This is a genomic window from Pseudomonas sp. B21-010 (assembly GCF_024749325.1).
In the GTDB taxonomy this organism is placed as follows: domain Bacteria; phylum Pseudomonadota; class Gammaproteobacteria; order Pseudomonadales; family Pseudomonadaceae; genus Aquipseudomonas; species Aquipseudomonas kilonensis.
The window spans coordinates 2,633,314-2,748,656 of sequence record NZ_CP087198.1; the positions used below are offsets into that span (position 1 = coordinate 2,633,314).

Below are 115,343 nucleotides of genomic sequence, written 5' to 3' on the forward strand. Positions count from 1 at the left end.
AAGAAAAGTACACCCCAGCCCAGAGTGAAGAATGCACTGCACTGGATCAGCAGCGACGCTGTACCGGGTGGCACCCCCATGGCAATTCCCTGGTTGATCAGTGCCCACATGGCCACGCCAAAGATCAGCCCGTAGGCGGCCAGCCATCGGAAGGCAACGCGTGGACGCTCTACGAAAAATACCCAAGGCAAGGCGGCCAGCGCGAAACGCGATGCAGTCAACAGCAGCGGATCAATGCCGGCTAGTCCGAGTTTTGTCACGGGGAAATTCAAACCCCAGACGGCCGTCACCAGAATGGCGAGTAGAAGATGCTTCTTTTGCATTGTCAGTCTTTCCCCTGCGCAGAACGGAAGTGTTCGTGCGTGAAGAATATGCAAGCAATCGAGCTGGCCTGCTTTCAGTCACAGGCCAATATTCATTAGAATCAGGCCATGCGAGAAGCCACCCTACATACCTACCAGAACACTCCGCGCGATGCTGTCGTGACCGAACGTGGCTACGCAGACGCAACGCTGTTCCCAATGCATCACCATCCACGTGGTCAGTTCGCTTATGCCGCAAGCGGGGTCATCACCGTGTTTACCGATGTCGGCAACTGGGTTGTTCCGCCCCAACGCGGTATCTGGGTTCCGGCACAACTCGCCCACTCCATGCAGATGCGTGGCCCCGTTACCCTGCACAATACCTATATCCGCAAACAAGCGGCCCAGCGGCTGGGGTTGCCGGGGCAGTGTCAGGTATTGGACGTGTCGCCGTTGTTGCGGCAATTGCTGGTCCAAGCAATCGATGTCCCCGCGCGATATGCCATCCAGGGACGTGATGGGCATTTGATGGGGCTGCTGCTCCATGAGATCGCCAGCATGCCCGCGCTTTCGCTCAATGCACCATTGCCGACAGAACCACGCCTTGCGATGGTCTGTCGCGAGTTTCTGACCCAGCCTTCGCTGGAGGTTGGTATCGACGAAATGGCCCGCCGTGCGGGGATGAGTCGCCGGACGTTTACCCGCCATTTTCGATTGCACACCGGAATCAGTTATCTCCAATGGCGACAGCAAGCCTGCCTGCTCGAAGCGATCGTTCGTCTGGGGAAAGGTCAGCCGGTCACACAGGTCGCCATGGCGTTGGGTTATAGCAGTTCAAGTGCGTTCACAACGGTTTTCAAACAGCTGCTGGGGGAAGTACCCAGTCGCTACTTCCCGGTGCGACAGGCTTAGGGCTCCAACGCTTTCAATCTCCCGAGTGTGTAAAAAGCCCCGAATCTGGAGGTGTTGTGTAAAACTCTTGTTTTGGTGACGATCACCGCCTACAGATCTCGCGAGGGACGCACATGATCGACGGTTCTGCTGTCTTGACAGTTTTTTTGGTCTACCTGGCTGGTGTCGTGATTCCTGGACCGAATTTCGTCGCGGTGGTCCATAAGGCGGTGGCTGCTACGCGCTCTGAAGCGTTGGCCTTGGTGGCGGGAATCGTGCTGGTCAACCTGTTCTGGTCCACCTGTGCGATTGCAGGTCTCGGGATCGTATTTGCTACGCTCCCTTGGGCTGCGCTGGTTGTAAAGGTTCTGGGTGCAGCCTACCTGATGTGGTTCGGATTCCGACTGCTGATCAACGCGGGGAGAAGTGCGCCTGGCCCGCTGAATGATGCCGTCGCCGGTAGTTGCCGCCAGTCCTTTATTCAGGGGTTGGTCACCAACATTGGCAACCCCAAGTCCATGGCTTTCTATGCCGCTGTTTTTTCAGCCGCGGCTCCCGCCTACGTCTCGCCAGGCACGTTTTTGTCGATGCTGGCAGTTGTCGTGGTGGTTTCAATGGCTTGGTATGGAATGGTCGCAATTGCGCTTTCACAGCCGAGGATTGCTTGCGCCTATCAAGGTAGGAAAAAAGCAATTGATCGACTGTGTGGTGGTTTGATTTTGTCTCTGGGGGTTCGCCAGCTGGTTTAGCGAGTAGCCGTTGCTGGGGCAAGCCTTCGTCGTTACGCGCCAGGTCGGTCTTGCGCTGACCGACCTGGCGCTGGACGAGGTGCCTGTACTGCCCCAGCGGTTCAAACCCCGGCGATGGCCTCGCGAACGAAGTCTTCGTAGGTGCGCAACGGACGCCCCAGGATCGCCTGCAGCCGTTCCACGGTTCCTTCAGCGGCCTGCATGCCAAACGTCTGGATACCGGACATCATCAGGCGCATGTCATAAGCCAGCCAGGCGGGACCGTACGTGGCCAATTGCGCTTCGAAGGCGGCCACATCGTCACCGCCGTAGGCGATCTCGCGACCCAGGGCGGAACTCCAGATCTTCGCCGCGGCGGCACCGGTCAGTGCTTGTGGGCCGACCAGCTCCAGCGTTACACGGTCCAGGGCCGAAGGTGCCCTGTCGCGTCGCAGCAACTCGGCAGCGGCGATATCGGCGATGTCGCGCGCATCGATCATCGAGACGCCCGCCGAGCCGATCGGCATCGGGTACACCGAGTAGTTCTGAATTGTCTGCTGGACCATCAGTTCGTTTTGCATGAAGTACGCCGGGCGCAGGATGGTCGCCGGGATGTCGAGGCTTTCGATCATGCGCTCGACCGTGTGCTTGCCGGTGAAGTGCGGAACGTGGGTGAACTTGTCAGCGTGAATCACCGACAGATAGACGATGCGCTCGATGCCGGCCTCGCGAGCGAGGTTCAAGGTGATGAGGGCTTGTGTCACCTCGTCGGGCGTCACGGCGTTGAGCAGGAACAGCGTACGCACCGACACCAGCGCCTCGCGCAGCGATGGGACATCGGTGAGGTCTGCAACGACTTCGGTGACGCCCGCCGGGAATGTTCCCTTGCCAGGCTGGCGCACGAGGGCCTTGACGTCGGCGCCTGCGTCGGCGAGGCGCTGGATGATGAGTGAACCGATGGTGCCCGTGGCGCCGGTAACGAGAATGCTCATGTTGAATCTCCTGCAAAAGGGTGGGTAGCCGGAAAAGTCCGCTACGGCCTTGTCGGCCCGTTGCGATGTTCAAACGATATTCCGTTGCAGAAACAAAACGAAGACGCCAGGATGTAGACACTCCGTTTCAAAAGTGGAACAGCATGAACCTGAACGCGCTGATCGATTTCACCCTCGTCGCAACGAACGAGGGGTTGGGCAAGGCAAGCCGTGCGAGCGGAATATCCAAGGCAACCTTGTCGCGCCGCATTGCCGACCTTGAGGAGCAATTGGGCGTCAGGCTGATCGAGCGCAGTGCGCGAGGTCTGAAACTCACCGAGGCTGGAGAGCTGCTACTGAGCAGGGCCGAAGGGCCGTTGGCCGAGGTGGCCGAAGCCATGGCGGCGGCGAAGGAGGGCGTATCGACGCCTCGCGGACGCTTGCGTGTCGCTGCCCCGGTCCTGTTCTCGCAGCTTGCGATGGGCGGCATCGGCGCAGCGTTTTGTGCGGCTTATCCTGACGTCACGATCGAGGTCATTTCGGAGGATCGCGTGGTCGACCTCGTCGAGGAGCAATTTGATGTCGCCATCCGGATCAACCCCAGCCCGGACAGCAGCTTGGTCGGCCGCTGCTTCGCCAAGGACCGCCTGGTGGTGGTGGCCGCGCCAGGATTACCTCGGCCTGCACCCGGCGCCATTCGGTCAGTTCCCGGTATTGTGATGTCCAGTTTCGAGCCCACCCATTGGACACTCGATGGCGGTCACCTGATTCTGGAACCGATCCCCAGGCTGCGCTTCTCTTCGTTCTTGATGGTCCGCGATGCAGCCATCGCCGGTGGAGGGGCTGCCCTGATTCCACAGTCCATCGCATGGAACCAGTTGGCCAGTGGCGAGTTGCTCCAGTGGGGCACGGTATCGGGGAAAGAGGCCGAACTCTGGGTCTTGCACACGTCCAGGCGTCTTGCTGCGCCGAAGGTGCGCGCATTTGTCGATTTCATGTGCGCCAGGTACCCGGACATGTCGTTGGTACTGAAGGGATAGACGTTCTTTGCAAAAGGCAGGGAGGTGCGCGTTGAGCCGGTGAAGGGGGCGGCAGCTTCGCGGAAGTACCGCTAAGCTCACCTCCATTGAGGGGACAAAAAAAGTCCCCCTAGGGATGCCAACATCTCTGGCAAGGGAGCCGCTAGCCATGAGTGCCGAACAGAGCCACTATCCCCAGGCCACCATTCTGGTGGTCGACGACACGCCTGATAATTTGCTGTTGATGACGGATCTGCTCAAGGATCGCTATCGGGTCAAGGCTGCGAACAGCGGTGAGAAAGCCCTGCGAGTGCTGCAGGGCGACACGCTACCGGACCTGATCCTGCTTGATGTAATGATGCCTGGGTTGTCCGGTCACGAGGTGGCGGACCAGCTCAAGCACAATCCGCGCACCTGCCACATTCCGATCATCTTCCTCACCGCCCTGGCGGCGATCGAGGATGAAATTCATGGCTTGGAGCTGGGAGCGGTCGACTACATCACCAAGCCGATCAGTCCACCGTTGGTTCTGGCGCGAGTGGATACCCAGCTCAAGCTCAAGGCGGCGGCAGACTTCCTGCGCGACCAGAACGATTACCTGGAGAAAGAGGTGCAGCGGCGTACCCGTGAGGTCATGGCCATCCAGGACGTGACCATCCAGGCCATGGCCTCACTGGCAGAGACTCGCGATAACGAGACCGGCAACCATATCCGGCGGACCCAGCACTACGTGAAGGTCCTGGCCGAGCGGCTGCGCGACCATCCTCGTTTCAGGCATTTCCTCAACGACGAAACGATCCGCCTGTTGTTCAAGTCGGCGCCGTTGCACGACATCGGCAAGATCGGCATTCCTGATCATATCCTCCTCAAGCCGGGGCGCTTCACCCCAGAGGAGTTCGAGATCATGAAGACCCATACCACGCTGGGGCGCGATGCCATCCAGCGTGCCGAAGACCAACTGGGTGTTGCGGTGGACTTCCTCAGCCTGGCCAAGGAGATCGCCTACAGCCACCAGGAGAAATGGGACGGCAGTGGATACCCACAGGCGTTGGCGGGTGACGACATTCCCATCAGCGCCCGGTTGATGGCGGTAGCGGATGTCTATGACGCCCTGATCAGTCGACGGGTGTACAAACAAGGAATGCCCCACGAGGAGGCTGTCGCGATCATCCGTCAGGGGCGAGGCTCGCATTTCGATCCAGACATTTGTGATGCCTTCCTGGCTCATGTCGAACAGTTCCAGGCCATTGCCGAGCGTTTCGCCGACAGCGATCAGGACATGGCCAAGCAGGCGGCCGCCCTGGAGCGTATCGCCCAGAAACCTTGAGCGAACGACTGCGAGCCGTCTTTCTAATTTCTTATCGTGGTCATTGGGGCATGTCATGTTCAGATTACGCACGTTGCTCGAGCGTCTCCCGCTTCGCCACAAGCTGATCCTCGGCTTTGCCACGCTCCTGCTTCTGGTGCTGGTACTCGGTGTGCAGAGTTTGCGTACCCAGGAGTCGCTGAAACGGGACATGCAGAATCTCTATCGTCAGGAACTGGTGGGCATGGAGCACCTGCACGAGGCGCGGGTGCAGTTGCCGCATCTGGTCCAGACGTTACAGCGTGCCGTGGGTACGAACAGCGCGGATATCCGCATTGAATCACTGAAACAGTTACGTGACATTCAAAGCCGTCTACAGCAGGCGCTCGCCCAAGCCAAACCGACCCTCAGGCGGCCGGAAAATCTCGCACGTCTCGCCGAGCTTGATGTGCTGCTGCAACAGCTGCAGCGTGATAGCGAACAGGCCTTTCAGTTGATTGATCAGGGTCGCCAGGGCCAGGCATTACTGCTGCTCAACAGCAGTGAGTTCCAGCAGCTCGACCAGCAGGCGGACGCCCTGTTGTACGCAGTCGCTCAGATCAAGGAAGCCTCGATACGCGACACCTCCAAGGACATTGCCGACTTTGCCGAGCGTAGTACAACGCTGACCTACATCCTGCTGCTCGGCGGATTATCGCTGGCGCTACTGCTTTGCTGGCTGGTCAGCCAGTCGATCCGCAACCCGATCAATCGAGTGCGAGCCGCCGTGGACCAGTTGGCTGCGGGAAAGCTCGACCAACCGATTCCGCACACTGACTTGAATAACGAGACCGGTGACCTGGCCCGGGCCATCGCTAAATTGCAGATCGAATCTCAACAATTGGAGCGCCAGCGGTCGGTCAAGGCGCAAATCGCCCAGTTGCAGATCGATCTGCAGCAGGCAGGGGCGCCCGGCGAACTGGCGAAGGTGTTCCTGCAGCATATGGCGAACCTGCTCGGCATTTGCCAGGGCGTTCTCTATAGCGCCCACCCGGACGCCACCAGACTGGTGCTGATGGGCGGCTATGCCACCGATTCCGAGCGACCACCGCAGGCGCAAGTCATGTTCGGCGATGGCCTGTTGGGCCAGTGTGCGGTCGATCGCCAAGCCCGCCAGATGCCGGCGCTGCCGGAGCAATATTGGCGCCTGCACTCGCAGCTTGGCGAGATTCCGGCCACTTGCCTGCTGCTGCAACCGATCCTGCGTGGCGAGCGGCTGCTGGGCGTGCTTGAACTTGCCGGATTAGAAGCCTTGGATGATGACCAGTCATTGCTGCTCCAGGAAGCCACCCCTCGCTTGGCTGCGGCGATGGCGATCCTGGAGCGTAACCAGGCCGTCCAGGCATTGCTGGAGGAGACCCGTCGTCAAGCCGATGAAATGGCCGGGCAAACGCTGCTGTTGGAGCGTCAGGCTCAGGAGCTCGAAGCCCAGCAATCGGCACTGCGTGCCACCGAGGCCTGGTATCGCGGGATCATCGAGGCGGCACCGGACGGCATGCTGGTGGTGGGCGCTGACGGACGCATCCTGCGGACCAACCAGCAATTGGATCGGTTGTTCGGCTACAGCGCCGGCGAGTTGGTGGGCGAGGCTATCGAGCGTCTGGTGCCGGTCGCGAGTCGCGGTCGCCACGTCGAGCTGCGCAATGGCTTCATAGCCCATGGTGATACTCGGCAGATGGGTGCCGGCCTGGACGACCTGCAGGGGGTGCGCAAGGACGGCAGTCTGTTTTCGGTGGAGATCGGCCTGTCGCGCCTGCCGAGCCTGGAAGGCCGTGGGGTATGCGTGTGCGCCTCGGTGCGCGACGTCAGCGAGCGTCGCCAATTGCAGGCAGCGCTCAAAGTCAGCGAAGCGCAACTGCGCGCGGTGCTCGACAGCAGCCCGGTGGCCATGCTGATCAGGGACATCGAAGGCCGTCCAACCTACTGCAACCCGCAGTTTGAACACCTGTTCGGCGTCGATATTGTTCAACTCGAAGGGATCGATCCGAGGCACTTCTGGGTGGATCAGCAGGCACACCAGCGCTTCATCGAGGCGGCGGAGCAGGGCGCGGTGATTAACTTCGAGGCTACTTTCCAGCGCAGTGAGGGGGAGCGCTTCGATGTGCTGGTTTCGGCGGTGACGCTGGAGCAGCGCGAGCGAGTCATTCGCGCCAACTGGTACTTCGATATTACCGATCGCAAGGCCGCCGAGGCCGAGGTGCACCTGGCGCGGGAGATCGCCGAGGAAGCGACCCGGGCCAAGAGCGACTTCCTGGCCACCATGAGCCACGAGATCCGCACCCCGATGAACGCCATCATTGGCATGAGCCACCTGGCCCTGCGCACCGAGCTGGACCATCGGCAGCGCAATTACATCGAGAAGGTACACCGCTCTGCGGAAAACCTGCTGGGGATCATCAACGACATCCTGGATTTCTCCAAGATCGAGGCCGGCAGGATGCACCTCGAGTACATTCCTTTCCACTTGGAAGACGTGCTCGACGGCTTCGTCAGCATGATTGGCCTGAAGGTCGAGGACAAAGGCCTGGAACTGCTGTTCAGCAGCCCGGCGGGACTGCCGACGGCGTTGATCGGCGATCCGTTGCGCCTGGGCCAGGTGCTGATCAACCTGGGCAACAATGCAGCAAAGTTCACGGAGCAGGGCGAGGTCGTGGTTGGCGTGGAGCGACTGGGTGGCGGCGAGGAGCAGGCACAGTTGCATTTCTGGGTGCGCGACAGCGGCATCGGCATGAGCCCCGAGCAATGCAGTCGGCTGTTCCAACCCTTTAGCCAGGCCGATAGCTCCACCACTCGCAAGTACGGTGGCACCGGTCTGGGCCTGGCCATCTCCAAGCACTTGGTGGAACTGATGGGTGGACGTATCTGGGTGGAGAGCGAACTCGGTCAGGGCTCTATCTTCCATTTCGAGGTGAGCCTCGGCGTGCAGCGCGACGCTCAGCCGCGGCGAATGTTTACTGCCGATGAGCTACTCGGCATTCGCGTGCTGGTGGTCGACGACAACGCCAGCGCGCGCGAGATTCTCTCCAGCATGGCGCGCAGCTTTGGTGTGGAGGTGGACGTGGCGCAGAGTGGGCGCGAGGCGTTGGGGATGCTGGTGGAGGCGGAACGCAAGACACTGTCCTATGACCTGGTGTTGATGGACTGGCGCATGCCTGGCATGGACGGTGTGGAGACGGTGCGGCAGATGCACGCTGCCAATCTGGCGCAAACCCCATCAGTCATCATGGTCACCGCGTTCGGGCGCGAAGAGGCACGTGAGGTGGCCAGCCGGCACGGTATCCAGTTGCCGGTGGTGCTGACCAAACCGGTGACGCCGTCCACACTGCTTGAGGCTATCGGCACGGTGCTCGGCAAGCCCCCCCACGCCGATACCCGGGCCGGCGAACGATCTGGACAGAGTGCCAGTGCCGTGGCCAGGCTGCATGGCGCCCGGCTGCTGCTTGTCGAGGATAATGAGCTGAACCGCGAGCTGGCCTGCGAGCTGCTGGAGAGCGCTGGCATCGAGCTGTGTGTGGCCGTTAATGGCGAAGAGGCACTCGACCTGTTGGCGCGCGATGATGATTTCGACGGCGTACTGATGGACTGTCAGATGCCGGTCATGGATGGCTATACCGCAACCCGCAAGATTCGCGAGCAGTCGCGTTGGGCTGGGTTGCCGGTGATCGCCATGACGGCCGACGCCATGGCGGGAGACCGCGAGCGGGCTTTGGCCTGCGGCATGAACGACCATATCTCCAAACCGCTGAATGTCGAGAGCATGTTCGTCACATTGGCCAAATGGATACATCCTGCGCCCGGTCGTAACGCCCAGGCGCAGGAGATTTCAGCGCTGCCCATACCGGCTGGCGAGCACCTGCCCGCTGAACTTCCGGGTATCGACCAGAGAGCCGGCCTGGCCACTTGCATGGGCAAGGTAGACCTCTATCTGCGCCTGCTGCGCAAGTTCAGCTCCGGTCACCGTGCCTTCAGCACCGAGTTCCTGGCCGCCCGTGGCGATGATGATCGTTCAGCGTCGACACGCCTGGCCCATACCTTGCGCGGCACTGCGGGCAACATCGGCGCCAGGGACGTCGCGAGCGCTGCCGCCGACTTGGAGCAGGCTTGCCTGACCGGTGCCCAGGAGGAGGTCGTGGCTGACCGGTTGTTGGCGGTGGAGCATTGCCTGAACCAGGTGCTGGAAGGGCTGGCGGGGCTAACGCAGCCGCAACGATCCACAGAGTCGGTGCAGATGTCGCATTCTGACGCCGAGTTACAGGTGCGGTTGGCCCAAGTCAGGGATCTATTGGCCGAGAGTGACACGCAAGTGCTGACAGTCCTGTACCAGTTACCGGGACTGGCATCAGATCCCAGGGTGGCCGAACAGTTGCGTCGGGTCGTTCAGCACGCCGAGCGCTTCGATTTCGACCAGGCCCTGGAGTTGCTGGAGAACTTGACCTGATTCAGTCAAAGGGCCGCGAGGCGATGACGTCAGAATCGTTCAGGCATGAGGCGATCCTGCTGTCGCTTTACGCTTCGCCGGCAACAAGTCTCAATTTGTGGCAGTCGAACGGTCCAAGTTTTTCGCCACTTGCCGAGCGAACATCCATCGGCATGAGGGCCTGCCCGGACGTGTTGTCCAACAGCACGGAACGCGTTTCTCCCGGCTCGAACAGGAAGCGTTCGCCCCACTGTCGCAGGCTGACCACGACCGGGAAGATTTCCCGGCCTTTGTCCGTCAGGACGTACTCCTTGTAGGCGCTTCCATCGGACGCGGGTCGAACGTCGAACACCCCGACCTCGACCAACGCCTTGAGTCGCGAAGCCAGAATGTTCTTGGCCACGCCCAGGCTCTTCTGAAATTCGCTGAAGCGGCGAATGTTGTCGAATGCGTCACGAATGATCATGAGCGACCAGCGATCGCCAATCACATTCAGTGTCCTGGCTACCGGGCATTCGCTGTTTTGCGGTGAAGCGTTTTCCATTTTATTGACCTTCTGAAAAAGGATCGCAAGTCCGGTCGATGTCTGTGGTTGCAAATTGAAACCTGATCGAGCGACAATCCAGTCAGGTTTTTAATTGAAACCAGTTTAGCGCCAAGGAGACGCGCATGACAGCAGATGTCGACTGTTTCACCCAGCAGCCTTCGGGACACCACCCTGGTGGGGGCACGTGCTCCCGCGTAGGAGCTGTCGAGCGAAGCGAGGCTGCGATCTTTCCCCAGGCACATGAATCCCAAGGGAAAGATCAAAAGATCGCAGCCTTCGGCAGCTCCTACAGGGGGGCCACGGGTTCTTTGAATGAACAGCCTTACCCAGGGCTTTCGCCGACGCTCACGTTATTGTTTTCCGTGACCTGCGCACTGGCCGTCGCTAATGTCTACTTCGCCCAGCCCTTGCTCGCCTCGATGGCCGAGAGCCTGGGCGTCGCATCAGGATTGATCGGGGGGGTGGTGACGGCCACCCAGGTGGGTTACGCGCTGGGGTTGTTGTTCATCGTCCCGCTGGGGGACAGGGTCAACCGTAAACGACTGGTTTGCGCGCAATTGGTGTTGTCCGCGCTTGTGCTGGCGGCCGTCGGTGCAGCCCAGCATTGGTTGGCTTTGCTGGGTGCGATGAGCGTGATGGGATTGCTGGCGGTGGTTGTCCAAGTGCTGGTGGCCTATGCCGCCGTGCTGTCCACGCCCTCCCAACGGGGGCAGGCCGTGGGAACCGTCACCAGCGGTGTTGTCCTGGGTATTCTCCTGGCGCGGTTTACCTCTGGAGCGATTGCCGATCTGGCGGGCTGGCGCGGGGTTTATTTCGTTTCCTCGGGATTGATGCTGACCATCGCGGTAGTCTTCTGGGCAGTGGTGCCTGCCGCTGTGTCGTCACCTGACCGGCAGCCTTACCGGGCACTCATCCGGTCGCTGTTCAAGCTGTTCATGACCGAGCCGGTGCTACGGATCAGGGGGCTGCTGGCCTTGCTGATCTTTGCCGCGTTTTCGGTGTTATGGACCGCCATGGTGCTGCCGTTGAGCGCCGCGCCGCTGTCGCTTTCACACACGGCCATCGGCCTGTTTGGTCTGGCCGGCGTTGCCGGGGCCCTGGCAGCCAGAAGGGCCGGCCGGTGGGCCGATCAAGGCTCTGGACAGCGCGTTACCGGATGGTCGCTGGGGCTCCTGACGTTTTCCTGGCTGCCTATCGCGCTTACCGAGACCTCCCTGATCGCACTGGTGTGCGGCGTGGTGTTGCTCGACTTCGCAGTGCAAGCCGTGCATGTCACCAACCAGAACTTGATCTTCGCTGCACGGCCCGACGCGCAAAGTCGCATGGTCGGCGCCTATATGTGCTTCTACTCGGTGGGCAGCGCACTGGGCGCGGTGGCCGCGACTCAAGTCTATGCGCTGTGGGGCTGGACGGCGGTCAGCCTGCTAGGCGCCTTGATCAGCTTCGCCGCGTTGGCGGTGTGGGGGCTCTCGCTTCATTGCGGCCACTGCTCAAGCAGGATCGAGACGAACTTCTCCGCAGCCGGGGAGAGCGATGCGCCCCGGCGGTAGACCAGGCCCAGCGAGCGGTTTACCACCGGCTCGATCAGCGGCACGCTGACCAGCGTTGGATGATCCCCGGCCGGCATCGCCAGGCTGGGCATCGCCGACACGCCGAGGCCAGCCTCGACCAGTCCCAGCGACGTCGACAAGTGCTGCACTTCGTAAAACCACTGTGGGCGCCAGCTCAGGCCCGACAGTGCGTGGTCCAGCAGCATGCGGTTGCCGCTCAGGCGACCGACGCCGATCAGCCGATAATCACTGAGTTCCGACCAGGTAACCGCACTGCGTCCAGCCAGTTCATGATCGCGCCGGCAGGCCAGCACAAAAGGTTCGTTGACCAGGGGCACGAACTCGATGTCCGGATGCTGGCCGCTCATCATGTTGATGCCGAAGTCGGCTTCGCCGCGCAGCACCGCTTCGAGCCCTTCGTTGGCGCTGAGGTCGAGCAGGCGGATGCGGATTTTCGGGTAGCGCTCGTTATAGAGGCGAATCACCGAAGGCAGGAAATAAAAGGCCGCTGTAGGAATGCACGCCAAGGTCACCCGGCCGATCTGCCGCTCCGCCAGCTCGCGGATGTTGAGAATCGAGTCGTCGAAATCATCCAGCAGGCGCCGCGCCTTGGGCAGGAAATCACGCCCGACACTCGTCAGGCTGACCTTGCGGGTCGTGCGATCGAGCAAAGCGGTTCCCAGGCCTTCCTCGAGTTTTTTCATCCGTCGACTCAAGGCTGGTTGCGACAGATGCAGCGCGTCGGCGGCTTCGTGGAAACTGCCGAGTTCGGCGATTTTCACGAAAGATCGTATGTCCTGGAGTTCATATTCCATGTGCTACCTCACCGAGGAAGGGCAGTGCGCGATGGTAATGAGCGTAAAGCAATTCATTTGTGAAACGCAATAATCGCTCTGATCTTTGCATTGGAAACACTTTTCAAACCCTGCCACTCTTGTTTCCAGAGCATCAATTATCCAGATTGATTAACAAGAGTTAGTGAACATGCAGCGAATTCCTTGTGTGCTAATGCGCGGCGGTACGTCCAAAGGCCCGGTATTTCTCGCCTGGGATCTGCCGGTCGCCATCGCTGAACGTGATGAGCTGCTGCTCAACCTGATGGGCTCCGGCCATGAGTTGGAAATCGACGGCATCGGTGGCGGCAGTCCACAAACCAGCAAAGTAGCGATCGTCAGCCCATCGCTGCACCCTGACGCGGATGTCGATTATTTGTTCGTCCAGGTCATGGTTTCCCAGCGTCGGGTCGATACCGCCCCCAACTGCGGCAACATGCTCTGCGCGGTCGGCCCGTTCGCTATCGAGCAGGGACTGGTCAAGCCTTCCGGCAACCTGACCCGGGTGCGTATTCGCAACCTCAATACCGGGACCTTCGTGAATTCCGAAGTGCAAACGCCAGAAGGCAAAGTCCGCTATGAAGGCGACACCGCCATCGATGGCGTGCCCGGTACAGCGGCTCCGGTGCAACTGACCTTTCTCGATGCGGCGGGTAGCAAGACGGGGAAACTCTTTCCTACCGGACAACCCCAGGACCTGATCGACGGCATCCCGGTGACTTGCATCGACATGGCGATGCCGATGCTGATCGTTCAAGCCAGTCAGCTTGGCAAGCGCGGCGATGAAAGCCCTGCCGAACTGGACGCCGATAAAGCCTTCCTGCAGCGCCTGGAGTCGCTGCGCCTGAAAGCCGGCCTGGCCATGGGCTTGGGTGATGTCAGTGACAAGGTCATTCCCAAACCGGTGCTGGTGTCGCCGGCCAAGTCTGGCGGGACGGTCCAGGTGCGTTATTTCATGCCGCACAACTGTCACCGCGCGCTGGCGATCACCGGTTCCATCGGCCTGGCCACCGCATGCGTGACCGAGGGCAGTGTCGTCGCACAGTTGCTTGGCACCGTCAGTGAGCCGCGCTTGCAACAGGTTCGGATTGAGCACCCAAGCGGCGGTATCGATGTCGTACTGTCCTACACCGGTGAGAAGGGTGAGACCATTCGGGCTTCGGTAGTACGTACCGCGCGCCGGCTTTTCTCAGGTTACGTCTACGCCACGGCGTCCCAGCGGCTGGCCGGATAGCCCAGGCAGCCAGGGTCTTTTGCATCAGAACAATTCTAAAAATGGGTGATGCCATGAAAGTTGTTAAATCGCTCTACTTCCAGATCATCTGCGCTGTGCTGCTGGGCGTGGTCGTCGGGCACTTCTGGTCGCAACAGGCAATTGCCTTGAAGCCGCTGGGTGATGCCTTCATCAAGCTGATCAAGATGATGATCGCGCCGGTGGTGTTCTGCACCATTGTCACCGGCATCGCCGGCATGAGCGACAAGCGCTCGCTGGGGCGTTTGTTGAGCAAGACCATGCTGTTGTTCCTGGCGCTGACGGTGATCAGCCTGATCATCGGCCTGGTGTCGGTCTACCTATTCAAGCCCGGCGCGGGCATGAACATCGATCCGACGCAGTTGAGCACCCAAGGACTGTCGCAGTACACCGAATCCGCCGCGAAACTGAGCGTGGTGGACTTCTTCATGCACATCATTCCCGACACCTTCATCGGCGCTTTCAATAAAGGCGAGGTGCTGCCGGTGCTGTTTATCGCAGTGCTCTGTGGTTTTGCCCTGTCGTCCCTGGGCGAGCGCGGCAAGCCTGTGCTGGAGGTCCTGGAATCAGCTTCGCACATGGTGTTCAAGATTTTCTCCTACCTGATGCGTTTCGCTCCGATCGGCGCTTTCGGGGCCTTGGCCTTCACGGTGGGGCAGTACGGGATCACGTCGCTGGGCTCGCTGGCCAAGCTGATCATGACTTTGTATATCGCCTGCGCTTTCTTCGTCTTCGTGGTGTTGGGCAGTATTTGCCGGGCTCACGGTTTCAGCCTATGGAAGCTGCTGCGTTATCTGCGTGAAGAATTCCTGGTGGTGCTGGGGACGTCCTCGACCGAACCGGTGATGCCGCGGATGTTGGAAAAACTCCAGGCCCTGGGTTGCAAGAAAGGCGTCGTGGGGCTGGTACTGCCGACCGGTTACTCGTTCAACCTCGACGGCACGGCGATCTACCTGTCGCTGGCGGCGATCTTCATTGCCCAGGCCTGCAACATCGACCTGACGCTGACCCAGGTCATCACCATGCTGGCGATCATGCTGCTGTCGTCAAAGGGTGCCGCGGGTGTGACCGGCAGCGGGTTTGTCGCCCTGGCCTCGACCTTGACGGTCATCCACGACATTCCCCTGGCGGGCCTGGCCCTGTTGATCGGGATCGACCGGTTCATGTCCGAAGCGCGGGCGTTGACCAGCCTGGCGAGCAACGCCGTTGCGACCGTGGTGATCTCTCTTTCGGAGAATGCCTGCGACCGCGAAGTCCTGTTGCGGACCCTGGATGGCAAACCCGCCCTGACGCAGACCCAGGCAACGGACCCCGCCTGGGACGCCACGAAGGTCGCCAAACACATCTAGCCGCTCGCGGCTGACTCGACAGCAGCGCATCAGCTCACTCACTACCTGCGCCAGGCACTTTTGCGTGTTGCCTGGCGGGTTGGGGGGCGTGCGCCTGAATGTCAGCCAAGCTACTCATAACAACAAGAGAACTGACCTATGCTCGCTTTACTTGGCTTGGCCATGGTGGTGGTCTTTACCTTCCTGATAATGACCAAACGGTTGTCACCGATCGTCGCCCTGACGGTGGTGCCCATCGTCTTTGCCGTGCTCGGCGGCTTTGGCGGGACCACCGGCAAGATGATGTTGGACGGCCTGAAAATGGTCGCGCCGTCGGCGGCACTGTTGTTGTTCGCGATCCTGTTTTTCGGCCTGATGATCGACGCCGGTCTGTTCGACCCGTTGATCCGCAAGATCCTCAAGCGGGTCAATGGCGACCCGATGAAGATCGCCGTGGGCACGGCGCTGCTGTCGCTATTGGTGGCGCTGGACGGTGACGGCACGACGACTTACATGATCACCTGTGCCGCGATGTTGCCGCTGTACAAACGCATCGGTATGAATCCGATGATCCTGGCGACCGTTTCCATGCTTTCGTTGAGCATCATGAGCGGTATGACCCCTTGGGGCGGCCCGGCGACCCGGGCGATCGCAGCACTGGGGCTGGATGCCGGTGAGTACTTCGTGCCGTTGCTGCCGACCATGATCGGCGGTGCGATGTGGGTGGTGTTCACGGCGTTCCTGTTGGGCCGTGCCGAGCGCAAGCGCATCGGCAATGTCCAACTGCAAAGCGGCGGCGGCGACTGTTATATCAACGCGATCATGGAGGACACGCCACACAAGCGTCCGAAACTGGCCTACGTCAACCTGCTGTTGGTGGTCGCGGTGATGGTCGCGCTGGTGATGGGGCTCATGCATTCGGCGATCCTGTTCCTGATCGGTTTCGTCCTGGCGCTGATGATCAACTATCCGCAGCTGGACATTCAGAAGGAACGCATTCTCGCCCACTCGGGCAACGCCATGACCGTGGTCCTGCTGGTGTTTGCCGCGGGCATCTTCGCCGGGATTTTCTCCGGGACGAAAATGGTCGATGCGTTGGCACAAACCCTGGTCGACTGGATTCCGCCTTCCTGGGGCCATCTCTTCCCGCTGGTGGTGGCGATTACCAGCATGCCGTTGACCTTCGTATTGTCCAACGATGCCTACTACTTCGGTGTCGTGCCGATCCTGGCCAATGCCGCGGCGGCCTACGGGATTGATCCGGTCGAAATTGCCCGGGCGTCCATTCTCGGCCAGCCGGTGCACCTGATGAGCCCGCTGGTGGCCTCGACCTTGTTGCTGGTGGGCATGGTCGACCGCGACCTGGGCGACTTCCAGAAAGCCACCGTCAAATGGGCGGTGCTCACGTCCCTGGTGATTACCGCGCTGGCCCTGCTGACCGGGGCACTGACGCTGTTTTCCTGATTCACCCGACAACCTTAGCTTCTGGCCTGACACGCCTGCGCAAGCGGGTGTGCGCTGGTTTGCACGCCAAATAACAACAACGAGTAGCTCGACATGACCACTTTGCTTACCCGCGGGGCTTTGTTTCCAATCCTTGGGCTGTTGCCCCTGGCCTCGGCCAGCGCCGAAGGTTTCATCGACGACAGCAAGCTCAAGCTGCAATTGCGCAACGTCTACTTCAACGAAAATTTTCGCGATGAGCACGGGATGAGCGCACGGGCGGCGAGGACCGCCAAGAGTGAACGCACCGAATGGGCCCAGGGCTTCCTGCTGGATTACCAGTCAGGCTTTACGCCGGGCACCATCGGCTTCGGGGTCGATGCCCTGGGCCTGCTCGGGGTCAAGCTCGACTCCGGGCGTGGCCGCAGCGGCACTGGCCTGCTACCGGTGCATGACGACGGTCGCGCCGCCGACGAGTTCGCCAGCGCAGGGATGACCGCCAAGGCCAGGCTGGCCAAGACCACGCTCAAATACGGCACGTTGCTGCCCAAGACCCCGGTGCTGGTCTACAACGATGCGCGGCTGTTGCCCCAGACTTACCAGGGCACCCAGATCAGCAGCACTGACGTCGACAACCTCACCGTCACCGGTGGCTATCTGGAGCGTTTCAAACTGCGCGATTCGAGTGACAGCATGCCTATCGTGCCCGATGGCTACGGCGGCGATAAGTCCGGTGACTTCAGCTATGCCGGTGCCGACTACAAGTTGGGCAAAAACATCCGCCTGAGCTATTTCTATGGCGAGCTGGAGAATTTCTATCGACAGAATTTTGCCGGCATCCAGCATGATCTGCCCTTGGGCGCTGGGGTATTGACCAGCGACCTGCGCTACTTCAACAGCGTCGATTCGGGTTCGGCCTACGGCGGCAAGATCGACAACGACATGCTCAGCGGATCGCTGTCCTACGCCATTGTCGGCCACACACTGAGCGCCGGCTATCAAACCCTCAGCGGCGAGGCGGGCCTGCCTTATGTCAGCGGCGCCACGGTGTACTCCTTCAGCAACGTCGGGATCGGCAAGTTCATCGAGGAAGACGAGAAGACCTGGATGCTCGGTTATGGCTACGACTTTGCTCGCCTCGGTGTGCCCGGCCTGACATTTTCCACCCGCTACCTGAGCGGCAACGACGGCAAGTCCAACACCACGGTCAAAGAGTGGGAGCGTGACGCAGAAATCGCTTACGTGGTGCAGCAGGGTACGTTCAAGGGGCTGGGGGTGAAGCTGCGCAACTACGTCTATCGCTCGGACTTTTCCCGTGGCCGTGACAGCAACCGGGTCTACTTCACCTACGATATCGCTCTTTGGTAGGACGCCGTGTGCGACGGCCGGCGCCTTGGCGTAGCGCGTCCCCAGGGTACGCATCCAACCCAACACCCCATGTGGGAGCGAGCTTGCTCGCGATGACAGTGTCAGATCCAGCATCATCGTTGGCTGATGCTCCGCCATCGCGAGCAAGCTCGCTCCCACAGGGAGATGGCCCCGCGCTCATCACTGTGGCCCGGTTCGATTCTTTGCGACATCATGGCGTCAATTTTCTTTGGGGCAATGCCCGTCGAGGCCGCTATGGATCGCAACCGAGACCGACGTAACAACCTTTCCCTGGATGGCCTGAATTTTTTCCTCGCGGATGTGCGTGATGGACTGGGCCCTTACCTGGCGATCTACCTGCTGGCGGTGCATCGCTGGGACCCGGCCAGCATCGGTGTGGTGATGACGGTGGCGGCGATGGCCGGCCTCGTTGCCCAGGCGCCCGCCGGCGCACTGATCGACCGGGTGCGCAGCAAACGTGCCGTGGTGGCTGTGGCTGCCTTGATGGTGACGCTGGGTTGCCTGGTGCTACCGTTCACGTCTTCCTTCGGCCTGGTGGCGCTGACCCAGGCCCTCGGCGCCGTGGCGGCATCGGTCTTCGCGCCGGCCATTGCGGCCATCTCCCTGGGCATTACTGGCGCCAAGGCCTTTACGCGGCGCACTGGGCGCAACGAGACATTCAACCACGCGGGCAATGCCTGCGCAGCGCTGCTGGCGGGTGGGTTCGCCTGGCTGTTCGGTCCCATTGCGGTGTTCTACCTGATGGCCGCGATGGCATTGGCCAGCATCGTGGCGGTCAGTTGCGTGTCCGCCGAGGCCATCGACCATGACGTGGCCCGGGGCCTGGAGGCCGGTCAGTCGGTGCAGGGCCCGACGCCCTCGGCGCTGCGCGTGTTGCTGGATAACCGCACGCTGCTGTTGTTCGCCATCTGCTGCGGCCTGTTTCACCTGGCGAACGCGGCGATGCTCCCGCTGGTCAGCCAGAAACTCGCCCAGGCCAATGCCCACCTGGCCACGCCGCTGACGTCGGCCTGTATCGTCGCGGCGCAACTGGTCATGGTGCCCATGGCGTGGCTGGTCGGCGTCAAGGCCGATGCCTGGGGACGCAAGCCGTTGTTGCTGGCCGGCTTCCTGATCCTGCCCATTCGAGGTGTGTTGTACGTGCTCTCGGATGATCCCTATTGGTTGGTGGCGGTGCAGTTGCTCGATGGGATCGGTGCCGGGTTGTTTGGCGCGCTGTTTCCCTTGGTGGTCAAGGACCTGACCCAGGGCACCGGGCGTTTCAACGTCAGCCTCGGGGTGCTGTCGACGGTGTTCGGGTTCGGCGCGGCGTTGAGTAACAGCCTGGCCGGTTTTGTGGTGCAAGGGGCTGGCTACAGCGCGGCGTTCCTGACCCTGGCGGCGATTGCTGCGTTGGCATTTGGTCTGTTGCTGGCGATGCCCGAGACTTTCATGCCCAGCCGCGCCCCACAGCCCGGAACGCTTGCGGTACCTGACGGCGAGGTCGCCTGAGGCCGGGTATCAAGTTCGACCTCAAGACATTCAAACCCCGCCAGGGTCGCTTGACCGTTCCCGTCGAGTCTCGGGATCAGAATTTTTTCGGCACGGGCAGGGGCCGGTCGATACAGCCATGGTCAGGTGCGCGTCGCGCCGGCAAGGGCACCAGCGAAACCAATTCCTCTTCGACGATCTGATTGCTCATGGCCAATTCCAGCTCGGGGCAGTCAATGCTGAGCCAGTCACCGTGCTGGAGCGGCACATTCGCGGTGCGATGGCTCAAGCTGTGAAACACGTAATGAACCAGCCCAGGCTCGAGAAACTGCTCATGTTTCTCCAGGAACTCTTCTGAGTATCGGCGCAAACTCTGCCAGCGATGCAAACTCATCCGGTGGTGACTTGCCGTCAAGGGTTGGCCGTCGCGTTCTATCTGGACATTGATGGCCAAGTCAGCCTGCAATTCCCCCACGATCAATGCCGGGGCAACCGCACAGGTACGCAAGTGCGCATGCGTTGAAGAAATGGCGTCACGACTGTGCAATACATGATCGTGAATATCGTTGCCCAGGGTAAAACCAATGAAGCGCAGCGCGCCAAACGGGTCGACCCAATAGAGGCAGACAATGCACGGCTCGCTACTGATGCTTTGCGAATGATAAGGCACCTGCAAAGGGTCGCCGTCGGTCTTGAGCAGTCGGCCGTTACCTTTGTAATACCAGGCTTGTTCTGTCTTGGCGGTACAGAGCGTGATTTCGCTGATCTGGACCAATAAGTTGTTATCGGGCTTGAGCGGCGGTCGGTATTTCACCGCCGCAGGCGTAAGCGGGTAGGGTGTGGACGGCAGGTCCTTGAGATAGGACTCCCAGTCCACATTCCGATCCGCGCAATGGGTCAGGGCTTCATAGAGATTTCCCTGGGGTGGACGCACCTCTCGGCTTTGCCCGGACTTGAAGTCAAATACGCCGAGGCCTCCTCGCGGCACTGGAGAGTCCAGCAACATCACATAATGGGTCATCATTTATCCTCCAGGGTCAAGCGTGCGGACAGAGGGACGTAGTCCTTGAGTCCGTTGAAAGCCGGGTTTGCCTCTTTGAGCCGCAAGGACAGCAAGCCCCCCGTAATACTTCCGGCCAGCGCCAGGAACAGAATTGCGGTAAGTCCCCACGTCATCGCGATGTAGCCGGCGACGACAGGCGCGACGCCCCCTCCAAGAATCTCTCCGCAGCCCACCACCAGGCCCGTCGCGGTGGCCAATAAACTGGGCGGTACTGATTCGCTGGTCAGTGGACCGACCGTCATGCAGATAAGGCTGAAGTTGATAAAGGACAAGAAAAATAATTGAAGGAACAGTAGCCAGGGCAACGGTGGGCTGATGATCAATAGACCCACCAACAGCGCGCTGATCATGAAGCAGATGGAGACCACGGGTTTGCGACCCAGTTGGTCGGACAAGCCGGGAATGACCAGTTGGCCAAAAAAACCACCCAGGCCAATTGCGGAAATGATCATGGCCATGGAGAAATTGCTCAGGTGCAGAATGTCTGTCAGGTAGCTAGGGAGCAGGGCGCACAGAACGAACTGGCACGTCAGTATGCAAAGCATCAAGGCAATATTGAGCCGCACATTCCCGCTGGACAGGGCCGTCCTCCACTGGCTTTTGGAGGTGTGGACAATCGACGCCGTGCTGGGCGCCTGGGTCGGTTGGTAGGTTCTATAGAGGTACCAGGCCACTAACAGGCCGGGTAACGAAATGATGGCGAATACGGCGCGCCAGGATCCGAGCATTTCCAGCAAGACGCCCGCCAGCAGCGGTCCGAGGCACAGGCCGATGATGGGGAACAAGGCCTGTTGAATCCCTAGATTGAGTCCGCGCCGGGAAGGCTGCGAGACTTCATCGGTGACAATGATACTGACCGGAGTGAAGGCTCCTTCGCAGACGCCCATCAAGGCGCGCAAGAGCACCAGGCCCACCAGGCTGGTGATCAATGCAGACGCACCGGCCAGGATCGATAGCAGGGTGATCGACAGCACCAGCAACTTCTTGGGGCCCAGTACCCTGATGGCGGCGCCCATGAACAGGGCAGAGCCTCCCCATGCAAATGCCAGGATGGCCGACAACATGCTCAAGTCCTGATAGTCCAGGGCCAAGTCACGCATGATCACCGGGAACAGCGGCATGATAATGAACCTGTCCAGTCCTACCAGCCCGAAGCTCAGCGACAGAAGCGTAATCATGCGTCTTTCATAGCCGCCCCAAGGTCGAGCGACCAGATATTTCATCTCCATGTTCCTTTCCCTTCTTTCCCTAGCGCTTTCGAAACCCTCTCGAGCGAGGTGAACGCCTGCGATCCATGCGCCAGCAACCAGGGGCAGGTGTGCCCCTGGCTGGGTGCCGGTGTTTTATCGGTCTGTCAGGCGACCCACTTGCCCACGGCCATTTCAGCGGTGAAACCGGGGCCGAAGGCCGCCAGCATGCCAGTCGCGCCATCGACAAGCCCGCTGTCAAACTGGCGCTTGAGCACATCGAAGACCACCACGCTGGCGATGTTCCCGGCTTCGCTCAAGCTGTCGCGAGACTGCGCGACCCGACCGGGATCCAGGTCCAGTTGCAGGACCAGTTCATCAAGAATTTTCCGTCCGCCGGTATGGAAGATGAAAAAGTCATTTTGAGCGCAATGTTGATTGAAGGTCTCGTAGTTCAATTCCTCCATCATCGGTGCGACATCTTTAATGGAGTTCATGACGGCCTTGTCCAAGGTAAAGTGAAAGCCACTGTCCTTAACGTCGTACTTGATGTAGTGCTCGCTATCAGGCAAGAAGTAAGAACCGGTCTTGGCGATCTTGAAACCAGGCGCCTTGTCATCGGCGCGCATGACGCAGGCCGATACGGCATCGCCGAACAATGCCGCCGATATGAACGCGTGCAACTTGGTGTCCTGGGGTTGATAGCAGAGCGACGAGAACTCCAGGGAGACGATGAGGACATGGTTGTCCGGCGCCCGGCTGGCAAAATCATTGGCTCGGTTGATCGCCGCAGCGCCTGCCACGCAGCCCAATTGAGCGATGGGCAGTTGCACGGTCGACGTTCGCAGGCCCAGGTCATTGATCAGGTGGGCCGTCAGTGAAGGCATCATGAAACCGGTGCACGATGTCACCGCGACCATGCGAATGTCGTCGGTGGTCAGCCCGGCATTCTCAATGGCTTGGCGCGCCGCGATGGACGACATGCGGCGGGCTTCGCGCTCATAAACGATGCTGCGGTGGGTGAAGCCGGTGTGCACCGCCAGTTCATCGATAGGCAGGACCAAATGCCGTTCGTTGACCTGTGTGTTTTGAATCATTCGTTTGGCAAGTGCCATTCGTGGATGATCATCGTGCAACTGCTCTAGATGCTCGATCATTTGTTGCTGAGTGATCTTGTGTTGCGGAAACAACAGACTGGGTTTGCAAAGAGTAGACATGACAAGTCCTCGGCTAGAAGCCAATAAAGTTAGAAGCACATTTAAGGCAATGACTGCAAAGCAGGACTCTGAAAGACAGAATCAAAGCAGCGGGCTGGGAGGCCAAAAACTTGACTGTTGTTATCGAAAGAGCGGGGTGTTGCGGACGCCTTGTTGGTTATTTCACCAAGACAAACTTATAGGCATATTGCCAGGCCAAGTTGCTTTCCCGGACATGTTTGCGAATAACCATGCGCACAGGCGCACCGCTGACGACTTGCCGGGGATCGGTGACATCAACGATTTCCGAGGCAATCACCAGGCCATCATCCAGGCGCACCATCGCCATGAAGCGAGGCACGGTTTCGCCATAACCCATGGCTGCCAGTATCGGATTCTCCGCATGAGCGCTGACTTGGATCGTGCCGGTGCGTGCGCAGCGATACGGTTCCACATTCAACGAATTGCACGCGCCGCAGACGGTGCGCCGAGGGAAGAAAATTTCTTCGCAATCCTGGCAACGGCTGCCTTCGAGACGGTATTTACCGCCATGCTCGCGCCATTCGCGCAACATGCTGGCGGTGGTCATGCGGTGAATCTGTTCAGGGTAAAGGGACATGGTCGGCTCCTTAATCGTTGGAAAGCACAATGACGCTGTTGTGCGCGGCGTAACCGCCCAGGTTTTGCGAGACGCCAATACGGGCGCCTTTGACTTGGTTGTTGGACTCGCCGCGAAGCTGTCGGAACAATTCAGTAATGTGCAAAATCCCATCGCAACCGGAGGCGTGGCCGCGTCCGATGTTGCCGCCGTCAGTGTTCAGGGGAAGTTGCCCATCAAGGGCTATGCCGCCTTCCAATACGAAGTCGCCTGCCTGGCCTGGACCACATACGCCCATGGACTCCATTTGAATCAACCCGGCGCCCAGCAAGTCGTAGACTTGCGCCACATCGATATCCTTTGCAGTGATGCCGGCTTTTTTGTAGGCGATTTCGGCGCAGGCCATCGAGTTGGCGGAAACCGCCATGCCTACATCTTTTGGCAGCCCCGGAAATTGCAGCGTCGGGTTGTGATAGCGTGTGCCGAAATAGTGCGATACGCCGGTGTAGGCGCAGCCACGGATAAATACCGGTTGGGTGGTGTAACGGTGCGCAAGGTGTTCGGCCACCAGGATGGCGCAACCGCTGGCTTCACCCCAGGCCAACATCGAGCCACACGCTTCGCTACTCTTGAGCGCTTCGATGGACGGAATCGGCACGCCATAGCGGGTAGCCGTGGGAGTGTTATGGGCATAGATACGCATCTGCCGCCCAAACGTTGCCAATACATCCGCTTCGCGTCCTGCATAACCGAACTTTTCAAAATACTCGGCGGTCGCCAGGGCGAAGGCGTCTGTGTGTGAGATGCCGAGAAAATAATCGTATTCACATTCAGTGCTGGAGCCAATGTACTCGGCGTAGTTGATGTGGTCGGTCATTTTTTCGAAGCCGCCGCACAGGACGATGTCGTATTCACCTGAGGCGACCATTTGGTGGGCCATCTGGAAAGACACCGAACTGCTGGTGCAGTTGGCAGTACTCATGAACGTGGGGGCAGGGCTGATACCCAGGGCATCGGAAATGGTCGGGCCCAGGCCTCCGTATTCAGAAATGCCTTCACCGTGGTAGCCATAGGCAACTGCCTGGAGTTCGCGGGGATGCATCTTGATGGCGTTGAGCGCTTGGTAGGCGGACTCGACGATCATCTCCTTGAAAGTCTGACGAACTCTGGAACTGCCAGGCTTAGGGGTATAGGCAGCCGAAACGATAGCAACGCGTCGTGCGCTCATAAAAAGTGCTCCTTGCTGGATGGATTGGAATCAGAGATAGGCCGTCAGGGCATAGTCGGGCCGCAAGTATTTGAACTCGTACTTGATCGACGTCCCGTAATCCACGTAGTACTTATCCTCCAGCAGCGTGCGCAGCGGAACGTTGGTCTTTTGATAGGCTTCGATGGCATCGGTGACGGTCAAGGCAATGGCATCGCTGCCCGCACCAAACCCGTAGGAAACCACCAGGATTCTTTCGCCGGGACGCGCTTGATCGAGGACGCTGACCAAGCCCAGCAAAGGGCTCGCTGCCCCAGCATCGCCGACACTCTGGGCATAGATGCCAGGTTCGATTTGCGCCGTCGTGAATCCCAGGTGCTTGCCGAGAGAGTAGGGGGTCGACACCAGGTTCTGTTGGAAGACGACATAATCGAAATCACCGGCCTGCGCATGGATCTTGGCCATCAATCCCGAGGCAGCACGGCGAGTCTGGTCTTCAAGGCCGATGCTGTTCTTGTCCGAGCCCAGCCCCATTCCCGACCGGATATAGCGGTCCCCTTGAGGCCTGATGTTGTCAGCGACATCCGCCGCGCAAGAAAAACTTGCGTCAAAATGCGCGATCACATTTTCGGTACCCAACAGCAGGGCAGCGGCGCCTGCTCCGGCGTAGGACTCTGTCAAATCACCGGGGGCGGTGTTGCGGTTGATCGTATCGGCGCCCACCGCCAACGCGTTGCCCACCATGCCCGATGCTACCAGGGCGTATGCAATCTGAAGGGCGCTGGTGCCTGATTTGCCGGCAAACTGTACGTCTGCGCAAAAGGCGTCGTAGCCGCAGCCAAGCATTTCCAGGATGATCGCGGCCGAGGCCCGGGAGTCATATGGATTGGTGCAGGTGCCAAGATAAAGCGCTTCAAGGGAACAAGGCGGCGCTTTGTCCAGTGCGCGCTGGGCGGCGAGGACACCCAAGGTAATGACGTCTTCATCAGGCTGCAGCACAGCCCTTTCGAGAACGCCCAGTTGACCCTTTACCAAGCTCAAATCGGTGTTTTTCCACACCTGGATCACGTCGTCCACCTTGAGCCGGCAGACCGGGATGCCCGCGCCATAGCTCACAATTCCTACTTTATTCATGTGTACATCCTCCAGATTCCGTTCTTTCACCTGCTGGCAGAAAGCCGTGACAGGTGCATGAAATATTTAGAAACTATCTATTGGTGCTCGCAAAGTGATAAATGGCGGTCCCATGCCTCATAAATCGGCAGGTCCAAGTGACAGAACCTACCGGTCAACCTATGAACAATAGGCTTGTTTTCGTACAATCATTATGTATGATACGAAACGTACCGTATCGTTAAGGTAGCGTTAAAAATTTATGACTTTCCTTCTCATGTCTCCCTATATAGAGGTAATAAGCGCTCAAGAGACCCCCTGCTAAGCAGAAGCTGAGATCAAATAAACATACAAAACGAAACGATCCGTTTCATTGCTTTTCGAGAGAATCCTATACCCTGAGTCTCTTTTGTCAAGCGCCATATTGGAGATTTTGATTTATGGCCCGTAAACCATCTCGGAGCTCCATTGGCTCATTGAGGAGCCCTCACACGCACAAAGCGATCATCATTTCTGCCATAGAAACCCTCAAGGAGTGCGGTTACTCGGGGCTGAGCATCGAGGCGGTGGCCCGTCGCGCTGGCGCAAGCAAACCGACAATCTACCGGTGGTGGGGTAACAAGGCAGCCTTGATCGCCGAGGTCTACGAGAGTGAAAGCGAGCAGATTCGCAAGGAGCCTGATAAAGGCTCTTTCAAGGAGAACCTCAATTTCTTGCTGCTCAATCTCTGGAAGGTCTGGCGAGAAACAATTTGCGGGGAGGCTTTTCGGTGTGTCATCGCTGAGGCGCAACTCGATCCCTGCACGCTGCCCAAACTGAAAGATGAATTCATGGAGCGACGTAGGGAGTTGCCTCGCAAGCTGGTGGAAAATGCTATTCAGCAGGGCGAGTTGCCCAAGGACACGTCGCGTGAATTGCTTCTGGACATGATCTTTGGGTTTTGCTGGTACCGGCTGTTGACCGAGCAGTTGGAGGTGGAAGCAGATATCAATGAGTTCACGACACTGCTGCTGAACGGGGCAATGCGCTCGACTTCGGCGGCGGTTCAAGACGCCGCCGAAGCCTGATTATCGGGAGGGGATGCGCTTATTTCGTGCCGCTGAATCGTGCATGAAGGCTCGGCAGGATGCTGGCCAGGTGGTTGAACTCACACAAGTCATGCACCGCAAATTCATAAGCCAGGGTTTCCAGCTCCACTTCTCCCAGGCCGTTTTCTTCCAGTAGCCGAGCGGCTCGCTCGGCGCCTGGAAAACGCTGCATGGCAGGGTGGCTGCCGACCCAGTAACGGCTCGTCAGGTACAAACCCTCCGGACATTCCTTGAACAAGTGCGCCATCAGCGACACCGGCACTTGCGGCTCGTGGGCCAGGCTCATCAAGGCGCTGACGCTGCCGTCTATTTTGGATTCGCGATACAGGTCCGGACAGAAGCCCAGTTCGCAGGGGTCCCTGAAATCAATGTGCAGGTGCATGAGGCGGTCACCGACGTACTCGGAGGCGCAAAAGGTATTGCCGTACAAGCGCTCCTCGAAGCTCAGGGTATCGTCCAGGAGGCGCTCGTGATGAACGCAGGGGTTCTCCACATGGGCATAAGGAAACCACAGGGTGTAGCGTTCAGCCTCCAGTGGATGCCACATGAACCACCACTTGAGCATTTCAGCGGTGCAGTTGGGGAAAAACTTGCGACTTTGCACGTAGGCCATCGGCCCAGGCAGCAGGGCGTATCCGGCCTCTTCGCTAATGAAATCAGCGGCGAGCATGCGGTTAAGGTCTTCCACGCTGGGCGTCAAGGTGTCAGCCAAGGGCATGGGGCCTTGCTGTATCTTTTCGACGGCGCTGAGCGGCACGCTGATCTTCGAGCGGAAAAAGTCGGCGTAGGGTTTGCCTTGGATGGCCCGCTGATTGGCCAGGAACTGTTTCTGCATTGGCAATGAGAAGTAGGTGAAAGGTGTCATTACGCGCGCTTCCATGACGGTATTTCCTTGGTAGTGCGTGAAAAGCCCGCAGCATCGGCTGCGAAGTCCTCGCGCGGTGTTGTAAAGGGACAATGACGGGACCAAAATAGGTAGACCGAAATAAAAAGTCAAATTTGAATTAGAACTATAAAGAGATGAGCTCATGGACAATGCCATTGGCAAGCCTTCCCTGCCTCGTGCTTCGCGACTCGATGGGCAGGCAACGCGGCTGCAGATTCTGGAAAAGGCGGGTGAGTTGTTTGCCGAACAAGGGTTGGCCAACACCACCAGCAAGCAGATTTGCGAACGTTCGCAAGCCAACAGTGCGGCGGTGAATTATCACTTCGTAAACAAAGAGGGCCTGTACCGCGCGGTATTGCTCGAAGCCCACGCTCGGTTGGTGCGGATGGAAACTCTGGTTTCGCTTAACGAGCGGCCCGGCTCGCCGCAAGACAAATTACGTGCCCTCATCACCGTGCTGGTCGAGCGCCTGCACGACCATCCGGATGGCTGGGCGCTGAAAGTGCTCACGCGCGAAGTGCTTTCGCCTTCTCCCGAGTTCGAGGTGGTACTCAAGGAACAATCGTTTCCCAAGGCGCACATACTGCGTGGCTTGCTTGGGCAAATCATGAACTTGCCAGCAGATCACCCGACAACCTTGCGCAGCGCCATCAGCGTCTTCGCCCCCTGTCTTTTTCTGCTGATAGCCCACCAGCCGTTAAAGCGGCATGTGCTGCAAGGCTTGAGTCTCGAGCCGCAGGGTTTGATCGACCACATGATGAGCTATGCCCTTGGTGGGCTCCAGGCAGTGGCGGCGACTGCGCACGACGCTGCAAGCTGACGCTCCATGGTTATTGGGGGCTACCGATGGCGACGGGTGCCGTCACAGTAGCCAACGGGGAGCGCGATGCGTCGTTGATGCTCCACAGGCGCTATTGTCCTTTGGCAGGCAGCCCCATCTTCGCCAGCGTCAGCGTTTCATCCGCGCGCCCCCATCCGCCGTCTGCCACCTCTTCGACCAGCACCATGGTGAACGGACGGACTCCCTCGCCGAAGTACTCGACGAACATTTCTGTGGTGCGATGGATGATCTCTTCTTTGCGAGCGTGGTCCAGGATCCCTTCGGGGAATTTGTAGTTGGCAAATGGCATGGATCGACTCCGTGGGTGTGAGAAAGATGCGGCAGGGCGAAGGCCCCTGGCGCGCATCTTTCTCCTTTGCGCCCTTGGAATAAATCCCTCTGGGTTGGCATCAGCATTCAACGTACGTGAACAATCGTCCGTCTGGACTCAGTGCGAATGACGCGGCTCACCACTACGAGCAATCACGCGCAGATGCAACGTCGCCGGCTCCAGGCAGCCCCCCGTGGAAAGCTGTCCCACCAGTTGCCGGTACAGTTCCTGCCAAGGTGTTTGTGACGGCGGGATATTCGGTATCCACTCGAGTCGGCGCTGGGCCATCTCGGCGTCGTCGATCAGCAGGTTCACGGTGCGGGTATTGAGGTCCACTTTCAGCCGGTCGTTGGTTTTCAGCAACGCCAGGCCGCCACCCACGGCCGCTTCCGGGGACATGTTGAGGATCGATGGGCTCGCCGAGGTGCCGCTCTGACGTCCGTCGCCGAGGCAGGGCAGGGAGTCGATGCCTTGCTTGATCAGCGCCGCCGGAGGGGCCATGTTCACCACCTCGGCGCTGCCGGGGTAACCCACGGTGCCAACGCCACGGATGACCAGGATGCAGCGCTCGTCGATGTCCAGCGCCGGGTCGTCGATGCGGGCGTGGTAGTCCTCCGGTCCTTCGAACACGATGGCCCGGGCTTCAAAGCTATTCTCGGCGCCGGGCTCGGACAGGTAGGTCTTGCGAAACGCTTCGCCCACCACCGACATCTTCATGATCGCGCTGTCGAAGAAATTGCCGCTGAGCACGATGAAACCAGCGCGGTGCTTGAGTGGGGTGTCGAAGGGGTGAATCACATCGGCGTTGCTGGTCAGGCTGTTGCTGACGATTTCGCCGATGGTCTTGCCGCTGACCGTGGCGCAGCCTTCGTGCAGGCGTCCGGCTTTTTGCAGTTCATGCATGACCGCTGGCACGCCGCCGGCCCGATGGAAGCCTTCACCCAGGTACTTGCCCGCTGGCATGCAATTGACCAGCAGCGGCACGTCTTCGCCAATCCGTTGCCAGTCGTCCAGGCTCAACTCGACGCCCATGTGCCGGGCGATGGCGATCAGGTGCGGCGGGCAGTTGCTCGAAGCGCCGAGTGCCGAGGCGACGGCGATGGCGTTCTCGAAGGCCTGGCGGGTCATGATTTGTGACGGGCGTATGTCTTGCAGCACCAGGTCGCAGATGCGCTTGCCGGTGGCATAAGCCATTTGCCCGCGCTCGCGATAGGGCGCCGGAATGCTCGCGCAACCGGGCAACGACATGCCCAGGGCTTCGGCCAGGGCGTTCATCGACAAGGCGGTGCCCATGGTGTTGCAGTGCCCCACCGACGGCGATGCCGCAGTGGTCATCTCCATGAAGCCTTCGTAGTCGATCTCGCCGGCGGCCATCAGGTTGCGCGCATGCCAGAGCACGGTGCCGGAGCCGATCAGCTCGCCCTTGTGGTGGCCGTCGAGCATCGGCCCGCCGGACAGGACAATGGCTGGCAAGTCGGTGGTCGCCGCGGCCATCAGGCAGGCCGGGGTGGTCTTGTCGCAGCCGGTGGTGAGCACCACGCCGTCCAATGGGTAACCGTGAAGAATCTCCACCAGCCCCAGGTACGCCAGGTTGCGGTCCAGCGCGGCGGTGGGCCGACGCGACTGTTCGGCGATCGGGTGCACCGGGAATTCCATGGGGATGCCACCGGCATCACGGATGCCGGCCTTGACCCGTTGTGCCAGTTCCAGGTGATGACGGTTGCAGGGGGTCAGGTCGCTGCCGGTCTGGGCGATGCCGATGATCGGGCGTCCCGATTGCAGCTCTTCGCGGGTCATGCCGTAGTTCATGTAGCGTTCGACATACAGGGCGGTCATGTCCGCGTGGGCAGGGTCATTGAACCATTGCTCGCTGCGCAGGCGGCGTTTTGGCGTGTCACTCATGATTCATTTCTCTCTTGTAATTGGATGAATCGTTCACGGTCGCGGCGTTTTAGCGCTCCAGCAGCCCGCGGGCGGCAAGGTTACGCAGCAAGGCGCTGACGCCAAAGGTCCAGGGGGCGGCATCGCAGCTGTGGGTCACCTGGTTATGCAGGCTTCCGAGCAGCGGGCTGCTGATGCTGACCACGTCCCCGCGTTTGTGGGTGAAACCGCTGCCGGGATGATCACGGTCTTCGGTGGGGGCGAACAGGGTACCGAGAAACAGCACAAACCCGTCCGGGTATTGGTGATTGGCGTTGAGCGTCTGTCCTGCCAGGTCCTGCGGGTCACGGCTGATCTGGCTCATGGAACTCGAACCGTGCAGGCGGTAGCCGTCTTCTCCCTGTACCTTAAGATCGACCACGCAGGCGCGGACGTCATCCAGGCTGAAGTGTTCGTCAAACAGGCGAATGAACGGCCCGATGGCGCAGGAGGCGTTGTTGTCCTTGGCCTTGCTCAGCAACAGTGCGCTGCGGCCTTCGAAATCCCGCAGGTTGACGTCGTTGCCCAGGCTGGCGCCGAGGATCTGGCCCCGGCTGTTCACGGCCAGCACCACTTCGGGCTCCGGGTTGTTCCATTGCGAGCCGGGGTGAATGCCGATGCGGCTGCCGCTGCCCACGGCGGCCAGGACCGGTGCCTTGGTGAAGATTTCCGCATCCGGGCCGATGCCGACCTCCAGGTACTGCGACCACATGCCCTGTTCGATGAGCAGGGCCTTCAGGCGCATGGCTTGCTCGGAGCCCGGCACGATCGTGCGCAGGTTGTCGCCGATCACGCTGTGCACCGTGGCGCGCACGGCTTCGGCCTTCGCCGCGTCGCCGCCGGCCTGTTCCTCAATCACCCGCTCGATCATGCTGGCGGCGAAGGTCACGCCGGCGGCCTTGATCACTTGCAGGTCCAGTGGCGGCAACAGCGACGGCTTGCTCGGGTCGGCATCAGGGCCGGTGTTGGCCAGCAGGGCTTCGACACTGGCGATGAAGGTGCCGGGCGTCTGTCGCACGGCGGCCAGCGGCGATTCGGTTTCCAGCAGATCACTCAATGTCGCAAAACGATCCGAGAGATCGAACACACCGTCGCTGCGCAACGCAATGGGCGAAGGCCCGGCGATTCGGCCTGGCACCCAGGCACGACCAATCAGGGTTCCGGCCACGCCATCGACGGGCAGGGTGTTCTCGGGAGTAAGCAGTAGCGACATGGCAAGTCTTCCTGTTCGTAAAGCCTTCACGCTAGGGTGGCCGCTCGATAAACTCCAATGAGATATATTCAGTATTTGATAACGTCGGGTTATCGCCGGCCTGAGGAATCGCCATGTCAGATCTGTCCTTCTCCAGCTTCTGTGGCTGGCTCAAATTCCGCCACTTGCTGCTGATCGACACGTTGGGGCGCACCCGCAACATGCACCTGGCGGCGCAGCAGATGAACCTCAGCCAGCCGGCCATCAGCAAGATGCTCAAGGAAATCGAAAGCCTGCTCGGCTTTGCCTTGTTCGAGCGATTGCCTCGGAGCATGCCGCCTACGGCTTTGGGCGAACACGTACTGCGGTATGCACAGATTGCCTTGAATGATGCACGCTCGTTCGTCGAACAGATCAGCAGCTTGCGCGAGGGGGGCCACGGCTTTCTCAAGGTCGGAGGGATCTTTGCCGCCACTGCGGTGGCTTTGCCCGAGGCGATCCTGCAGATCAAGCAGCGCTGGCCGTTGCTGTCGATTGAAGTGGTGGAGCAGACCAGTAACCACCTGATGGAGATGCTTGAAGAGAAGACGCTCGACCTGGCGGTGGCCCGTTTTACCGATCAAAGCCAGCAGCAGCGCTATGACTTCCAGCCGTTGGCCCCGGAGCCGTTCTGCATCGTGGTCAACCATCGCCATCCGTTGGCCGGCGCGGGCCCGGTCTCCTTGCAGCAACTGGTGGACTTGCCGTGGATTCTCTATCCGGTCGGCACGCCGATTCGCGCACGCATGGAGCTGGCGTTCGCCGAAGCCGGGGTGGGAATGCCGCGCAACACCATCGACACCATTTCCATGCAGACCTTCCTCCAGGTGCTGCAACGCGGGCCCATGATTGGCATGCTGCCCAATGCGATGGTCGATCCGCTGCTCGAAAGCGGTCAGCTCAAGACGCTCGATACCCCGTTGCACCTGGTGCCGCAGGACTACGGCATCCTCACGCGCAAGGATGAACCGTTGGTGGGCGCGGCGCTGGAGTTCGCCGAGATCCTCAAGGACAACGCGCGCATGAGCGGTTGAATGTGCCGCCGCCATCGCGAGCAAGCTCGCTCCCACAAGGGGCTGCGGTTCACCTGAATTCTGCAGTTGCTGAAGATCCAGTGTGGGAGCGAGCTTGCTCGCGATAGCGGTGGGTCAGCTTGCTTCAATCCCCGTGGCGAGGGAGCTTGCTCCCGCTGGGCTACGCAGTAGCCCCTTGGAATCCGATAACAGGTGGTTATCAACTAATCCAAAAATGCCATTGGGAAAGAATCGCTCCCCGACAGTAGAGTCCTCGTTCAATCGCCGGATGATTCGCTCATTCGACGTGACCCAATAAAAATAATCAGGGGTTACCTCATGCAAACCATCTCCGAGCAGTTGCCCGCGCAGGCTCCCGCCTGCGAACTGGATTTCGAAGACCGGACCTACCGCAAGGTCATCTGGCGCATCCTTCCGGTCCTGCTGTTGTGCTACATGGCGGCGTACCTCGATCGAGTGAACATCGGGTTCGCCAAGCTCGACATGCTCAACGAGCTGCAATTCAGCAACACCGTGTATGCCTTGGGCGCCAGTATGTTTTTCTGGGGCTATTTCCTCTTCGAAGTCCCCAGCAACCTGTTGCTGCATCGCTTTGGCGCGCGGTTCTGGATTGCCCGGATCATGCTGACCTGGGCGGTGGTGTCCATGGCCGTGGCCTACACCGTGCCGCTGGCGGGCTTGTTCCACGTCGAATCGAGCACCATGTTCTACGTGCTGCGCTTTCTGTTGGGCATCTGTGAAGCGGGCTTTTTCCCCGGCGTGATCCTGTACCTCAATTACTGGTTCCCGACTCATCGGCAGAGCCGGGTGATGTCCGGGTTCTTGCTGGCGTTGCCGGTCAGCCTGACCCTGGGCGGGATACTTTCCGGTTGGTTGATGAACAGCATGCAAGGGGTGCATGGCCTGTCTGGCTGGCAATGGATGTTGCTGATCGAAGGCATTCCTTCGATCATCATGGCGTTCGTGGTGATCGTCTGCCTGGCCGACAACATCGACAAAGCCAAATGGCTGTCGGTCGCGGAAAAAGCCCTGCTCAAGGCCAATCTGCAAACCGACAACCAGGGCAAGGCCACGCGCTTGAGCGAAGTGTTCTTCAACCCTCGGGTGTGGTTGCTGGTGTTGATCTTGCTGACCTTCAACACTGGCTTCTATGGCCTGGCGTTCTGGATGCCGTCGATCATCAAGAGCACCGGCATCACCAACAGCTTGCACATCGGTTTGCTGACCGCCATTCCCTACTCGGTGGCCATCGTGGCGATGCTGCTCAACGCGCGGCATTCCAACCGCACCGGCGAGCGGCGTCTGCACGCGGCCATTCCAGCCTTCATCGGTGGCGCCGGGCTGATCCTCAGTGCGTTCTTCGCTGACAACCTGGTGTTGTCCGTGCTCTTCCTCAGTGTCTCCGCCTCAGGGATCCTCAGCCTGATGCCGATTTTCTGGACCCTGCCGGGCACCGTGCTGTCGGGCGTCGCCGCCGCAGCCGGCATTGGCATGATCAATGCCATCGGCAACCTGTCGGGCTTCACCGGTTCGATGATTACCGCCGTGGCCGAAACCCTCACGGGCAACATCAACAACGGCACCTATGTACTGGCCTTGTGTCTTTTGGTCAGCGGTGGACTGATCCTGGCCATTCCCGCCTCGATGCTCGGCAGGACACCCAAGCACGCCACTACGGCAGCGCAACTGGAGACCGCATGAACCTACAAAACAAGCGCGTACTGGTGACGGCAGCGGGGCAGGGCATTGGCTTGGCCAGCGCCATTGCCTTCGCCCGCGCCGGTGCCGAGGTGTTCGCCACTGACATCGACATCCAGGCACTGGCGGGGATCGAAGGGATCACCGCCATGCCCCTGGACGTCACGTCGCCCGCTGCCATCAGCGCCGCCTGTGAACGCATCGGTGGGCTCGACGTGTTGTTCAACTGCGCAGGCTTTGTGCACAGCGGCAACATCCTCGACTGCGACGAGGCTGCCTGGGCTCGTTCGATGGACCTCAATGTCACGGCCATGTACCGGATGATCCAGGCGTTCCTGCCGGGCATGTTGGCCCGTGGCGGCGGTTCGATCATCAACATGTCGTCGGTGGCCTCCAGCGTCAAGGGCGTGCCCAATCGCTTCGCCTATGCCACCAGCAAGGCTGCAGTCGTGGGCCTGACCAAGGCCGTCGCCATCGACTTCGTCAGCCAGGGCATCCGCTGCAACGCGATCTGCCCGGGCACTGTGGATTCACCCTCGTTGCGCCAGCGCATCGCTGACCAGGCCGCGCAGCAGGGCGTCGATGAGGCGCAGGTCTACCGGCAATTTCTCGACCGCCAGCCCATGGGCCGCATCGGCCACACTGAAGAGATCGCGCAGTTGGCGTTGTACCTGGGCAGCGATGCGTCCGCCTACACCACGGGTGCCATCCACATCATCGACGGTGGCATGAGCATCTGAATCCCGGTCTTCACTTGAGCAGGAGCACGACATGAAACTATTGCGCTACGGCGAAAAAGGTTCCGAAAAACCCGGGCTGTTGGATGCCGACAATCAGATCCGCGACCTCTCGGCCCATGTGCCGGACATCGCCGGGCAGGTCCTCGGCCCGGACAGCCTGGCAGCGCTCGCCGCCCTCGACCCGCGCAGCCTGCCGATCGTGGCCGGCCAGCCACGGATCGGTGCCTGCGTCGGCCAGGTCGGCAAATTCATCTGCATTGGCCTGAACTACGCCGACCATGCGGCCGAGTCGAACATGGAAGTGCCCAAAGAGCCGATCATCTTCAACAAATGGACCAGTGCCATTTGCGGGCCGAACGACGACGTCCAGATCCCCCGTGGCTCGCTCAAGACCGACTGGGAAGTCGAGCTGGGCGTGGTCATCGGTAAAGGCGGGCGCTACATCGATGAAGCCAATGCCATGGAGCATGTCGCCGGTTACTGTGTCATCAACGATGTGTCCGAGCGTGAGTGGCAACTGGAGCGCGGCGGCACCTGGGACAAGGGCAAGGGCTTTGACACCTTCGGTCCCCTCGGGCCGTGGCTGGTGACGCGGGACGAAGTTGCCGACCCGCATACGCTGGACCTGTGGCTGGAGGTCGACGGACACCGCTATCAGAACGGCAATACCCGAACGCTGATCTTCAGCGTGCCGCAACTGATTGCCTACCTGAGCCGGTGCATGAGCCTGCAACCGGGGGATGTGATCTCCACCGGCACGCCGCCCGGCGTCGGCTTGGGCATCAAGCCCAACCCGGTGTTCCTGCGGCCGGGCCAGACCATGCGCCTGGGAATCCAGGGCTTGGGCGAACAGCGCCAGGTCACGGTGCAGGCGGACTGAGGGCTGGGCTCGCTGCCGCTATCGCGAGCAAGCTCGCTCCCACAGTTGATCTTCGACAGGCACACAATTCAGGTGCCCCGCAGGCCCCTGTGGGAGCGAGCTTGCTCGCGAAGGCGGCGTCACAGTCAATGAAGATGTTGAATGTGCTGGCCTCTTCGCGAGCAAGCCCGCTCCCACAGTTTTGATCTGTGATTGCCTGCGGTTTTTCTGGCACAGCACAACCCCTGTGGGAGCGAGCCTGCTCGCGATAGCGGTAATCCGGCCTAGCCTCACTTGCGGTCAACACGCCTGACACGCTTCATCACCACCACAAAAAACACCGGCACGAACACCACCGCCAGCGTGGCGGTGATCATCCCGCCGATCACTCCGGTACCGATGGCCTGCTGGCTTGCCGAACTGGCGCCCGTGGCAATCGCCAGCGGTACCACCCCAAGGATGAAGGCCAGCGAGGTCATGATGATCGGCCGCAGGCGCAGGCGTGCAGCCTGGAGCGTGGCGTCGATCAGGTCGTGGCCTTCGTCGTACAGGCTCTTGGCGAACTCGATGATCAGGATCGCGTTTTTCGCCGACAGGCCGATGATGGTGATCAGCCCGATCTTGAAGAACACATCGTTAGGCATGCCGCGCAACGACACCGCCAATACCGCGCCGAGTACACCCAGCGGCACCACCAGCAACACCGAAGTCGGGATCGACCAGCTCTCGTACAACGCCGCCAGGCACAGGAACACCACCAGCAGTGACAGGCCCAACAGGATGGGCGCCTGGCTGCCGGACAAGCGTTCCTGCAAGGACAACCCGGTCCATTCCTGGCCCAGGCCCGTCGGCCCCAAGGCCACCAGCCGTTCGATTTCAGCCATGGCTTGCCCGGTGCTGTAGCCCGGTGCCGGTTCACCGGAAATGCTCACCGCCGGATAACCGTTATAGCGGGTCAATTGCGCCGGCCCCTGGGTCCAGCGGGCCTGGACGAAGGCTGACAACGGGACCATTTTTCCATTGTTGTTGCGCACATGAATCTTCAGCAAGTCTTCGACCTGGCTGCGCTGGTCGCCCTCGGCCTGGACCACCACCCGTTGCATGCGCCCCTGGTTGGGGAAGTCGTTGATGTAGGTCGAACCCACTGCCGTGGACAACACACTACCGACGTCGGCAAAGGAAATGCCCAGGGCATTGGCCTGCTTGCGGTCGACCTCCAATTGCACCTGCGGCGCCTCCGCCAGGGCGCTTTCACGCACATTCATCAGCATCGGGCTTTTGTCGGCGGCGGCGAGCAATTCGCTGCGGGCCTGCATCAAGGTGGCATGGCCGAGGCCACCACGGTCCTGCAAACGAAACTCGAAACCGCTGGAAGTGCCCAGGCCGTCCACTGGCGGCGGTAGCACCGAGAACGCCATGGCGTCCTTGATCTGGCTCAGCGCCAGGTTGGCACGGTCGGCAATGGACGCCGCCGAATCATCGGCGCCGCGTTGCGACCAGTCCTTGAGGGTGGTGAAGGCCAGGGCCGCGTTCTGCCCGCTGCCGGAAAAGCTGAAACCGAGAATGATCGTGCTGTCACCGACCCCCGGTTCGCCGGCGTTGTGGGCTTCGATCTGCTCCACCACCTGCACCGTACGGTTTTTGCTGGCACCCGGTGGCAACTGGATGTCGGTGATGGTGTAGCCCTGGTCTTCCACCGGCAGGAACGAGGAGGGCAGGCGACTGAACAGCAGGCCCATGCCCACCAGCAGCACGCCGTAGATCAGCAGATAACGGCCGCTGCGTTTCAGCGCATAGGCCACCCAACCTTGATAGCGCTCGCCGAATCGGTCGAAACCACGGTTGAACATACCGAAGAACCCCGTCTTGGCGTGGTGATCACCTTTGGCGACCGGTTTGAGCAAGGTCGCGCAAAGCGCCGGGGTCAAGGTCAGGGCGAGAAACGCCGAGAACAGGATCGAGGTCGCCATCGACAGCGAGAACTGCTGGTAGATCACCCCCACCGAGCCCTGCATGAAGGCCATCGGAATGAACACCGCCACCAGCACCAGGGTGATGCCGATGATCGCCCCGGTGATCTGCCCCATGGCCTTGCGCGTGGCCTCCTTGGGCGACAAGCCTTCCTGGGCCATGATCCGCTCGACGTTCTCCACCACCACGATGGCATCGTCCACCAGGATGCCGATGGCCAGCACCATGCCGAACATGGTCAGCACGTTGATCGAGAAACCCAGCGCGAGCATCGTCGCGAAGGTGCCCATCAGCGCCACCGGCACCACCAATGTCGGGATCAGGGTGTAGCGGATGTTCTGCAGGAACAGGAACATTACCGCGAACACCAGCAACATCGCCTCGCCGAGGGTGTAGATCACCTTGGTGATCGAGACCTTGACGAACGGCGACGTGTCGTAGGGAATCTTGTATTCCACGCCGGCCGGGAAGTAGCGCGACAGCTCGTCCATCTTGTTGCGCACCAGGGTCGCGGTGTTCAAGGCGTTGGCGCCCGGCGACAGTTGCACGGCCACGGCGGTGGACGGCTTGCCGTTCAGGCGCGTGGAAAACTGGTATTCCTGGCTGCCGATTTCCACCCGTGCCACGTCGGCAATGCGCACCGTTGAGCCATCGGGGTTGGCCTTGAGCACAATGTCGGCGAACTCTTGCGGCGTGTTGAGCTGGCCTTTGACGACGATGGTCGCGGTGATTTCCTGGGTGCTGCGGCTCGGCAAATCGCCCAGGCTGCCGGCCGACACCTGGGCGTTCTGCGCCACGATGGCGGCATTGATGTCGGCCGGGGTCAGGTTGAAACCGACGAGTTTCTGCGGGTCGATCCAGATCCGCATGGCCCGTTCGGCCCCGTACAACTGGGCCTTGCCGACACCGTCCAGGCGCTTGATCTCGTTCATCACGTTGCGCGCCAGGTAGTCGCTGAGGGCCACGTCGTCGAGCTTGCCGTCGCTGGAGGTGAGAGTGATCAGCAGCAGGAAGCCGGCGGAGACTTTGTCCACTTGCAAGCCTTGCTGGGTCACCGCTTGCGGCAGGCGCGACTCCACGGCCTTGAGGCGGTTCTGCACATCGACCTGGGCCAGTTCCGGGTTGGTGCCGGGTTGGAAGGTCGCGGTGATGGTGGCGCTGCCCAGGCTGCTCTGGGATTCGAAATACAGCAGGTTGTCGGCGCCGTTGAGTTCTTCCTCGATCAGGCTGACCACGCTTTCGTCCACGGTTTGCGCCGAAGCACCCGGGTAGACGGTGTAGATTTCGATTTGTGGTGGGGCCACGACCGGGTATTGCGCCACCGGCAGTTGCGGAGTGGCCAGGATACCGGCCAACAGGATGAACAACGCAACGACCCAGGCGAACACCGGGCGGTCGATGAAGAATTGCGGCATGGCTTAGTGTCCTGCCTGTGGCCCGGGAACCTGGGCGAGGGGAAGTGGGGTGTCATCGACCTGGACCTGCTCACCGGGGCGAGCGTGTTGCAGGCCTTCGATGACGATGCGGTCGCCGGGTTTCAAACCGTGCGTGACGACCCAGCGATCGTTTTGCGCGACGCCCAGTTGCACCGGTTGCTGGCTGACCTTCTGTTCGGCGTCCAGCAGCAACACCTGGGCGACCCCGGCGCTGTCGCGCAGGATCGCCCGCTGTGGCACGGTGATGCCTTGGCTGTTGACCGCTTGTTCGAGGCGCACGCGGATGAAACTGCCCGGCAGCAGGTCCAGGTCGGGGTTGGGGAATTCGCTGCGCAGAGTGATCTGGCCGGTGCTCGGGTCGACGCTGAGGTCGGTGAACAGCAACTTGCCGGGCAGCGGATAGGGGCTGCCATCGTCCTGAATCAACGTGGCCTTGGCCTGGCCCTGGCCGACCGCTTGCAAAAGCCCTGCGCGAAAGGCGCGGCGCAGGTCGTTGAGTTCGCGGGTCGATTGCGTGAGGTCGGCGTGGATCGGGTCCAGTTGCTGGATCAATGCCAACGGCGTGCTTTCGTTCTGCCCGACCAGGGCGCCTTCCGTCACCAGGGCGCGACCGATCCGTCCGGAAATCGGTGCGGTTACCGTGGCGTACCCGAGGTTCAGTTTCGCCCGTTCCACCGCGGCCTTGCTGGCAGCGACGTCGGCGGCAGTCTGGCGCACGCTGGCCCGGGCGTTGTCGTAGTCCTGGCCACTGATCGCCTTGTCATCGATCAACTGGGCGTAACGTTGCGCCTGCAAGCGGGCCTGGAACGCATTGGCCTCGGCCTTGCGCAACGCCGCCTGGGCACTGTCCAGGTCGGCCTTGAATGGCGCCGGATCGATGCGAAACAGCACCTCGCCCTGTTTGACGTCGCGGCCTTCACGAAACACCCGCTGCAAGACCACGCCGGCCACCCGCGCCCGGACTTCGGCCACCCGTGGCGCGGCGATCCGGCCACTCAGCTCGTTGCTGATCGACAGGGGGCGGGCCTGGACGGTTTCGACACGCACGCTTGCCAGCGGGGCGGAGGCTTCCGGGGTCGAGGTGCTATCACAGCCACTGAGCAGCAGCGTGCCGACCAACAGGCCCAGTGTGACGACAGGATTCTTGGACATGGTGCTTCCCCACTATTGAGCCGCCCATGGTAGGGGGCCTGACCAACGGCAGGGGTGAAGCTTTGTAGGCGCTCTGTGAAATTGTGTAATCCCCCTTAAACCCGGAAGTGGCCCACCAACTCTTGCTGATGGTTGGCCATGGCATGCAATGAGTGGCTCGTTTGCGATGCTTGTTCCATCTGGCCGGTCAAGGTCTGGCTGATCCCTCGAATGTCACTGACGCGATGGCTGATGTCTTCCACCACAGCGCTTTGCTCCAGGGCCGCGCTGGCGATCTGCTGGTTCATGTGTTCGATCACTTCCACGGCGTCGCTGATGTGTTGCAGTGCCGCCTGGGTCTTTTCGACTTGAACGACGCTGTCCCTGGCCTGCTCGCGGCTCAAATGGGTGCTGTGCACGACCTCCTGGCTCAACTGCTGCAGCGCTTCGATCACCGTGCGTATCTGCTCGACCGAGTTCTGGGTGTTGCTGGCCAAATGGCGAACTTCGTCGGCCACCACTGCGAAGCCGCGCCCCTGTTCACCCGCCCTGGCGGCTTCGATGGCGGCATTCAAGGCCAGCAGGTTGGTTTGCTGGGCAATGGCGCAGATCACGTCCAGCACCTGGCCGATGTGTTGACTGTTGCCGGCCAGCGCCTGCACTTGCTCAAGCGTGGTCTCCAGGCGCCGGTCCAGGCTGTCGATGCTGCTGACCGCGTTGGCGAACAGTTCACGCCCCGATCGGCTTGCGCTTTCGGCGACGGTGGCGGCATCGGCCGCCTGGTGGGAATGGCGCGCCACTTCCTGGGCGCTGGTGCTCATTTCATGCAAGGCCGTTGCCGCCAGTTCGACTTCCCGGTACTGCGTGTGCATGCCCGCGCTGACTTCCCGGGCCACCTGTGCCGACGTGTCGGCGGTGTCGCGGGTGTCCAGGGAGGCTTGCTGGATATCGCGGATGATGGGCTGCAATTTGTCGAGAAAGCGATTGAAGCCCTTCGCCAGTTGGCCCAATTCATCGTGGCGGTCGTTGGGCAGGCGCTGGGTGAGATCGCCGTCGCCCTCGACAATGGCGTCGAGCATGTGCGCCACCCGCAGCAGCGGCCGGGTCACGCCGTAAGCGGTGAGCCAGATGAGCAACAGGCCCAAACCGGCAGCCAGCAAGCCGAGGCTGAGGTTGAACCAGTTGGCCTGGCGATACTTGTCGTCCAACTGCGCCTGCATGTGCAGGGCCGGTGCTTGCACTAGCGTTTCGGGCACGCGTATCTGCAATTGCCAGGGGGTATTGTCGGGGACGGTTTGCACGGCTTGTCGAACGTCGACGGAGGTGCCGTCAACCGTGCCGCTATGGCCGGCAACTTGCCCTGACGGGGAAAGAATGTTGATCTCGCTGTGGCCGGGATACAGGTCGTTGGCAAGGCTGGCGGCGAGTTGCTGGAGGGTATCGAGGCTGATGTCCATGCCCACCACGCCGATGACTTTGCCCTGGTCCAGCAACGGTATGGAGATGCTGCTCATCAAGGTCTTCTGGCCTTCGACCTCGATCGCGTAGGGCTCTGTCACGCAGGTGCGCCCCAGGGTCTGCGGGCAGACGTACCAGGCGTTGGCCGGCTCGCTGCCCGGTGGTGCGGTGTTGGCGCTGATCTGGGCTTCGCTGAGCACCTCTTGCACCAAATGGCCGGGTTGGCTTTGCGACCAGTACAGGGCAAAGCGACCTTTTTCATTGCCGGCCAGATCGCGTTGGCCAGTGAAAGCGGCATCTTCACCGACCAGCGCGTCGGGCAGCAGCACCACGTAGAAACCGAGGACTTTTTCGCGGTTCTGAAGGGCTTGGCGGGTTGCGGCGATCAGGTCCCGGCGCAGTTGCCCTGGCGTCAGTCGCCCGTTCCACGCCTGGGCGCGCAGTTGCAAGACCTGCTGGGCAAAACCTTCCCCATAGATCGCCGTTTCGCTGAAAAAACGTTCCACCCGCTGACCGTGGGCTAGGCCCTGTGCCTGCAAACCTTCCAGGGCCGAGCGCCCGAGCAGTTGACTGCTTTGCTGCTTGAGCAGCGTTGCGCCTTGCTGGTTCTGATACAGGGAGGCACCGGTCAGTGCGCCGACGACGGCGAGCAGGCACAGGCCACTCAAGAGCGTGATTCGCCATTGGATAGAGAGACGAGCGAAGAACATGCTGAAGTTTCCTGCGCTTAGGGGCTTTTATTGTTTTGGGCCCAGCGCTGTCTGAGCGGTGGGCGAGGTTATCTTGCGGCAGGAGGAATTTTCCCGTTATCCCGAATCGGCAGCCGTTGTGCGCCCGGTAGGAGCTGTCGAGCGAAGCGAGGCTGCGATCTTTTGATCTTGATCTTTTCGCTTGAGACTCAATGGTGCTGAAAAGATCGCAGCCTCGCTTCGCTCGACAGCTCCTACAGCGCCAGTCAGGTCCAGCGGGAGTAATCCCTCGCTGGGCTGACCTGTTTTGGGGCGCGGCTTTGGATGCTGCCGTTTTGGGATAGCGAAGAGTTTTGGCAACGGCCTAGCATCGAATCCAGCGTGCAAGCAGAACAATAAGCTTTTGGAAGTCGGCGAAGCTGGCGTCTGCGATCCAGCAACAACTGCCTCATACAATAAGGTCAAGAACAATGAGCGTATCTTTCCCGATCAGCAGTTCGACGGAGTTGAAGCGCGGCGCCTTGGGTGTCGGTTTCATCATCTTCTTTGTGATTTCGGCGGCGAGCCCCTTGAGCGTCATCGCCGGCGGTTTCCCCATTGGCATCATGCTGGGCAACGGCGCGGGCACACCGGCATTGCTGATCCTGGCCTTGCTGGTGTTACTGGCGTTCTCGGCGGGCTACACCGCCATGTCCCGGCACATGACCAATGCCGGCGGTTTCTATGCATTCACTGCTCGCGGTTTGGGTGGCTTGGCCGGCGGCGCGGCGGGGGTGCTGGCGATGTTTGCCTACAACATCCTGCAAGTCGGGTTGTATGGCATGTTCGGCGGCGTGGTCAGCGGCACGATGGCCAGCGTCTTTGGCCTGGACTTGCCCTGGTGGACCTATTCGCTCCTGGCGATGGCGAGCATCGCGATTCTTGGCTATCGCAAGATCGACCTGTCGGCCCGGGTGCTGTCGGTGGTGGTCATTGCCGAGTACCTGGCGATCCTGACGCTGGATTTCGCCATTCTCAAGACCGGTGGCGATAGCGGCATCAATCTCGATTCGTTCGATCGCAGCCATGTGTTCAGCGGCACGCCGTCCATCGGCTTGCTGTTCTGCTTCGCCGCGTTCATCGGCTTCGAGGCCACCACCATCTACGGCGAGGAGGCGAGGAACCCGCACCGCACGATTCCCATCGCCACCTACAGCTCGGTGCTGTTGATCGGTGGTTTCTATGCCCTGTCGGTGTGGGCGATGGTGATTGGCGTCGGGGCCGACAAGATCGTGCCGACCCTGCAGGCGCTCCAGGATCCAACGACGTTCATCTACGGCATGTCCGATCACTTTGTCGGCCCGCACCTGACCCAGATCATCCGCGTGCTGTTCATGGTCAGCATCTACGCCGGGCTGCTGGCGTTCCACAACGCCGCGGCACGTTATTTCTATGCCATCGGCCGCGACGGTTTGCTGCACAGCCGGTTGGGCACCACCCATCGCGTTCACCAGAGTCCGCACATGGGCTCGGTCCTGCAAAGCCTGATCGCGGCGGTGGTGGTGCTGATCTTTGCTGCGCTGGACGCCGATCCGATCCTTCAGCTGTTCGCCTGGTTTTCCAACCTGGCCACGCTGTGCGTAATCCTGCTCATGGCGCTGACCTCAGCGGCGGTGTTTGTCTATTTTCGCGCTCACCCGGAGCTGAAGCTGGGGCTCTGGCGCGGTCGGATTCTTCCGGTCTTTTCGTGCCTGGCATTGCTGGCGGTCCTGGCCCTTGCGGTGATTCATTTCGACGTGCTGACCGGCGCCAGCCAGCTCCTGTCCTATGGCCTATGCGCGGTGATTCCCGCCGCGCTGATCGTCGGCGTGTTCCTCGCCGCTCGATTGCGCAAGGCATCCCCCGAGCGATTCATGGCGCTGGGAAGCCACAAGCTTTAAGGCGTCAGGCACAACGTCAATCCACCCAGAAAACAAGTCCGCTGTCGTTCGGGACGGTTCGTCAGCGCGTGAAAGGAAGGTTCTATGCACGATTATCAAATGCTCATCAATGGGGTTCGGGTCGACGGTGAAAACGGGCACTTTGATGTGCTCAATCCGGCGACCGGCAAGGTGTTCGCTCGATGCGCGGCCGGTTCCCTGGCCCAGCTGGACCTCGCTGTCGAAGCGGCGCAATCGGCCTTTGTCGAGTGGCGACACAGCACCCATGAAGATCGCCGCCAGCGCCTGCTGAGCATCGCTACCGATCTCGAACAGGAAGCCGATGCCTTGGCCCCGCTCATTGTCCTGGAACAGGGCAAGCCGCTGGAATTGGCGTTCTCCGAAGTGATGGGCGCGGTGGCCTGGACGCGCTATGCCGCCGAGCAGCAGATTCCCGTGGAGTTGGTGGAAGAAACCCCGGCCCAGCGTATTGAACTGCACCGCAAGCCGTTGGGTGTGGTCGCGTCGATCACGCCTTGGAATTGGCCGTTCATGATCGCTGTCTGGCACATCATGCCGGCGTTGCGGGCCGGTAACTGCGTGATCAGCAAACCGTCGAGCCTGACCCCCTTGAGCACCCTGCGCCTGGTGGAAATCATCGCTCGCCACGTGCCTCGGGGCGTGATCAATAGCGTGACCGGTGAACAAGGGTTCGGCAGTGCGATCACCGCCCACGCCGGGATCCAGAAGATTGTCTTCACCGGCTCCACCGCCACCGGCCAGAGCGTAATGCGCGGCGCCGCCGGCAACCTCAAGCGCCTGACGCTGGAGCTGGGCGGCAACGACGCCGCCATCGTGCTGCCAGGCACCTCGGTCGAGGCGGTCGCCGAAGATATTTTCCAGGCCGCATTCCTGAACATGGGGCAGACCTGCGCCGCCCTCAAGCGCTTGTACATCCACCAATCCCAGTACGAGGCCTTTGCCGAGGCCCTGACCCTGATCGCCCGGCGTCAGGTGGTGGGTGACGGCCTGGCGCCCGGGGTCACGTTTGGCCCGGTGCAGAACCTCGAACAGTTGAAGCTGGTTGAGGAACTGGTGGCCGATGCCCGTGCCCAGGGGGCGCGTGTGTTGTGCGGCGGTGCTCGTCTGGACCGCCCGGGCTTTTTCTATCCGCCGACGCTGGTTGCCGATGTGACCGATGGGCAGCGCCTGGTGGATGAGGAGCAGTTCGGGCCGGTGTTGCCGCTGATTGCCTACCAGGATGTCGAGGATGTCCTGCGTCGCGCCAATGCGGGCGACATGGGCCTGGGTGGATCGGTCTGGGGACGCGACAGCGAGCAGGCACAGGCCCTGGCCAGTCGCCTGGAATGTGGCATGGCCTGGGTCAACTGCCATGCGCAGATCCAGCCGAATACGCCGTTTGGCGGCAGCAAGATGTCCGGGTTCGGCGTTGAGTTCGGCCTTGAAGGGTTGCTGGAGTTCACCGGCCAGCAACTGCTGTACGTACGCAAGCGTGAAATAGAGTGAGGAGTGCAACCATGTACGAGCAATACAAGACAGCACAAAAAAAATTCTGGCACCCGATGAGTTCTTCGGCGCCGGCGAACTGCTCCAAGACGTTGATCATCGCCCGTGGCGACGGTAACTACATCACCGATATCGAAGGCCATCGCATGCTCGATGGTGTCGGCGGCTTGTGGAACGTGAACGTGGGTCATAACCGGGCTTCAGTGAAGGCGGCCATTGCCGCGCAGCTGGACGAACTGGCTTATTACCAGACCTTCGACGGCATCGCCCATCCGCGGGTGTTCGACCTGGCCGAGCGGCTGACGTCGATGTTCGCCCAGGAAAACATGACCCGGGTGTTGTTCAGCTCAGGCGGTTCCGACGCGGTCGAGACGGCCCTGAAGATGGCCCGCCAATACTGGATCGCCAGCGGCGAGCCAGGGCGCACGCGCTTTCTCTCATTGCGCAATGGTTACCATGGCGTGCACGTGGGGGGGACCTCGGTGGGCGGCAACGGCGTGTATCACTACAACCACGGGCCGCTGCTGGCTGGCTGTCATCTGCTCGACACGCCGTGGCTGTACCGCAACCCCTGGGACTGCCGCGATCCGGAAGAACTGACCGCTCACTGCATTCGTCAGTTGGAAGACCAGATCGCGCTGCTCGGCCCGCAGACCATTGCTGCGCTGATCGCCGAACCGGTGCAAGGCGCCGGCGGCGTGATCGTGCCGCCGGCGTACTACTGGAAGAGGCTGCGCGAAGTCTGCGACCGCCACGGCATCCTGTTGATCGCCGATGAAGTGGTGACGGGTTTCGGCCGCACCGGCTGCATGCTCGGCAGTCGTGGCTGGGGTGTCGCCCCCGACGTACTGTGCCTGGCCAAGGGCATCACCGCCGGTTACATCCCCATGGGGGCCACGGTCTTCAACCAGCGCATGGTCGATGCCATCGAGAACGGCCCGGGCTTCAGCAACGTCATCATGCACGGCTACACCTACAGCGGGCACCCGACTGCCTGCGCGGCGGCCCTGGCGGTGCTGGACATCGTCGAGGCCGAGGATTTGCCAGGCAACGCCGGGAAGGTCGGTGCCCAGTTGCTGGAACAACTGCAACCGCTGACCGAGCGTTATGCAGTGGTGGGCGAAGTGCGCGGCAAGGGCTTGATGATCGCCGTGGACCTGGTGGCGGACAAGGCCACGCGCGAGCCGCTTGACCCTGCTACGGGCCTGGCCTCGCGCATTGCCGAGCAGGCGCGCCTGGCCGGCGTATTGATGCGCCCGATAGGCAACAAAATCGTGATGTCGCCGCCGCTGACCCTCACCTCTGACGAGGCGACCATGATGGTCGGTGCGCTGGACAGCGCGCTCGCCGACTGCCGTTAGCCCTGCCAGCCGGTGCCGCTTGCGGTGCCGGCTCCTGAATAAAAACAGCCTATCAAGGGCGCACCAAAAGGAGCTCTAGCCATGCGGAACTTATCGCGTATGGGATTTTTCGGCAGTGGCCTTGCCTGTACGCTGGCGCTCTGCGCTGCGAGTCAGGTCCAGGCCTATGAGTTGTATGCCGATGACGACACTCACCTCAACGCCGACATGCTGGCCGTGTTCGGTCTTTTCAACAGTCGCAAGAATTACGACGGCCGGCCAGGTGGTTCAACCTGGCGCGAAGGCTTCATCAAATATGGCGTCAGCGGCGACCAGGGCCTGGCCGGCCATGGCACCGCCTACGGGGCGTTCAGCCTGGTCAGTTCCGCCACCTGGGGCGATGGCGACGCGGCCGGCAATACGCTGGGCAGCGAGCGCACGACGAAGATTGAAGACGCTTACCTGGGCTGGCGTTCCGCCGAGCTGTTTCCCGTGCTGGGGCAGGACGGCGTCGATATTTCCGGCGGGCGCCAGGTGGTCAAGCTGGGCAGGGGATTCTTGATCAACGATGACGGGCCGAACCTGGGCAAAGGGCCTGCCGATGGTCGCTTGAATCGCGGTGGCGCCTATTACCTGGCTGCCCGGCACGCGTTCGATCAAACCGCCGTATTACGTCTGGGCGGGCAGGATGGGCTGCATGGAAGTGTGGTGTGGCTCAAGTCCGATAACCGCGCCCAGGCCGAAACCGAACTGGCCGCCGGCACGCTCGATTACACCGCCAAGGCGGGCACGTTGGGGCTGACCTGGATACATGGCCTCGACGTGAACGAGCAGTGGGCCAGCGATTTCCAGAAGCAACGCAAGGGCATGGACGTCTACAGCATTCGTGGTGAAGGTGACGCGGGCATCGAGAACGCCAGCCTGGCATTCGAATACGCCTGGCAGGACAAGGACGCCGGCCCGCAGAACGCCTGGTACGCCGAGGCCGGCTACACCTTTGCCGATCTGGCCTGGGCCCCGAAGCTGACGTACCGCTACACCCGTTATTCGCAGAAGTGGGACTCGCTGTTCACCGGGCTCAGCACGGGCTACGGCACCTGGTTCCAGGGCGAAGTCGCGGGCAATTATGCCGGGCCCTTCAACAGCAACACGGGCATTCATCATGTCGGCCTGACAGCCAAACCGTTGGAAAATCTGACCCTGGGTGCGCTGTACTTTGATTTCAACACGGTACGCAAAGATAGCGCCCTGAACCTGGATGCCCGCGAGCTGGATCTGTATGCCGAGTGGGCGGTGAACGAACACTTGATCATCACGCCGTTGATAGGCCTCTACAAGCCGGATCGGGATGCAACGACCGGGGGCAATCAAGTGGCGGGCAATGGCACCAACGTGTACAGCCAGGTGACGGTGGCCGTGCCGTTCTGAAGCAGGGGCTGTTCGATAAACCCTGTGGCGAGGGAGCTTGCTCCCGCTGGACTGCGCAGCAGGCCTAAAAAGAGGGGCCGCTGCGCGACCCAGCGGGAGCAAGCTCCCTCGCCACAGGTTCAGTGTTTTTCTTAAGTTATCGGTATGGCGCAACATCGCTTTCTAGTTGGTAGCAGGCGGATTCTGCATCCGCTCGGCAATCCGCCGGGTGGTGTCCATCACCATTTCAACCACGGTTTCCTGGCGCAGCAGTTTGAAGCTGTCGGTGCTGCCGACGGCTGAAAGGCTGCCTACCACCTCGTCGAGCCCGGGGTTGATGATCGGCGCCGCGATACCGGTGAGCCCCAGGTTGAGTTCATCGTGGGTCAGGCAATAGCCGTCCTTGCGGATCTTTTTCGCCGCTTTGGAAAAACTTGCCCAGTCATAGCCGTTGTCGGGGTCGTTGGCCATGTGTTCTTCGAACAGGCGTTGCAGGCGCCGTCCCTTTTGGAAGGCGATCAGCACCTTGGATTGCGCACCGCGAAAAAACGGCAGCGGCTGGCCGCGACCGAATGCGAACTGGTAGGTGTCATTGGGTTCGGCGATGTAGGTGTTGATGATGTGGCCGTCATAGAAAACGCTGGCGAACACCGCCAGGCCAGTGGCCTCGGACAGCTGGTGCATCAACTCGCGACCCGCCACGAGGATCGGGTCGTACTGACGCATCATCCAGTCGAGCTCGATGATCCGCGGCCCCAGGCCGTAGCTGCCGGCATCCACCCGGACCAGCAGGCCGGCATCACACAAATCCTTGACGTAGCGGTACACGGTCGCCCGTGACAGGCCCATGCGTTCGGCGATGGTGTCGGGGTCGATCTTCAGCGTTGCCGGGTCGAACAGGTCCAGCACACTCAGCATTTTGCTCAGACTGCTCATTTCGCTCCTAAAGGGGGGAATGGCGCGTAGGTGGTCGTTGGGTGAGCACTATAGGTAGGTGCGCCGATGATGAAAAGCCCGCTCGCTCGGCGAACAGGGCGTTGCCACGATACGCCAGTGCTTGAGAAAAACATACGGATTGAAGGCGTTATTCTCATCATAAATTTGCATAAATCTCAAAATAAGAGCTTTTGTGAGTAAAAAGTACTTGAGTGGAGGGTTTTTCTATGTGATAAATCTCAGCCACTGCAAACGCTCGATCAAGAGGGCTGGAAATGAATGGTGCGCAACTGATAGTGAAAGCGGCGGTGGCGAGCGGTATCGAATACTGCTTCGCCAATCCCGGAACGACTGAAATTCCCCTGGTGGCAGCCATGGCCAGTGCGCCAGCCCTCAAGCCGGTGTTGTCCTTGTTCGAAGGGGTATGCACCGGTGCTGCGGACGGCTATGGCCGGATTGCCGGCAAGCCGGCGATGACCCTGACTCACCTGGGGCCAGGCTTTGCCAATGGCATTGCCAACCTGCACAACGCGCGTCGCGCCAACACCCCGATCGTCAACGTCATCGGTGATCACGCGTCCTGGCACGTCAATTACGATCCGCCGTTGGCCAGTGATATCCAGGCGTTGGCCGGCAGCGTTTCCAAGTGGGTACGTACCTCGCGCACGGCATCGGGCGTTGGTGAAGATTTTCAAGAGGCGGTGCGTGCCGCCTGGCAGGCCAACGGCCAGATCGCCAGCCTGATTCTGCCGATGGACCTGCAAGCCAACACGGTGCAGCACGAGAAAGCCTTCACCGCATTGCAGGCCCCGGTTCGGCGTTTTGCCGGTGACCGGATCGAGGCGGTCGCCCAGGCACTGCGTGATGGCCAGCGCCTGGTGTTTATCGTCGGCGACCAAGGCTTGTCCGTCGCCGGGCTCGAAGCGGCGGGGCGCCTGGCCCAGTTGCCGGGCGTACGCCTGTTCGCCGAAACCTTTCCGCGCCTGAGCTATCGCGGCGGTGGTTTGCCTGACCTGGATCGCCTGCCTTACTTCCCCGAAGTCGCCATCGAGATCCTTGACCAGTACGACGCGGTGGTGTGCGCCGGCGTGCCGGACCCGATCAGTTATTTCGGCTACGAAGGCATCGCTTCTCGCCTGGCCGAACGTGAACGCCTGCTCTGCCTGGCACAAGTAGGGGACGATGTTGCCGGCGCGCTCACTGCGCTGGCCGATGCGCTTGAAGCGCCGGCTTATGTGCCAACGCCAACCGGCATCGAGCTGCCGCCAAGCGAAGCTACGTTGACCCCGCAATCCGTGGGGCAGGTGCTGGCTGCGTCGCTGCCCGACGACTGCATCGTTTCGGTGGAAGGCGGGACGTGCGGCTATCCATTCTTCACCGCTTCGGCCCATGCCGCACGGCATCGGGTCTTGACCAACACCGGTGGGGCCATCGGCCAGGGCATCCCGGTGGGCTTTGGCGCCGCCATGGCCGAGCGTGGCAACAAGGTGTTCTGCCTGCAATCGGACGGCAGTGCCCAGTACACCATCCAGACCTTGTGGAGCATCGCCCGCGAGCAACTGCCCGTGGTGATCCTGATCGCGGCCAACCATCGCTACGCCATTTTGCAGAACGAGCTGCGCCGCTTCGGCATGACCGAGTTGGGCCCCGAGGCCCTGAGCCTGACGGTACTGGACCGTCCACGCATCGATTGGAAGGCCTTGGCCAAGGGCTACGGCTTGCCGGCCAGCACTGTGCACACCAACGGTGAGTTGCAGCGCGCCCTGGCCAACGCCAAGGCCGATGGCGGTCCTTGCCTGATTGAAATGGCACTGTGAAGGAGCGGATATGAACCCGATTCAATTGTTACCTGCCGTCGAGAAGTTCCTGTCCCAGCCCGGGCGCCTGTTTATCGGCGGGACCTGGCAGGACGCCGCCGACGGCCGTCGGTTTGCCGTGGAAAACCCGGCCACTGAGCACATCCTGGCGCAAGTCGCCGAAGGTGGCGAACGCGACGTGGATGCCGCCGTCGCTGCCGCCCGCGCGGCCTTCACCGGGCCCTGGGCGCAGCACTCACCGGCCCAGCGCGGGTTGTTGCTGTTTCGCCTGGCGGAACTGCTCGACCAGCATCGCGAAGAACTGGCGCAACTGATCACCCTGGAAAACGGCAAGCCGATCGGCGCGGCCCGGGGCGAAGCGGCCAGTGCGGCCAATATCATTCGTTATTTCGCTGGCTGGCCGACCAAGATCGAAGGCAGCACGCTGCCGGTATCGCCGTCCAGCGGCGCACCGATGCTCAACTACACCTTGCGTGAGCCGGTGGGCGTCTGCGCCTTGATCGTACCGTGGAACTTCCCGCTGACCATGTGCGTGTGGAAGCTTGGTCCGGCGCTGGCGACCGGTTGCGTCGCGGTACTCAAGCCCGCCGAGCAGACGCCCTTGGTTGCGATTCGCCTGGTGCAGTTGATCGAGGCCGCCGGTTTCCCGGCCGGGGTGGTCAATCTGCTCACCGGTCTTGGTGCGCATACCGGCGCACCGCTGGCCCAGCACCCGGACGTGGACAAGATCGCCTTCACCGGTTCGACCCAGGTAGGGCGGCTGATCGCCCAGGCGGCCACCGGCAACATGAAAAAGGTCTCCCTGGAGCTGGGTGGCAAGTCCCCCAACATCATTCTTCCGGACGCCGATATCGTCCGTGCCGCCAAGGGCGCCGCCGACGGCATTTTCTACAACCAGGGGCAGGTCTGCACCGCCGGATCGCGTCTGTACGTGCACGCCAGCGTTCTCGACCAGGTGCTTGAAGAACTCCAGCGCCACGCGGCCGCCCACGTGTTGGGGCCTGGCCTGGATCCGGCCAGCAGCATGGGCCCGCTGGTCTCGGCCCGGCAATTGGGCACGGTGCGTGGCTACCTGCAACGGGGCCAGGAAGAAGGCGCCGAGCTGATCTGCGGCGGTGATCGGCCGGCCCACCTGGAGCGCGGCCACTTCATCCGGCCCAGCGTGTTTCTCGACCGTGCCGAGCGCGCCTGTGTCGCCCGGGAGGAAATCTTCGGGCCGGTGCTGACCGTCATGAGCTGGACCGAGATCGATGAACTGGTGCTGCGCGCCAACGACTCGCCCTACGGTCTGGCCGCCGGTCTCTGGACCCGTGACTTGCGTTCCGCCCATCGCGTGGCCGCCCAGTTGAAGGCCGGCTCGGTGTGGATCAACTGCTGGAACGTCGTCGACCCGGCCTCGCCATTTGGTGGCTACAAGCAATCCGGCTGGGGCCGGGAAATGAGTAAGAACGTGATCGATGCCTACACCGAAACCAAAAGTGTCTTCGTCGATCTCGCCTGAGCCGAACAATCACAAGAGGAACTGCTATGGATCTGGAATTACAAGGCCGCGTGGCGATCGTCACCGGCGGTGGCATGGGCATCGGCAAGGAAGTCGCGCGCTTTCTGTCCCAGGAAGGTTGCAAGGTGGTGATCTGCGCGCGGCGCATGGAGTTTCTCCAGCAAACCGCCGAGGAAATCACCGCAGAGACCGGCAACGAAGTGCTGCCGCTGTTCTGTGACACCAACCAGATGTCGGCGGTGTCGGACATGGTCGAGGCTGCGCACAAGCACTTTGGCCGCATCGACATCCTGGTCAACGGTGCCGCGGCCCCGTCCGGTGTGGTGCGCAACGACATTGAGCATGCCGGCGACGATGAATTGCTCTCGGACCTCAACACCAAGGTGATCGGCTATTTCCGTTGCGCCAAAGCCGTGACCCCACACATGAAGGCCGGCGGCTTCGGTCGCATCATCAATATAGGTGGCCTGACCGGGCGTGGCAGCAAGGTCCTCTCGGGCATGCGCAACCTGGCCATCGCCCACATGACCAAGACACTTTCCGACCAACTGGGCCCATCCGGCATCACCGTCAACCTGATCCACCCCGGCGTCGTGGACACCCCGCACATCCAGGAGCTCTACGAGCGCGAAGGGATCAAGCAGGGCAAGACGCCCGAGCAGGTGGAGCAGGGCTACATCGACGCGACGCCGATCCGCCGCACTCTGGCGCCCATCGAAATGGGCTGGCTGATCGGTTTTCTCGCATCCCCCAAGGCCGGTGCGGTGACCGGGGAATCGATTGGCATCGACGGCGGCTTGACCCGTGGCATCTTCATTTGAGGAGCAGCAGTGATGAGTAACGGAACCCTTTTGGTCGCCACCGTAGGGCAAGCGGTGATCCGCAGCGCCGACGATGGCCGTACCTGGCACCGCCTGGGCCTGGGCCAGGACCTGGAATTCGACGCGATCACCCGCTCCCTGAGTTTCCATCCGGGGACGCCTGAGGTGATCTATGCCGGCACCGATGTCGGCCTGTGCATCAGCCGTGATACCGGCGGCCATTGGCAGCGGGTGGATTCGCCATTCAACGGCCAGACCGTCTGGAAGGTGGCCGTGGACCCGCAGGATGCACAGCGTATTTTCGTCGGCACCGGTGCGCCGTCGCGCGCCGTGCTATGGCGCACCCACGACGGTGGCCAGCACTGGGAACGTGCCCCGGTGGAGATCCCGGAGTTCTGCGACGGCGTCAGTCGTCCGCGCTTGCTGGCCTTCGCCTACGACCCGACGGATCGCAACCAGCTCTGGTTCGGCCTGGAAGAGGGCGGGTTGTTCCACAGCCGTGACGGTGGCGATAACTGGACCCGTGTCGATGACCGCCTGCTGTGGGACTACAACTCGGATGTGCACAACATCGTGGTCCTGCCCAACCATGGGCAAAAGGTCATCGTGGTGGTGTGCGTCAACGCCGTTTACCGCAGCCTCGACGAAGGACAGACCTGGACCGGCATCGTCGCCCGGGAAACCTTCGGCCTGTACTACGTGCGCGCCATGAATGCCGCGTTGGGCGGCGAGGATACGCTCTACCTGAGCATTTCCGACGGCACCCCTGGCACGACCAGCAAGGTGCTGGTGTCCCGGGATGCCGCCGTCAGTTGGGAAGTGCTGCCGCTGCCGCAACAACCCAATTCCTGTGTCTGGGCGATTGCCTTGAACCCCGCCGACCCTCGCCAGATCGTCGCCGGCACCAAGTACGGGCATCTGTTCACCTCCGAGAACGGCGGTGACGGCTGGCAGAAGCAGTGGCGTGAATTCAGTGAAATCGCTGATGTGCTCTGGACGCCCGCCGTGGCGCAAATCAAGTCCGGGCATCAATCCATCATCAAGAAGAACTGAGGTATCGCGCGATGAAAGTCGAAGTCGTTCGTACTCACCTGTCGCTATCCGTGAGCGACCCTGAAGTGTCGGCGCGTTGGTACGCCGACGTGCTGGGCATGCACGAAAGCGCCCGGGGTGAAAGCTGGATCATGATGGCCTTCGGTGCCAAGCACCACGACATCGCGTTGCTGCGCGCAGCACCCGGGGCCCACCAGGGCGGCCTGGGGCTGCAGCACTACGGGCTGGAGATCGCGGGCGACATGACCACCCTGCGCAAGCTCTACGGCATGTTGCTGAAGAAGGGCGTCGAGGTGGTGAAGATCACCGACCACGAGATCGGCAACGGCGTGTATTTCAACGACCCCGATGGCAATCGCCTGGAATTCTTCCTCGAGTCCGAACACGACGATGCACGCGGCAAGGCCCGCTTCAAGGCCGCTGGAGCGCCCAGCCGGCATTTCGATCTCGACCCACTTTGAAAGAGACTGCTCTTATGAAAACCGCAAATTTCGCCAGTTACCACATCCGCAAATGGTACACCTTCGTCGAGGAAACCCTGGCCAACGAAACGGGCCAGTTGGCCGATGGTGAGCCGCTGTTCAAGTACGCCATTGGCGCCGTGATCGCCAACCCTTATGCCGGCCGTTTCAGTGAAAGCCTGGCCGAGCTGATAGAGCCGTCGCCCTTGCTGGGCCAGGAGTTTGGTCGGCGCATCCGGGTACTGGCGGGCCAGCACAAGATCGTCAGCTACGGCAAGGCGTGCCTGGTGGGCAGCCAGGGCGAGTACGAGCATGGCAATGCATTGTTGACCAACCCGGCGGCGGATCCGATCCGCGTCGCGTTGGGCGGCGGCAAGTCCTGGGTGCCTTCCACGGGCAAGCGTGGCGGGCCTGGCGTGACCATCGATGTGCCGCTGGCCCACAAGGATGCGCTGTATGTCCGTTCGCACTACGACAGCATTTCGTTGTCGTTCGGTGATGGTCCGGCGGCCGACGAACTGATCATCATCTGGGCCTTCGCCACGCGTGGGCGCTTGCATGCGCGCCTGGGTGGCCTTGAGGCTGCCGACGTCAAGGGCAATGACGGCCTGTATTGAGGTACGGATCGTGGGAAGCGAACGAATGTCTGCAAACAGCCAGTTCTTCACCAATCGATCGGGGCTGCGCCTGCATTACCTGTCCTGGGGCAACCCATCGGGCATTGCGGTGGTGCTGCTCCACGGGTTGCGCTCCTATGCCCAGACCTGGGATGGCCTGGTCAACGCATTGGGCGAGCGGTACTGCTGCTATGCCCTTGACCAGCGTGGTCGTGGCCACAGTGACTGGGCGGATGCCGCCAGTTACCGGACCGAGGCCTATGTCAACGATCTTGAAGATCTGGTGGCGCATCTGGAGCTGCGGCGTTTCGTCCTGGTGGGGCATTCCCTTGGCGGCACCAATGCACTGGAGTATGCGCGGCTCAATCCGGGACGACTGCAAGCGTTGGTGATCGAGGACATCGGCCCTGGTTCTTCGGTCAGCGGTGACGGCGCCGAGCGGATTCGGCGCGAGATGAGCCAGACACCGCTGTTGTTTCCTGACTGGGAGAGCGCCGCCCAGTTCTGGCTGCAAGCGCGACCTGGCCTCTCTCAGGAGGGGCTGGCTTCCAGGTTGATGTATTCCATGAAGGAAACGCTGGCTGGAATCGAATGGCGTCACGACCAGCAAGGTATCGCCCAGGCGCGCCTGAGTATTACCCCGACTGACCTGTGGCCGGCGGTACGGGCGCTGGATTGCCCGACGCTGTTCATTCGTGGCGCCCGTTCCGATTTCCTGCCCCAGGCGACCCTCGACTCGATCAAGCAGGCCAATAAGTGGGTGCGCACAGAGGAAATCGCCGACGCCAGCCATTACGTCCATGATGACCAGAGCGAAATGTTCAACCTTGTCGTCATGGACTATTTGTATGACCAGTGCCTACAACCACAACAACAAAGCGGTGAATAGCGATGAAGCAGGAGAAAACCCAGGTTGTCATCGTGGGCGGCGGCCCGAACGGGATCACGGCCGCTCATTACATGGGGCTGTACGGCATCGACTGCATCGTCCTTGAGTTGGCTGACGGCGTCCTGCCGTATCCGCGCGCGGTGGGCATGGATGACGAGGCGCTGCGTGTGTTGCAGGGCATCGGCATCGCCGAACTGGCCGCGCGCGACATGATCTGCAACGTGCCCCTGCGCTACTACAATGCGCGAGGCGTGTGTTTTGCCGAGGTCAAGCCGAGCACGGCGAACTATGGCTGGCCGATGCGCAACATCTTCATGCAACAGTTGCTGGAAACGACATTGCGCGAGCAACTGGGCAAGCACGCCAGTGTCGAGTTGCGCCAGGGCCATGAAATGCTCGATCTGGAGCAGGATGCCGAGGGCGTGACCTTGCAGGTGCGCGATGCCCGGGGCGAGCTCTATCAATTGCAGGCGCAGTATGTGATCGGCGCCGATGGCGGACGTTCCAGCGTGCGCAAGAAACTCGGTATCGAACTGCTGGGGCTGACCCATCCGCGCAAATGGGTGGTGATCGACACGGCCAACGACACCCTGGATGCACCGTATACCGCCCTGCATGCCGACCCTCAGCGACCCTTCGTCTGCATCTACCTGCCGTATCAGCAGCGGCGCTGGGAGTTCATGCTCCTGGAGGGCGAAGACGAGACCCGGATGTGCGAAGAGGCGACGATCCGGGATTTGATCCGCGGGCATATTGGCGATGCTGTCGATCAACTGGAAATCATCCGGATCCGCGCCTACACCCATAACTCTCGGGTCGCGGCGCGCTTTGTCCAGGGCCGTGTGGCACTGGTGGGGGATGCGGCGCATATTTCCCCGCCCTGGGCCGGGCAGGGGCTCAATTCGGGCCTGCGTGATGTCGCCAACGTCAGCTGGAAGCTCGCCGCGATTCTCCAAGGACGGGCGTCGCCGGCGATTCTTGCCAGTTACGACCAGGAGCGCCGTGGGCATGCGACCGACCTTATCGCGTTGGCCGACAACATGGGCGCCGTCCTGGGGCTGACCAACCCGTTGATGGCCGGTGTGCGGGACTGGTTGTTCCAGGCCGTCAACAGCGTCGACAACCTGCGCTCGCACTTGCTGGAGTTCAAGTTCAAACCCAAGGCAACCATCACCAAAGGCCTGGTTCATCACGAGCGCGCCGAGCTGCATGAGGATGACCTGGTCGGGCAGTTGTTCATCCAGCCGTCTGTCGAGGACGCCCAGGGTCAGCGCCGGCGCCTGGACGAGGTGCTGGGGCATTCCTATGCGGTGTTGGGCTATCGGGTCAACCCGAGCGAACAGCTCAGTGAAGAAACGGCCGCCTGGTGGGCGCGCTGGGAGACGCGTTTCATCCAGATCAATCGCTCGCGCAGTGGCGTGGGGCGCAACCAACCCTTGTCCGCCAGCGGCGCCATTTGCGTCGAGGACGTCGATAACCGCTTGGGCGAATGGTTTGCCAAGGTGCGTGACTGCGTGGTGGTGGTGCGGCCGGATCGGTTCGTTGCCGCGATCACCACACCCGAGCGGCTCGAAGGCGTGCTGCGCAAATTGGCGGAGCAGCTCTCATGAGGCGCGAAGACGATCTTCTGGTCCGGCTTCAGGATGCCGCGCAGGCCGTCCACGCCTTGCCTTCGTTGGAGCCTCAGGCCGTCGCCCTGCAGGAGGGCTACACCTTGCAACGCGAGGCGCTGCGTCGGCGCCAGGTCGCTGGTGAGCGGTTGACCGGATGGAAAGTGGCCTTCGCCGGCCGCGCTGCCCAGGACCGTTTCGGTATCGATGAACCGGTGTTGGGCGCGCTGACCGATGCCATGGCTGTGGAACCCGGCAGCACGGTGCCCCTGGCACGGCTGATCCAGCCCAAGCTGGAAATCGAACTGGCGTTTGTCCTGGGGCGTACGCTGGTGTCAGGTTTCTACAGTGACGAGGACATCCTCGCCGCCGTTTCCGAGGTCGCGCCAGCATTCGAAATTGCCGATTGTCGTTGGCAGGGCTGGCGTTTCGGCGTCGGGGCGTTTCTTGCCGACAATGCCTCTGCAGGGCTGTATTGCCTCGGGGCGAGGGTGGGGTTCGATCCGGATCGACTGCCCGAAGTGAACTATCGCCTGGCGCATGACGGCGTGCCCTGCGGTGAAGGTAACGTCCTGGCGCGCGAGGACACCCCTCTGGCGAATCTGTGTTGGCTGGTTCGGCGGTTGCTGGCCGACGGGCAGCGCGTTGAAGCGGGGCAGGTGGTGCTGTCCGGGGCGTTGTTGGCGCCGATGGACGTCAGGGCAGGCGAATATCGTTTGCACATGCTTGGCACGGAACTGGCTTTGGTTTTCCGGCGATAAACACTGTTCACCGTAGGAGCTGCCGAAGGCTGCGATCTTTTGATCTTTTGATCTTTTGATCTTTTGATCTTTCGCTTGAGATTCAAGTGTCTGGGGAAAGATCGCAGCCTCGTTGCACTCGACAGCTCCTACACAGCGTCCGACACAGCATCGGCACAGCGTCTGGCACAGCTTTTATAGAGCACCGGGTAATATGCACAGCGTCACCGAGGAACAATGATCATGTTCGCCGAAGTCCGTACCTTCAATGATCCTCAGCAACATGCCGGTTCGATCCTGGGCTGGCAACAGGTCTATGACCAACTCGGGCGTGGCTGCCTTTCCAGCGAACTGCGGCAAGTGTGCGCCGATCGTTTCCAGATCTTCCAGGAGGTGCTGGATAAACGTGTGGTGCAGCGCGGTTGCGCGCCAAAAGGGCGCTTGTGCATTGCCATGTCGCTGGGCGGTGCGCCGGTGGTCCAGGGGCACCAGGTGGGCGCCCACAGTGTCGTGCTGTTGCGCGATGGCGAGGACTTCGTCTTGCACGCCCCGGAAGGCATGCACTTCTTCGCGGCTAATGTCGACACGGTGCGGTTCGCCAAGCTGGCGGCCTACGAGCTGTCGAGCGAGCAGCTCAAGCGTCTGAAAAGCGTGTCCCAGGTCAGCGTGGATGAGGCGGTGCTGCGCCGCGTGCAGCAAAGGATCCACCCACTGTTTCGTCACCTTTTGGAACAGGCGGACGCGATCAATCCGGCTTCGGAAAAAATCCTCGAAGACGTCCTGCTCAACGCCTTTCTCGACCTGTTCAGCCACGCTTCGGACGAGGTGCGTGGCCGGCGCGGCAATTTTGCCGTCAGTGCCTATCTGGTCAAGCGTTGCCAGGAGCTGGTCGTCGCCAGCGCCGATGTGCCCTTGAGCATCCTCGATTTGTGCGAACAATTGCGGGTCAGCCGCAGGACCCTGCAGAACAGTTTCCAGGCGGTCACAGGGATGCGTCCGGTGGAGTACCTGCGTAACCTGCGGCTCAATGCCGTGCGCCGGCGTTTGATCACGACCCGTGCGGCGGCGCTGAACGTCAGTGAAATCGCCGTGGCGATGGGTTTTTTCCACCTGAGTCATTTTGCAGCCCATTACCGGGCGTTGTTTGGCGAGTCACCCTCGGATACGCCTCGGGCGCCGGCATGATGGGCTGCCGCCTGCGGTGTTACCGAAGCGTCATCCTGCACACATAAAGGGCAGCCACTGAGCTGTTTGGTAGCACAGGTGTGCGGCTCAGCCTATGGCCAGGCTTAAAGGCCAGCCGTCGTTTTCCCCGGCAAATCTCTTCAAATCAAACGTTTGCACGATTATGCGTGAGCTTGGCACGCATTCTGCTTTTTTTGAATCCATGGATAATTGGATACAAAAATGCAGAAGGTGCTGCCATGCAATTTGCCCCGACTTACGTTGAACGCCCACCGATGACTGCCGAGGAGGAGGCCTACAACTTCTTGCTCGATGCCATTTGTGGCGGTCGGTTACGCAAAGGCGACCGGCTGATTGCCGAGGACATCGCCAACGAGATCGGCATGAGCCGGATGCCGGTGCGCGAAGCCTTTCGTCGTCTGGATGCCCAGGGCCTGGTGACCCTGCGACCCAATCGCGGGGCGATTGTCAGCGGCCTGGACATCGATGAGTTGCACGAAGTCTTCGAGATGCGCAGCGCCCTGGAAGGCCTGGCAGTTCGTGTCGCGACAGCCAGGATTGGCGAGCGCCAGTTGGCTGCCTTGGAGCGACTGCTGGACGAGATGGACGATTACCGCGAGGAAAGTGCCGAGTGGGTCAGCCGCCATCGCGCGTTCCATGAATACCTGTGCAGCCTCAGCGGTCGCCCGCGATTGCTCAAGCAGATCAGCGCGCTCTATTCCCTGATCGAAGCGCCCATGCGCCTGTGGCTGCAGCATGTGGAAAAGCCCCTGAGTGCGCGCCAGGAGCACATGCTGATCCTCGACGCCCTGCGTGCGGGCGATGCCGAGAAGGCCGAGGCGGTGGTGCGTGCGCACATCGAAGGCACCGTTCCTGAATTGATCGAGTTCCTGCAATCGAAAAAATAACGAGAGCAGGTTTCGAATCTGCCCGTGTTCTGACTTTGAGTACTGCCGTCATTTACTGAACTGGAGTGTCTGGTCATGCATAAGCCTCGCCTGTTGGTTGCCGCTTTATCCTTGGGTTTCTGTGCACAGTGGGCGGTTGCCGCGCCCGTTGTCCCGGAGCGTTTGCTCAAGGTCGATAAACTCGTCTACTGCTCGGGCATGGATTCGCCACCGCTGGTGTCCTTCGATGAAGCGCAGAAACCCAAGGGACTGACCGTGGACCTGGGCCTGGAGATCGCCAAGCGCCTGGGCGACAAGAAGGTGGAGTGGCGGGTCATTCCCTTTTCCGGATTGCTCCCCGCGTTGCTGGCCCGCCAGTGCGACATGATCGTCGACCAGTTGTTTGATAAACCCGAGCGCCGCGAGGTGATCGACATCGTCAACTACATGTATTCCAGCCAGGCGGTGGTGGTGCCCAAGGGCAATCCAAAGGGCCTCAAGACACTGCCGGATCTCTCCGGAGACAAGGTCGCCGTACTTAACGGTTCCACCATCAAGACCCTGCTCGACGCCGAGAACGAGACCCTGGCCAAGGCCGGCAAGCCGGCGATGAAACTGGTGGTCTACAACACCGACACCGATGCCTTCCAGGCCCTGCGCATCAGCCAGGTCGACGCCTACGGCACCACCGTGGAAACCGCCGGTTATTACGCCGCCATGGCGCCCGATCTGTTCGAGGCGGGTGTGCCAGCCTTCAGCCGGATTCTCACCGGCCTGGGTATTCGCAAGGACGATCCGCAACTGACTGCTGCCGTGCAGCAGATCATCGGCGATATGCGCAGCGATGGCAGCTACAGCCAACTGCTGGGCAAATGGCATGTCGCCAGTGACACGCTTGATTGAGGTGAACCACCGATGAATTTCAATTGGGATGTGTTCTGGCAGTACCTGCTGCAGCCCAGTGGGGTGTACCTCACCGGGCTCTGGCTGACCTGCCTGATCAGTGTGCTGGCGATGCTGCTGGGCTGTGCCCTCGGGCTGGCCGCCGCGCTGTTGCGGTTGTCGAAGAACCCGTTGCTGCATTTGCCGGTACGTTTTTACGTATGGCTGATGCGCGGTACACCGTTGCTGGTGCAGATCGTCTTTCTCTACACCGCGCTGGCCGCTGGCGGGATTTTCCGCTTCGAAGACATCGACCTGTTTGGCCTGGTGATCCCCGGCAATATCCAGGCGGCGATCATTGCCCTGGGCCTCAATGAGGGGGCCTACATGGCCGAGATCATCCGCGCCGGCATCGGTGCGGTGGACAAGGGCCAATACGAGGCCGGGCGCTCGCTGGGCATGACCTTCGCCAAACTGATGCGCCGCATTGTGCTGCCCCAGGCGTTCCGGGTCATCGTGCCGCCGCTGGGCAACGAGTTCAACGTGATGCTCAAGAACACCACGCTGGTCAGCGTGATCGGCGTACAGGAATTGTTGCTCAGTACCCAGATGGTCACGTCGGCGACGTTCCGGGTGTTCGAACTGTACCTGGTGGTGGCGATCTACTTCCTGTTGCTGACCACGTTGTGGGGCTTTTTCCAGCGCTGGCTGGAGGCCCGTTTCGGTCAGTCGGACCGGCCCTCGTCACCGCCGCCGGCTTCGACGCGGATGTTCGGTCGCAGCACCCTGAACCTGCTGAGGGCACGTTAACCATGGCGCATAAAAGCGAAGAGCTGATTATCGAGGCGCTGGATGTCCACAAGTCCTTCGGCGAGCTGCAGATTCTCAAGGGCATCTCCCTGCAAGTGCGGCGCGGCGAAGTGGTGGTGCTGATCGGCGCTTCGGGCTCCGGCAAGACCACCTTCATCCGCTGCATCAACTTGCTGGAGGACATCCAGGGCGGGCGGATCCGCGTCAACGGCCGGGCCATGGGCTATCGCGAGCGGGCCGATGGCAGCCTGGTGCGTGAGTCTGAGCGCAACATCGCCCGTCAACGGCGGGACATCGGCATGGTCTTCCAGCGCTTCAACCTGTTTCCTCACATGACGGCCCTGGAGAACATCATCGAGGCGCCGATCCAGGTGCTTGGCGTGACTCGCACCGCCGCGCTGGAGCAGGCCCGCGGCCTGCTGGAGCGGGTCGGCCTGGCGGACAAGGCCGATCACTACCCGTCGATGCTTTCCGGTGGCCAGCAACAGCGGGTGGCGATTGCCCGGGCCCTGGCCATGAAACCCCAGGCCATGCTGTTCGACGAACCCACCAGCGCCCTCGACCCGGAGACTGTCGGCGAGGTGTTGCAAGTGATGAAAGAGTTGGCCGAGGAGGGGATGACCATGGTCGTGGTGACCCATGAAATGGGCTTTGCCCGGGAAGTGGCCGACCGGGTGGTGGTCCTGGACCAGGGCGAGCTCATCGAGCAGGGGCCGCCGGAGCAGATTTTCTGTCACCCCATTCATCCTCGTACCCGGGCTTTTCTCAGTCGCGTGTTATGACCTTTCCCGGCCACTGAATTCCTGTATCGAAGAGCCTTCACCATGCTGAAATTTTCTGCCCACGAATATCCTTATCCGTCGCAACGCCAAAGTGTTTTCGCCCGTCGAGGCATGGTCGCCGCGTCCCAGCCCCTGGCTGCCCAGGCGGGCATCGAGATCATGCAAAAGGGCGGCAATGCCATCGACGCCGCCATCGCCACGGCAGCCGCACTGACCGTGGTCGAACCCACCGGCTGTGGCATTGGCGGTGACGCCTTCGCGCTGGTCTGGTGCAAGGGCCAGTTGCACGGCCTCAACGGCAACGGCCATGCACCGGCTGCCTTGAGCATCGAGGCGGTCAAGGCCGCTGGCCATGAGCAGATGCCGCTCTATGGCTGGACACCGGTGACCGTCCCGGGCTGCCCGTCGGCCTGGGCCGAGTTGTCCCGACGCTTTGGCAAGCTGCCCTTTGCCGAGCTGCTGCAACCGGCGATCAGCCTGGCCCGGGATGGCTTTGCGCTGTCGCCGGTGGTTGCCCATCAATGGCAGGTCGCGGTGAACGAGTTCACGCCCCATCGTGATGCCGTCCTCGAGGCCTGGTTCGAGACTTTCCTGATCGAAGGCCGGGTACCACGGGCCGGGGAAGTTTTTCGCAACCCGGCCCAGGCGCGCACCCTCCAGGAATTGGCCGATACCCGCTGCGAGAGCCTGTATCGCGGTGCGTTGGCCGAGCGCCTGGACGCCCATTCCCGGGCCAGCGGCGGCTATCTGCGGGCCTCGGACCTCAGGGATTATCGCGCCCAGTGGGTGGACCCCATCCACATCAATTACCGAGGCGTGGATGTCTGGGAAATCCCGCCAAGCGGGCAGGGCCTGGTGGCCTTGATGGCGTTGAAGATATTGGAAGGCTTCGACTTCGATCACCGTGACAGCCAACAGACCTGGCATCGCCAACTGGAAGCGATGAAGTCGGCCTACAGCGACGGCCTGCACTACATCACCGATCCTTTGCACATGCGCGTGGCGGTGGCTGACCTGCTCAGCGATGACTACAGTGCCCGCCGTCGTCGGCAGATCGGCGAACAGGCCCAACCGCCCGCGCCCGGCGACCCCCACGCCAGCGGCACGGTGTACCTGGCGACCGCGGATGGGGAGGGCAACATGGTCTCGTTCATCCAGAGCAACTACCACGGGTTCGGCTCCGGCGTGGTGCTGCCCGACAGCGGTATTGCCTTGCAGAATCGTGGGCAGGAATTCAGCCTCGATTCGACCCACGCCAACTGCCTGGCCCCAGGCAAGAAGACCTTCCACACCATCATCCCCGGTTTCCTCACCCGCAATGGCGAGGCCCTTGGCCCGTTCGGCGTGATGGGCGGCTACATGCAGCCCCAGGGGCATGTGCAGATGGTCATGAACCTGGTGGATTTCGGCCTGAACCCGCAAGCGGCGCTGGATGCACCGCGCTGGCAATGGCTGGGGGCGATGAAGGTCGGGATCGAGCACGGGGCCTCACGGGACCTGGCCAATGCCCTGGCGCGACGGGGGCATGAGGTTCAGATCGCCAGCGACCTGACTGACTATGGCCGCGGCCAGATCATTCTGCGCGACCCGGCCAGCGGGGTGCTGTGTGGTGGTACCGAACCCCGGGCGGATTCGCACATTGCTGTGTGGTGATGAACGGTTTCACTCAGCGGCCACTCCTGAGTGGACCTCGATGACGACCTTGCCCTTCGATCGCCCTTGTTCGACATAGCTCAGGGCATCGGCCGTCGCATCGAAGGAGAAGGACCGATCAATCACCGGCTTGATGCTGCCGGCCTCGACGAGCGTGCTGATCTCACGCAATTGAGCACCGCTGGCGCGCATGAACACGAAGGCGTAGCTCACACCTTTTCGGTGGGCCTTGCGGCGTATACCGCTGCTCAACAGGCCCATGATCAGTCTCAGCACCCAGGAAAATCCCTGGGCCTGGGCGAACTGTGGGGTGGGTGGTCCGGAGATGGAAATGAGCTGGCCGCCAGGTTTGAGGATCTTCAGCGATTTCTCCAGCTCATCGGCGCCGAGGCTGTTCAACACGACGTCATAGTCCTGCAGAACGCTGGCGAAATCCTGTTGCTTGTAATCGATGACAACGTCCGCACCCAGGGCTTTGACCCACGCCACATTGGCGGTGCTGGTGCTGGTCGCAACGAAGGCGCCGAGGTGCTTTGCAAGCTGGATGGCGAGGGTGCCGACGCCACCTGAACCGGCCTGGATGAAGACCTTTTGGCCTTGCTTCAGTCGGGCGGTTTCAACCAGTACCTGCCAGGCGGTCAGGGCGACCAAGGGCAGGGCGGCGGCTTCTTCCATGCTGATGTTTGCCGGTTTCACGGCCAGGGCATTTTCGTTCACTGAAATCTGCTCGGCGAAGGTGCCGATGTGCCCATCCGGGGCGCGGGCATAGACTTCATCCCCCGGCTTGAATTGCTCGACAAGGGATCCCACGCGGACCACGACCCCGGCCACGTCATGCCCCAATACCAAGGGAAACGAGTAGGGCAGGATCAGCTTGAACTCGCCTTTGCTGATCTTTGAATCCAGCAGATTGACGCTGGCGGCGTGCACGCGGACCAGAACGTCGTGGTCAGCCACTTCAGGAGCCGGTACCTCGCCAATACGTCCAGCGTGCTTGCCGTAGCGGTCGATTAAAAATGCCTTCATGGTGCTTTGTTCTCATAAGGGGGCAACAGGCTGGTCAGGTGCCCAGAAATGCCAGCGCTGTCCTTCGCGCCGGCGTCCGCTAGACGATGATCACGCCGGGTCTTGATAGCGCTCGGCAACATGGGACTGCCGGATTTGCCCGAGCAGGCCTTGACGTGCGGCCTGCAAGGCATCCCAGCGAGCCTCTTCATGCAGGGGCGGGATGGTCACCGGCTCGCGACGATCAAAACCGACCAGCGCGGCATCGACCAGGTCACCGACTTCCATGATTTCATTCAGGGTGTTGATATCGATGCCCGCGCGTTCCCAGATCTCGGTACGGGTGGCCGCTGGCAGGACGGCTTGTACGTAGACGCCTTTCGGGGAGAGTTCCAGGCTGAGGCCCTGGGAGAGAAACAATACGAACGCCTTGGTTGCGCCGTAGACCGACATACCGAACTCCGGTGCCAGGCCAACGACGGAGCCGATGTTGATAATCGCGCCGTCACCCGCTTTGACCAGGCGTGGGGCGATGGCGCTGGCCAGCCGGACCAGCGCGGTGGTATTGAGCGCCACGAGGTGCGCGACGCTGTCGGTCGACTGTTCGATGAAGGTGCCGGATTGGGCGGCACCGGCGTTATTGACCAGGATGCCGATGTTGGCGTCATCGCGCAGCCGGGCTTCGACGGTTGTCAGGTCGCCGATCTGGGTCAGGTCGGCCTGGAGAATATCGACGGCAACGTTGTGTTCGCTGCGCAGCTTGGCGGCCAGCGCTTCCAGGCGCACGCTGTCGCGGGCCACCAGGACGAGATCGTGTCCACGTTGCGCAAAGCGCTGGGCATAGACAGCGCCAATACCGGTGGAGGCGCCAGTGATGAGAACGGTTGTGCGAGTGTCCATGGAGATTCTCTTCTTCAAGGTATTGATGAGCGAGTCGCGCGCTGTTGTTCAGGCGCGCAGTCGGGTCTGGCCGGTGTTACTGCGCGCTGGATTCAGCGAGCGTTGGATAATCGATGTAGCCCGTCGCACCACCGCCGTAGAGGGTAGCGGGGTTGAATGCCGACAAAGGCGAAGCGGTTCTGAGCCGCTCCACCAGGTCCGGATTGCCGATGAACGGCCGGCCGAAGGCGATCAGGTCAGCCTTGTCTTCGACGAGTCGTGAGGTAGCCAGGTCCAGGTCGTAGCCGTTGTTGGCGATGTAGGTGTTTTTGAAGCGCTGGCGCAAGGCAGCAAAGTCGAAGGGCGCAACGTCGCGCGGTCCACCGGTCGCGCCTTCCACCACGTGCAGGTAAACGATGTCGAGGGCGTTGAGCTGGTCGACCAGGTAGGCGAACTGGGCCTGTGGCGCGCTGCTGGACACACCATTGGCCGGCGAGACCGGCGAGATGCGCAGGCCGGTGCGGTGGGCGCCGACTTCTTCCACCACTGCCGCAGTCACTTCCAGCAGCAGGCGCGCACGTTTTTCAATCGAGCCGCCGTAGGCATCGGTACGCACGTTGGCGCCGTCCTTGAGGAACTGGTCCAGCAGGTAGCCGTTCGCGCCGTGGATCTCTACGCCATCAAATCCCGCAGCAATGGCGTTCGCCGCTGCCTGGCGAAAATCGTTGACGATCCCCGGCAACTCGCTGATGTCCAGCGCTCGCGGTTCGGAAACGTCCTCGAAACTGTTGTTGACGAATACCTTGGTCGCCGGACGCAGAGCGGAGGGGGCCACTGGCGCGGCGCCGTTCGCTTGCAGGTCGACGTGGGAAACGCGGCCGACATGCCACAGCTGCAGGAAAATCCGCCCGCCTTTGGCATGCACGGCCTCGGTGACCGTGCGCCAGCCGTCGATCTGCGCCTGGGTGTAGATCCCGGGTGTGTCCTGATAGCCCTGTCCTTGCTGGGAAATCTGTGAAGCCTCGGAGATCAGCAGGCCGGCCGACGCTCGCTGGCTGTAGTAAGTGGCAGCGAACTCGCTCGGTACAAAACCTTGCCCCGCACGGTTACGTGTCAGCGGCGCCAGGACCACTCGGTTGGAAAGCGTGAGATCACCCAACGTGTAGGGCGTGAACAGGATCTGGTCGGTCATGACGTCTTGTTTCCGTAGGTTTGGATTAAGGGAGAGCGTGCAGCCTGGCGAGGTGAGCACGGCTTTTCATTAGGATGATGATCGAAATCTAAACTGTCAACGAATTTGATTATGCTCGACATCTATGTATGATGTGGGCATGATTTTCGAGCAGCACGAGGGAGTGGAAAATGAGGGTGACCAAGGCCCAGGCCCAGGCAAACCGGGAGCACATCGTCGAGACGGCCTCTGTCTTGTTTCGCGAGCGCGGCTTTGACGGCGTGGGTGTGGCGGACTTGATGGCGGCCGCCGGCTTCACCCATGGCGGGTTCTACAAGCATTTCGGCTCCAAGGCCGACCTGATGGCCGAAGCGGCAGCGAGCAGCCTTGCGCAGTCGCTGACCGACAATGCGGGCATCGACGTGGCTGCTTTCGTCGATCTTTACGTGTCCAGGGATCACCGCGACGGCCGGGGTGGCGGTTGCACCATGGCGGCACTGTGTGGCGACGCTGCCCGTCAATCGCCCGAACTGAAGGCTACCTTTGCCAACGGTATCGAAAACACGCTGGCCGCGCTCGAAAGCCGATACGAGGCCGGACAAGACGCGCCGCAGGAAGCACCGCAGGAAGCGATCAGGGCAAAAATGCTCGACATGTTGGCGCATGCCGTCGGGGCGATCATGTTGTCACGGGCTTGCCCGGACGATTCCGCACTGGCCGATGAAATCCTCGAGGTGTGCCGCGTTCGGATCATCGCGGCGCTGCCGCCGTCGCCCGCGAAACAGCCTGAGTGATCATAATGCTGTTCACTTAAGAAAAACGGTGCACGCGTGGCCAGAGATTGCTCCCGCTGGGTCGTAGGAGCTGTGTAGGAGCTGTGTAGGAGCTGTCGAGTGCAACGAGGCTGCGATCTTTCCCCATACACTTGAATCTCAAGCGAAAGATCAAAAGATCAAAAGATCAAAAGATCGCAGGCTTCGCCAGCTCCTACAGAGCCGAGCGGGAGCAAGCCCCCTCGCCTCGGGTTTGTCGGCGGTCTATAGCGACGCCCTGACCACCAGCGGGCAATCCACCGGCTGGGCGCCCGATACCTCGAGATTCTCGATCAGGTGCCGGGCCGCCTGGCGACCGATCTCGTAGTACGGCAGTTGTACGGTGGTCAGTGGCGGGATGAACAGTTCGGCGATGCCGATCATGTTGTCATAGCCGAGCACCGCGACATCGTCGGGAATTTTCAGGCCGCGACCCAGCAACAACTGATAGGCGCAAAAGGCGATGCGGTCGTTGCCGCAGACCAGGACGTCGAATTGCGGACGGCCGTCAACGATATGCCGGTCGAGAATGGCAGCGGTTTCATCATAGGCGTCGTGATCGGAAAGGTCGTACTGCAGGAGTGCTTCAGGTGCCAGCCCGACGGCTTGACAGGCGCGTTGCAAGCCTTGCTGGCGCAGGCCCCAGGCAAGACTCTTCCTCGGCAAATTGATACACAGCGGGCGCCGATAGCCTTGGCTCAACGCATGCTGCATGGCTCGATGCTGCCCGGCTTCATCATCCGGCACATAACTGACCAGGTGGCTGTCATCGGCCAGGCAATTGGCGAGCACCAGCGGTTTGCTCTTGAGTCGTTCGGGAATGCTCACCTGGCGCAATCCCATGGCACTGAAAATCAACCCGTCGGGGCGGTGCGACAGCATCAGGTCGATGTTCTGGTCGGTGGGCGGGTTGCTCAACAGGTTGAGGATGAAGACGTTCCAGCCTGCCTGCTGCGCGGTCTGTTCGATGGACAGCAGCAACTCGACGGCAAACGGCGTGGTCGCGGTGTCCAGTGCGAACACACCGATGGTGCGCGCCTGCAGGTTGTCGCCGCGCATCCTGCGCGCCGACAGGCTCGGTACGAATTGCAGTTCCTCAATGGCGCGACGTACCCGCTGAAGGGTTTCGGGGCTCAGTTTTTCCGGCGTGTTGAGCGCGCGCGAAACCGTCATCAGGGATACGCCGGCCAGCTGTGCAACGTCTTTCACGGAAGTCATGCGAAGTGCGGCCAGTCAGGTTGACGCAGAATCATGACACAGGCCTTGGGCTTCTCGCGACTCGAATGACGGTACTCACAGCCAGCCCGAGTCCAGAGGCCAAGCCTTGGGAATGGCGACGCGCCCGCCAGTCCCGTTCGCCAACAGTTTCACCCCGAGGCTGTCGGGCCGCGGATAGAGGCGGCTGCTGAAGCTGAAGCGGCCGTTTTCCTCAAACACCTCGATGGACGAGCGATCGAGAAATACCCGCAGGTGCAGTTGTGTTTGCGTCGGCTCGATCGACACGCTGCGCTGACCGCTCACTTGCGCACCCGAGCGGCTGCGATCAAGCACCAGGCGTTGCAGTGACGCATCGTAATAAAGCAGGGTTTGTTCCTGCTCATCGGCGCTGCAGCGCAAGGCGACGCCCAGGTGGCCTTCGGTGCAGCCGAGCAGATCCAGATGCACATGGATTTCGAGCCTGTCGCCTTTCACTTGCGGCACCCAGCAGCTGCCCGACTCGCCCCACGGTGCGATGCTCGGCAGCGGCGCCTGGCGCAGCGCGGTCAGTTCCCGTGCCGGAAACACGCCAAGGCGATCGCCCTGCAGTTCAAGCTCGCGGGGCAAGCCGAGCATGCCGCACCAGTGATGGGCCTGGCTCGGCATCGGGCTTTCCCACATGTCCAGCCAGGCCCACACCAGGCGCCGACCATCGGCGGCCTCCAACGTTTGCGCGGCATAGAAATCGTGACCGTTATCCAGTTCGATGAACGGCCCGCCGGTGAAGTGCCATTCGCTGTCGAGCCGGCCAATGCGATAACCGGTCTGGTACTTGTTGAGGCGTTCGTAACCTTCGGGTTGCATGCCCTGGGGGGAATACAGCAGCACGTCGCGCCCGTCGAGGCGAAACAGGTCCGGGCATTCCCACATGTAGCCATCGCCCTCATTGCCACTGGACACGTAGTCGAGGAACTCCCAGGTGTGCAGGTCGGTGGAGCGGTACAGCGGCAGCAGCGGCTTGTCGCCCAGGCGCGCGCCAGCAATCAGGTACCAATAACCGTCCTCCTGCCAGACCTTGGGGTCGCGAAAGTGCATGATCGTTTCTTGCGGCGCGTTCTCGATGACGGCGCCATGCTTGACGAACCGGATGCCGTCGTCACTGGTGGCCAGGCACTGGACCTGGCGGATAAAGCGCTCGTCACCCACTTCTCCCAGCCAGGTGTGCCCGGTGTAGATCAGCGCCAAGGTGTCGCCACACACCACCGCGCTACCGGAAAAACAGCCGTGGCGGTCAAAGTCATCGCCTGGCGCCAGGGCAAGGGGCAGATGCTGCCAATGGACCAGGTCGGCGCTCTTGGCGTGGCCCCAATACATCGGACCCCATTTGGCATCGAAAGGGTGGTGTTGGTAGAACACGTGATATTCACCACGGAAAAACACCACCCCGTTAGGGTCGTTCATCCAGCCCGCGACAGGCGCCAGATGATAGTCAGGGCGATAGTCGCCGATGAGACGAGACTGACCTTCATTCAGCGCCTGCTGCGCACGTTCAAAGGGGGAGGGCATGGGTGTGTTCATGGCATTTACAGACACAGTCATAGGGCGCCTGCTTTTGGCGAGCGCTGCGGGACGTCCTCCGGGAGGACTTCAATAACAGCAGGATGGCGTCTCAAGGCCGTGCCATCCGCGTCGAACAGATGCATGCTGCCGAACGCCAGTTGCAGTTCAACCCGATCGCCCACTCGCCATCCGGCGTTGACTTCGCAGCGACAGATCAAGGGTTCATCCTCGCCTGACTCCAGGTGCACGTAGGTTTCGCTGCCCAGGTATTCGACCCCGACCACGACGACCCCAGCGCTGCCTTGCGCCGCTTTGAGCGACACGTGTTCCGGGCGAATTCCCAGGGTCAATGGGCTGTTTGCCGCCAGGTGGGTGCTGTCGAAAGGAAGGGGCGTCATGCCCAATAGAGGGCTGTCGATCTGGCTGGTTTCACCTGGGGTGTGCAGGCGCGCCGGCAGAAAGTTCATCTTGGGCGAACCGAGGAAACCGGCGACAAAGCGGCTGGCCGGGTGCTCATAGAGTTCGCGTGGCGAGCCGACCTGCTCGATGCGGCCGCCATTGAGCACGACAATCTTGTCGGCCAGGGTCATCGCTTCAACCTGGTCGTGGGTCACGTAGATCATGGTCGAGCCCAGTCGCCCGTGCAGCCGGGCGATTTCGTTGCGCATCTGCACGCGCAGGGAGGCGTCGAGGTTGGACAGCGGCTCGTCGAACAACAAAATGTCCGGTTCCCGCGCCATGGCCCGGCCCATGGCCACCCGCTGGCGCTGTCCACCCGACAGTTCCCGTGGCTTGCGTTGCAGTAGCTTGTCCAACTGCAGGATTTGTGCGGTTTTCAGCACTCGCTCGCGCAGGGTGGTTTTTTCGGTCTTGGCCAGTTTGAGGCCAAAGCTGATGTTGTCGTAGACGCTCATGTGCGGGTACAGCGCATAGGACTGGAACACCATGCCGACGCCACGCTCGCGCGGCTCCAGGTCATTGACCCGGCGTCCGTCGATCAGCAGGTCGCCGTCGCAGATCGAATCCAGTCCGGCGATCAGTCGAAGCAAGGTCGACTTTCCGCAGCCCGAAGGGCCGACGAAAACCACGAATTCACCTGCCGAGATTTCCAGGCTGACGTCACGAAGAATGCGTGCGCCGCCCAATTGTTTGTTCACGTTGTCCAGCTTCAACTTGATCACGATGCTGTTCCTTTCTTATCTGTGTTGGGCCTCAACCCTTTAACGCACCGGCAGTGAGGCCGGAAACGATGCGGCGCTGGAAGATCAGCACCAGAATCACCAATGGGACCGTGACCAGCACCGACGCCGCCATCAACAAGCCCCAAGGCAATTCATGAGGGCTGCCGCCGGAAATCAGCGCGATGGCGACCGGGACCGTGCGTTGCGAGTCGGTCAGGGTGAAGGTCAGGGCAAACAGGAACTCGTTCCAGGCGGCGATGAAGGCCAAGAGCCCCGTGGTGACCAGTGCCGGCCAGAGCAGCGGCAACAGCACGCGGGTCAGCGTGACCCAGGGTGACGCACCGTCCATGATCGCGGCCTCTTCCAGCTCATGAGGCAGTTGCCCCATGAAGGTGGTCAGCACCCAGACGGTGAAGGGCAGGGTGAAAATCGTGTAGCTCAGGATCAACGCCCAGGATGTGTTGTACAGGCCCAGGGCACGGATCACTTCGAACAATCCCGACAGCACCGCGACTTGTGGAAACATCGAGACGCCCAGGACCATCATCAACACCACGCCGCGTCCGCGAAACTTCACGCGGCCCAGGGCATAGGCGGCGGTCAGGCTGAGGAACAACGCCAGCGCGACCACGCTCAGCGCGACCACCAGCGAGTTGCCGATGGCCCGCAGGAACGAGGCCTGGCTCAGCACGGCGGCATAGTTGGAGAAGTCGGGGTTGTCGATCCAGTAGCTCACCTGGAACAAGGCGCTGGACGGCTTCAGCGACGTGACGATGGCGTAGTAGAACGGGAAGACCGCATACAGCAGCAAGATCCCGATCAGGCACCAGAACCCGGCGCGCAGCAGGGCTTTTTTCAGTAGGCGCGGGCTCATGAGCGAACCTCCAGCTGACGGCGTCCGAGGTACAGGTAAGCCATGGCGATTACCGCCACGACCAGGAACAGCAAGGTCGAAGCGGCGCTGCCGTAACCGACGTCCTGGAATTCCACCAGGTGCTGGCGGGCATAGACCGACATGCTCATGGTGCTCGATGAGTTCGAGGTCAGCACATAGATGACGTCGAACACCCGCAAGGAATCGAGGATGCGAAAGATCGCCGCCACCAGCAATGCCGGCATCAGCAGCGGCAGCGTGACCCACCAGAACACTTTCACCGGGTGAATGCCATCGACCCTGGCGGCTTCGTAGCAGTCGCTGGGCAACATCTGCAAGGCCGCCAGCATCAGCAGCGTGACGAAAGGCACGGTCTTCCAGACGTCGACGACGATCACTGCCCACATCGACAGGTCCGCGTCGGCTGTCCAGGCCAGGGGCGCATCGATCAGGCCGAGGCCGAGCATCATGTGATTGATGATGCCGAACTGGTCGTTGAGCATCCATGACCAGATTTTCGCCGAGACGATGGTCGGGATCGCCCAGGGAATCAGGATCAACGCCCGCACCAGCGCGCGTCCGGTGAACTTGACGTTCAGCAGCAACGCCACCATCAGCCCCAGTACGATTTCCAATCCCACCGACACCACGGTGAAATGCAAGGTGTTGCGCACCGCATTCCACCACTGTGGATCGACGAGGATGCCCGACCAGCCAGCACTGCTGTGAAACAGATAGTTGCTCAAGCCGACAAAGCTTGCATCGCCCGTGTCGGCCAGGCTGGCGTCGGTCAGGCTGAACCAGAATGTGCGCAGCAGCGGCCAGGCCGCCACCAGGGCCAGGCACAGCAGCATCGGGCTCAGGAACAGCCAGGCGGCGCGAACGCGACGGCGTTGTACCGGCGTTTCCCGAGTGAGCAGGTGCTCGTCGTCGCCGGGGGCGAGTGTAGTGGAGACAGACATGGTGATTTCCTTCCTTGTGGCTTACCAGTTCCTGCGTTTGATGCGCGTGAGTTCGCTTTCCAGTTCGGCCAGCGCCTGGTCGACCGGCCGTTCGTCCGCCAGCACGCCGTGCACTTGATCGAAGAACGCATTGGAGACCCGTGGATAGCGGTCGGCGGTGATTGAAGCAGGGCGCATGACCCCATCATTGAGGATGCTGCGCAGTTGGCTGTAGTACGGCATGGCCGCGAGCAACTCGGGATCCTGATACAGCGATTCGATCACCGGGTTGTAGGCACCCACCAAGGCGCGGTGTTTCTGCTGTTGAGCGCTGCTCAGGTAGCTCACCAGTTCTGCGGCGAGCTTGGGGTTGGCGCTGTAGCGCGACACCGCCAGGCCCCAACCGCCGAGAGTGGACGCATGGGTGCCCGTCTCGCCGCCGCGGGGCAGGGGAGCGACGCCGACCTTGTCCTTCACGACGCTGTCCTGGCTTTGCACCAGGGCCCAGACATAAGGCCAGTTACGCATGAACAATGCATTGCCCGACTGGAAGACGCCGCGTCCTTCTTCCTCGGTGTAGTTGAGTACGCCACGCGGGGAGATGTCTCCCACCCAGCTTTTGGCCAGGGTCAATGCGGCCCTTGAGGCCTGGCTGTTGACCACGATGTCGCCTTGCGGATTGACCAGCCCGCCTTGCGGCTGGCTGCTGATCCACTCCAGTGCGTTACACGTCAGGCCTTCGTAGGCGCGCCCTTGGAATACATAACCCCAGGCATTGGCGTTCCCGGCATCGCGTTCGCCCTGCTGGACAGCCCTGGCAGTCGTGGTCATTTCTTCCCAGGTCTGGGGTACGGGCTTGTTGTACTTCTCGAGCAGGTCCTTGCGGTAATACAGCAGCCCCGAGTCGGTGAACCACGGCATGGTCACCAGGCGCCCGTTTACCGTGGCGTTGTCCACCTGGGCCTGGAAGTAACCCTGGGTCGCATTGGCAGGAAGCACCTCGCGCAGGTCCATCAAGTGTTTGGCAAGCATCCCCGGCCACACCATGTCGATCTGGATGATGTCGATGTCGCTGGATTGCGCACTGAGGATCTGTTGGTAGAACGACAACCGTTCGGTTGCCGAGTTAGGTGTGGAAACCACTTCGACGCTGTTGCCGGTCTGCTTCGACCACGCCTCGACGGCCTCCTTGCACAGTTGCAATTCAGCACCCACGGCACCGCAGGAAATCGTCAGGCTGGCGGCTGTGGAGAGGGATGGAAACCCGACGCACAGGCCGAGCAGTGCTGCTGGAAGGATCGATTTGAGCTGTTTCATAAAGCCCTCTTTATTTTTGTTTTTAGAAAAGTTAACGTTAACATCGCCAAATGTAGCAGTGTATTTGCGATGAGGCATCCTTTTTTTCCTTTGGTTTGACAATTCGGAACCTGGGCGAAAAAGGTCGGTCGCGGCAGCAGAACAATAAAAACAAAACAGGGAAAATCCATATGCAGAAAGCATCAAGCTGGCTACTCGCAGGCGTACTCGGCGCCGCGGCGACCACTTCTCAGGCCGCGACTCTGGAAGAGCGCATGGCCGCGTTCGAGGCGCGTGCCAGCGCAGCGGAAAAACGCGCCGCCGCCGCCGAACAGCAAACCCAGGCACTCGCCAGGGAATTGCAGCAACTCAAACTCGCCACGCCCACCATGCAACCGGTGGCGTCCGCCGCTACGGTCCCCACGCTCGATGCTCGCTTGGCAAAACTCGAAGCCAGCCAGCAAAGCACAGAGAAGCAGGGCAGTGGCGCACATCTTACCGACGGCTTCAGCTTCAAGGGCTATGCCCGCTCCGGGTTGCTGATCAATGATGCGTTGGGCGGTGGTCGTGGCGGTCCGTACACCACTCCAGCCGGTTCTGTGGGGGGCGCTGTCGGGCGACTCGGCAACGAGGACGACACCTACATGCGTATCGACCTGTCGAAAGAGCAGTATGCGCAGAACGGCACCCACTCCAAGTTCACGGTGTCCATCGCCGATGGTGTGGAGAGCTCCAACGACTGGACCGCCGATGAAAGCAACCTGAACGTGCGCCAGGTGTTTACCGAACTCGATCACCTCGCGGCATTCAAAGGCAACTCGATGTTCGAAAACTCCACCCTGTGGGCCGGCAAGCGCTTCGACAGGGACAATTTCGACATCCACTGGCTGGACTCCGACGTTGTCTATCTGGCCGGCACCGGTGGCGGTATCTACGATATACAGATGAACAAGAACTGGCGCTCGAACTACTCCTTGATCGGTCGCAACTACGGGGATTTCAGTGAGGGCGGCGTCAATGCCGATGTGGAAAGCTACATCCTGACGTCCAACCAGTTTTTCGACGGTGGCCAGTGGCAGTGGATGTTCAACGCCATCGGCTCGAAGAAAAACGACTTTGCGACCCGTACCAATGAAGCGGGGCTGACGCCGGCCGATTCCGGCTTGCACAGCATGATCGCCAATCACCAGAAAAACTTCTTCGGCCGCGAAGGCTTCTTCAAGACGGCGCTGCTCTATGGGCAGGGGTTGGGGGCTGAGGTCAAGAACGTCGGCTCGGATGGCGAGCTGATTGACGACGCCCGCGCTGTGCGCCTGGCGCTGTACGGCGAAACGCCCCTGGCGTCCGACTGGCGCATTGGCCCGAGCCTGCTGGCTGAGCAAAGCAAGGACCGCTACGTCAAGGGCGACGATTACCGTTGGATGACCCTGAACGTGCGGTTGGCCAATGAAATCAACAGCAATTTCGAGATGGCCTACGAGATGAGCTGGCAAACCATGAAGCTGGACCCCAAGGGCTACCTGCAACGCAATGCGGTCGACGGCAACTTCTGGAAGTTCACGGTCGCCCCGACCTTCAAACCCGACCTGGGCGATCTGCTCACGCGTCCTGAGCTACGCCTGTTCGCCAGCGTCATGAACTGGTCGTCGGACCTGGACCGGTATAGCACCACGGACTCCTTCGGCAAGACTGACTTCAACGCCGGCGGTGTCTGGCAGTACGGCATCCAGATGGAAACCTGGTTCTGATGCCGGCCAGTTGAAGCCTGAGATGGTGGGGTGTCAGTCGACATGGATTTTGTTGACCGGGTACATATCCGTTGCTGCGGTAACGGCTACTTAGGGGACCGCCCTTACGGCGGCTCACTTTTTTTCAGACGCCAAGAAAAGTAAGCAAAAAAGACTTGCCCCACCACTCGGTGCCTCGCCTAGGCTCGGCATTCCTGAACGAAGGCATTGCTCCGTGGGCCGCCGCGAAGGGCCATCCATGACCCAGCGCGGCTATCCCGGCATCCATGCCGGGATGCCCACTCCACAATGCCTGTGTTCGGCCATCGTGGTTAACGGGGCCTCCAGATCAAAAGCAAAAGCGAGGCGGCCTGATAGCCGACCTGTCTTTTTCGGTCGTACACCCATCCGAGCTGTGGGAGCAAAGCTTGCTCGCGAGGCGGCCTGACAGCCGACCTATCTCTCCTGCCGTACCCCGCACACAATGGTCCTGCGCTGAATGCAAAGCTCATGAACACCCAAGCCCCCTGTGGCGAGGGAGCTTGCTCCCGCTCGGCTGCGAAGCAGTCGTGAACCGGCGGGTGCGGTGTGTCTGATGCTGCGCATTCGGCAGGTTTTGGGGCCGCTTCGCGGCCCAGCGGGAGCAAGCTCCCTCGCCACGGGGTTGTCGACGGCCATTACCGCGCATGCCAGCCCAACTGGCTTGAGATCTGTTGGGTGGCTTGCATCAGTTGCTTGACGTAGTCCTGCTTCAACTCTTCCCTGAAGCGAAAACAGGGAAATGAAACGCTCATCCCGCCGATCACATGGCCAAAACGGTCGCGGATCGGTGCGGCCAGGCAACGCATGTTGTCTTCGAACTCTTCATGGTCCTCGGCATAGCCTTGCTGGCGAACGGTCTCCAGTTCTTGCAGATACGCCTCGGCGCTGGTCAGGGTATTGGCCGTACGGCGCTCGAAACTTTCCAGCTCCAGGTGAGCGAGCAATTCGTCTTCTTCAAGCCAGGCCATCAGCACCTTGCCGATGCCAGTGCAGTACAACGGCGCCCGCCGGCCGATCCGCGAGTACATGCGCAGGTTGTACTTGGAGTCGATCTTGTGCACGTAGACGATGCTGCCTTCGTCGAGAATCCCCAGGTGGACGGTCTCGCCGGTCAGCTCGTTGATCCGTCGCATGCCCGGCTCCGCTTCCCGGACGATGTCCAGGTGGGGCAAGGCCTGGGCCCCCAGTTCAAACAGCCGGACGCTGAGGCGATAGCGATCCTCGGCGTCCTGCACCACATACCCACGTGCCTTGAGCGACTGCAAGAAGCGATAGACCGTCGCCTTGGACATGTCCAGCTTGTTGGCGATTTCCGAGACGCCGCTTTCTTCCGGATGCTCGGCCAGTGCCTCGAGCACGGCCATGGTCCGGCCCACCGCCGACACCAGATCGTTGTTTGGAATGACGCTGTTGTCCATGAAGGCTCCAACGTGAAAGTAAAACCCAAGGATATACGCAAGCAGAACAAAACGCTGTTTCATTTTTGCTTGACGAGGCGGCAAATCTGACTAGACTCGGGCCTTGAGATAAAAATGAAACGCCGTTTTAAAAACAAGAAAGGCGCGTTGATTATGGATGTAACGCTTAACCATGGCCCAGAGACCCGCTTCGCCCGCCCGCTGAAGGTGGCGTTGGTGGGGGAATGCATGATCGAGATGCGCGGTGAACCGGGTGCCGCGATCATGCAGACCTTCGGTGGCGATACGCTCAACACCGCGGTCTACCTGGCCCGATTGAATTTGCGTGGCGCAGTGGCCGTGGACTACATGACGGCCGTGGGCAGCGATGCATTCAGCGTTGCCATGCGCCGGTCCTGGCTGGATGAAGGGATAGGTGATGCCCATGTCCGCGTGATCGAAGACGCGCTGCCGGGGCTGTATTTCATCCAGACCGATCCCCACGGCGAGCGGCGTTTCCTCTACTGGCGCGGGGAAGCGGCGGCGCGGCGCATGTTCGAGGGCCCCGAGGCAGAGGCCATGCTCGATGCGCTGGCCGATTACGACTACGTCTACCTGAGCGGCATCAGCCTGGCGATCCTCACGCCAGAAGGGCGCCAACGCCTGATCCAGGCCTTGCTCCTGGCGCGCCGAGCCGGCACGCGCATCGTCTTCGACAACAACTACCGCCCCCACCTTTGGCCCGATCCTGAAACGGCCCGGCAGGCCTACCGCGACCTGTTGCAGCTGACCGACCTGGCCCTGGTCACCTGGGAAGATGACGCGGCCCTGTTCGGCTATCCCGACACGCAGGCCTTGTTCAATGCCTACGCCCATGCGGGAATCCGCGAAGTGGCCCTCAAGCGCGGCGCCGCCAGCTGCTTGATCCAGTGCCCGACAGGGCGTTTCGAAGTACCCGCGCAAACCGTTACCCATGTCATCGACACCACCGCTGCCGGTGATTCGTTCAACGCCGCCTACCTGGCCTGCCGCCTGCGCGGCGGCGATCCAGAGCAAGCCGCCCGCTGGGGCCATCGCCTGGCTGCCCAGGTCGTCCAATACCGGGGGGCGCTGATTCCCCTGGCGGCGATGCCGAACATGGGCACGTCCTTACTCCCTTCTGTTGCACAGGTCTGACTTTATGAAAATTGTTGAAGCGCGCGTCATCGTGACCTGTCCGGGTCGCAACCTGGTCACCTTGAAAATCGTCACCGATGAAGGCCTCTACGGCATTGGCGATGCGACGTTGAATGGCCGCGAACTGGCAGTGGTCGCGTATCTGGAGGAGCACGTGCTGCCTGCGCTGATCGGCCGCGACGCCCACCGCATCGAGGACATCTGGCAGTACCTGTATCGCGGTGCGTACTGGCGCCGGGGGCCGGTGACCATGACCGCCATTGCCGCCGTCGACGTGGCGCTCTGGGATATCAAGGCCAAGGCCGCGAACATGCCGTTGTACCAGTTGCTCGGTGGCAAGAGCCGCGAGCGGGTGATGGTCTATGGGCACGCCACCGGCAAGGACATCGAAGGGTGCCTGGACGAAGTCGCCCGTCACGTCGAGCTGGGCTATAAAGCCGTGCGTGTGCAATGCGGTGTGCCCGGCATTGCCACCACCTACGGCGTCGCCAAGCGCAGTGGCGAGCGCTACGAGCCGGCCGACAGCGACCTGCCCGCCGAACACGTCTGGGACACCGCCAAATACCTCAACTACGTCCCCAAGCTATTCGCCGCCGTGCGCGAACGCTTTGGCGACGACCTGCATATCCTCCACGACGTGCACCATCGCCTGACGCCTATCGAAGCCGGGCGTCTGGGCAAGGCCGTGGAGCCGTACAACCTGTTCTGGCTGGAAGACTGTACGCCGGCCGAAAACCAGCAGAGCTTTCGCCTGATTCGCCAGCACACCACCACACCGTTGGCCGTTGGCGAGGTGTTCAACTCCATCCATGACTGCCGCGAGTTGATCCAGGAACAATTGATCGACTACATCCGCACGACGCTGGTGCATGCCGGCGGCATTACCCACGTGCGGCGTATTGCCGATTTCGCCGCGCTGTTCCAGGTGCGGACCGGCTTTCACGGCGCCACCGACCTGTCGCCGGTGTGCATGGGCGCGGCCCTGCATTTCGATACCTGGGTACCCAACTTCGGCATTCAGGAACACATGCCTCACGAAGACCGCATCGATGAAGTCTTTCCCCACGCCTATCGCTTCGAGGATGGCCACTTCACGCCGGGCGAAACACCGGGGCATGGCGTCGACATCGATGAAGACCTTGCCCGCCAATACCCCTACAAGCGCGCCAGCCTGCCGGTCAACCGTCTTGAAGACGGCACGCTGTGGCATTGGTGAAACGGTTTTAACCCTTTGAGCAAACGGGGCGAATGTCCCGTCAGGAGTGACCCGATGAAAGCGTTCCAGGTAAGAGCACCCTTCGAGTTCGGGCTGGCCCAGGTCGACCGACCGCAGATCGCCCATGGCGAGGTCCAGGTCGATGTGGCTTACGCCGGCATCTGTGGCTCGGACATGCACATCATTCATGGGCAGAACGCATTCGTGCGTTTCCCCCGTGTCACCGGCCATGAGTTCTCCGGGGTAGTCCGGCAAGTCGGCGAGGGCGTCGACCACCTGCAAGTGGGTGACCGGGTGTGCGTCGATCCGGTGATCAGTTGCGGCACCTGTTACCCCTGTCGGATTGGCCGACCGAATGTCTGCACCCGTTTGCAAGTGATCGGCGTGCATCGCGACGGCGGCTTCAGCGAGCAGGTATGCGTACCGGCCGAGAACGCCCACCGCTTGCCCGATTCGATGTCCCTAAGCCACGGCGCCCTGGTTGAGCCATATTCCATTGCCCTGAACGTGCTCGATCGCATGCAGCCCCATCCGGGCGACAGCGTGTTGATCTACGGTGCCGGGGTGATCGGCCTGACTCTGGTGCAGATGGCCCGGGCGCTAGGATTGACCGACATCACCGTGACCGATGTCATCGACAGCCGCCTGGAGACGGCGCGGGCGCTGGGTGCCAGCCGAACCCTCAACGGCCAGCAAGTCGACGTCGAGGCCACGATGCGTGAATTGACCCAGGGTGAAGGCGTGCCGCTGATTGTCGACGCTGCTTGCATCCCGGCCTTGATGCCGCAGATGGTGCGCCTGGCTTCGCCGGCCGGGCGCATCGGGTTGCTGGGCTTCAATGCCACGCCCAGTGATCTGGTGCAGTTGGAAATGATCAAGAAGGAACTCACGTTGGTGGGCTCGCGGCTCAATAACCGCAAGTTCCCGCGGGTGATCGAACTGATCGCCAGCGGCAAGTTGCAGGTCCAGGACCTGATCAGCCATCGCGTCAGCTTCGACGAAATGCCCGGCGCCATCGATCTGATCGAAAAACATCCCGAGCAAACCCGAAAAGTGCTGGTGGAACTGACGAACGCCCATCCCTGAGCCGTCGGTATCACCGGTTTCATCGTGCCTGTCATGGGCACCCTCACCGAATAAACACAACAAGCGGGAGGTTCCACCATGTTTGGTCAAGGACGTAGCTTAATCATCATCATGCTGTTCCTGGCCGGGGTCATCAATTACCTCGACCGCTCGGCATTGTCTGTGGCGGCGCCTTTCATCCAGAAGGACTACGGTCTGAGTACGGGTGAGATGGGCATGATCTTCAGTAGTTTTTTCGTCGGTTATGCTGCTTTCAACTTCATCGGCGGCTGGGCTGCCGACCGTTACGGCGCCAAGACCACGTTGCTGTTGGCGATGGTGCTGTGGTCGCTGTTCAGCGGTCTCACCGTGTTGACGGTGGGCTTCGCTTCGCTGGTGCTCATTCGCATCCTGTTTGGCATGGGTGAAGGACCGCTCAGTGTCACCACCAGCAAGATGGTGAACAACTGGTACACCCCCAAGCGCCGGGCGCGGGCGATTGGTACGTCGATGTCCGGCACGCCGCTGGGTGGGGCGATTTCAGGCCCGGTGGTGGGCTTTATCGCCGTCACCTACGGCTGGAAGATGTCGTTCATCATCATCATGGTAATCGGTCTGGTCTGGGCCGCGGTATGGTTCAAGTTCGTCAAGGAAAGGCCAGAAGGCGAGGGCGCCGAGGAGATTCTGCGGGCCGAGGGGCAAAGCGAGTTGGCGGCACAACCGGTGTTCCCACTGCGCTTCTACCTCAAGCAGCCAACGGTGCTGTTCACCTCCCTGGCGTTCTTTTCCTATAACTACACCTTGTTCTTCTTCCTGACCTGGTTCCCCAGCTACCTGACCATGGCCCACGGCCTGAACGTCAAGGACATGAGCATCGCCACGGTCATTCCCTGGGTGCTGGGTTTCCTCGGCCTGGCCTTGGGCGGTTTCATCTCCGACTTTGTGTTCAAGAAAACCGGAAAGATGATGTTCTCCCGCAAAGTGGTGCTGGTGACCTGCCTGCTGGCCTGCGCCGTTTGCATCGCCTGTGCGGGGATGGTCAAGACCCTGTATCCGGCGGTCATCCTCGTCGCTTTGGCGGTGTTCTTCCTATACCTCACCGGCGCCATCTACTGGGCGATCATCCAGGACACCGTCCCGGCGGCGCGGGTGGGCGGCGTCAGCGGTTTCATGCACTTTTTGGCGAACACCTCGGGCATTGTCGGCCCGACCCTGACGGGTTTCCTGGTGCAGTTCACCGGCTCGTTCACCAGTGCATTCCTGCTGGCGGGGCTGCTGACCGTGATCGGTGCCGTGTGTGTGGCGCGCTACGTGAAACCGCTGTCGGTGGCCGATACCGGCAAGGCGGCGGAACAAAACCCGCAACCCGCTTCGGCCCTGGGCCATCCCTGAACAGAAGGAGTGAGTCGATGCCTGTTGTGAAACGTGTACCTTGCACCGGGACTGCAATGCAGATCGGTATCGTGCACCTGGGCCTGGGCGCGTTTCACCGCGCGCACCAGGCGGTCTACCTGCAACGCCATCTCAATCGCCATGGCGAAAGTGACTGGGGATTGTGCAGTGCCAACCTGCGCTCCAATCGCACCTTGGTCGAGCAATTGCGCGAGCAGGACGGCCGCTACCATGTGGCCGAGTACCGCGACCGTGAGCAGGTGACGCTGCGTGAAATCGGGGTGTTGCGCCAGGCTTTGTATGTGGGCGAAGGCGGTCAAGAGCTGGAGCATTTGCTGCAACGCATGGCCGCGCCGCAAACGCGGATCGTCACGCTCACTGTCACAGAAAAGGGCTACTGCCTGAGCCCTTCCTCCGGGCAGTTGCGCCGCGAAGATCCGACGATTGCCCATGACATCGCGCATCCACAAACGCCACGCTCGGCCCCCGGCATTGTCCTTGAAGCCCTGCGTCGCCGTCGCGCGGCAGGCATCCCGGCCTTCACCGTGTTGTGCTGCGACAACATGCCCGATAACGGCCAGCGCACCCGCCAGGCGGTCAGCGCCTTGGCCGCATTGCAGGATGAGGCGTTGGCGCAGTGGGTCGAGCAGCAGGTGGCGTTTCCCAGTTGCATGGTCGATCGCATCGTGCCGGCCATGGACGACGAGTCCTTCCGCCGGTTGGAGCAACAACTGGACTGCCACGACCGTGCGGCAGTGGTCTGTGAAAGCTTCAGCCAGTGGGTGATCGAGGATCACTTTCCCCTCGGCCGCCCGGACTGGGAAGTGGAAGGCGTGCAGATGGTCGACGACGTGCGTCCGTTTGAAACGATGAAGCTGCGCATGCTCAATGGCAGCCATTCATTGCTGGCCTACGTGGGGCTGCTGGCCGGCCATGAGTCGGTCTTCGAAGCCGTCAGCGACGTGAAGCTGGCGCGCCTCATCGAACGCTACATGGCCGAGGAAGCCGCACCCACCCTGGACATGCCGGCTGGTCTCGATCTTTCGGTGTATGCCCACGACCTGCGGGCGCGCTTTGCCAACGACAGCTTGCAACATCGCTTGCGCCAGATCGCCATGGACGGCTCGCAGAAACTGCCGCAACGCTGGTTGCTCGGCGCGCAGCAATTGCTCGACCAAGGGCGCAGCATCGACTGTACCACCCTGGGCATTGCGGCCTGGATTCACTACTGCACGCAGCCGTTGCCTGGTCAGTCGATGCACGTGATCGACGACCCGCTGAGCGCAACCTTTGCCGATCTTGCGGGACGCTTCGAAGGCGCATCGCGGGTGAATGCTTTCCTCGACCTGGATGAGGTCTTCCCGCCGCAGCTGGCGGCTCGCGCAGAGTTTCGCGATGCCGTGCACCGTGCCTATCGCACCCTGGTCCGCGATGGTGTGGACAGCCTGTTGCCCCCCCTTGCCGCACCCAACTGATAACAAGGAGAAGAACATGGAACAGACATGGCGTTGGTTTGGCCCCAAAGACCCGATCTCCCTGGCGGACGTTCGCCAAACCGGTGCGACCGGCATCGTCACCGCGCTGCACGAAATCCCCAATGGCCAGGTGTGGCCAGTGGAGGCCATCGCGGCGCGCAAGCAGATGATCGAAGCGGCCGGCTTGAGCTGGTCGGTGGTGGAAAGCATTCCGGTGCACGAAGACATCAAGCGCGGCTGTGGACGGCGCGACGAGTACATCGCCAACTACCAGCAAAGCGTGCGCAACCTGGCGAGCTGCGGCATCGATATCGTCTGCTACAACTTCATGCCGGTGCTGGACTGGACCCGTACCGACCTGGCCTATGAACTGGCGGATGGTGGCTGGGCACTGCGTTTCGATCAGACCGCATTCGCCGCCTTCGATCTGTTCATCCTCCAGCGCCCCGCTGCGCAGGCCGAATACAGCGCCGAAGATATCCAGCAGGCCAAGGCCTACTTCGAACAACTGACGCCGGCCCGCCGCGAAACCTTGGTCAACACCTTGATCGCAGGCTTGCCCGGTGCCGAGGAACACTACAGCCTGGACAACTTCCGTGACTTGCTGCGTACCTACGCCGACATCGACGAGGCCACGTTGCGCGAACACCTGGGGTATTTCCTGCGCGCGGTGATCCCCGTCGCGGAGGAGGTGGGTGTGCGCATGGCGATCCACCCGGACGACCCGCCCCGGGCGCTGCTCGGCTTGCCCCGCATCCTCTCCACTGCCGAAGACGCCCAGTGGCTGCTGGACGCAGCTCCAAGCCCGGCCAATGGCCTGACGTTCTGCACCGGCTCCTATGGCGTGCGTGAAGACAACGACCTGGTGGCGATGGCCAAGCACTTTGCGCCGTTCATCTACTTCACCCATCTGCGCTCAACCCGCCGGGAAACCGACCCACGCAGCTTCCATGAAGCCCATCACCTGGACGGCGACGTCGACATGGTCGGCGTCATCGCTGCCCTGGTGGCTGAAGAGCACCGACGTGAGCGCGAAGGCGGCCCGCGCTTGCCGCTGCGTCCCGACCATGGGCATCAACTGCTGGACGACCAACAGCGCAAAAGCAATCCCGGCTACTCACTGATCGGCCGTCTCAAGGGCCTGGCGGAAATCCGCGGCGTGGAGCTGGCTGTGCGTCGACAACTGAGTCAAGTAGCGCACTAACCCCGTGGCGAGGGAGCTTGCTCCCGCTGGGTTCTGTAGGAGCTGGCGAAGCCTGCGATCTTTTGATCTTGATCTTTCGCTGGAGATTCAAGTGTCAGGGGAAAGATCGCAGCCTCGTTGCACTCGACAGCTCCTACACAGCTCCTACGGGGCGCAACCCAGCGGGAGCAAGCTCCCTCGCCACAAAAGCCAAACCGCAGGCTTAGTCGCGGTTGTCTTCCGGTTCCAGCGCTTGCAGCCAACGGTTCTCCGAGCGGCTCAGATGCTGGCGCATTGAGGTTTGGGCGCCGAGCACATCCTTGTTGGCTACGGCGTGCAGGATCGCCTCATGCTCGATGACCGCAGCTTCCCACGTCAGGGCGTTCTCCGAGTGTTTGCTCAGGTGAGCCGAAATCGGGTTGTGTCGTTCATCAAAGAGTGCAGTGATGATCCGGACCAGGGCGGAGTTGCCGCTCATCTTGGCCAGGCGCTGATGGAATCGACGGTCATCCTCCAGCGGAGGCAGGCCATTGGCAATGCTCGCGCGCATGGCATCGATACATTCCTGCAGATAGCGGTAGTCGCTTTTCTTGCCGTGCAAACACGCCAGGATCACCGATTCACCTTCGATCAAGGCGCGCGCCTGCATCAGTTCCGACGGGCTCTCGCCCAAGGTCATGCTCGGGTTTTTTCCGTCCTTGGGCTTGGCGCGCACGTACACGCCGGAGCCCATCTTGATCTCGATGTCACCGTCTATTTCCAAGGCAATCAGCGCCTCGCGCAGCGACGGCCTGGAAACCCCCAGCAGTTGGGTCAGGTCACGCTCGGGGGGAAGCCTGGAGCCTGCCTTGAAATCCCCTTGGGCGATGTAGTTGCGCAGTTGATCGGCGATTTTCTGGTACGGCTTTCGCTCGGCGGCGTTGATCGGTGAGACCATGGGAGGGCGTCCATCGGAGAGTCCGCAAAGGCTACCATAGGCGCTTGATGGTGTTCATTTATGTGGGAGCGAGCTGCTCGCGAAGGCGGTGGGTCAGCTTGCATCAATGCTGAATGTACCGCCGCTTTCGCGAGCAAGCTCGCTCCCACAGGGGAAGGGTTGCAGTGACTCCGTCATTCACATCACCGCGCCGATTTGCCAGGGCAGGAACTCGTTATCGCCCAAGCCGTTTTCCTCGCTGCAAGTGCGGTGTCCGGACGCCGTCTCCAGCATCAGTCGGAACAACCGCTCACCCGCCTGCGCCACCGACTCCAGGCCATCGACAATGCCACCAGCGTTGAAGTCCATGTCCAGTTCCATGCGTTGGAACAGGCGAGTATTGGTGGCGATCTTCAAGGAGGGCGTGGGTTTGCAGCCGTAGGTCGAGCCACGGCCCGTGGTGAAGCAGATGAGATTCGCGCCACCCGCCACCTGGCCGGTCGCGGACACCGGGTCATAGCCGGGCGTGTCCATGAACACCAGGCCTCGGGCATCGACCGTTTCAGCGTATTGGTAAACGCCCATCAGCCCGGTCGCACCGGCTTTCGCCACGGCGCCCAGGGATTTTTCCAGGATGGTGGTGATGCCCCCGGCCTTGTTGCCCGGCGAAGGGTTGTTGTTCATATCACCGTCGTTGTGGCGCACGTAAGCTTCCCACCAGTGGATCCGCTCCATCAATTTTTCCGCGATTTCGGCAGACACCGCGCGGGCCGTCAGCAAGTGTTCGGCCCCATAGATTTCCGGCGTTTCCGAAAGAATCGCGGTGCCGCCATGTTGCACCAACAGGTCCACGGCCGCGCCGAGTGCCGGATTGGCCGTGATGCCCGAGTAACCATCCGAGCCGCCGCATTGCAAGCCGACGCATAAGTGGCTGGCGGCGACGGTCGACCGTTGGTATTGGTTGATGACAGGCAGCATCGCTTCAATATGGGCGATGCCACGGCGCACGGCTTCGCGAGTACCGCCTTCCTCCTGAATGATCAGGCTGGCCTTGAGCACAGCGCGGCGATCCCCCAGTTCATTCATCAACGGGGTCAGTTGGTTGACTTCGCACCCCAGGCCGATCAACAGCACGCCGGCGAAGTTGGCGTGATCGGCATAGCCGCGCAAGGTGCGCTTGAGGATGTCGATGCCTTCACCCTTGGCGCCCATGCCACAGCCGCTGCCGTGGGTGATCGCAACGACGCCATCGACATTGGGGAAGTCTTTCAGGCGTTCCGGAGAAAATGCGTTGGCGATGTGCTTGCAGACGGTTGCCGAGCAGTTGACGCTGGAAATGACACCGATGTAATTGCGTGTACCGACGCGCCCATCCTCACGGACGTAGCCTTCGAACGTAGCGGGATCATTGCTCAACGAGGTGGGCACATAGACGTTCCGTACACGGTGTTCGGCATTGGTGGCGGGCATGTCCAGGTTGTGCACGTGGACGTAATCGCCGGGCTCGATGTCCCGGGTTGCCTGGCCAATGGTCTGTCCGTACTTGAGCAGCCGTTGGCCGGCCAACACCGTGCGCAGGGCGATCTTGTGGCCGGACGGAACCGGCTGCCGGGCGGTCAGGGTGATGCCGTCGGCACTCACGTGCTGACCTTCGGCGATATCGCCCCGGGCCACTGCGACATCATCACCCGGTGCCAGCACAAGCAAAGAAGAAGGCGGGTTCATGCGACGTCCTCCGATTCCTAGCACTCGATGATGGCTTTGACGACGCCCTGGCTGGGGTCGAGCAATGTGGCGAACGAATCGGCCACGTCGCCCAGCGTCAGTCGGTGGGTGTTCAGGGCCGCATCCGGAATCAATCCGTCGCGCAGGCATCGCTCGACGTGGCGGAAGTCTTCCTGGGTGGCGTTGCGGCTGCCCATCAGCGTGGCTTCGCGCTTGTGGAATTCAGGGTCGGAGAAGGTGATGGAGTCCCGCACCACCGAAATCATCACATAGGTACCGCCGTGGGCGATGAACTCGAACCCGCGTTCCATGGCCCGTGCGTTACCGGTGGCATCGAATACCACGTCGAAAAAATCACCCCCTGTCAGTTCAGCCAGGGTCTGCTTGTCGCCTTCGCCGATGTGCACGGCGGCGTGGATATCCAAGTGTTGCTTGCAGAACGCAAGACGATCCTCACGGGTATCCAGGACGGTGACTTGTGCTCCACGCAGGCTGGCGAAGATTGCCGCCGCCATGCCGATCGGGCCGGTGCCGACCACCAGCGCGCGTTTATCCGCCTGGACATTTGAGCGCCGCACCGCATGCGCGCCGATGGAAAGGAACTCGATCATCGCCGCCTGATCAAGGGAAGCACCCACGGCCTTGTGCACGAATTCGTGGGGAACGCTCAGGTACTCAGTGAACGCGCCATCGCAATGAACGCCCAGCACTTGAATGCGGGTGCAGCAGTTGGTCTTGCCCTGGCGGCAGGCGATGCATGTCCCGCAGGAGAGGTAGGGCATCACATAGACAACATCACCGATGGCGAGGTCGCTGGCGCTGTCCGTCTCGTCGACTACCCCGGAGAACTCGTGGCCCATGACGCGCGGATATTCGAGGTACGGCTGATTGCCGGTGAAAATGTGCAGATCGGTGCCGCAGACCCCGACGCGCTTGACCCGGATGAGGATCTCCCCCGGTTTCCTGAGGGGCTTTTCACGTTTGATGGCGGTTAACGAGCCGGGTTCGTTACAGATGACAGTCAGCATGTCGATGCTCCTTGGCTGGCGTGCAGGCAGTGGCTGCCTGCAGGCGGGAGGAGGGTTATGAGCGCACGGCTGCCGGGACCGGGGCTCTCTTTTTTGTTGTAGGCGGGCAGTGACCTGCACCGATGACCTTGCTCCGAAACTACAGGCCGGAAAAAATATTGGCAAGACCAATTAATAAAAAAATAGATTGGACTGACCAAATGTAATCTGAGCGTCGCCCGGCACTGCATCATTGAGTGAACCCAGGCCCATTCCGGCAGGTCACTCGTGTGTCAGGAACAAAAACAGGATGGACCCTCTGATGCGATCTATTAACCTCGCCAGCCTCTCTTTTGCCGCGCTGCTGTGCGTGGCGTGCTCAAGTCAACCGCCCGCAACATGGAGCTACGCAGACGCCCAAGGACGGGCCAATCTCCCCCCCGACCAGGCCTATCCCGAGCTCTTTGAAGCGGTGCAACGCGAGCAGGTGTTCACTGACCAGAAGCATTTCGTGGACGCACTGCCCAACCGTGATCCAGCGCAGATCCGCGCCGATTACCTGGTCCGACGTAACCGCGATGGCTTCGATATCAAGGCTTTCGTGAAAGACAACTTCATCGAATCCGGCGAAGCCGAAAGCCCGGCTCCCAAGCCCGGCGCTCCGATCGAGGCACACATCGACAGCCTCTGGCCGGTACTGAGTCGATCCTACAGCCAGGTGCCGGCCTACAGCAGCTTGTTGCCCCTGCCGCAGCCCTATGTGGTGCCCGGCGGACGTTTTCGCGAGATGTATTACTGGGATTCGTATTTCACCATGCTGGGGCTTGAGCAGAGCGGTGATAAGGCCCAGGTCCGGCAGATGACCGACAACTTTGCCTACATGATCGACACCTACGGCCACATTCCCAACGGCAATCGCACCTACTACTTGAGCCGGTCGCAGCCGCCATTTTTTGCTTACATGGTGGAGTTACAGGCGCGTATCGAGGGCGACCAGTCCTATGGACGATACCTGCCGCAGTTGCAGAAGGAGTATGCCTATTGGATGGAGGGCGCCAAGTCACTCAAGCCCGGCACGGCTGAGCGGCACGTGGTCAAGCTCGCCGATGGCAGTGTGCTCAACCGCTATTGGGATGCCAGCCCGACGCCTCGAGAGGAATCGTGGTTGCAAGATGTCCGCACTGCCGAGCAGGCGCCGGACCGGGCCAGGGAAGAGGTCTGGCGAGACCTGCGCGCTGGCGCCGAAAGTGGCTGGGACTTCAGCTCGCGCTGGTTGGACGATGGCCAGAACCTGGCGAGTATTCGCACCACGGCCATCGTGCCCGTGGATCTGAATAGCCTGATCTATCATCTGGAAAACACCATCGCCAAAGCCTGCGAGACGGTGCAGAACAACCCCTGCGTCCAGGCTTACGGCCGGCGCGCCGAACAGCGCCAGCGGGCCATCGAGAAGCACTTGTGGAATGCCGACAAAGGTTTCTACGTGGACTACGACTGGCAACGCAACCAGCCACGCCAGCAGCTTACGGCCGCGACGCTATTCCCGCTGTATACGGGGCTGGCGTCTGTCGAGCATGCCAATCGCACTGCCGATGCGGTACGTGACGGCCTGTTGCGCCCCGGCGGCATCGCCACCACCCAGGTCAGTAATGGCCAGCAATGGGACGAGCCCAATGGCTGGGCACCGTTGCAATGGGTCGCGGTGGAGGGGCTGGACCGCTACCAGCACACCGCCCTGGCGCAGCAAATTGGCAGCCGCTTCTTGCAGCAGGTCGAGAACCTTTACCGCAGGGAAAACAAGCTGGTGGAGAAATACGATCTGTCCGGGCGCGGAGACGGCGGGGGAGGCGGCGAATATGAACTGCAGGACGGCTTCGGCTGGACAAATGGGGTGACGCTAAAGCTGCTGGGTAAATATGGCGAAGCTTCCCCAGGGCTTGTGGGTGAGTAAATGCCAACGGCCCCTGTGGGAGCGAACGCTGTGTAGGAGCTGTCGAGTGCAACGAGGCTGCGATCTTTCTGAGTCTGAAGGGAAAGATCAAGGTCAAAAGATCGCAGGCTTCGCCAGCTCCTACAGAGCCCAGCGGGGCGGTGCGACGTTTCGTAAAATCCCCTCGCCACAGCGAGCCGTTGTGGCCTGGCTATTCATGCACCGTCACCCGATTGCGCCCGGTCTTCTTCGACGTATACAGCGCCTGATCCGCCCTGGCGATCAGGTCGGCGTGGTCGTTCGAGGGCTGGCTCAGGTCGGCCACGCCCAGGCTGATGGTGAAACGGATGGTCTGGTCGTTGTACACCACCTCCAGCGCCTCCACGGAGTGCCGCATGCGTTCGGCGAAAGTGAGTGCACCGCTGCTGTCGGTATCTGAAAGCACCACGCCAAACTCTTCACCGCCATAGCGCCCGACCACATCGGAGTCGCGCGCATGTTCGAGCAGCAGCCTGGCGACTTGCTCGATGACCTTGTCGCCGGCCTGGTGACCGTAGGTGTCGTTGACCCGCTTGAAGTGATCGATATCGAGCATCACCAGGCTCAACGCATGGCCGTAGCGCTGGTGCCGGGCGTAGGCGGCTTTCAGGTTGGCCTCCCAATGCCCGCGGTTGTACAGCCCCGTCAGTCGATCAGTGCTGGAGAGTTGTTGCAACTGCGCGTTGGCGGCCTGGAGCTGATGCCGGTTGGCGGCGACGTCGGTGACGTCATAGATCACCAGGCAGATGTGCTTGATGGTGTTGTCAGGCGAGCGTAGCGGCAGCAGCGTGGTGTTCTGGTACATGAACGCTTCCTGGCCGGTGATCGGCTGGTAGCTCTTGAACCGAATCAGGTACGGGCGCTGCTCCCAGACCGTGAACGCTGGCGTGCCCAGGGTCGCGACACTTTCCACCTTGCGGCTGAACCACTGGCGATCGATTTCAGGGAACAGGCTGAAAAAATGCTGATTGTGGGCATCCTTGGGCTGCACCCCGGAGCGGTTCTCCATGAAGGTGTTCCAGACCTGCACGCGGTACTCGCGGTCGAGCACCACGACACCGACGTCGATGCTCTGAACGATGGCCAGCAACCAGTGAAATTCGTTCAGATCGATGGGATCGTTCATGGCTCAGCTCATCAGGTAGGCGAGTTTGTGGGTCAACCGTTCGATGGAGTCTTCCGTGAACAGCAGCAACAGGTCGAAGCGAATATCGTGTCCTTCCAGGCTGTAGCTGATTTCCACCGCCAGGGTCTTTTTCCAGTGCTTGCGGTTGACCTGGATCAGGTCCTCGATGGCCGCGTGCTGGCCGAGGATCTGCGGATGGCCCTGGGAAAACACCACATCGATCTGTTCGGCAATGCTGCTCAGGCACGCACCGATCAAGACACTGGAAAGGTCCAGCAACATTTCCAGGTCCGAATAATCGGCGCTCTCGCGCTGCATCAGTTGCGCGATGTCGGCGATTTCCGAGTCATGGAATATCAGCAGGGCTTCACCGGCGATGCCGCTGCCAATGAAACCCTGGCAGATGGCCGTGAGTTGCTGGGAGCTGCCGACGTCGTTGAGCGCCATATGCAGTTCCCCGACCTCGAGGATGTTCACGTTCGGCACCGGCAACTGCACGAAGACCCCCAATACCTTGGCGATCAGGGCCGCTGCCCGGCCGATGGCCACGTTGACCGTCTCGCGGAACACATCGTGAAAACTGATGGCCGTGTTCGTGGCCGAACGATTCTGCAGCGGCACCTGGCTGGCTTGGGCCATTAGCCCCAGCCGCTCCAGTGTCTGGCGCAGGTCGTTTTCATCGAACGGTTTTTTCAGGAACGCCAGCGCGCCCAGCTCAAGCACGCGGCGCACCGCCTCGTCCTGGACGTCACCGGAAATCACGATGACTTGCGCCTTCAAGCCCTCGGCGCGCAAGGCGCTCAACACCTGGTAGCCATCCATCTCCGGCATGGTCAGGTCGAGCAGCACCACTTGCCCCAGGCCCTGGCGTATGGCGTCCATGGCCTGGCGCCCGTTGACCGCCTCGGTGACCGAAACCGGCCAGTCTGCAGGCAGCGCGCGCAACACCTGTTTGCGCGCCATGTTGGAGTCGTCACACACAACCAGGGGAATCAACGGCACAGGGGCATCCATTGGCGTTCGATGGTAGGGGAGGTCCTACGTACATCATTCATAGGCTGGCAGGGGCCCTTTGATTAACGAACAGGATTTATCAGGCATTGCGTCCTGCATGAAAGGCTTGCAGGGCACTGTTGTATTAAAAACTGGACCAATAAGTCAGGGGAGTCAACTGCACTTCGTCATTACAACCAGCGCAAAGCCACGGTCGGCGTGCCGATTGGTATTGGCAGGCACAGTTTGTGGTCTATAGTTTTCTGCAGGTCCGGAACCCTTCAGTGCCGGCGGCCAGGAACCACGGACGCCTCGCAGCGTTGCCGCGTCGGATACCCGCAGGCCGTCAGCAGTGAACAACGCAGGGAGCACACCATGGCGATCCAACGGGCGAGTGTACTGACGTCGGCCCAGGATGTCGCCCCTCGTGACAACACCTTGTCCGATGCGACAAGCGATCTGTTTCGGCGCCGCTTCGACCAGGTCAAGGAAGCCTACATTCTGTTCCCGCTGTTGGCGGTTCTCCTGCTATCGGTCATCTGGGCGGGCACCCTGTACCTGCTCAAGGTCGAACAGACCCGCGCGCAGCAGGGCATCGCCGAGGCGAGCCTGGAAATCGGCGCCACCTACGAAGCGCAGATCCTGCGGGCGGTGCGTGAAATCGACCAGACCCTCAAGCTCGTCAAGTACACCTACGAGTCCGAGCGCGAGGCAAACCCGCTGCCCAAGCTCAAGGCACGCGCCTTGCTGCCTTCACCTTATTTGTTTGATGTCAGCGTGGTTGATGCCAGTGGTCTGGTCGTGGCCAGTACCCAGTCGAGCGAGGTCGGAGACCGGCTCGCCAAGGATGAGCTGCAAACGGTGGAGCGTGACACTGCATTGTCGATCAGCCGCCCGTGGAAAAGCCCGGCGAAGGGGGAGTGGAAGTTGCGTTTCAGCCGGCGGCTCGACACGGGGGCTGGCGCATTCGCCGGGATCGCCATGGTTGAAGTCGATGCGGCCTATTTCGTCAGCAGTTATGACACCTCGAAGCTTGGCAATCAGGGCTTGCTCGGCCTGCTGGGCATCGACGGCGTCTTTCGGGCACGGCGCAGCGGGGAAGCGATATCGGCCGGCGATGAGGTTGATTACGCCGCCGTGGTGCCGGACACCGAAAACACTGACGCCGTACGCTTGATCAACGGAATGGACGGCGTGCGGCGCTACACCAGCGCCCGTCAGCTCTACGATTTTCCGCTGGCGGTGATCGTTGGGTTGTCCGAAGAAGAACAACTGGCCACAGTGACGCGACAAGCGCAGACCTACCTCTGGCGCACGGCCGGCGGCAGCCTGTTGCTGGTGTTGTTGGCGGGGCTGCTTGCCCGGATGAGCTGGCAGCTGGTGCAAAGCCGTCTGCGCGCAGGCGAAGCGAAAATTGCCTACGCCGAAAATGTCGAGTATCTGGCCTATCACGACGGCCTTACGGCGTTGCCCAATCGCAGTCTGTTCAGCATTCTGTTGAGCCAGAGCATCGGCGAGGCAAGTCGTTATCATCGGCAACTGGCGGTGCTGTTCCTTGACCTCGACCGCTTCAAGCAAGTCAACGATACGCTTGGGCACGATGCCGGCGATCAATTGCTCAAGGAGGTCGCGCTGCGACTCATGGCGTGTCTGCGCACCAGCGATACGGTCGCCCGATTGGGCGGCGACGAATTCGTGATCCTGCTGCCAGAGCTGTCCGATGACAAGGACGTGGCAACCACCGCCCAGAAGATCCTTGGCGCCGTTGCCCGGCCTTTCAACCTCCAGGGTCAGGAGTTCCGGGTGACCGCCAGCGTCGGCATCAGTGTCTTCCCACAGGATGGCCTGGACGAGCAGACGCTCAAGAAAAACGCCGATATCGCGATGTACCAGGCCAAGCAATGCGGCAAGAACAACTTCCAGTTCTACTCCGCGAAGCTGAACGCGGACTCACTGGAACGGATGACGCTGGAGCTGAGCTTGCGCCACGCGCTGGAGCGCCACGAGTTCCAGCTTCACTACCAGGCCAAGCGAGATATCGGCAGTGGTCGCATTACCGGCATGGAAGCGCTACTGCGCTGGAATCATCCGGACCTGGGTATCGTGGCACCGATGCAATTCATCCCGGTAGCGGAAGAGACCGGTTTGATCGTGCCGATCGGCAAGTGGGTGCTCAAGACCGCCTGCCAGCAAAACGTGGCGTGGCAGCAACAGGGATTGCCGCACCTGGGGGTCGCCGTGAACCTCACGGCACGGCAGTTTGCCGATGAGAACCTGCTTGCGGACCTGGCTGAGATATTGGCCGAAACCGGTATGGATGCACGTCTGCTGGAGCTGGAAATCGCCGAGAGCCTGCTCATGCAGGACGTCAAAAGAGCGTTGAGCGTGTTGACCGGGCTCAAACACTTGAAGGTCCGCATCGCCGTCGATGATTTCGGCATTGGCTATTCTTCGCTCTCTGCCCTCGAACAGTTTCCGCTCGACGTCATCAAGATCGACCGCTCGTGTATCTGCGATACCAGCAGCGTGTCGGAAGACAAAGCCTTGACCGAAGCCATTATTGCCATGGGCCGGACCCTCAGCCTGACCGTGGTGGCCCAAGGTGTGGAAACCAAGGAGCAGGCCGATTTCCTGCGCGACAATGCCTGCGACGAATTCCAGGGGTTCTACTTCAACAAACCGGTTCCTGCCGATCAGTTCAAGGTGTTGCTACAAGCCCAGGCGGCTGGCACGGATCTCGATAACTAAGGCCCGCGCTTATTGCGGGTCAAGCGGCAGTGCCCTGACGCTGCCGTCTACCTCCCGGGCATCGATATAGCCAATGGTGCCGGGGTTCTCTGCAATACGCTTCTTGACCTCCGCACTGCTTGAAACAGCCTGGGGCGGTTGGCCTCTGCCGGTAAAGATGATTTTCGACCAGTGCGCCTTGAGCTGGGCGGCGGACTTGCTTGTGAACGTTGTGTAGAACTCGTCGCGGGTCGGCGAATCTTCCGTCAGGTCAATGGGAGTTGCCTGTCCGCCGTCGGGGAAACGGCTGGTCTTGCCGAGGAAAATATCCGCCACCTGATTGCGCGCGAGCGCTTTCACCGGGCTGGACGTGGCGACGACCACGACCACGTCGGCCTTGACGGCGGCGCTGGCTGCGCACAGGGCGAGCCCCGCTACGGTGAATCCGATGAGCCTCACAAACCCCATGGCCCGCTCCATCAGAATACAAAATCGACAGCTAGGCTGATGACGTTGAGCGAGCCCCCCGACGTGAAGTCCGGTTGGGGATTGATCAACGGACCGACCGAGTTGCCCTTGAAACGTGTGTGATCGTATTGCAGTTTGGCGTCCATGTTCTTGGTGAAATCCCAGCGCACGCCAAGGGACACGGTCTGCTGGCCTTCGTTTGAGCCCAGGACAGAGTTGAGTGCACCGTTGAGCTGCTCGGCAACCCCCGCCAGGGCCGGTGGCAGGGCCGAAGCCGTCAGGCCCGGGCTGGAGACTTCTGTTTCGGTCTTGGACCGAGCGTAGGTGACATAGGGGGTGAACGCTGCAACGCGGTACCCGCCGCTGATGTACCAGCCACTGGTCCTGCCCAGGCCGGAACGGCTATCCAGACGTCCCCATTCGCTCATGACGAACCAATCGCCCGGATCATAGCTGGCGCCTACTCCAAAGAATTCGACGGGCGTGTCATCGGAGTCGTAGCGATCGGCGATGGCGATGCCTTCTGCACCGAACTCCCTGAACGTATCGAAGAGTGAATTGAACGGCTCCAGTGTCAGGTCGGCTTTCATGAAGGTGATGCGCGTGGTCAGGACGCCGAACTCGGTGGTGTTGGTGACCCCCCAGAAATTTCTCGTCAGTGCCTTGCCGGCGCCGTCAGGCTGACGGGTGTCGTTCTGGCCGTAGTGCGCCTGCACGGTATTGGTGATTTCATCGACACGAAACCGGTAGCTGCCATCGATGCCGTCGCTGCTGGAAATCGGCATCAGGCTGTAGACCTCCATGGGCGCCCGCACCCAGGGCAGGGTGTAGCCCACTTTTCGAGTGTCGGAGACCAGGAAAGTCGGCAATACGGTACGGCCAATGCGTGCGTTGAAGTCCGGCGTGAACTGGTACTTGATGTTGGCCCACTCGACAAAGGGGCGGTAGCTGTTGTCGTAGCGCTGCTCTGAAATGACCTGCACCACGGCCGACAGCTGCGGGGTGAACGTGGCGGTCAGTTGGGCACCGATCAGGCTGTCGACATCGGCGCTCCAGTTCCGTGAATGACCGGCGCCATTGGGTTTGAAGATACTGGAGGTGAAGTCGGCTCTTTTTTCGCTGGAATGGACGATCCCCACCGTGCCGAAACTGCTTAACGAGAACATATCGGCGGCGTCGGCGCTGGCGCCGCCGGCATACAGCGTCATGACGGCCAGGGCCAGTGTCTTGGGTCTTGTCGCCATAGGGTCAACGTGACCTCGTTGCATGGATCGCCATTCGTCTGTTCCTTGTAACGTTGGCTGAAGCTGCGCGCTACCACCCACCGAAGCGTAGTCTAGATCGCCAATTTGAGCGTAAAGGTTGCCCCTGTTCCCGGGCCATCGCTGTGGGCTTCCAGTGAACCGCCCATCTCCATGGCCGCCAGGACGCAGCTGTGCAAACCAAAACCATGGCCATCCTTGCGCGTGGTAAAGCCATGGGCAAAGATTCGCGTCAGGTTCTCGGGCGCGATGCCTTCGCCATTGTCGATGACCTTGATCACCAGGGTGTCTGCCTGGGGCATCTCACTCTGAAGGATGATTTGATGAGCAAGCTCCGGCTTCTCATCCATCGCCCTGCTGGCGTTTTTTATCAGATTGACCAGGATCAGCAGCACCCGGTGCTTGTCCAGCAGCAGCAAGGGCGTTTCGGCAAAGTTTCGTACCACGGTTATCTGGCGCGCCGCGATGATGCTGGCGTTCATGCGCAAGGCATCCTCGATCAGTTCCTTTATCTGCACGGTTTCGGCAATGGTAGAGGTGCCCGCATACGATTGCTGGGCGGAAACGATTTCCTTGATGTGGTCAACGCTTTTAGTCAGCTGGCCAAGTTCCTCGGTCATGCTCTGTTGCTCGACCGCTAGCGCGTCCACCAGTTGGTTCAGGTAGCCGGGCAGCAGCTTGCCTTTTTCGTCGTGGGAGATGAAGTCGCCGAGGTCCTCGGCATGCTCGTTCATCATTTGCACCGCCTTGCCGAGCCCCAAGGCCTTGCTGGTACGCAGCTTGCGGGTGACCATGTCGGCGGAGATATTCACGCTGTTGAGCACATTGCCCACGTTGTGCAGGACGTTGGTGGCGATTTCGGCCATGCCGGCCTGGCGGGCGGCCGCGGCCAGTTGCGTCTGCGCTTCGGCGGCGCGCAAACGGCTCTGCGCCAGTTGCCAGCTCATCCGGGCGAGCAGGCTCACCAACAACACCAGCACCAGGCTGCCGCCCGCGGCGCGCCAGAGATAGGTACGCGCTTGCTGGTTCACCGCGGCCAGTTGCTCTTGCTCGGACAAGCCGACAATCACCGCCAACGGAAAGTCGTAGAGCTGGCGGGCACTGGTGTAGCGCCGCACCCCGTCCCATCCGTTGACCGAGAGCACTGCGTCGGTGTTTTCGGCGTCTGGCACCACGGCGCTGTAATCGACCGTATCGCCGGCCAATACCGTTTCCCCGGTGCGCCGTACGCGGAAGATGCCGTCGGCGCCAAGGAGCCCGAGGGCACCCTGGTCGCCGAGTTTCGAGGCGTCGTAGCTGCTGACGAAGTAGGCGGCATCGACTTCGACCCTGGCGATCCCGGAAAGCCCGCCATCCGCGGCGTCGAGTCGCCGACTGAAGCGCAGGCGCCATTCCCCGGTGACAGGGCTTTTCCATGGATGGCTGATGGACAGCGAGTCACCATGGCGCAGCGTTTGTTGCTCATCCGGGTCCGCGATATTTTCCCGCTCGTTGACCCGCGTGCTTGCCACGAGCCTGCCGTCCGGGCTGACCACACTGACGTCAAACACCAAGGCCGGCGGCAACAAGGCCCGCTCCTGGAGCCGGCGCAGGGGATTAGGCTCACCTTCAGCTTCGTAGGTGTATTTGACCAGTTTGAGGGTTTGATCGATTTCATGAATGGCGCGCAGCATTTGCGCTTCGTAGGTGGCGCCCATCTCCATACTTGCCGTCGCGGCGCTCTGCTGCGCGCGGGCATGTTCAACCTTGATCAGGTACAGGGTCGCGGTCCAGATGGCCAGCAACAGAAGCGCGGCCAGCAACGGGAACAGGATGTAGGCTTCCTTGGCCTGGTCGATGCCGAACCGAAACACGCCGGCCTCGGTATCGCCATCAATCTCTGCATGATGGGCAGGGCCAGGGGCCAACCTCAGTGTCTCAGGCCGCTGGATCGGCATGGTGTGCTCCCTGCATTATTCACTACCGAAGGCTGGTGGGCATCCGACACGGTTACGGCTCGAGGGGGTGTTGCTCCTATGGCCCGAGCGAAACTCTGGATCTGTCAGGAACTATAGACCACAAACTCTGCATACCAATGGGCGAGCAGGGATGTTGTGCCACACAGGTCGTTCACGCTTTTCAGGGATCTGTCCACGGAGCAAGGGGAACACGTCGACCCCGTGGCGAGGGAGCTTGCTCCCGCTGGGCTGCGCAGCAGCCCCATAGCCGGCCACGAAGGTGTATCAGGAAGCTGTCATCAGCTTCATGGGGGGGCGCTTCGCACCCCAGCGGGAGCAAGCTCCCTCGCCACAGGAGCACTTTTGCATGCGCTATTGCGTAGGCGCGGAATGCGGGCTCACACCGCTTGCCTGACCTTGCGCTGCACCCACTGCGCCTCGTCCCGCAATTCAAGGACTTGCCAATGGAAGTGCTCCAGGGAGGCGCTGTGCCCGACACTGATCAGGATCGTGTCCGGCAGCGTTTGCTTGAGCAGTTGATAGCAGCGCGCTTCGTTTGCCGCATCCAGCGCCGAGCTGCTCTCGTCGAGAAACAGCACCGTAGGGCGGGTCAGCAGGGCCCTGACGAATGCACAGCGTTGCTGTTCGCCGACGCTGAGGGTCTGCGCCCAGTCCCGTTCCTGCTCCAGCTGATCGGCCAGGTGTTGCAGGCCGACTTGCTCCATGATCTGGCGCAGCGCCGCATCTTCTTCGCGGCGGGGCGGTTTGGGGTACCACAGCGCCTCGCGCAGGTTGCCCAACGGCAGGTAGGGTTTTTGCGAAAGTGTCAGGGCGCGCTCACGGTCATAGCAACTTGAACCGCGAGCGTGATGCCAAAGCCCGGTAATCGTGCGGATCAGCGTCGATTTGCCGTAGCCGGACGGCGCGCTGATCATCAGGCTGTCGCCAGGCTTGAGGGAAAGGTTGAAGCCTTTGAACAAGGGCCGGCCGTTTGGCAGCCAGATGTCCAGGTCCTTGATGTCGAGGCCGTTGGCCTGTTGCTCGTGCCTGACCTGGGACTTGACCTCGACGTTATCCAGGCGCTCCTGGAAACCGACCAGCCGGTCGATCACCGACTTCCATTCCGACAGTTCCGGAAATACCTCCACAAGATAGGCAATGGCTGCGTGTACTTCACCGAAGGCGGCGCTGATCTGTGTCAGCCGGCCGAGGGGGAATGCGCCCGCGAAGAACTGTGGTGCCATGATGAACATGGGGATGACCGTGGCGCTGCGCAAATAGAGGGTTGAGTAGCCCATGATCAGTTTCTGTTTTTTCACCAACGCCCAGAAGTTCTCCAGCGCCGCCTCCAGACGCAGGTTGAACCGTTGTTTTTCTACGGCTTCTCCACGGTATTGGGCCACTGAGTCGGCGTTTTCCCGCAGGCGGATGAGCGAGAAACGAAAATCTGCTTCACGCCGTTGTTGCATGAAATTGAGGCTGGGCAGCGCACGTCCCAGCCAGAATGCGACACCGGTTCCTGCGATTGCGTACACCAGGGCCACCCACACCAGTAGCCCTGGGATGACGAATGACTCGCCGTTGAATGGCACGCTGACGAGGCTGGAGGCCTGCCAGAGGATGTGCAGGAAAGAAAACAGTGACACCACCGACGTCAGCAGCCCCAAGCTCAACTTGAGGGATTTTATGATGAAGAGGTCAATGTCTTCGGCGATCCGTTGATCCGGGTTGTCGACGTCGGTCTCGCTCAGTTTCAGCTTATGGTAGCGCTGGTTGTCCAGCCACTGATCGAGCATGTTGCGCGTCGCCCAACGACGCCAGCGCAGCGTCAGCTTCTGTTGGAAGTGAAACGCACCGACGGTAAACGCGGCGGTGCCGATCTGCAGCAGGATGAACTGCAGGCTGCCGATCAGAAAACCGTGGTAATCCAGGGCCTGCAAGGCGTTATAGAAATGCAGGTTCCAGAAATTCGTCAGGATGTTGATACCGACCATGCACAGGGTCATCAGCACAGTGGCGAACAACAGCAGCAGGGCCGGATACTTTTCCTCGGATGTCCAGAAAGGCCGTGCGAGACGCCAGAAATTGCGGAGTGTATGCATGTGGTCTTGGTGAGCCCGGTCGCTGACGACGTTGAGTTTGCAGGGGAGGGAGGATAGGATCAGCCAATGCTAATCGTTTGCATTAATTAGGGAAAGCCACGGGAGCCCTGTTATCGAATTTCCAGAATGGCTTAACCAGGCCTGGCCGCCAATAACACGGGTCATTCGGCAAGCACCTGGCGATCAACCGTCTATTGGGTTAAGTCATGTTGCCGACCCTGCCGTGCTGAAACCGTTGCTGTCTCGATTTGCCCTGCAATATCCGGGGGGGAATCGCGCGGCTGTGGTTTCGCAGTGGTCGATGAACTACATGAGCATTGCCCTGCCGGCCGCCCTGGCGTGCGTGCTCACGCGTCAGGGCGCGATCGATTTCTGGGGCGATAAGGCGGTGTTGTTTCATGCTGAGGGCGAGCCCATGGCGTTGGGCTTGAATGCCCGGCTGATGGCGCTGTCCGCCGAGGGGCGTGCCGACTACTGGAGTCGGCTGATTCATGAGCACCTGGCGCCGTTGTTCGTAGCCTTGGCTGCCGCCGGTGGCCTGGCACCGAAAATACTGTGGGCCAACATGGTCGCCATCTGGGACGGTGCTTTCGCCAGGATGGACCCCGACCTCTCAAGAGCGGGGTTCGCCGAGGCGCACCAGTGGCTGGAGCAGGTCACGGTGAACGACGGTCGCCTGAGGCTGCGAGGCCTGCAGCGCATGGTGGAATCACCCGCGCCGCTGATTTGCCCCCGTCTGCCACTGCGCAAGCATTGTTGCCTGCATTACCAGTTGCACGAAGCGGTTGAGGGCCAGATGCCGGTGCTCTGTGAGTCCTGCCCCAAGCTGCACCGCCTGCCTGTGGATGTGCAGGTCAGTTACCTGCACTCCATCTATCAGGACGACTAGCCATGGGGCCGATCAACCGTTCCGATCCAGGACAGTGAGAAGCCCCATCAGGCGCAGGCGGCTTGGGTTTCGACTTGGGTAAGACGGCCGTTCTCGACTTTCAATACCCGGTCGGCCTGGGAGAAGTAGGCGTCATCGTGCGTGATCACAATCACGGTCTTGCCCCGGGCCTTGAGCTCCGGCAACAACTCCATGTAGAACACCCGCTTGAAGGCCGGGTCCTGGTCGGCCGCCCACTCGTCGAACAGGTAAAACGGTTTGTCGTCCAGATACGCTGAGACCAGCGCCAGTCGTTTGCGCTGGCCGGTGGAGAGCTCCACCGTGGAGAAGCGATCATCGACGATGCTGACCTTGTGCCCCAGGCCCAGCGCCTTGACGTAGCGTGTCGCATCGGCCGTGCGCTGTTCGGCACCCGGGCCATCATCGCCCAGCAAGTGTTCAAACAAATGGAAGTCGGCAAACACGGCAGCAAAGTGCTGGCGGTATTGTTCACGGTTGTCGTCGTCCACCTCCACACCGTTGAGTACGACGCAGCCGGATTCCGGCGCATACAACCCGAGCAGCAGCATGGACAGCGTCGTCTTGCCGCTGCCGTTGCCGCCGACGACAAACACCAGCTCGCCCTGTTCCAACGTCAGATCGATTGGCCCGAGCAGGAAAGGGTGATCCTCATGTTCGCCCGGATAGCGGTGACAGACGCCATTAAGCAGCAGGCGCGTCGGTCCCTGGCTGGCAAACGCGTTACCGACCGGTGCAGCCATCTGGGCTTCGGTGCTCAGTTCGGCATCCAGTTGGCGAATGCGGCTCAGGGCGATACTGGCCTGGCGCAGAGAGGGCAGCGCAATCATCAGGTCGGAGATCGGTCGCACCAGATAGAGCAACGTCACCGTGAAACTGGTGAGCACGGTGATTGACTGCGGCAGCCAGAACGGCACGACAAACAGCAGTACACCCAGGTTGAGGTAAAACAGCAGGGTGCCAAGGTTGGCCACCACTGAATACCCGGCCATGCCGCGCAAAAATCGCACCCGGAACTCATCGGCGCCTGGACGAATGACGCGCTCGACGAACGCTTCGCCACGGGCATTGCTCAATTGCAGTTCCTTGCTGCCTTCGATCAGGCTGCGAAAGTGCTGGTAAAGCACGTCTTTCTGTTGTCGCACCCGTTCCAGGTGGCTCAGCGGTCCGCGTTCGGCCAGGTGGAACGCGATCAGGCCGACCAGCAGGAACAGCGCCAGGATCAGCAGCAGTGACCACGACAGCCAGGCCAGGTAGGCGAAACACGCCAACGTCACCACGGCGTTGACGAACAGCAGCGGCACCCACTCGAACGCAGCGGTGAAGGTGTGCACGTCTTCAGTCAGGATCACCAACAAGCGGTGCTTACCCATGGTTTGCAGGCGCTTGAGCGGGGTGGCGAGCAGTTTGCGCGACAAGTCGATGCGCATCTGGAAGATGGCGCTTTGGGTCAGATGCAGCAACGACAGTTCCGAGCAGAGTTTGCACAGCAACATGCCCGCACACAGCCCGAAGAACCCAAGGGCCAGTTCCGGCAACTGATGCGGGTAGGCCAACCCACGGTTGATCAGGATCACCAGCCCTGCGCTCGCCAGGCCGCCCAGGGCGCCGCTGATGGAAGCCAATGCCAGCAGGCGTGCCGATTGGCGGTAAAGATAAAGAATCAGGTTCATGCGACGGTTTCCGTCGAGGCCACAGCCAGCGACTTGTTGAGTTGTTCATGGAAGGCAGACTGCCCGAGGAGCGTGTCGTGATCGGCAGCGACCTGATGATGACAGGTTCGCTGGCTGATGGCGTCCCACTGCGCAGGCAGGCTCGGGCGCTCGACCAGGGTCTGTTCGGCCCACCACAGGTGCAGGGTCGCCTGCACGGTGGGCACTGAATAGCCGTTGACCCAACGACGTGCGTCGGCCATCACGTCCAAGACCTGCTCAACGTACGCCAACGGCGCATTGAGGCTCAGGCCGTTGGCAAGTGTCCATTGCAGCAGGGCGAAACGCAATTGCGCCACGCGATCGAGCTTGGCCGTGGCCGCGCGCAATTGTGTCAACGGTTCCGGGGCGAGCGTGGCCAGGCGCTGGCGGCTGTCGCTGCTCAATTCTCGCTGCACGGTGGCATACAACGCATCCCAGGCCAGCGCTTCGTCCTCGGCGTGGAACGTGCTGTCGAACAACCCCAGCCATTCGACCGTTTGCCCAAGTGCTTCCAATTGTCGAGTCAGCTCCAGCGCAAGCAATCCCCCCATGGACCACCCGCCCAGGCGATACGGACCCTGCGCCTGAATCTGGCGGATCTGCGGCACATAGGCGCTGGCCAATGCGACGAGGTCCTGGTCGCGTAACGACTCGGGCAACGCGATGCCGTAAACCGGCATCGCCTGCGACAAGCCGGCGACCATCGGCAAATAGTGATGAACCCCGCCCGCCGGCTGATGCAGGCAGAACAGGGGGGGCTGGCCTGCCACGCCGGGCTGCAAGGCGATGACGGCTGAGCGGTCGTGCGGCTGGGCGATCTGCTCGGCAAGCTGGATCAGCGTCGGGTGCTGGAAGATCACGTTGACCGGCACTTCGATGCCGAGCAGGGCGCGCAGCCTGGCGGTCATGCGCACCACCAGCAACGAATGGCCGCCGAGGGCGAAGAAGTCGTCGTGGCGACCGATGATCTCGACCTCCAGCAGCTCTTGCCAGACCGCCGCGAGCACCTGTTCGACATGCCCCTCGGGCGCGGCATAAACCGCGACGCGGTGGTTCGGCTGCCGGGCCAGCAAGGCGCGATGATCGACCTTGCCGTTGGCGGTGCGTGGCAGTTGCGTCAGCCACTGGATATCGGCGGGGATCATGTGTGCCGGCAACAGCGTCGCCAGGGATTCGCGCACGAGACCGGCCTGAAGCTCGTTAGCCGACTCGACGAAAGCGCGCAAGCTGGGTTCGGCTTGGGTCGTATCCAGCAAGACCACCGCCAGCCTGGCGCCACTGACCTTGCACAGTGCGGTTTCGATTTCGCCGAGTTCGATACGGTAGCCGCGCAATTTGATCTGCGAGTCGGTACGTCCGAGGAACACCAATTGCCCGTCCAGATCCCGCCAGGCGAAGTCGCCGGTGCGGTACAGGCGTTGGCCATGGAGTGCCGGATGGTTGGCCTGGATAAACTTCTCGGCGCTCATCTGTGGCAGCCCCAGATACCCTTCGGATAATCCAGGCCCGGCGATATGGATCTCGCCCTTGAGCCCCCGGGCAACAGGCGCGCCGTCGCTGTCGAGCAAATACACCCGGGTATGGGCAATCGCTCGGCCGATGGGCACGGGGCTCGTACCCCTCTCAGGTTGGCAGAGGGCGACGGTGCTCCACACCGAGGCTTCGGTCGGGCCGTACTCGTTGTACAACTGCGCGCCGGGGTGGCGGCGATAGTGATTGTTCACCAGTGCCGGCGGGCAGCTTTCGCCGGCGACAATCGCCGTGTTCAGCGGGCTCGGGCTATCGCCCAACTCGTCCAGCAACAACGCATACAACGAAGGCAACGCCAGCAGGTGCGACACAGTGTGGCTGCGGATCAACCGGGCCAGCTGCAGCGGATCTTTCTGCTCGGTTTCACTGGCCAGGTGCAGGCAACCGCCCTGGGCCAGGCTCCAGAACAGCCCGGCGATGGAGCTGTCGAAGGCGAACGACGACAGCAGCAGGAAACGTTGCACGGGGTGTGGGTAGCCCGACAGCCGCGCCGCCAGCGAATGCAGGGCGTTGGCATGACTGATGAGCACGCCCTTGGGCTGGCCGGTACTGCCCGAGGTGTAGATCAAGTAGGCCGGTTGATCCCGTGCGACCTGCGGCTCGTCCTGTGGCGGCACCGCCGACATCGCCTGATCGATGGCCAGCGCACTCGGTTGCCAGTCTGTCGGCAGGTCTTGCACGCGGGCGCGGTGGGTCAGCACCAGGCGTGCCTGGCTGTCACGCAGAATATGTTCGATGCGCTCGGTGGGGTAGCTCGGGTCGATCGGTACGTAGCAGGCACCGGCGCGCAGAATCGCCACCAGTGCCACCACCGCATCGATGTCGCGCGGCAGGAAATGCGCAATCCGCGCACCAGGCGCCAGGCCTTGGGCGAGCAGTTGCTGGGTCAGGGCGCGGGCGCGCTGATCCAGCTCGGCGTAGCTCAAGGTGCCGCTGGGCCCGCTCACGGCCGGGCGCTGGGCCCGGTCGGTGGCGTCGAGGGTGAAGCAGGCGGCCAGGTTGGGCAGCGCGAAGATGGCGGCATACCGCTGTTCTTGCCCCGGACTCTGGGGGGGCGAAGCCGCCAGCGCGCCGGTGACACGCTGCTGCTCGGCGGCGCTGCAGGTCGTCAATTGGTCCAGCCGGGCAGAGGGCTCATGCAGGCTGTGCTCGATCACACTCAGCAATTGTTCGGCGAGGATTTCGACGTGGGCCGACGTGTAGAGCGCGGCGTCGAAGTGCAGCGACAATCCATTGGATGACGACGGCTGATATTGCAACAGCAGCGCGCAGCCGGCACTGGCACTGGTTGCCTGTTCGATCCGCCAGCCGGCATCGTTCAGGGCACTGTCGGGCGTTGCCGCGAGTTCGCGAAAACCGACACCCGTCAGCGATGGCGCGTGGCTCAAGTGGCTCGGGTAGCTGTCGCGGGCATCGTTGAGCAGGCCAACGCGTTCGCTCAGTTGTCGACACAGTGCGGCAAACGACAACCCGGACGAGGTATCGAGTGTCAGTGGCAGCGGTTCGCAGAACAGACCGAGGGCATCGCCCAGTACGTCAGGCCGTACCTGGTTTTCGTAGGCGAGCGTCAGGCGTTCGGCTTCGCTGTAGCGTTGCCACACGGTGACCCAGGCGCCGAGCACGAAAATGCCAGGGCTGACGCCGAGGTCGTTCGCTTGCCGTTCAAGGCGCTGCCGGGTCGAGTCGTCGAACTGTAGTTGCATGTGCTCAGGGGCGACAGCGGCGCCGGATGCCGGGTTCTGCCGATGCCAAGGTAACGGCACGTCCGTGATCACGGCGTTGAACTGCTCATCCCAGAATCGGCGGCCTTGCTCGTCCACCGACTCCAGGCGCCAGGCCGCGTAGTCGGCGTATTGCAGCGGTGGCTCCTGGGGTGTGGCGTGCAGATAGCCCAGCGCCCATTCTTCGCCGAGATACCCCAGGCTGGTGCTGTCCAGGTGCAAGGCCGGCAAGTGCAACGTGGCCGACTGAGCGTCCACGTGCAGTTCGATGCCCAGCGCCTGCCAATCAGCGGCGCAATCGTCGATCACCTGCATCGGCAGCAACAGCCCCGGCAGTTGCGGGTAGCGGGTGCGCAGGATCTCGTGGCGTTGCAGCAGCGCCGATAAACTGTTGGTCAGCCGTGCACCGTCCAACGGTGTTTCACTGGCAATACGCAGCGTGGCCCGCTGCGCTGTCGCCGAGGCCAGGCTAGTTTGCTGCAAGCGCCACAGATGGGCCTGTTGCGGTGACAGTTCGAAACCTTCAAACGACGTGTCTTCGTGAGACTGAGTCATGCTGAGACCTGTACAAAAAGGTGGGGAATGAGCGCGAGGGACACTGAGTCGATGGCAATCATTGCTCGGCGTCCTTCACGACATTGCGACGACGGGCCTGGCCCAGGGTGCTCTGACGTGCGCTACCGGCTTCACGCAGCGCGGCCTGCGCCTGTTCCCGGCGGGTCTGTTGCAGTTGATTGAGTGGCAGCAGCAACTGGGCGACGTCGGTGTCGGCGTTCAGGCTCAGTTGCTCCAGCAGGCACACGAACAGGCTGTCGAACAGTTCGATGCCGTCACGGGTATAACGGCCGGTGTCGTAGTCGTACACCACCAGCAGTCCTGCGCCGTCATCCACGACGTTGATCAGCAGGTCCACATCCGAGGCCTGTGGCTCCAGTTCCCGTTCACTGATCGCCAGCCCCGGCAGATGCAGGTCCTGCTGACGGGTGTTCTGCACCACCAGTTTGACCTGGAAGAACGGCGTGTACCGCGCGTCTCGCTGTGGCAGCAGATCAGCCACCAGCGCGTCGAACGGCAAGTCCTGATGGGCAAAGGCATCCAGCGCCACGCGTCGAGCATCGCCCAGCAATTGGGCAAACGTCTGCTGCGGCGTGACCCGGCAACGCAGCACCAATTGATTGACGAAGAAGCCGACCATGTCTTCGGTCTGCTGTTGATGGCGGTTGGCGATGTCGGTGCCGACCAACAGGTCTTCCCGTCCGGTTTGCTGATGCAGCACGACATTCAGCGCGCTGTGCAGCACCATGAACGGCGAGGCGTCGCGAGTTTTCGCCAAGTCGTTGACGGCCTGGGCCAACGATGCCGGCAGGCGACTGCGATGCCGCGCGCACCCGCCAAGGTCGCGGGTCTGGGCGCCCGGTAACAACAGCGGTGCCGGGCTGGCTTGCAGTTGTTGACGCCAGTAGGCCAATTGTTGCTGCCAGACCGGGCCCGGCAGATGCTTGCGTTGCCACACGGCGAAGTCGGCGTATTGCAGCGGCGGAGTGTCGATGCGGTTTGCCGGGCTGCCAAAACCGACATAGTCGCTGGCCAGTTGATCGACCAATTGCGCAATGGACCAGGCGTCCACGGCAATGTGGTGCAGGGCAATGGCCAGCACATGGGTCTGCGTGTCCAATTGCAGCAATCGTGCGCGAATCAACGGCGCTTGGGTCAGGTCGAACGGCTGGCCGAAGACCTCGGACAAGTGCACCTGGATGGCCGGCTCACGCTCTTGCGCGGGTACCTGTTGCAGATCGGTGACCGGCAGCGCGAATGCCTGCGCCGTTTCGATCCGCTGCCAAGGCTCACCTTGATCGCTGTGCACGGTGCTGCGCAGCACTTCATGACGGGCGACCAATTGCTCGAAGGCCAGGCGCAGGGCTTCGACATTCAGCGTCCCGGTCAACGTCAGTGCGAACGGAATGTTGAAACCGCTGGAGCCAGGGTTCAACTGTTCGAGGAACCACAAACGTTGCTGGGCAAACGACAACGGCAGGGCCTGCGAGCGATCCGCCCGGGTGATGGTCGGCAGGCCCAATGGCGCTGTCTGCAAGCGCGCGCTGTCGATGGCACGGGCCAGGTTTTCCAATACCGGGTGATCGAAGACTGCGCGCAGCGGCAGGTCCACCGCGAGCTGGCTGCGAATGCGCGACACCACCAAGGTCGCCAGCAAGGAGTGCCCGCCGAGGGCAAAGAAGTTGTCGTCGGCACCGATCGCCGGCACGTTGAGGATTTGCGCCCAGATCGCGCCCAGTTGCTGCTCGGTATCGCTGCTCAGTGGACGTTGTTCGATCAGGTGGTTGTCCAGCGTTCGAGACGTCAGTTCCTTGCGGTCGACTTTGCCGTTGGCGTTCAACGGCAAAGTCTCCAGCTGTTGCCAATGGGCCGGCACCATGTAGGACGGCAGGCGTTGGGCCAACCATTCGCGCAGTACTGCCACCGGGGTGTCGTCGCCTGTCCAGTACGCGACCAGTTGTAGATCGCCGCGCTGGTCGGCATTGACGATCACAGCCACGGCCTGCACGGCGGGATGACGACCCAGGTGATCTTCGATTTCCCCCAGTTCGATACGGTGGCCACGGATCTTCACTTGCTGATCGCGGCGACCGAGGAACTCGATCACCCCATCTGCGCGCCAGCGCCCCAGGTCACCCGTGCGGTAGAAACGGGCCTCGGGTTCGAACGGGTGCGCGACGAACGCGGTCCGGGTTTTCTCCGGGTCGTTGAGGTAGCCGCGACCGACCCCCACGCCACCGACGCAGATTTCCCCCGGCACGCCCACCGGCACCGGACGCAGTTGCGCGTCAACCAGGTACAGATGATTGTTGGCGGTAGGCCGGCCAATCGGCATGGCATTGCCATCTTCGTCCGGCACGCGGGTCAGCGGGTGGAACGCCACATCGTCCGAGCACTCCGCCGGGCCATAGGCGTTCATCAACGGCACATGGGCAAAACGGCCCAGCCAAGCTTGGGCCAGGGCCGGGGGCAGGGCTTCACCAGTCGGCAGCAACCAGCGCAGTGCCGGCAGTTGCGTGTCGGCACCCGCGAGGTCGAGCAGGGCGCGGATCATCGTCGGCACGGCTTCGAGCACCGACAGCTGTTGGGCTTCCAGGGCCGCTAGCAGGCGCTCGGGATCATGGGCAATCACGTCCGGCAGGATGTGCACGGTGGCGCCGAGAATCGGTGCGGCGAGGAACTGCCAGACCGAAATGTCGAACGCCGGGGAGGCGGTCTGGGCAATTCGGTCGGCGCTCGACAGACCCAGCGTCGGCACCTTGCCGAAGATGTTGTTGAGCATGCCCCGTTGTTCGATCATCGCGCCTTTGGGGGTGCCCGTGGAACCTGACGTGAAGATCACATAGGCCAGGTCGTCAGGGCTGCCTGCCATTTGCAATGGCGTCGCATCACCACCCAGCCAGAGCGCTTCGGTGCGCAAGCGTCGCGGTGTTGCGGTACACGCGGCCAGTGCCGGGTCGATGACCGAATCGGCGCTGTCGCTGGTCAACAGGATCGTCGCCCCGGACAGTTCGAGAATTTCACCCAGGCGTTGGGGTGGATGCTTGATGTCCAGCGGCAAGTAGGCGGCACCGGCCTTGAGCACGGCGATCATCATGCTCAGCAGCGGCAGGCCGCGTTCGCCGGCCAGGGCCACCAGGGTGTCACGACCGGCGCCGGTTTCCACCAGTGCCCGGGCCAGGCGATTGGCGCGCTGGTCCAGCTCGGTGTAGCTCAGGCTCTCGGCGCCACACACGGCCGCGATGCGCTGTGGATGCGCGGCCACCTGGCGGGCGAACAGCTCGGCGTAGGTTTGCTCCAGCGGGAAGTCGAGTTCGCTGCGGTTCCAGTCCACCAGCAAGGTCTGGCGTTCCTCCGGCGTCAGCAACGACAGCGACGCCAGTGATGCGTCAGGCCGGGCAACCATTTGCGTCAGTAGCTGGCGCAAGTGGCCGAGCATGCGTTGCACCGTCTCGGTGTCGAACCTTGCGGCGTCGTAAGTCAAGCGAATGCCCAGGCGATCGCCGGGGTAAAGCACCACCGTCATTGGATAGTTGGTGTGCACCCGGTCTTCGTAGATGTCGACGTTGAAGTCGACCTGGCGATCCGACAGGCCGGCGTCGAACGGCGCGTTTTCGAACACCACCAGGCTGTCGAACAGCGAGCGACCATGCTCGATTTCACTCCAGCGCTGAATATCCACCAGCGGTGCGTGTTCGTAGGCACGCAGCTCGACGTTGTGTGCGAACAGCGCTTGCAGCCAGGGCACCACGGCTTGTTCATCGTCAACCTTGACCCGCAACGGCAGGCTGTTGATGAACAGGCCGACGATGTCTTCCACGCCGGGCAGGTCGGTTGGACGGCCCGACACCGTGACGCCGAACAAGACGTCATCGCTGCCACTGTAGCGCGATAGAAGCAGGGCCCACGCGCCTTGGATCCACGTGTTGGGCGTGAGTTGGTGCTGTTGGCACAATGCGGTCAAGGCGCGGGTGTCGGCAATCGACAAGGTGACGTCAAGGTTGGCGACGGTCTCGACCGCTTGCTCAGTCGTGGCCGGGCGATCCACCACCAGCGGTGTCGGCGCGCTGAAACCGGCCAGTTCGCGGGTCCAGAATTGTTCGGTGATGGACGTGTCCTGGCATTGCAACCAATGGACGTAGTTGCTGAACGACGGCAGCAACGGACGCGCCACCGGCTGGCCGAGTACGCGCGCCTGGTAGTGGGCGAACAGGTCGGCCATCAACAGGCCGAAGCACCAGGCGTCCGTCAGGATGTGGTGGAAGCTGCGCACGATCAGGAACTCCCGGTCAGCCACCTGGAACACCCGCAGGAACGTCAACGGTGGCCGGCGCATGTCGAAGCCCTGACGGCATTCAGCGTCCAGCACAGCGTCGAGTTGACGCTGGCGGCTCGCCTCGTCGAGGTGACGCCAGTCGTACCAGGCGAAGGCCGGATCGGTGTCGTGGTAAACGCATTGCAGCGCAGCCTTGCCATCCTGCCACCAGAAACCGGTGCGCAGCATCGGATGTCGGGCCAATTGTTGTGCCCAGGCGTATTCGATGGCGCTGCGGTCCAGCTCACCGTCCCAACGATAACGTTGCTGCATCAGGTAAATGCCGCTGTTGGGACGCAGCAGGGTGTGCAGCAACATGCCTTCTTGCATCGGCGACAGTGGCAGCAAGTCGTCGATGCCGGCCCAATCGAAGTTCGTGCCCAAGGCGCGCAGATCGTGTCCGGCTGCGCGACACAACGGGAAGGCGTGGGCACCGGGAATGGCTTGCTCGGCGTCGGCGGCCAGGATGGCCAGACGCTGTTCCAAGACCTCGGCCCAGCGCTCGGCGCCGGCGCCACGGCAATCGATGTGCAGTTGACCGTGTCGGAGGCTGACGGACAGGGTCAAGCCAGGCGCATCGATCGACGCGCTGCCGGCGATGACGTCGCCCAACGGTCCTTCATGGGCTTGCCATTCGCCGGCCATGACGATATGCACGGTCGGCTGTGGCAGGCTCAGCAGCGGTTCGCGCAAGTAGTCGTTGTCGGCCAAGTAACGCAACACGCCGTAGTCATCACCGGTGTCCGGGGCGGCGGCCAGTTGTGCGTCAACCTGCGCAAGCATTTGTGCGGCGCTGGCCGTCGGCGTCAGGCTCAGGCGCAGGGGAACGGCGTGGCTCAGTGC

Annotated in this window: 87 protein-coding genes and 1 pseudogene (2 of these 88 only partly in view); 47 read left to right on the plus strand and 41 right to left on the minus strand. The window is 61.5% G+C overall.

Annotation, left to right across the window (positions count from 1 at the left end):
• Window positions 1-323: the start of an EamA family transporter gene (locus tag LOY50_RS11725; protein WP_258690924.1), read on the minus strand. It extends 595 nt beyond the left edge of the window; 323 of the gene's 918 nt are visible here — the first part of the coding sequence; the start codon lies at window positions 321-323; its stop codon lies beyond the left edge, outside the window.
• Between the two features lie 108 nt (window positions 324-431).
• Here LOY50_RS11725 and LOY50_RS11730 point away from each other — a divergent pair, with 108 nt between their 5' ends.
• The gene (locus LOY50_RS11730) at window positions 432-1,214 is read left to right on the plus strand and encodes a helix-turn-helix domain-containing protein (RefSeq protein WP_253473706.1); all 783 of its coding nucleotides are present in this window, start codon (window positions 432-434) and stop codon (window positions 1,212-1,214) included.
• 113 nt (window positions 1,215-1,327) lie between these two features.
• Window positions 1,328-1,942 (plus strand): LysE family translocator, encoded by a 615-nt coding sequence (locus tag LOY50_RS11735; protein ID WP_253473708.1) that lies wholly within the window; start codon window positions 1,328-1,330, stop codon window positions 1,940-1,942.
• Between the two features lie 101 nt (window positions 1,943-2,043).
• Here the strand turns inward: LOY50_RS11735 and LOY50_RS11740 are convergent, their stop codons facing one another.
• Entirely contained in the window at window positions 2,044-2,913 is an 870-nt protein-coding gene (locus LOY50_RS11740; protein ID WP_253473710.1) for an NmrA family NAD(P)-binding protein, read from the minus strand.
• A 143-nt stretch (window positions 2,914-3,056) separates the two neighbouring features.
• Here LOY50_RS11740 and LOY50_RS11745 point away from each other — a divergent pair, with 143 nt between their 5' ends.
• From LOY50_RS11745 to LOY50_RS11755, 3 genes are all read left to right on the plus strand, one after another.
• Window positions 3,057-3,932, plus strand: coding sequence for a LysR family transcriptional regulator (locus LOY50_RS11745; RefSeq protein WP_253473712.1), 876 nt, complete (start codon window positions 3,057-3,059; stop codon window positions 3,930-3,932).
• A 148-nt stretch (window positions 3,933-4,080) separates the two neighbouring features.
• The gene (locus tag LOY50_RS11750) at window positions 4,081-5,238 is read left to right on the plus strand and encodes an HD-GYP domain-containing protein (protein ID WP_253473714.1); all 1,158 of its coding nucleotides are present in this window, start codon (window positions 4,081-4,083) and stop codon (window positions 5,236-5,238) included.
• Window positions 5,239-5,293: 55 nt separating this feature from the next.
• Window positions 5,294-9,694: a response regulator gene (locus LOY50_RS11755; protein ID WP_258690925.1), complete on the plus strand. Its 4,401-nt coding sequence runs from the start codon at window positions 5,294-5,296 to the stop codon at window positions 9,692-9,694.
• Between the two features lie 67 nt (window positions 9,695-9,761).
• Here the strand turns inward: LOY50_RS11755 and LOY50_RS11760 are convergent, their stop codons facing one another.
• Window positions 9,762-10,217, minus strand: a complete 456-nt coding sequence (locus LOY50_RS11760; RefSeq protein WP_214509265.1) for a helix-turn-helix domain-containing protein — start codon at window positions 10,215-10,217, stop codon at window positions 9,762-9,764.
• Between the two features lie 125 nt (window positions 10,218-10,342).
• On the opposite strand from LOY50_RS11760, the gene LOY50_RS11765 reads away from it, so the two are divergent.
• A complete protein-coding gene (locus tag LOY50_RS11765; RefSeq protein ID WP_258690926.1) occupies window positions 10,343-11,770 on the plus strand; it encodes an MFS transporter in 1,428 nt (475 codons plus the stop codon).
• Here the strand turns inward: LOY50_RS11765 and LOY50_RS11770 are convergent.
• Window positions 11,695-12,585, minus strand: coding sequence for a LysR family transcriptional regulator (locus LOY50_RS11770; protein ID WP_024777250.1), 891 nt, complete (start codon window positions 12,583-12,585; stop codon window positions 11,695-11,697). The genes LOY50_RS11765 and LOY50_RS11770 overlap by 76 nt on opposite strands.
• A 169-nt stretch (window positions 12,586-12,754) precedes the next feature.
• On the opposite strand from LOY50_RS11770, the gene LOY50_RS11775 reads away from it, so the two are divergent.
• The 5 genes from LOY50_RS11775 (at window position 12,755) to LOY50_RS11795 (ending at window position 19,506) form a co-directional block, all read left to right on the plus strand.
• On the plus strand, window positions 12,755-13,837 hold the full coding sequence (locus LOY50_RS11775; RefSeq protein WP_253473720.1) for a 4-oxalomesaconate tautomerase: 1,083 nt from the start codon (window positions 12,755-12,757) through the stop codon (window positions 13,835-13,837).
• 41 nt (window positions 13,838-13,878) lie between these two features.
• Window positions 13,879-15,204, plus strand: coding sequence for a dicarboxylate/amino acid:cation symporter (locus LOY50_RS11780; protein WP_214509268.1), 1,326 nt, complete (start codon window positions 13,879-13,881; stop codon window positions 15,202-15,204).
• Window positions 15,205-15,342: 138 nt separating this feature from the next.
• Window positions 15,343-16,647, plus strand: a complete 1,305-nt coding sequence (locus LOY50_RS11785; RefSeq protein ID WP_253473722.1) for a CitMHS family transporter — start codon at window positions 15,343-15,345, stop codon at window positions 16,645-16,647.
• A gap of 93 nt (window positions 16,648-16,740) precedes the next feature.
• Window positions 16,741-17,994: an OprD family porin gene (locus tag LOY50_RS11790; RefSeq protein ID WP_253473724.1), complete on the plus strand. Its 1,254-nt coding sequence runs from the start codon at window positions 16,741-16,743 to the stop codon at window positions 17,992-17,994.
• Between the two features lie 255 nt (window positions 17,995-18,249).
• Window positions 18,250-19,506, plus strand: a complete 1,257-nt coding sequence (locus tag LOY50_RS11795) for an MFS transporter (protein ID WP_258690927.1) — start codon at window positions 18,250-18,252, stop codon at window positions 19,504-19,506.
• Between the two features lie 76 nt (window positions 19,507-19,582).
• On the opposite strand, the gene LOY50_RS11800 is transcribed toward LOY50_RS11795, so the two are convergent.
• The 6 genes from LOY50_RS11800 to LOY50_RS11825 form a co-directional block, all read right to left on the minus strand.
• Window positions 19,583-20,509, minus strand: coding sequence for a fumarylacetoacetate hydrolase (locus tag LOY50_RS11800; protein WP_258690928.1), 927 nt, complete (start codon window positions 20,507-20,509; stop codon window positions 19,583-19,585).
• Window positions 20,506-21,771, minus strand: coding sequence for an MFS transporter (locus LOY50_RS11805; RefSeq protein ID WP_258690929.1), 1,266 nt, complete (start codon window positions 21,769-21,771; stop codon window positions 20,506-20,508). Before LOY50_RS11805 ends, LOY50_RS11800 begins: the two co-directional genes overlap by 4 nt.
• A gap of 131 nt (window positions 21,772-21,902) precedes the next feature.
• Window positions 21,903-22,952, minus strand: coding sequence for a type III polyketide synthase (locus LOY50_RS11810; RefSeq protein WP_253473732.1), 1,050 nt, complete (start codon window positions 22,950-22,952; stop codon window positions 21,903-21,905).
• A 157-nt stretch (window positions 22,953-23,109) separates the two neighbouring features.
• On the minus strand, window positions 23,110-23,550 hold the full coding sequence (locus LOY50_RS11815; protein ID WP_013693033.1) for a Zn-ribbon domain-containing OB-fold protein: 441 nt from the start codon (window positions 23,548-23,550) through the stop codon (window positions 23,110-23,112).
• 10 nt (window positions 23,551-23,560) lie between these two features.
• Window positions 23,561-24,757 carry a thiolase family protein gene (locus LOY50_RS11820; RefSeq protein WP_253473734.1) on the minus strand — a complete coding sequence of 399 codons (1,197 nt, stop codon included), beginning with the start codon at window positions 24,755-24,757 and terminating at the stop codon, window positions 23,561-23,563.
• Window positions 24,758-24,787: 30 nt separating this feature from the next.
• The gene (locus tag LOY50_RS11825) at window positions 24,788-25,870 is read right to left on the minus strand and encodes a hydroxymethylglutaryl-CoA synthase (RefSeq protein WP_253473736.1); all 1,083 of its coding nucleotides are present in this window, start codon (window positions 25,868-25,870) and stop codon (window positions 24,788-24,790) included.
• Between the two features lie 419 nt (window positions 25,871-26,289).
• Here LOY50_RS11825 and LOY50_RS11830 point away from each other — a divergent pair, with 419 nt between their 5' ends.
• Window positions 26,290-26,916, plus strand: coding sequence for a TetR/AcrR family transcriptional regulator (locus LOY50_RS11830; RefSeq protein ID WP_018600489.1), 627 nt, complete (start codon window positions 26,290-26,292; stop codon window positions 26,914-26,916).
• 19 nt (window positions 26,917-26,935) lie between these two features.
• Here LOY50_RS11830 and LOY50_RS11835 read toward each other — a convergent pair whose 3' ends face one another.
• Window positions 26,936-27,817, minus strand: a complete 882-nt coding sequence (locus LOY50_RS11835; protein ID WP_018600491.1) for a DAPG hydrolase family protein — start codon at window positions 27,815-27,817, stop codon at window positions 26,936-26,938.
• A 148-nt stretch (window positions 27,818-27,965) separates the two neighbouring features.
• Here LOY50_RS11835 and LOY50_RS11840 point away from each other — a divergent pair, with 148 nt between their 5' ends.
• Complete coding sequence (locus tag LOY50_RS11840; protein ID WP_253473738.1) at window positions 27,966-28,643, plus strand: TetR/AcrR family transcriptional regulator; 678 nt, start codon at window positions 27,966-27,968, stop codon at window positions 28,641-28,643.
• 91 nt (window positions 28,644-28,734) lie between these two features.
• On the opposite strand, the gene LOY50_RS11845 is transcribed toward LOY50_RS11840, so the two are convergent.
• The 3 genes from LOY50_RS11845 to LOY50_RS11855 all read right to left on the minus strand — a co-directional run bounded on the left by LOY50_RS11845 (window position 28,735) and on the right by LOY50_RS11855 (window position 32,107).
• Window positions 28,735-28,953 carry a 4-oxalocrotonate tautomerase family protein gene (locus LOY50_RS11845; protein WP_003200762.1) on the minus strand — a complete coding sequence of 73 codons (219 nt, stop codon included), beginning with the start codon at window positions 28,951-28,953 and terminating at the stop codon, window positions 28,735-28,737.
• A 138-nt stretch (window positions 28,954-29,091) separates the two neighbouring features.
• Window positions 29,092-30,876, minus strand: coding sequence for an IlvD/Edd family dehydratase (locus tag LOY50_RS11850; protein WP_253473740.1), 1,785 nt, complete (start codon window positions 30,874-30,876; stop codon window positions 29,092-29,094).
• 49 nt (window positions 30,877-30,925) lie between these two features.
• Window positions 30,926-32,107 carry a fumarylacetoacetate hydrolase family protein gene (locus LOY50_RS11855; protein ID WP_258690930.1) on the minus strand — a complete coding sequence of 394 codons (1,182 nt, stop codon included), beginning with the start codon at window positions 32,105-32,107 and terminating at the stop codon, window positions 30,926-30,928.
• Between the two features lie 113 nt (window positions 32,108-32,220).
• Here LOY50_RS11855 and LOY50_RS11860 point away from each other — a divergent pair, with 113 nt between their 5' ends.
• The 4 genes from LOY50_RS11860 to LOY50_RS11875 all read left to right on the plus strand — a co-directional run bounded on the left by LOY50_RS11860 (window position 32,221) and on the right by LOY50_RS11875 (window position 36,477).
• The gene (locus tag LOY50_RS11860; protein ID WP_214509284.1) at window positions 32,221-33,159 is read left to right on the plus strand and encodes a LysR family transcriptional regulator; all 939 of its coding nucleotides are present in this window, start codon (window positions 32,221-32,223) and stop codon (window positions 33,157-33,159) included.
• Window positions 33,160-33,477: 318 nt separating this feature from the next.
• Window positions 33,478-34,860, plus strand: coding sequence for an MFS transporter (locus LOY50_RS11865; protein WP_258690931.1), 1,383 nt, complete (start codon window positions 33,478-33,480; stop codon window positions 34,858-34,860).
• Window positions 34,857-35,597, plus strand: coding sequence for an SDR family oxidoreductase (locus LOY50_RS11870; protein WP_253473748.1), 741 nt, complete (start codon window positions 34,857-34,859; stop codon window positions 35,595-35,597). Before LOY50_RS11865 ends, LOY50_RS11870 begins: the two co-directional genes overlap by 4 nt.
• A 31-nt stretch (window positions 35,598-35,628) precedes the next feature.
• Window positions 35,629-36,477 (plus strand): ureidoglycolate lyase, encoded by an 849-nt coding sequence (locus LOY50_RS11875; protein ID WP_258690932.1) that lies wholly within the window; start codon window positions 35,629-35,631, stop codon window positions 36,475-36,477.
• Window positions 36,478-36,746: 269 nt separating this feature from the next.
• Here LOY50_RS11875 and LOY50_RS11880 read toward each other — a convergent pair whose 3' ends face one another.
• The 4 genes and pseudogenes from LOY50_RS11880 to LOY50_RS29115 form a co-directional block, all read right to left on the minus strand.
• Window positions 36,747-39,842: an efflux RND transporter permease subunit gene (locus tag LOY50_RS11880; protein WP_258690933.1), complete on the minus strand. Its 3,096-nt coding sequence runs from the start codon at window positions 39,840-39,842 to the stop codon at window positions 36,747-36,749.
• Window positions 39,843-39,845: 3 nt separating this feature from the next.
• Window positions 39,846-41,015, minus strand: a complete 1,170-nt coding sequence (locus LOY50_RS11885) for an efflux RND transporter periplasmic adaptor subunit (RefSeq protein WP_258690934.1) — start codon at window positions 41,013-41,015, stop codon at window positions 39,846-39,848.
• Between the two features lie 95 nt (window positions 41,016-41,110).
• Window positions 41,111-41,866 carry a methyl-accepting chemotaxis protein gene (locus tag LOY50_RS29110; protein ID WP_408980864.1) on the minus strand — a complete coding sequence of 252 codons (756 nt, stop codon included), beginning with the start codon at window positions 41,864-41,866 and terminating at the stop codon, window positions 41,111-41,113.
• 102 nt (window positions 41,867-41,968) lie between these two features.
• Window positions 41,969-43,162: pseudogene (locus LOY50_RS29115) on the minus strand (HAMP domain-containing protein); the annotation flags it as partial.
• Between the two features lie 449 nt (window positions 43,163-43,611).
• Here LOY50_RS29115 and LOY50_RS11895 point away from each other — a divergent pair.
• From LOY50_RS11895 to LOY50_RS11910, 4 genes are all read left to right on the plus strand, one after another.
• A complete protein-coding gene (locus LOY50_RS11895) occupies window positions 43,612-45,060 on the plus strand; it encodes an APC family permease (protein ID WP_253473761.1) in 1,449 nt (482 codons plus the stop codon).
• A gap of 84 nt (window positions 45,061-45,144) precedes the next feature.
• A complete protein-coding gene (locus LOY50_RS11900; RefSeq protein WP_258690936.1) occupies window positions 45,145-46,566 on the plus strand; it encodes an aldehyde dehydrogenase family protein in 1,422 nt (473 codons plus the stop codon).
• An 11-nt stretch (window positions 46,567-46,577) separates the two neighbouring features.
• On the plus strand, window positions 46,578-47,927 hold the full coding sequence (locus LOY50_RS11905) for an aminotransferase class III-fold pyridoxal phosphate-dependent enzyme (protein WP_258690937.1): 1,350 nt from the start codon (window positions 46,578-46,580) through the stop codon (window positions 47,925-47,927).
• Between the two features lie 81 nt (window positions 47,928-48,008).
• Window positions 48,009-49,334, plus strand: a complete 1,326-nt coding sequence (locus tag LOY50_RS11910) for an alginate export family protein (protein ID WP_258690938.1) — start codon at window positions 48,009-48,011, stop codon at window positions 49,332-49,334.
• Window positions 49,335-49,496: 162 nt separating this feature from the next.
• On the opposite strand, the gene LOY50_RS11915 is transcribed toward LOY50_RS11910, so the two are convergent.
• The gene (locus tag LOY50_RS11915; protein WP_253473771.1) at window positions 49,497-50,249 is read right to left on the minus strand and encodes an IclR family transcriptional regulator; all 753 of its coding nucleotides are present in this window, start codon (window positions 50,247-50,249) and stop codon (window positions 49,497-49,499) included.
• Between the two features lie 275 nt (window positions 50,250-50,524).
• Here LOY50_RS11915 and LOY50_RS11920 point away from each other — a divergent pair, with 275 nt between their 5' ends.
• The 15 genes from LOY50_RS11920 to LOY50_RS11990 all read left to right on the plus strand — a co-directional run bounded on the left by LOY50_RS11920 (window position 50,525) and on the right by LOY50_RS11990 (window position 65,957).
• Window positions 50,525-52,066 carry an acetolactate synthase large subunit gene (locus LOY50_RS11920; RefSeq protein ID WP_258690939.1) on the plus strand — a complete coding sequence of 514 codons (1,542 nt, stop codon included), beginning with the start codon at window positions 50,525-50,527 and terminating at the stop codon, window positions 52,064-52,066.
• Window positions 52,067-52,076: 10 nt separating this feature from the next.
• Window positions 52,077-53,567, plus strand: coding sequence for an aldehyde dehydrogenase family protein (locus tag LOY50_RS11925; protein WP_214509296.1), 1,491 nt, complete (start codon window positions 52,077-52,079; stop codon window positions 53,565-53,567).
• Between the two features lie 26 nt (window positions 53,568-53,593).
• On the plus strand, window positions 53,594-54,388 hold the full coding sequence (locus LOY50_RS11930) for an SDR family NAD(P)-dependent oxidoreductase (RefSeq protein ID WP_258690940.1): 795 nt from the start codon (window positions 53,594-53,596) through the stop codon (window positions 54,386-54,388).
• Between the two features lie 12 nt (window positions 54,389-54,400).
• Window positions 54,401-55,441, plus strand: a complete 1,041-nt coding sequence (locus LOY50_RS11935) for a VPS10 domain-containing protein (protein WP_258690941.1) — start codon at window positions 54,401-54,403, stop codon at window positions 55,439-55,441.
• 11 nt (window positions 55,442-55,452) lie between these two features.
• Entirely contained in the window at window positions 55,453-55,902 is a 450-nt protein-coding gene (locus LOY50_RS11940; RefSeq protein ID WP_003200799.1) for a VOC family protein, read from the plus strand.
• 14 nt (window positions 55,903-55,916) lie between these two features.
• On the plus strand, window positions 55,917-56,519 hold the full coding sequence (locus tag LOY50_RS11945; RefSeq protein ID WP_013693046.1) for an amino acid synthesis family protein: 603 nt from the start codon (window positions 55,917-55,919) through the stop codon (window positions 56,517-56,519).
• 25 nt (window positions 56,520-56,544) lie between these two features.
• Complete coding sequence (locus LOY50_RS11950; RefSeq protein ID WP_258690942.1) at window positions 56,545-57,408, plus strand: alpha/beta fold hydrolase; 864 nt, start codon at window positions 56,545-56,547, stop codon at window positions 57,406-57,408.
• Window positions 57,409-57,410: 2 nt separating this feature from the next.
• Window positions 57,411-59,018, plus strand: a complete 1,608-nt coding sequence (locus LOY50_RS11955; RefSeq protein WP_258690943.1) for a bifunctional 3-(3-hydroxy-phenyl)propionate/3-hydroxycinnamic acid hydroxylase — start codon at window positions 57,411-57,413, stop codon at window positions 59,016-59,018.
• On the plus strand, window positions 59,015-59,779 hold the full coding sequence (locus LOY50_RS11960; RefSeq protein WP_258690944.1) for a 2-keto-4-pentenoate hydratase: 765 nt from the start codon (window positions 59,015-59,017) through the stop codon (window positions 59,777-59,779). Before LOY50_RS11955 ends, LOY50_RS11960 begins: the two co-directional genes overlap by 4 nt.
• A gap of 222 nt (window positions 59,780-60,001) precedes the next feature.
• Entirely contained in the window at window positions 60,002-60,943 is a 942-nt protein-coding gene (locus LOY50_RS11965; RefSeq protein WP_253473785.1) for a helix-turn-helix domain-containing protein, read from the plus strand.
• A gap of 239 nt (window positions 60,944-61,182) precedes the next feature.
• The gene (locus tag LOY50_RS11970) at window positions 61,183-61,851 is read left to right on the plus strand and encodes a GntR family transcriptional regulator (protein WP_258690945.1); all 669 of its coding nucleotides are present in this window, start codon (window positions 61,183-61,185) and stop codon (window positions 61,849-61,851) included.
• 75 nt (window positions 61,852-61,926) lie between these two features.
• On the plus strand, window positions 61,927-62,733 hold the full coding sequence (locus LOY50_RS11975; protein ID WP_258690946.1) for an ABC transporter substrate-binding protein: 807 nt from the start codon (window positions 61,927-61,929) through the stop codon (window positions 62,731-62,733).
• Between the two features lie 12 nt (window positions 62,734-62,745).
• The gene (locus LOY50_RS11980) at window positions 62,746-63,522 is read left to right on the plus strand and encodes an amino acid ABC transporter permease (RefSeq protein ID WP_014337982.1); all 777 of its coding nucleotides are present in this window, start codon (window positions 62,746-62,748) and stop codon (window positions 63,520-63,522) included.
• 2 nt (window positions 63,523-63,524) lie between these two features.
• Window positions 63,525-64,304 (plus strand): amino acid ABC transporter ATP-binding protein, encoded by a 780-nt coding sequence (locus LOY50_RS11985; protein WP_003200817.1) that lies wholly within the window; start codon window positions 63,525-63,527, stop codon window positions 64,302-64,304.
• Window positions 64,305-64,346: 42 nt separating this feature from the next.
• Window positions 64,347-65,957: a gamma-glutamyltransferase family protein gene (locus LOY50_RS11990; RefSeq protein WP_258690947.1), complete on the plus strand. Its 1,611-nt coding sequence runs from the start codon at window positions 64,347-64,349 to the stop codon at window positions 65,955-65,957.
• A 9-nt stretch (window positions 65,958-65,966) separates the two neighbouring features.
• Here the strand turns inward: LOY50_RS11990 and LOY50_RS11995 are convergent, their stop codons facing one another.
• The 3 genes from LOY50_RS11995 to LOY50_RS12005 form a co-directional block, all read right to left on the minus strand.
• Complete coding sequence (locus LOY50_RS11995; RefSeq protein ID WP_258690948.1) at window positions 65,967-66,983, minus strand: NADP-dependent oxidoreductase; 1,017 nt, start codon at window positions 66,981-66,983, stop codon at window positions 65,967-65,969.
• A 90-nt stretch (window positions 66,984-67,073) separates the two neighbouring features.
• Window positions 67,074-67,862, minus strand: a complete 789-nt coding sequence (locus LOY50_RS12000; protein ID WP_258690949.1) for an SDR family oxidoreductase — start codon at window positions 67,860-67,862, stop codon at window positions 67,074-67,076.
• Between the two features lie 76 nt (window positions 67,863-67,938).
• The gene (locus LOY50_RS12005) at window positions 67,939-69,033 is read right to left on the minus strand and encodes an alkene reductase (RefSeq protein ID WP_258690950.1); all 1,095 of its coding nucleotides are present in this window, start codon (window positions 69,031-69,033) and stop codon (window positions 67,939-67,941) included.
• A 170-nt stretch (window positions 69,034-69,203) separates the two neighbouring features.
• On the opposite strand from LOY50_RS12005, the gene LOY50_RS12010 reads away from it, so the two are divergent.
• Complete coding sequence (locus LOY50_RS12010) at window positions 69,204-69,806, plus strand: TetR/AcrR family transcriptional regulator (RefSeq protein ID WP_253473803.1); 603 nt, start codon at window positions 69,204-69,206, stop codon at window positions 69,804-69,806.
• Window positions 69,807-70,049: 243 nt separating this feature from the next.
• On the opposite strand, the gene LOY50_RS12015 is transcribed toward LOY50_RS12010, so the two are convergent.
• The 6 genes from LOY50_RS12015 to LOY50_RS12040 form a co-directional block, all read right to left on the minus strand.
• Window positions 70,050-71,042: a LacI family DNA-binding transcriptional regulator gene (locus tag LOY50_RS12015; RefSeq protein ID WP_253473805.1), complete on the minus strand. Its 993-nt coding sequence runs from the start codon at window positions 71,040-71,042 to the stop codon at window positions 70,050-70,052.
• Between the two features lie 75 nt (window positions 71,043-71,117).
• Window positions 71,118-72,620: a glycoside hydrolase family 32 protein gene (locus LOY50_RS12020; RefSeq protein WP_253473808.1), complete on the minus strand. Its 1,503-nt coding sequence runs from the start codon at window positions 72,618-72,620 to the stop codon at window positions 71,118-71,120.
• Window positions 72,617-73,762, minus strand: coding sequence for an ABC transporter ATP-binding protein (locus LOY50_RS12025; RefSeq protein ID WP_253473812.1), 1,146 nt, complete (start codon window positions 73,760-73,762; stop codon window positions 72,617-72,619). The genes LOY50_RS12020 and LOY50_RS12025 overlap by 4 nt, the downstream gene beginning before the upstream one ends.
• 31 nt (window positions 73,763-73,793) lie before the next feature.
• A complete protein-coding gene (locus tag LOY50_RS12030; RefSeq protein WP_038858890.1) occupies window positions 73,794-74,636 on the minus strand; it encodes a carbohydrate ABC transporter permease in 843 nt (280 codons plus the stop codon).
• Complete coding sequence (locus LOY50_RS12035) at window positions 74,633-75,598, minus strand: carbohydrate ABC transporter permease (protein ID WP_253473828.1); 966 nt, start codon at window positions 75,596-75,598, stop codon at window positions 74,633-74,635. Before LOY50_RS12035 ends, LOY50_RS12030 begins: the two co-directional genes overlap by 4 nt.
• 21 nt (window positions 75,599-75,619) lie before the next feature.
• Window positions 75,620-76,894: an ABC transporter substrate-binding protein gene (locus tag LOY50_RS12040; protein ID WP_214509315.1), complete on the minus strand. Its 1,275-nt coding sequence runs from the start codon at window positions 76,892-76,894 to the stop codon at window positions 75,620-75,622.
• 170 nt (window positions 76,895-77,064) lie between these two features.
• Between LOY50_RS12040 and LOY50_RS12045 the strand changes: the two genes are divergently transcribed.
• A complete protein-coding gene (locus LOY50_RS12045) occupies window positions 77,065-78,621 on the plus strand; it encodes a carbohydrate porin (RefSeq protein ID WP_253473831.1) in 1,557 nt (518 codons plus the stop codon).
• 656 nt (window positions 78,622-79,277) lie between these two features.
• On the opposite strand, the gene kdgR is transcribed toward LOY50_RS12045, so the two are convergent.
• On the minus strand, window positions 79,278-80,060 hold the full coding sequence (gene kdgR, locus LOY50_RS12050; RefSeq protein ID WP_253473834.1) for a DNA-binding transcriptional regulator KdgR: 783 nt from the start codon (window positions 80,058-80,060) through the stop codon (window positions 79,278-79,280).
• 153 nt (window positions 80,061-80,213) lie between these two features.
• Between kdgR and LOY50_RS12055 the strand changes: the two genes are divergently transcribed.
• The 6 genes from LOY50_RS12055 to uxuA all read left to right on the plus strand — a co-directional run bounded on the left by LOY50_RS12055 (window position 80,214) and on the right by uxuA (window position 87,567).
• Window positions 80,214-81,215 (plus strand): sugar kinase, encoded by a 1,002-nt coding sequence (locus tag LOY50_RS12055; protein WP_258691229.1) that lies wholly within the window; start codon window positions 80,214-80,216, stop codon window positions 81,213-81,215.
• A gap of 4 nt (window positions 81,216-81,219) precedes the next feature.
• Window positions 81,220-82,431 carry a D-mannonate dehydratase ManD gene (manD, locus tag LOY50_RS12060; RefSeq protein WP_060742694.1) on the plus strand — a complete coding sequence of 404 codons (1,212 nt, stop codon included), beginning with the start codon at window positions 81,220-81,222 and terminating at the stop codon, window positions 82,429-82,431.
• A 54-nt stretch (window positions 82,432-82,485) separates the two neighbouring features.
• Entirely contained in the window at window positions 82,486-83,517 is a 1,032-nt protein-coding gene (locus tag LOY50_RS12065) for a Zn-dependent oxidoreductase (RefSeq protein ID WP_258690951.1), read from the plus strand.
• 78 nt (window positions 83,518-83,595) lie between these two features.
• Entirely contained in the window at window positions 83,596-84,888 is a 1,293-nt protein-coding gene (locus tag LOY50_RS12070) for an MFS transporter (protein WP_253473838.1), read from the plus strand.
• 17 nt (window positions 84,889-84,905) lie between these two features.
• Window positions 84,906-86,363, plus strand: coding sequence for a mannitol dehydrogenase family protein (locus LOY50_RS12075; protein WP_258690952.1), 1,458 nt, complete (start codon window positions 84,906-84,908; stop codon window positions 86,361-86,363).
• A gap of 16 nt (window positions 86,364-86,379) precedes the next feature.
• On the plus strand, window positions 86,380-87,567 hold the full coding sequence (uxuA, locus tag LOY50_RS12080) for a mannonate dehydratase (protein ID WP_253473842.1): 1,188 nt from the start codon (window positions 86,380-86,382) through the stop codon (window positions 87,565-87,567).
• A gap of 202 nt (window positions 87,568-87,769) precedes the next feature.
• Here the strand turns inward: uxuA and LOY50_RS12085 are convergent, their stop codons facing one another.
• From LOY50_RS12085 to LOY50_RS12095, 3 genes are all read right to left on the minus strand, one after another.
• The gene (locus LOY50_RS12085; protein WP_258690953.1) at window positions 87,770-88,483 is read right to left on the minus strand and encodes a FadR/GntR family transcriptional regulator; all 714 of its coding nucleotides are present in this window, start codon (window positions 88,481-88,483) and stop codon (window positions 87,770-87,772) included.
• Window positions 88,484-88,660: 177 nt separating this feature from the next.
• Complete coding sequence (locus LOY50_RS12090) at window positions 88,661-90,187, minus strand: UxaA family hydrolase (RefSeq protein WP_258690954.1); 1,527 nt, start codon at window positions 90,185-90,187, stop codon at window positions 88,661-88,663.
• Between the two features lie 17 nt (window positions 90,188-90,204).
• A complete protein-coding gene (locus LOY50_RS12095; protein WP_258690955.1) occupies window positions 90,205-91,215 on the minus strand; it encodes a zinc-binding alcohol dehydrogenase family protein in 1,011 nt (336 codons plus the stop codon).
• A 301-nt stretch (window positions 91,216-91,516) separates the two neighbouring features.
• On the opposite strand from LOY50_RS12095, the gene treA reads away from it, so the two are divergent.
• Window positions 91,517-93,145, plus strand: coding sequence for an alpha,alpha-trehalase TreA (gene treA / locus LOY50_RS12100; RefSeq protein WP_258690956.1), 1,629 nt, complete (start codon window positions 91,517-91,519; stop codon window positions 93,143-93,145).
• Between the two features lie 190 nt (window positions 93,146-93,335).
• On the opposite strand, the gene LOY50_RS12105 is transcribed toward treA, so the two are convergent.
• Both LOY50_RS12105 and LOY50_RS12110 read right to left on the minus strand, forming a co-directional pair.
• The gene (locus LOY50_RS12105; RefSeq protein WP_253473852.1) at window positions 93,336-94,289 is read right to left on the minus strand and encodes a GGDEF domain-containing protein; all 954 of its coding nucleotides are present in this window, start codon (window positions 94,287-94,289) and stop codon (window positions 93,336-93,338) included.
• Window positions 94,290-94,292: 3 nt separating this feature from the next.
• Entirely contained in the window at window positions 94,293-95,303 is a 1,011-nt protein-coding gene (locus tag LOY50_RS12110) for a response regulator (protein ID WP_214509328.1), read from the minus strand.
• A 354-nt stretch (window positions 95,304-95,657) separates the two neighbouring features.
• On the opposite strand from LOY50_RS12110, the gene LOY50_RS12115 reads away from it, so the two are divergent.
• Complete coding sequence (locus LOY50_RS12115) at window positions 95,658-98,030, plus strand: bifunctional diguanylate cyclase/phosphodiesterase (protein WP_258690957.1); 2,373 nt, start codon at window positions 95,658-95,660, stop codon at window positions 98,028-98,030.
• Window positions 98,031-98,039: 9 nt separating this feature from the next.
• On the opposite strand, the gene LOY50_RS12120 is transcribed toward LOY50_RS12115, so the two are convergent.
• The 4 genes from LOY50_RS12120 to LOY50_RS12135 form a co-directional block, all read right to left on the minus strand.
• Window positions 98,040-98,477 carry a substrate-binding domain-containing protein gene (locus LOY50_RS12120; RefSeq protein WP_214509330.1) on the minus strand — a complete coding sequence of 146 codons (438 nt, stop codon included), beginning with the start codon at window positions 98,475-98,477 and terminating at the stop codon, window positions 98,040-98,042.
• Window positions 98,478-98,488: 11 nt separating this feature from the next.
• Entirely contained in the window at window positions 98,489-99,721 is a 1,233-nt protein-coding gene (locus LOY50_RS12125) for a porin (RefSeq protein ID WP_253473861.1), read from the minus strand.
• A gap of 92 nt (window positions 99,722-99,813) precedes the next feature.
• Window positions 99,814-101,676, minus strand: a complete 1,863-nt coding sequence (locus LOY50_RS12130) for an ATP-binding protein (RefSeq protein WP_258690958.1) — start codon at window positions 101,674-101,676, stop codon at window positions 99,814-99,816.
• A gap of 398 nt (window positions 101,677-102,074) precedes the next feature.
• Window positions 102,075-103,778 carry an ABC transporter ATP-binding protein/permease gene (locus LOY50_RS12135; RefSeq protein ID WP_258690959.1) on the minus strand — a complete coding sequence of 568 codons (1,704 nt, stop codon included), beginning with the start codon at window positions 103,776-103,778 and terminating at the stop codon, window positions 102,075-102,077.
• Window positions 103,779-104,004: 226 nt separating this feature from the next.
• Here LOY50_RS12135 and fhuF point away from each other — a divergent pair, with 226 nt between their 5' ends.
• Window positions 104,005-104,667: a siderophore-iron reductase FhuF gene (gene fhuF, locus LOY50_RS12140; protein ID WP_258691230.1), complete on the plus strand. Its 663-nt coding sequence runs from the start codon at window positions 104,005-104,007 to the stop codon at window positions 104,665-104,667.
• 47 nt (window positions 104,668-104,714) lie between these two features.
• Here the strand turns inward: fhuF and LOY50_RS12145 are convergent, their stop codons facing one another.
• The 3 genes in view from LOY50_RS12145 to LOY50_RS12155 are tightly spaced (at most 58 nt apart) and all read right to left on the minus strand, a layout consistent with a single transcriptional unit that may run on beyond the window.
• Complete coding sequence (locus LOY50_RS12145) at window positions 104,715-106,358, minus strand: cyclic peptide export ABC transporter (RefSeq protein ID WP_258690960.1); 1,644 nt, start codon at window positions 106,356-106,358, stop codon at window positions 104,715-104,717.
• Entirely contained in the window at window positions 106,355-110,185 is a 3,831-nt protein-coding gene (locus LOY50_RS12150) for an amino acid adenylation domain-containing protein (protein ID WP_258690961.1), read from the minus strand. The genes LOY50_RS12145 and LOY50_RS12150 overlap by 4 nt, the downstream gene beginning before the upstream one ends.
• Before the next feature lie 58 nt (window positions 110,186-110,243).
• Window positions 110,244-115,343 carry the 3' portion of a non-ribosomal peptide synthetase gene (locus LOY50_RS12155; protein WP_258690962.1) on the minus strand. Its footprint extends 4,002 nt past the window's final position, so only the last 5,100 of its 9,102 coding nucleotides appear in the window; its start codon lies off the right edge, out of view — the gene reads right to left on this strand; it ends in the stop codon at window positions 110,244-110,246.

Bases quoted from the DNA above. Each gene is read 5' to 3' on its own strand.
- LOY50_RS11785 (WP_253473722.1), top strand. From the start codon at position 15,343: ATGCTCGCTTTACTTGGCTTGGCCATGGTGGTGGTCTTTACCTTCCTG.
- LOY50_RS12000 (WP_258690949.1), bottom strand. From the start codon at position 67,862: ATGGACACTCGCACAACCGTTCTCATCACTGGCGCCTCCACCGGTATT.
- LOY50_RS12085 (WP_258690953.1), bottom strand. From the start codon at position 88,483: ATGGTCTCACCGATCAACGCCGCCGAGCGAAAGCCGTACCAGAAAATC.
- LOY50_RS11730 (WP_253473706.1), top strand. From the start codon at position 432: ATGCGAGAAGCCACCCTACATACCTACCAGAACACTCCGCGCGATGCT.
- LOY50_RS12055 (WP_258691229.1), top strand. From the start codon at position 80,214: ATGGATGTAACGCTTAACCATGGCCCAGAGACCCGCTTCGCCCGCCCG.
- LOY50_RS11810 (WP_253473732.1), bottom strand. From the start codon at position 22,952: ATGTCTACTCTTTGCAAACCCAGTCTGTTGTTTCCGCAACACAAGATC.
- LOY50_RS11800 (WP_258690928.1), bottom strand. From the start codon at position 20,509: ATGATGACCCATTATGTGATGTTGCTGGACTCTCCAGTGCCGCGAGGA.
- LOY50_RS12020 (WP_253473808.1), bottom strand. From the start codon at position 72,620: ATGACTGTGTCTGTAAATGCCATGAACACACCCATGCCCTCCCCCTTT.
- LOY50_RS11925 (WP_214509296.1), top strand. From the start codon at position 52,077: ATGAACCCGATTCAATTGTTACCTGCCGTCGAGAAGTTCCTGTCCCAG.
- LOY50_RS12070 (WP_253473838.1), top strand. From the start codon at position 83,596: ATGTTTGGTCAAGGACGTAGCTTAATCATCATCATGCTGTTCCTGGCC.
- LOY50_RS11755 (WP_258690925.1), top strand. From the start codon at position 5,294: ATGTTCAGATTACGCACGTTGCTCGAGCGTCTCCCGCTTCGCCACAAG.
- LOY50_RS11760 (WP_214509265.1), bottom strand. From the start codon at position 10,217: ATGGAAAACGCTTCACCGCAAAACAGCGAATGCCCGGTAGCCAGGACA.
- LOY50_RS12115 (WP_258690957.1), top strand. From the start codon at position 95,658: ATGGCGATCCAACGGGCGAGTGTACTGACGTCGGCCCAGGATGTCGCC.
- LOY50_RS11895 (WP_253473761.1), top strand. From the start codon at position 43,612: ATGAGCGTATCTTTCCCGATCAGCAGTTCGACGGAGTTGAAGCGCGGC.
- LOY50_RS11975 (WP_258690946.1), top strand. From the start codon at position 61,927: ATGCATAAGCCTCGCCTGTTGGTTGCCGCTTTATCCTTGGGTTTCTGT.
- LOY50_RS11960 (WP_258690944.1), top strand. From the start codon at position 59,015: ATGAGGCGCGAAGACGATCTTCTGGTCCGGCTTCAGGATGCCGCGCAG.
- LOY50_RS11850 (WP_253473740.1), bottom strand. From the start codon at position 30,876: ATGAGTGACACGCCAAAACGCCGCCTGCGCAGCGAGCAATGGTTCAAT.
- LOY50_RS11910 (WP_258690938.1), top strand. From the start codon at position 48,009: ATGCGGAACTTATCGCGTATGGGATTTTTCGGCAGTGGCCTTGCCTGT.
- LOY50_RS12005 (WP_258690950.1), bottom strand. From the start codon at position 69,033: ATGACCGACCAGATCCTGTTCACGCCCTACACGTTGGGTGATCTCACG.
- kdgR (WP_253473834.1), bottom strand. From the start codon at position 80,060: ATGGACAACAGCGTCATTCCAAACAACGATCTGGTGTCGGCGGTGGGC.
- LOY50_RS11750 (WP_253473714.1), top strand. From the start codon at position 4,081: ATGAGTGCCGAACAGAGCCACTATCCCCAGGCCACCATTCTGGTGGTC.
- LOY50_RS11900 (WP_258690936.1), top strand. From the start codon at position 45,145: ATGCACGATTATCAAATGCTCATCAATGGGGTTCGGGTCGACGGTGAA.
- LOY50_RS12125 (WP_253473861.1), bottom strand. From the start codon at position 99,721: ATGGCGACAAGACCCAAGACACTGGCCCTGGCCGTCATGACGCTGTAT.
- LOY50_RS11830 (WP_018600489.1), top strand. From the start codon at position 26,290: ATGGCCCGTAAACCATCTCGGAGCTCCATTGGCTCATTGAGGAGCCCT.
- LOY50_RS11825 (WP_253473736.1), bottom strand. From the start codon at position 25,870: ATGAATAAAGTAGGAATTGTGAGCTATGGCGCGGGCATCCCGGTCTGC.
- LOY50_RS11995 (WP_258690948.1), bottom strand. From the start codon at position 66,983: ATGAAGGCATTTTTAATCGACCGCTACGGCAAGCACGCTGGACGTATT.
- LOY50_RS11990 (WP_258690947.1), top strand. From the start codon at position 64,347: ATGCTGAAATTTTCTGCCCACGAATATCCTTATCCGTCGCAACGCCAA.
- LOY50_RS11815 (WP_013693033.1), bottom strand. From the start codon at position 23,550: ATGTCCCTTTACCCTGAACAGATTCACCGCATGACCACCGCCAGCATG.
- LOY50_RS11860 (WP_214509284.1), top strand. From the start codon at position 32,221: ATGTCAGATCTGTCCTTCTCCAGCTTCTGTGGCTGGCTCAAATTCCGC.
- LOY50_RS12030 (WP_038858890.1), bottom strand. From the start codon at position 74,636: ATGAGCCCGCGCCTACTGAAAAAAGCCCTGCTGCGCGCCGGGTTCTGG.
- LOY50_RS12075 (WP_258690952.1), top strand. From the start codon at position 84,906: ATGCCTGTTGTGAAACGTGTACCTTGCACCGGGACTGCAATGCAGATC.
- LOY50_RS11795 (WP_258690927.1), top strand. From the start codon at position 18,250: ATGGATCGCAACCGAGACCGACGTAACAACCTTTCCCTGGATGGCCTG.
- LOY50_RS11820 (WP_253473734.1), bottom strand. From the start codon at position 24,757: ATGAGCGCACGACGCGTTGCTATCGTTTCGGCTGCCTATACCCCTAAG.
- LOY50_RS11840 (WP_253473738.1), top strand. From the start codon at position 27,966: ATGGACAATGCCATTGGCAAGCCTTCCCTGCCTCGTGCTTCGCGACTC.
- LOY50_RS12105 (WP_253473852.1), bottom strand. From the start codon at position 94,289: ATGAACGATCCCATCGATCTGAACGAATTTCACTGGTTGCTGGCCATC.
- LOY50_RS11965 (WP_253473785.1), top strand. From the start codon at position 60,002: ATGTTCGCCGAAGTCCGTACCTTCAATGATCCTCAGCAACATGCCGGT.
- LOY50_RS11945 (WP_013693046.1), top strand. From the start codon at position 55,917: ATGAAAACCGCAAATTTCGCCAGTTACCACATCCGCAAATGGTACACC.
- LOY50_RS12120 (WP_214509330.1), bottom strand. From the start codon at position 98,477: ATGGGGTTTGTGAGGCTCATCGGATTCACCGTAGCGGGGCTCGCCCTG.
- LOY50_RS12035 (WP_253473828.1), bottom strand. From the start codon at position 75,598: ATGTCTGTCTCCACTACACTCGCCCCCGGCGACGACGAGCACCTGCTC.
- LOY50_RS11870 (WP_253473748.1), top strand. From the start codon at position 34,857: ATGAACCTACAAAACAAGCGCGTACTGGTGACGGCAGCGGGGCAGGGC.
- LOY50_RS11915 (WP_253473771.1), bottom strand. From the start codon at position 50,249: ATGAGCAGTCTGAGCAAAATGCTGAGTGTGCTGGACCTGTTCGACCCG.
- LOY50_RS11835 (WP_018600491.1), bottom strand. From the start codon at position 27,817: ATGGAAGCGCGCGTAATGACACCTTTCACCTACTTCTCATTGCCAATG.
- LOY50_RS11740 (WP_253473710.1), bottom strand. From the start codon at position 2,913: ATGAGCATTCTCGTTACCGGCGCCACGGGCACCATCGGTTCACTCATC.
- LOY50_RS11955 (WP_258690943.1), top strand. From the start codon at position 57,411: ATGAAGCAGGAGAAAACCCAGGTTGTCATCGTGGGCGGCGGCCCGAAC.
- LOY50_RS12040 (WP_214509315.1), bottom strand. From the start codon at position 76,894: ATGAAACAGCTCAAATCGATCCTTCCAGCAGCACTGCTCGGCCTGTGC.
- LOY50_RS12010 (WP_253473803.1), top strand. From the start codon at position 69,204: ATGAGGGTGACCAAGGCCCAGGCCCAGGCAAACCGGGAGCACATCGTC.
- LOY50_RS29110 (WP_408980864.1), bottom strand. From the start codon at position 41,866: ATGCACACGCAGTACCGGGAAGTCGAACTGGCGGCAACGGCCTTGCAT.
- LOY50_RS11920 (WP_258690939.1), top strand. From the start codon at position 50,525: ATGAATGGTGCGCAACTGATAGTGAAAGCGGCGGTGGCGAGCGGTATC.
- LOY50_RS12135 (WP_258690959.1), bottom strand. From the start codon at position 103,778: ATGCATACACTCCGCAATTTCTGGCGTCTCGCACGGCCTTTCTGGACA.
- LOY50_RS11985 (WP_003200817.1), top strand. From the start codon at position 63,525: ATGGCGCATAAAAGCGAAGAGCTGATTATCGAGGCGCTGGATGTCCAC.
- LOY50_RS12130 (WP_258690958.1), bottom strand. From the start codon at position 101,676: ATGCCGATCCAGCGGCCTGAGACACTGAGGTTGGCCCCTGGCCCTGCC.
- LOY50_RS11935 (WP_258690941.1), top strand. From the start codon at position 54,401: ATGAGTAACGGAACCCTTTTGGTCGCCACCGTAGGGCAAGCGGTGATC.
- LOY50_RS11865 (WP_258690931.1), top strand. From the start codon at position 33,478: ATGCAAACCATCTCCGAGCAGTTGCCCGCGCAGGCTCCCGCCTGCGAA.
- LOY50_RS11775 (WP_253473720.1), top strand. From the start codon at position 12,755: ATGCAGCGAATTCCTTGTGTGCTAATGCGCGGCGGTACGTCCAAAGGC.
- LOY50_RS12150 (WP_258690961.1), bottom strand. From the start codon at position 110,185: ATGACTCAGTCTCACGAAGACACGTCGTTTGAAGGTTTCGAACTGTCA.
- LOY50_RS11905 (WP_258690937.1), top strand. From the start codon at position 46,578: ATGTACGAGCAATACAAGACAGCACAAAAAAAATTCTGGCACCCGATG.
- uxuA (WP_253473842.1), top strand. From the start codon at position 86,380: ATGGAACAGACATGGCGTTGGTTTGGCCCCAAAGACCCGATCTCCCTG.
- LOY50_RS11875 (WP_258690932.1), top strand. From the start codon at position 35,629: ATGAAACTATTGCGCTACGGCGAAAAAGGTTCCGAAAAACCCGGGCTG.
- LOY50_RS12145 (WP_258690960.1), bottom strand. From the start codon at position 106,358: ATGAACCTGATTCTTTATCTTTACCGCCAATCGGCACGCCTGCTGGCA.
- treA (WP_258690956.1), top strand. From the start codon at position 91,517: ATGCGATCTATTAACCTCGCCAGCCTCTCTTTTGCCGCGCTGCTGTGC.
- LOY50_RS11770 (WP_024777250.1), bottom strand. From the start codon at position 12,585: ATGGAATATGAACTCCAGGACATACGATCTTTCGTGAAAATCGCCGAA.
- LOY50_RS11885 (WP_258690934.1), bottom strand. From the start codon at position 41,015: ATGTCCAAGAATCCTGTCGTCACACTGGGCCTGTTGGTCGGCACGCTG.
- LOY50_RS11980 (WP_014337982.1), top strand. From the start codon at position 62,746: ATGAATTTCAATTGGGATGTGTTCTGGCAGTACCTGCTGCAGCCCAGT.
- LOY50_RS11845 (WP_003200762.1), bottom strand. From the start codon at position 28,953: ATGCCATTTGCCAACTACAAATTCCCCGAAGGGATCCTGGACCACGCT.
- LOY50_RS12095 (WP_258690955.1), bottom strand. From the start codon at position 91,215: ATGCTGACTGTCATCTGTAACGAACCCGGCTCGTTAACCGCCATCAAA.
- LOY50_RS11930 (WP_258690940.1), top strand. From the start codon at position 53,594: ATGGATCTGGAATTACAAGGCCGCGTGGCGATCGTCACCGGCGGTGGC.
- LOY50_RS11735 (WP_253473708.1), top strand. From the start codon at position 1,328: ATGATCGACGGTTCTGCTGTCTTGACAGTTTTTTTGGTCTACCTGGCT.
- LOY50_RS11970 (WP_258690945.1), top strand. From the start codon at position 61,183: ATGCAATTTGCCCCGACTTACGTTGAACGCCCACCGATGACTGCCGAG.
- LOY50_RS12015 (WP_253473805.1), bottom strand. From the start codon at position 71,042: ATGACTTCCGTGAAAGACGTTGCACAGCTGGCCGGCGTATCCCTGATG.
- LOY50_RS12090 (WP_258690954.1), bottom strand. From the start codon at position 90,187: ATGAACCCGCCTTCTTCTTTGCTTGTGCTGGCACCGGGTGATGATGTC.
- LOY50_RS12065 (WP_258690951.1), top strand. From the start codon at position 82,486: ATGAAAGCGTTCCAGGTAAGAGCACCCTTCGAGTTCGGGCTGGCCCAG.
- LOY50_RS11745 (WP_253473712.1), top strand. From the start codon at position 3,057: ATGAACCTGAACGCGCTGATCGATTTCACCCTCGTCGCAACGAACGAG.
- LOY50_RS12045 (WP_253473831.1), top strand. From the start codon at position 77,065: ATGCAGAAAGCATCAAGCTGGCTACTCGCAGGCGTACTCGGCGCCGCG.
- LOY50_RS11790 (WP_253473724.1), top strand. From the start codon at position 16,741: ATGACCACTTTGCTTACCCGCGGGGCTTTGTTTCCAATCCTTGGGCTG.
- LOY50_RS11765 (WP_258690926.1), top strand. From the start codon at position 10,343: ATGACAGCAGATGTCGACTGTTTCACCCAGCAGCCTTCGGGACACCAC.
- manD (WP_060742694.1), top strand. From the start codon at position 81,220: ATGAAAATTGTTGAAGCGCGCGTCATCGTGACCTGTCCGGGTCGCAAC.
- LOY50_RS11855 (WP_258690930.1), bottom strand. From the start codon at position 32,107: ATGTCGCTACTGCTTACTCCCGAGAACACCCTGCCCGTCGATGGCGTG.
- LOY50_RS11780 (WP_214509268.1), top strand. From the start codon at position 13,879: ATGGGTGATGCCATGAAAGTTGTTAAATCGCTCTACTTCCAGATCATC.
- LOY50_RS12110 (WP_214509328.1), bottom strand. From the start codon at position 95,303: ATGGATGCCCCTGTGCCGTTGATTCCCCTGGTTGTGTGTGACGACTCC.
- LOY50_RS11880 (WP_258690933.1), bottom strand. From the start codon at position 39,842: ATGCCGCAATTCTTCATCGACCGCCCGGTGTTCGCCTGGGTCGTTGCG.
- LOY50_RS11950 (WP_258690942.1), top strand. From the start codon at position 56,545: ATGTCTGCAAACAGCCAGTTCTTCACCAATCGATCGGGGCTGCGCCTG.
- LOY50_RS11940 (WP_003200799.1), top strand. From the start codon at position 55,453: ATGAAAGTCGAAGTCGTTCGTACTCACCTGTCGCTATCCGTGAGCGAC.
- LOY50_RS11805 (WP_258690929.1), bottom strand. From the start codon at position 21,771: ATGAAATATCTGGTCGCTCGACCTTGGGGCGGCTATGAAAGACGCATG.